Below are 115,343 nucleotides of genomic sequence, written 5' to 3' on the forward strand. Positions count from 1 at the left end.
CATGGGATCGCCATAATATTTGACGTTGGCTGCAAGGGGAGAATGGACAGTGCTTTGCAGCATCAGATGGATAAACTCGGTATACGCGAAATGCCTTACGCATTTATTTCAGAAAATGGAGTAATTACTGCTGCCGGGTATAAAGACGATCTGTATTTAAATCCTGATACTGTATTTGTATGTGATGATCTAACAAACAATAACGATAATGGAATAGTCTATCTTGATCATAACAATGATGCAGATACAGGTGATATTAAAGTAAGATCTGCTGATGGAGGCTTTATTGTAAGGTTTGAAGATAACGATATCTTTTTAGGCAAAGGTAAAGTTGTGATAAACGGAGAAGAAGTCGATATATCGACTGAAACTGACGTATTGGAATATGACGGTAAATATTTGAGGAGGCTGTAGTATGCCTGTCAGTAATACATCTAGCATAACAAAGGATATAAAGAACGGTGAGGCTGCAAGCCTTTACTATTTCTACGGACATGATACTGCATCAATAGAAAGCTTCGTTCGCTGGCTGATAAACAAGTTATGCCCGAAAGATGCACAGTTCATGAATTTCCATAAATTTGAAGGCAAGGGGCTGGATATTCCTTCACTGATAGATGCCTGCGAGGCTCTTCCGATGTTCGCAGAACGTGTTGTTATTGCCATCAATGATCTGAGAATGGAAGATATTTCCAAAGAGGATGGCGACTCTTTAAGAAAGATAGTTTCAAATCTTTCTGAGACTACAACTGTTATAATCTATTCTACAGGTGTCGATCTTTATAAAAACAAAAGGAATCTTACAGATAAAAATAAAAGATTTTGTGATTACTGCGCAAAGTATGGTGATGTTGTTGATTTTGCTTACAAGACTGCAAGTGAGCTCGGGCGTTCTATTGCGGCTGCTTTACAGAAAAACGGTTGTGCTATAGATAAGCGTACTGCTGAATATCTTGCCGAATGCTGTGGCTGTGATTCTGCATACATAAAGCAGGAGATAGATAAACTTTCAGCTTATGCTAAGGGCAGGAGCATCACAAAAGATGATATTGATACTATCTGTGTAAAACACATTGAATCTGACGGATACGAGCTTGCTGTAAATATCCTTAATAATAATGCGAAATATGTGTACAACCGTCTATCCGAGCTTGCAAAACAAGATTATGATGCTTATGAGATCGTAAGCATCATAGGTTTTTCTCTTACAGATATCTACCGTGCTAAGCTTGCAAGATCATCCGGTCTGAGCCACTCCGATGCTTGTAGGGATTTCGGATATGCAAAAAACAGAGAGTTTGCAGTTAAAAAGGCATATCAGATATGCGGCGGTATATCACTGCATAAGATCAGGGAGGTACTTCGTATCATGTCTGATACAGATCTTACGATGAAAACAACCTCACTTGATAAAAAAAGCGCAATGCTTGTGTTGGAGCAACGTGTTGCAGAATGCTTTATGGCAGGGAACGGCAGGGTATGATTGTATGGAAAAGATAAAACTTAGACAAGCGGTCGTTGTGGAAGGGAAGTATGACAAGATCGCTTTGAAAAACGTCATAGACGGTGTTATAATAACCACAGACGGATTTGGAGTTTACAGGAGCGAGGATAAGGTCAAACTTATACAGATGTATGCCAATAGTGTAGGACTTATCATTCTTACAGATTCTGATACAGCAGGTCAGCAAATACGCGGACGTATCAAGAGTATAGTCGGAGATGCCAAGATCATCAATGTTTACTGTCCTGTTATTTTTGGCAAAGAGAAACGTAAAACTCATGCTTCAAAGGAAGGTAAACTTGGTGTTGAGGGAATGAGTGTTGATGTACTGAGGGAAGCCTTTGAAAAAGCCGGGCTCAATAGTGATGAAGAAATAATCCGTGAACCTGTAACTAAGCAGGATATGATAGCTCTCGGATTAAATGGATGTGAAAACAGCTCGGTACTTAGAAAAAAAACCGCCCTTTCTCTTGGATTACCCGAGAATCTTTCCTCAAATGCATTGAGGGATGCTGTCAGTACTCTTATGGGGCGCGAAGCATTTATAAATTATATCAATAAACTGAAAGGGGAGGGAGAATGAGCGATCTTAGCTTTTTATATTTTTTCCTGCCTGTTTTTATGGGGCTTTATCTTATCATACCTAAAGGATTGAAAGGCAAACTTGTCCTGGTGGCAGGTGCCGGTTTGATATTCTGTGCTGATCCTGTCGGACTTATCCCAATGGGTGTATGCATACTCAGCGGATATCTGTTCGGAATATTCATACATAATTTCAGAGATAAAGCGATCAGCAAATTAATTCTGGTTTTGGAGATAGCTGTCAATGCAGCTGCCTTTCTGCTTTTTCACAGATCCGCTTTTGATGGTTCCGATTTTATGGCTTTGATTGGACAGCGATCCTTGGTTAAAAGTGCTTCAGTGATAGGAGTTTCCGTAATGCCGCTGCATTCGATCGCATATTGCGTTGATATTTTCAAAAAGAAATATGTATGTGAACATCGCTTCACAACTGTTGCGGAATATATTGCTTTCTTCCCGTCATTTGCAGCTGGACCGATACTGAGTTTTGATAAAATAAGGAATAAGCTCGAAGAACCAAAACCTGATTTTGATAAATGTGCCAACGGTGTACGGCTATTGATGTCAGGTATTATAATGAAACTGTTTATATCTAATTCGATGATCGAGCTTTGGCATGATGTTACGGATATACCTGTGAACGATCTTCCGATGTTATCAGCTTGGCTTGGATCGTTGGCGTTTACGCTCTTTTTCTATTTTGAAGTGTGTGCTTTCAATTATATAGCATGCGGAACTGCATCAATGATGGGAATTGAGTTATCAAACGGTTTCCGTGGGGCAGCAAATTCGTATAGTTTCAGGGCACTTGGAAGACGCATGAATCCTTCGCTGTACTTCTGGTCAAGAAATTATATTTACCGTAATATAAGACATGAGGGAAACTGTTTCTCGGAATTTGCAGCTATAATGATATCTGTGATAGCAACTATGCTGTGGTATGGAACGTCCCTGCGAAATATCATATTTGCCTCTGCGGTGATAATTATACTGTGTCTTGAAAAAATATTGGAAACTCCTCTAATAAAACTTCCTGAGTTTTTACGTTCTATACTGGTATTATTTCTCATGATCGTAATTATGCCGTTCATGGCTTTTTCGGATTTTAAAGAAGCACAGGATTTTATAGGTGTAATGTTTGGTGCCGGTAATTCAGCAATTGATACTGTTTCAGGTTACCTTCTGGGAGCTTATTCGTTTGTTCTTATTACAGGGATCATTATTATGTTTGGTTTATTGGGATATCTGATGCGAAAAAAGGTATTTAACAACGAGTATCTAAGAACTATTATCCAGCCTGTCTGGGTTATCGCGTTGCTTATAATATGCACAGCTTTTTTAGTTTCAGGCGAAAACTGTAATTATTTGTTCTAGGAGGTGAGATGGTTGAAAAAATTTTCTGATTCTATTACAGTAGTTGCATTTTTTGCTATACTGATCATGTTTGCAGTCAGTATATTATTTTTTCAGGGAAATATCTCTTTTTCTGAACTTAAAGCAGGGGCTGATTCAACTATAGAAGCTTGTACAGAATATGTTGAACAGAATTTTCCAATGAGGTCAAACTGGAGAACGATGTATACCAACATAATGATATGCTCCGGAAAAAGGAGATTTGGAGATACATTTTTCACAGGCAACAGGCTAGTCAGACTGAATGATATTCATAGTGAGGACAAAAAGATCGAGAATGTGGCTCATATAAATGAGCTTGCAGCTAATACCGATCGTCCAATATATATGATGCTTGTGCCAACGGCAGCAGGTGTATACAGTGCTGATATTCCCGAAATTTCTGACAGCAGAGATCAGCGCGAAAGTATAAATGAAGCATATATGCAGCTTGATAAACAAATCATTTCTATTGATGCTTTCTACCCTCTGTATTCCGCAAGAGATGAATATGTTTACTATCGAACTGAAGATCAGTGGACTAGCTTCGGAGCATATTATGCATACACAGAATCTTTAAAAGCGCTGGGTTTTTCTGCTGTCACACTTGACAATTACGATCAGGAGTATGCCGATGCGAATTTCAAAGGAGAACTTTACGATAATTTAATGGCCAGCGTACTGGAGCCGGATAGAATAAATATATTCAGATCAAAGTATCAGAGCCCAGTAACTAAGGTCGAGATGTTCGGAGAAACAGAAAAGAAAGAAGCTGAATCTGTATATTTCAGATCTGCACTTAAAAGTTCAAAAAAGACAGATATTTTTCTTTTTGGTAACAGATATATAAAAACAGATGTGTATACTAAGCTGAATGATGCTCCCAAGCTACTGATAATTAAAGGTGGCTATGCAAATGCGATACTTCCTTTCTATACCGCTCATTACAGCAAGATAACTATGGTCGATCCCAATAAACTCAAACGAGCAGATATGAAGCTTTCTGAAGTAGTAGATACTGATGACTATGATCAGATCCTGGTTATATTTGATATTGACAGCTTTTCAAGCGCAGGATACTTCGATACACTTCAATAACTTCTGATCGGTTTTACAGTATACGTTTTAATGTGAATACCTTATTTTATCATACAGTGTGAAAAAATTTATTATACCACTTGACTTATTTGTATTAATGTTGTATAATATATTAGTTAAAGTCTGTTTTCACATAATAAAACAGGAAAGGATCTGGAATTGATATGAATAAATTCAAAAAAGCGCTGGCTGCAATTTCGGCAGCAGCTATGATGTTTACCATGTCGGGTTGTTCCGATACGAGATATGCCATGACCTATAAGGGCGGCGAGAAAGTTAATGCAGGTGTATATATATACAATCTGTATACTGAACTTTCTTATGAGCTAACAATGGCATATTATTCAACAGGTACGGCGACTATCGATCTTAACAGCGATAAGGATGGTCAGAAGCTTTGTGATTATCTCGTTGAGCAGGCAAGAAAAAATACAAAAGAATGTGTTGCAATCACCAATAAGTTCGATGAACTGGGATTGAAGCTTACTGATGAAGAGATTCAGCAGGTAAATGACAGTGTTAAGAGTATATGGGATGCAAGCGGTGACCTTATGGAAGCTGAAGGTATTTCCAGGGAGTCTATTAAGACTGTTATTATGTCGCAGACCATGCGCACAAGGCTGTTTGATTACTACTATGCTGCTGACGGCAAGGAAGCTGTAACAGATGCTGACCTTAAGAAGTATATAGAAGATAACTATATAAGATATAAAGCTATAAGGATCTCTAAATCCAATGCTGAGGATGCTGAAGAAGCTGATAAGGAAAATAAGGAGAATGAAGCTATAAGAGATGAGTATCTCGCTAAGGCTGAAGGACTTTCCTATGATGAATTTGATGCCCTTATAGATGAATATAATGCATATGCTGCGGCTAAGTATGAAGCTGAAACTTCAGCTGAGGAAGACAGTACTGAACCTGCTGATGATATTGTAGGTCCTGTTCCTACACAGGAAACCGCAACTGAAGTAGATGCACCTGAGGACAGCGCTGCAGAAGATGATTCAGCTGATGAAACAGAAGGTTTTGAAAAAGCAGATGTACTGGATGACACCGATGATGCTGTAGAATTTGATGATATAGCTACTTCCGATGAAGATACTGCTACCAATTCAAATGACACGATGTTTGATTTCGGCGGTATGGAAGATGATATGAAGGATTCCGTTTCCGGAAAGCTCGCTGCATTCATAAATGATATGGAAGTCGGAAAAGTTGCTGCATACGATGATGACTCGTTCTATTACATTATAATCAAAGGTGATGTAAAAGAGAACAGCGAGAAGTATGCAAAGGATAATCGCGATACTCTTGTTCAGACATTGAAGGCTGATGATTACCAGGCTAAGATCGACAGCTGGGTAGATGAGCTCGACATAACTGAGAATTCTGACGTTATAAAGAAGTTCACAGCTAAGGTTGTATATGACAAGCAGAATGAGTTCTACTCTAAATAAGCTTCATAATGAAGCACAGGTATCATCAAGACGGATACTAATTAAGAAATATTAATACTTAGAAAAAGGACTGTGTAACCTCGAAAGGTTGCGCAGTCCTTTTATTTGATCGTATTTTATACTGTCAACGACAACATTCCTAAGGTCAACAGTATGATACGGAGCTCGCCGTCACCGTCAAATGTCCTGATGTTGTCGTTGATGAAGAAAACCTCCACACCCAGCCTTTTCAGGTCACGGGTGTATTGCAGAGTGTCCACTGTGTTTCGTGCGAAACGTGATACCTCACGGGTCAGTATCAGATTGAAGTCGCCGTTCTTTGCATCACTGAGCATCTGCATGAACTGCGGACGTTTCTTTGCCGAAGTTCCCGTGATACCCTCGTCAACATAACTGCGGACGAATGTCCATTCAGGATGCTGTTCAAGCAATGGCTTGTACCAGTCCAGTTGATTCTCCAGAGCCGAAAGCTGAGCTTCGTGCTCGGTGGAAACTCTCGCATAAATGACCACATTCTTCGGCACAGCCACCGCATTATATCCGTACATCATACCGCCTCCTTATCTTCTGTGTTTGGTATAGTATAGCGCGCATCTGCAACCTTGTCAAGGCCTTTGCCGTAATACTCATTACAGATATTGCGGTAAACGTGTTTGGGTATCTCACCCTGTTCGTACAGCAGACTGATGAGCTTCAAAGCCGCCACGATCTCCTGTTTGGTTGCGTTCTGTGTGACATTCTTTTTATTTTTCTCAGATGTCATTTTGTCCCTCCATAGCAGGTACTTCCCCTGCTTTCTATCTTTTTATATTTCTGTTTTTCTGCCGAATTCCATCGGCTGATAATATTTTAGCGCGCAACGAAATTAAAAGTCCAGATTCATTGCGCACGAATTTTAGGTCGAATTTCAGTTTTCCCCGGTGTAATTTGCACTGGAAAAATGAAAAGCACCGAGCTGATCAATGCTCAGTGCTTCAGTGAATTATTCGATTATTGTTTTTCCAGTTTCAGCAATTCTATCTTTCTATCAAGACCGCCTGCGTATCCGGTCAGACTTCCGTACGCACCGATTACTCTGTGACACGGGATAATGATCGAGACAGGATTATGCCCCACAGCACCGCCAACTGCCTGGGCGGACATACGCTCCACACCATTCTGCTCTGCTATGATATTGGCGATCTCGCCATAGGTCATTGTCTGTCCATATAGTATCGTAAGTAGAATATCATATACCGCCTTGCGCAACGGTGTTGTATTCAGGTTGATAGGAGGAATGAAGTCGGGAATGTTGCCGCTGAAATATATGTCGAGCCATTTGACTGTCTGCTTGAAGATAGGCAGCTCTGATTCGATGCTTTCCGATATGAGTTTATGGGGAAAGTATTTCTGTTCGTCGAACCATAAGCCTGTGAGTGATTCGCCGTCACTGGCGAGGGCGATAACACCTAGGGGAGAATGATAATGATAGATATAGTCCATAGTTATTTGATTAATGAAAACGAGAAAAATCTGTACACAAGTATTTTTCAAATTGCTTCTTACAGTATTCTCTTTTTTCGCCTGTTGTCTTATCAGTTCTATTACCGTTAAACCAGATACTGTGCTTACCTTTGTTCTTTCCGTTCTTATTTGTTACACACTCATTAAGGAATTCCTCAGAGGACATTATCCACATTGAATCAAGTCGTTCAGAGTAAAAGACAAAATAGAAATTAGGAGTCAGTTCATGTGTAATGGCTGCAAATAGTGCAGCATCCCCATCGGCTACTTCATTTGATCTTGCTTTTATTTGTATCTCGATAAATTTTCCATCTGCTTTTTTGATAACACAGTCTACACCATGATCATCAACAAGAGGAAGATAAACATCCAAGCCTTCCATTAGCATTTTACCAACAAGGTTATATTCCATACGTTTTCCAAAGCTTGCAGAGTCTCTGAATGAGATACCCATAATAATCCCCCTATCTGAACTATGCCGTATATCACGTTAGTCACAAGTCATAATTAACGATTATGTTTGCTATATTATACATCATTCAATAATAAAAGTCAATCATAGGCAAATTAATATGGTGATTGTTTTATTGAAACCGAATTCATAACTTAAATTCTGAATGCAAATGTGATTATCAATTCCTTCCCAGCAAGCTCGGTATCCACGCATTACAATTTTGGAAAATTGAATGCTGCGATACTCAGCTTGCCAGAGGGTTCCACCCCTGTGCCCCCGTCCGAAAAAGATAAAGATCTGATGCAAAATCATTGACTAAAAGTGAGTAAAAACCTGTGCCTGACGGCTTGGATAATGACAAGCCCCACAGGTATTAAAATCAACCTCAGCAAGCACGGCAACTCGTTCCCACAAGAATCGTGAAAACGCCTTGCATTGCTTGCTGAGGGACACGCCCCCAAGCCCCCGAATCTGAACAAGAAAAACCAGTGAAATCATCCACTCTACGGAGCGTGGATTGACGTGATTTTCGCACGGGTTTATAATAAAAATATCAGCAGAAAAACTGAGAAGCGGAAGGAGAAAGATCACTATGAAAATACTTGTTCTGAACGGCAGTCCCAAGCATGAAAAAAGTGACACGATGCACATAACACGAGCGTTCCTTGACGGCATGAAAGAAGCCGCTCCGCAGGAAATCCGTATCGTTGATATCATCGACAAGCATATCGAATATTGCACGGGTTGTTTCACCTGTAAGCGGAACGGCGGAAAGTGTATCCATAATGACGATATGAAGGAGCTTCTCAGCGAAGTTCTTGAGAGCGATCTTCTGCTGTTCAGCTATCCGCTTTACTGCTACGGAATGCCTGCGCCGATGAAAGCTTTTGCTGACCGCACGATGCCGCTTTCAAGTATGGCAATGAAGAAGCAGGGCGACAGGTATGTTCACGTCGGGCAGGCGAACTTTTCACATCTGAAATTCATGATGATCTGCGGCTGCGGATTCCCGAACAGCAAGCAGAATTTCGAGCCTGCGGTCATGCAGTTCAAGCTGATGTTCCCGAATAACCATACTATCATTACCGTTCCCGAAAGTCCGATGTTCAATGCCCCCGAAGCAGCAGAGGTAACTGTTCCGAGATCAGAACTTGTGAAGCAGGGTGGAAAGCAGTATGCAGAGACAGGCGAAATAGATGAAAAATTGCTTGCGGAGATATGCTCGCCTATGATACCCGAAGATGTGTATGCGGAAATCTGCAACAAAGAAATGTGAAACAAAAAACACGGACAGCCTTTTATGCAACGGCTATCCGTATTTTTAATCTATCCAGTAACATCTGAAGTTCCAGTCAGCATCCCAGCGTGCGTCTATAAAATGCCCACGCATAAAACGTTTATTTGAAAAATAAACAGCTATAGACATATCATCAATATCCATGGTAAAAGAGTCGAAAACTAATTCAGATCTCATTTGTTCAGGAGACGATACATCGTTTTTATCAACTCCGTAAAAATCGTAGAATTCTTCTCTCAACATCTCATTGACAAGTTTCTCTGCATTCTGCACAGCATATCTCAGCTTGTCGTAATAGATGTCAATAATCTTCTCCTCGAAATCTTCGGTATATCCCTTACGAGTATACATAAAGTAAGGATCCGGATCGGAATAAGCCGAGAGAAACCTGCTGTTTCCATGAATTATACTGTTTATATGATCCTTATCCAGCTTCATACGAACTCCTTCTTTCTTGCTTTTAAGCTTCTTGTACTTTTTATATCATAGCACATAACACCGAAAAAGTCAATCGTTATTACAGCGCAATGTACCGGGGAAAATCCACTTTTTGCTGCGCATTTCACAAGAATTATTACAATCATTTCAATGTGCTGGACTCCGATAGTTTTGTCGGATATAATGGATTCACGATAAAACTTATGGAGGTACACAACTATGTTGAAAACACCTGAACTGGCAATGCCGAGAACGAACAAGGTCACTACCGTCTGCAACGGAAAGCGTGAGGTCTGGACAGACTATGAGGAAGCAAAAGTATATTTCCTGGAACTTATGATGTCCACGGACGGTGAGGAGCACGAACGTGCGGAGTGCGTATACATTCAGCTCATGCACGTACTTGACGATTGCAGTGACGTGGACTGAAAGGAGTAGTAAACTATGCTGAACAAAATAATGATGACAGGACGTATCACCACCGATCTGACCGTTGTAACCGAGGATAATTACAGCTACTGCAAATTTTGCATTGCAGTAGACAAGCAAAAACAAAATAGCATTGATACCATTGAGACAGATACGTTCACCTGCATTGCCTTTGATGATAATGCTAAATCAGTAAGTTTTCTCTACTCAAAAGGTGGGATTATTACATTTGTTGGTTCGCTCAGGAAGGCACCTGACAAGTCAGTAGTTATCATCGTGGAGAAACTGCACTTCCAGAATAGGTTTGCAGTCAAAGTAGACGTTGATTCGGGACAGCTTTTCTGACTAAACAGACGATCTACTAACATATAGCTGAAACAAGGCTCTCAGAGTGTTCTGGGGGCCTTGCTTCATATGGAGATTTTACTGAAACAACTGGAATTATAGCTTTTTATTCATTGACATACGGTATGTAAAATGGTATAATTTAAACAAATAATAGCTTTTGCTTTGGGAGCGTGATAAAATGAGAGCAGTACATAACAAACTCGTCCGTGACAAGATACCCGAGATAATCGAAAAAGCAAGCAAGACAGCCTACACACATATCCTCTCCGACGAAGAATATATCTCCGAGCTAGACAAAAAGCTTGGCGAGGAATTTGCCGAGTATCAGGCTGACAAGAACATAGAAGAACTTGCCGATATGTTGGAAGTTATGTATGCTATCGCCGAAGCAAGAGGATGGTCGGTATCTGAGCTTGAAGCTGTCCGTAAGTCTAAGGCTGAAAAGCGTGGTGGCTTCAAAAAGAAAATATACCTTGAGTATGTGGAGGAAGGAAATGAGTGAAAGACTTGTAACGCCAAGTGGGAGCGCTCCCGAAAACCTGTTCATAGAACTTTTTTCGGACGCTTTCGGCGCTGAAAAAGCTGCGTTTCTTTATCCGCAGTACCACTTCACCGACATTTATCAGAATGACCGCTATGCTGATTTCTTCCTTGAAAACGGCGGAAAGCGTATCGCTATTGAGATAGACGATGAAGCAAGTCATAACCCGTCGGTCGTGTCACGCAACAAGTTCTATGACGACCTGCTGAAACAAAACAGCATGATATTCAAAGGTTGGGACGTTTACCGCTGGGCAGTGCGTCAGTTGCAGGTACAGCCCGATACTGTCAAGGACGAACTGCGTATATTTCTCGGTTCGCACCCGCTGTTCCGTGAGATAGCAGATTATCTTCCCACACAGCGTTCCAAGACGATCAATGCCGAGAATTTGCAGCTGAAAGAGCATCAGCTTGCAGCTTTGAAGTCTCTTGAAGAAATGCGTGAACGTCATGAAACTATCGCTCTGTTATATCACGCAACAGGAACGGGAAAGACCGTTACCGCAGTCAGCGATGCAAAGCGGTTCGGCAAACGCACACTGTTCCTCGCACATACGATAGAGCTTGTAAATCAGGCTTATGAAACTTTCAATACTCTGTGGGATGGCGTTTATGTCGGTAAGTTCGGCGATGCTGTAAAGGAGAGAGATGCATATATCGTCTGCGGAAGTATCCAAAGTGTTGCACTCAATCTTGAAATGTTCCGTAAGGACGAGTTCGAGTATCTCATAATTGACGAGGCTCACCACGCTTCTGCCGATACATACCAGAAAGTGCTTGCGTATTTCAAGCCCAAGTTCACGCTGGGTCTTACAGCTACTCCCGAACGTGCAGATGATAAGGACATCATAGAAATATTTAAGAACACCGCACACAAGCTGGATATACAGACAGCCGTTGAGATAGGCGAACTTGTGCCTGTTCGCTGTATCCGTATTCATACAAATATCGACCTGACAAAGGTGCGATTCAACAGTGTGCAGTACAATATCCGTGACCTCGAAAGCAAAATATTCGTTCCCGAGCGCAACACGCTTATAGTCGATACTTTCATGGAATACGTCAGCGACAAGCGAACGGTCATTTTCTGCGCAAGCGTAAAACACGCCGAGCAGATCGCGGCGATGATAAGAGAGCACGGAGTTGCCGCAGCCGCAGTCAGCGGAAGCATGAAGTCATCGGAACGCAAGGAGATGCTTGCAAAGTTCCAGAAGGGCGAGATCAAGGCGATGTGTGCCTGTGATCTGCTCAATGAGGGCTGGGACTGTCCCGAAACAGAAGTGCTGTTCATGGCTCGTCCCACTATGTCTAAAGTGCTGTACACTCAGCAGCTCGGGCGAGGTATGAGACTTGCAGACGGCAAGGATTTTCTAATGGTATTTGACTTCGTGGACAACGCAAGTCAGTACAATATGCCATATTCTCTGCACAGGTTATTCAAGCTGAAAAAGTACCGTCCCGGTCAGACAGTTCTCGGAAAAGACCGTGCTGCCGAAGAAGCATTATACGAACGAGGCGAAAAGCCGGAAGCGCTGATAGACTACCCCGTGAGCGTTACAGACTACGAAGCTGTTGATGTTTTCAACTGGCAGGAGGAAGCGGCTGGCATGATATCTCAGATGGAGTTTATCCGCCGTGTTGATGTGCAGTCCGAAACAGTTGAAAGATATATCCGTGAGGGGAAGATCATCCCCAATCTGATAGTACCCATGAGCGAGCATAAGCAGCTTAAATACTTCACCGAGGAAACGCTCGAAGCTGCCGCAAAAGCCAACGGATGGAAGCTTATAAACGACAGCAACCGCAAGGAGCTGTTTATGGAAATGGTCGGGCAGATGGATATGAGCTATTCATATAAGCCTGTCCTGCTGAAAGCGATATTCGCCAATGCAGACAACAAAGGTCGCGTAAAGCTCGATGATATCTCCGCATATTTCCGCTGTTTTTATGAGGAACGCAGAAGTTCGGGACTTGTAGTAGAGAAGCCAAACAGCATATTTGCAAAAGGAGGCTACACCGACAAGGACGCTCAGCGGAATATCCTTTCCAATCCGTTCAAACGCTTTGAAGATATGCAGATGCTCAGGCACACAAAAACGCTCGGTATCATCGAGGTAGAACCGACTGTGTGGAAAAATCTTACCGATGACGAGATCAGGCGTATACTGGATATTTGTGATGAGAAGCTGGAGAGGTATTATGGGAGGTTTGATAAGAAATGAGATTATCATTTGATAACTCTTTATCAGAACAATATTATAGAAAAAGCATATCAATAACAATAATGTGGAAGCAAAGATCAGACAGCAACTACAATTCTTACGAGATAAGGGATTTATTGAATTCTTAGGTAAGGGACAATATAGGAAAGCGTTATAACTGAAGTATAACAACTATTTTACTAAGCATCAAAAAGGCTCTCACAGCCGAAAACTGTGAGAGCCTTTTTGTTACAGACAGATAGTCATATAAGGCGGTATGCAAACAATATCCTCCTTGAAACAGAGGTTGCGTGGGTGTATCACATAGCACTCACCTATACGAGCCTTGTACTTCTCTTTAAAGCGTTTGAGCGACTCTATCGAATACTTCTTCCTCGACTTGACCTCTATCGGGAACATCTTGTATTTAAGCTTGCTATTGTTGGATATGAGGAAGTCTATTTCGATGTCGTTGCGGTGCTTCTCGGTGTTGTACTGCGTATAGAAATACAGCTTGTGACCGTTCACTGTCAGCATCTGAGCGATAGCGTTCTCATAGAGCATTCCCTCGTTCATGTTCAGCTTGTCACCGAGTATCTGCTTGTATACCTCATCTTCGAGCAGTTCGTTCTCGTCAAAGGCATGGCTGACAAGCAGTCCTGTATCGCCGAGGTAACACTTCACATACGCTCTGTTCTCTTTGATCGACAGTCCCACATTAGGGTCATTGCACAGGAAGCATTCGCTGGAGATAATATCCAGTAAATATGCCGAGAAACAGCGGTCTGCCTTTCTTCCATCCGTAGTTAGTCACTGTGTTCAGTTCAAGGATATTGCCCAATCCCGGTGTAGACGCATTGATTACACAATATAAAACAAAATTACCTATCACATAAGCCGGCATATTTATGCCTCCTTCCGTAGTTTTATTATACCACGGAATGCTTTGCGATAGGTAGTACTTTCATACTGTGCGTTTGCATAGGTTCAGCCTAGAAGTTTTATTGCTTTTTACAAGTTTTTTATTCATCTAGCAGATTATATATGCCGTCCTCTGAAAGAACTCCACGTTTCAGTTCTTTTGGTAGAAGTCCGGCTTCATCGGCTGCATAGTCTCGTTTCCATGCATCGCTGCCATAATACACAGACAATGATTTCACTAGCTCATCTGAACCTTCTTTTGCCTGCTTCATAATATCTTCATAATAAATGATACGCCTGATCTGTGCCTCTATGGATTCCGGTGTTGAAGGCAGTATTTTTTCAAAGCGGAACATATCAAATAATTCGCCTTCTGTATCATCCGGCGCACAGTGATGTTCATTAAAATATTCGACAATATGGAATCCGCAGCGATTGATATAGAAATGGATATTACGTTTTTCAAAATAAGGGGTGACAGTTTCCCAGACTGTGACCTCAGGATGCTTTTTTTCGATCTCACACCACGTCACATATCCGATTCCTTTGCTGTGAACAGAAGGGGACACAAAGAGCAGTTCCAGCTCTCCATGATCGTATTCGGTTCTGATCACAACTCCGCCGACAGGTTTATTGTCCTTCATGATCCGGAATGCTGTTCCTTCGTCGATTGAATGTGAAATCGTATCACGGGAAATGATCTCGCCGTCTTCTTCAAAATGATCGTCACGTTGACCGAATTCTTCGAGAGCACCATAATTGAAGGCTTCCTGATTGTCCTTTATGAATTGCTCTCTGTCAGACGGTTCAAGCGGTATGAGCTGTACTTCTGTCATATCTATTCCTCCACTGTGTATTGAGGGATTTGGGGCAAACCAGTATATTATAATTATACCATAGTTGGAACTGATTTTCAATTGGATATATGAAAAATGTATCTCAAACCTCACTGTATAATTCGGAGATAAAATAATGAAGCATCTCTCTTTGTCTATAATAGCCTGATGTACAAGTTTTTCATATTTTTCTCTCGGAAAACTTCTAAATAAATACCGATCAACTGATATCAGGTCTTTTTTTGATCTCAGTATCACTTATTTACTAGCAAATAAACGAATTTCAAGCCTTCCAAACCTACTGTTTCATTTAGAATTTACATTATTTTTATGAAATTTAAAGAAAACTCTTGACAAATTGACGAAAATTGTTTATAATAAAGTTAATATTAAGTTATAGAACCAAAAGGAGTGATAACAGTGAAAAAACCCGTTACATTGATCGATATCGCTAAAGCCTGCAACACCAGCAACGTTACTGTTTCAAAAGCCCTTGCTGATAAAAGTGGAGTTAGTGATGAACTCAGAGCAAAGATCAAACAAGTGGCAGAAGAAATGGGCTATGTTCCATCCAAAACCGTAACATCACGTAAGAAGAGCAATATCGGAGTTCTTATTCCCGAAAAGTATGTTGGGCTCAGCGGTTCTTTCTACTGGACACTGTATAACAGCCTTGTCCAGAGATTGAAAAGAGAGAATCTATACTGTGTTATAGAAAATCTTGAGTACAAAGACGAAGAAAAACTGATACTGCCTAATATTGTTACTGACCGAAAGATATCTGCGCTCATATCTCTCGGTGAGATATCTCATGTTTATGCACAGAAGCTTTCTGAAAATGTAGAACATCTGATCCTGCTTGATTATTATGTACCAGGTCTGAAGGTTGATTCGATCGTTACAAATGGCTATAATGGTGGATATAAGCTTGCAAATTATTTAATCAGCTTAGGGCACAGACGAATAGGCTTTATCGGTTCCAAAAAAGCTACATCCAGTATATTTGACAGATATATGGGTTATATGAAAGCGCTTATAGAACATGATCTGGAAATACGTGATGATTGGATAATAGATGACAGGGATAAGTATTCCGATCCGATCGATCTTGTATTCCCGAAGGATATGCCAACTGCTTTTGTATGCAACTGTGATGAAGTGGCATTCCAGACTATCAAACAGCTGAGGGAACATGGTTATTCTGTTCCTGATGATGTATCTGTTGTGGGATATGACAACTATCTTATCTCTGAAGTCAGTGATCCCACTATTACAACTATCAGTATTGATGCGGAATATATGGCGGAGCTGACTGTAAACACTCTGATCCAGCGTCTTAATGATCCAAGTACCATCTATCGAATGCGTACGATTGAAGGTGACCTTGTTATCAAAAATTCAGTTCTCCCGCTGAACAGATAATTGATACAACTATACGACCGCAGTCCAAGTGCTGCGGTCTTTACATGGAGGAAAGTAATGGGTAATAAAAGTGAACAGGCAATATATAACCATAAAAACGGTCATACTTGTTCGGGCGCGATAATGTGTGCTTTTGCAGATGAAGCAAACATGACTTCTGAACAAGCTCGGAAAGATTCAATGCCCTATGCCGGAGGTAAAATGGGAAAATGTGGTGCTGTGCTTGCAGCTGAGCATATTCTGAGAATGATGTTTAGTGGGAAAGAAGCATCAGAAAAGATAGATGAACTTGAAGCTAGATTTATGCGTATGAACTCCTCTGTAATATGCCGTGAGTTGAAAGGGTTAGATACCGGTAAAGTCCTGCGAAATTGCCGCGGCTGTGTTTCAGATGCAGCTGTCATACTTGAAGATCTGATAGGAAATTAAAAGTAAAAGCTACCACTGTTTTAAAGTCAATGGTAGCTTTTATCATTTTTATGAATTTATTGAATCTGCGATTTCTATTGCTATTTCAGAACGTAACGTAGGCGGGAACCAATGACCCAGACCGCTTATAATCTTCAATTCGCATTTTTCATAATTTTTGACCAGTTTAAGAGAATAGGCTGGATCCACAATCGGATCTGCTGCTCCATGCCATATCTTTACCGGATTGCTGAAATTGGTAGCTTTTGCAAAAACATCATACCGTGGAACACCATAGTAATATGTCTTTGAGAGCTTAACATCCATAAATTCAAATTCGTCAGGAAGAGTATCTTCATCCTTTCCAAGCCAATCATGAGGTATGACAAACGCGGGATAAACAAGGAACAGTCCTGCAATATCAGCAATATCAGGAGCAGTTATAGCGGATACAAACCCACCCTGGCTTTCACCGTAAAGATAGATCTTATCAAATTGATACCGATCTTTTATGAAGTTTACCAAATCTTTAAGATCATCCTGTTCGCTCGATACACTCATATCTGTAGTCTTTCCTGTGCTCCTGACCTTATTTCCGCCACCGTTAAAATCGTAGCAAACTGCATATATCCCGTTTTGAGCAAGTATTTTAGCAATATCATGAAGTTCTGCAGCACAGGAATTAAAACCGTGACTCATTATAACGCAAGCAGCTCTTTCGTTGTTTTCAGGAATGAATTCATCCAAAAATATGTTTCCACGAGCTGTTGAAAGGGAAGTTGTGTTGGAAGTGAAGCTTGCATTCTTCATTATTCTGTCCTCCTGATAAAATAATTCAATATAATATCTCTATTATAACATATGATCGATCATTTGTCTACTGATAAATCCTAGTTATTAAAAGATCAAATTTTTAACACTATATCATGTCTCAAAAAGATCCCCCGTTTTCAGCATACACTGTGAAAACGGGGGTATATAGGGAAAGTTGAAATTTAAATAAGTTTTTGTTTCAGGTAAACAAAATCAGCCATACTGATCTTTCCATCCATGTTTACATCGCCTTGTGACGTATCCTTAAGACTACAAAGCTTTAGAAGGTAACACTGCAGCATATATGCATCTGCATCATTTACTATGCCGTTTGCATCAACATCACCGATTATCTTTGCGTAAGTCGGTCCTGATACCTTGGCTGCAACAGGTTCAAATATGTAACTGGATTCTTTGTTATCTGATGTTACGAGCTTGTAGCTTCCATCAGCGTTGCACTTTATAGTGTAAGTTCCGCTCTTTCCGTCATCTTCGGTGAGAGTATACCTGCCGTCTTCAAGTCGTTTTATGGTACGGTTTCCTGTGACCTTTCCATCACTAACACGGCGGAAGCTGTATACGCCGTCATTAACTGCAGGACAAACAGGTGTTACCGAGAATAGCTGACAATCAAAAGAGTTGTACGGGTATTGAGAAATATTTCCACCGTTTTCCTTTGACCATTCAAAAACATCAAGAGAACTCTTCGCACCTGAGCACTTCGTTAAGAATGCATAGTAGCCATTGTTTTCAACGACTTTGAATAGCTGGTTATCAGCACCTGTATATTCAGCAAGTTCAACATTAGTGCCATCAGCTCCTGTATTATATGCTACAGAGATGACTTTTGATTCATCACCGACCGAAGCTATACGACACCAACCATCCTGCTCAGAAATAAGACGGAACTGCTGAGCAAAAGAACCATTGAATGCCCACTGCTGGATATTGGTTCCATTAGCTGTTTTACCCTCCGGGAGGTCAAGGCACAGACCACTGTTTTTATTCGTGATATAGTAGCTTACACCGGACAGAAGACTTGTATTTCCTATCTTCATTGAAACACCCGGATCTTCATTCTTTACAGAATCCCAGTTAAACACAAGGTCATATTCCGAATTTGTAAAGTCACCGGTCCATGCGCGTTCATTACCGTTGAACTGATCATTTTTCGCACCCCAGACTGTCTGGTTGTTACTTCCTACGGCAGTAAAACTCATGACTTTTTTGTTCTTTTCATTTTTGCCTGCATAGAAGTAGCCCTTATAGGTATTTCCGTCAATAACAAGTGTAGCATCAGCTGTTGATGATGATTGCTTCCATGTACCGCTCACATCACCCGAAATAGTTCCGTCTGAATTAAGATAGATAGTTTTATAACCTATTATATTGCCGTTTGTAGCATTTCCGTGATTTATATATTCGTATTTGCCGACAATATCGCTGTCATAATATCCGTCTTTTGAAAGCTGATCTCCTACATATTCAAAAGGTGTAACTACAGGCCAGCCGTCAGCATTGAAATACATTTGATGAACACGTACCTGATGGAACTCGCTGCCGTCATCAAATCTAGCGTGATATATGAGATACCACTGTCCGTCATCATCACGCAGTACAGAGTTATGACCGCAAGCCATGTATGCCCTGTCAAGAGTAGAGAACTTGTAGTTACCCATTACTTTAAGTCCAACCGAATCAAGATTTGTATTTGAACTCAGGACAGCCTGTCTTCCTGCAGCATCAACGAAAGGTCCCTGCGGTGACTTTGAACGGAAAACACGCATATTGTAGCCGCCTGTAGAGAACAGTCCGCCGTAGGTCGTCCATAGGTAGTAATAGCCTGTTTCGGCATTGTATTCTATAAAAGGTCCTTCGCCTGATTTGCCATAGCCACCTGCTATCTTTGTTCCGAAATAGCTGTCAACCATTCGTCCGTCCGAAGTTGTGCCTGTTTTTGGGTGTATAACTTTGCCAGTTTTTGGATTTATCTCAAGTGAGAATATACCGCCTGACCAGGAACCGTATGTCATGTACATCTTGCCGTCAGTTCCGTAATAAATGGTGGGATCAATAGCATTTGGAAACAGCTGATTATTGAAATCATGGTTGTTGAACCAGCTGTTGTTATAAGTAACTTCACCTTTTGAGATAAGTTCATCAACGTTGGTGGTTGTATATTTTCTATTGACGCTCTTTGTCGAACTTTTTACATAACTGTCATTATCATAGAATCCGGAATAAATAAGTGTATCACCAAAGGTATATGTACCCTTGATGTTCTTTGACCACGCATAGCATATAACTGATCGTTTGTATGTAGAGCTTGTGCAGAAATACATTACATATGCACCTGTGCTGCCGTCCGGACATTTGAATTCAGGGTTCCAGATAACATCAGGAGCCCATACAGAAAAGCCGCCTTCGCAATCCTCAAGGTCTTCACCTGCCCATGCAAATGCCTTCTTTAGATTCTGGGAAAGGTTACCAAATTCAACATTATTTGTACGCGCATAACCATTAGTGAAACTATCCCAGTCGATGAGATTATTTGACTGCGCAGCATCTATATGCGAACCGAATACGTAGTAAGTACCGTTATTATCCTTTATTATTGACGGATCATGAACGGAAACCCTGCGTCCTGCAGCATCGGCAAATATAGTATTCATACCGGCAGCACTCATACTAAGTGCGATCAAAAGAGCACCTATCCTGCTTTTTTTCATAATGATTCCTCCCTTTTACCATATTGGGCCTTATATAAATTTTTATTGTAAAAACATTATATCAAATCATAACGCTGTCTACAATGACATATCTGATCATTTTGCTGACATATTCACTCAAAAAACAGTGCAGAATGCACGTGTCACTCTGCACCGTATCACTATTTTAATTCACGAAACTGCGTAGGCGTCAAATTTGTGCGTTTTTTGAACTGACGCATAAAATGAGTTTCGTTATTATAGCCGCATTCAGCTGCTATCTCTGTTATACGAAGATCTGTATGAGTGAGCAGATATTCTGCTTTTTCTATACGCATAGTAATTAGATCTTCTGTGAAAGTTCTGCCGAACATCTCCCTGTAAAGACGCTGCATATGACTCTGGCTTATACCGATCTCTTTGGTAATATCAGTGACGTTCCAATCTTTCTGCGGTTGTCTGATAAGTTTATGCCTAAGCTGCTCCAAAGCCTGACGATAATCGGAGATATCTGAAATATTATACATTATCATATTCATCATCTCACCCATTAGCTCTTTTATTTCCGAAATATGTTCACTAAGGTTTCTGCTAATGAACATATGCGATATTATCAGGATACTGGGAGATCTCAGTTGTGTACCTAACAGGTCAGTCATTGAATTCTGTATATCTTCTTTAAGTGTTGGAAGAGGTTTATCTGAAAGGACCATATATATCTGTTCACTGCCACGGCATATGATCATATTATCACTGACTGTACTGCGAAGTCCGTTTGCAAGAAGAAGGGAAGTATCATATCCTGCGGATATTTCTTCCGAACATCCGATTATAGTTATATAAGAATTACAATGAGCCTTTCTGCATCTTGCGATAAAATCAGGTAATGATTCTTCAAGGCCTCGTTGATTAAGAAAACCTGTTACAGGGTCACGGACAGCAAGGTGTTCAAGGCGTTCACGCTGCCATCGCTGATAGTCCTTGTTCTGAAGAACACGAAGTCCGTTGGCTGCGGCATTACACCAGTTGACGTATGAATCATCAAGCTGTATATCGTCAGCATCTTCATAATAACAAGCAATATAACCCATTACCTGACTTCCAAGCGAAAGGGCAGTCAGAACTGCCAGTAAAGGTTCGTGTTTCTGAGAAAGGGCGGGAAGCATATCTTTTACATGAAATTTATACTGATCTTTTGCATTATTTCCTTGTCGTTTTGATAATGCAAGAAACATGATCTCAGAATAACCGCACTTACGAAAAACATCAGTATCTTCAAAATCTATTTCCCAATCTTCACAAAGACAAATATCTGCACCCTTTACACCATCCATGATATGCAGTGATTGATCAGCCTGCACTATCCAATCCTCCATAGTATCAACAGCAGAAAAACGCTCTATAAGGTCGGATATCAGAAATTGCTGCCTGTACATCAGATGATTGATCTTCTTTTCAAAACGCTTTTCAAGTGAAAGATCATTTTTCCAATTAACTTTCTGTGGCGAACAACCGCAGCTGGTGCGAATGTTCACCTTTTGAGGGAGATCTGATCGTTCTAATGTCTGTACGCCCATCATGCATGATAAACGACATACAGCGTCTGCACCGAGCTGCATATCTCTGCCGGAGATAGTTGTTAGTCCGCGGAAAAGTGTATACCACCCCCCGTCATAGCCTGTAACTGCTATATCCTCAGGAACGTGTATACCGCCGCTCTCCAATGTTTCGATCAGTGCAACAGCCATAACATCACTAGCACAAGCAATTGCATCCGGACGTTCTAATTCTCCGTCTACTATTTTCTGTGCTATCTGTGAAGGAACAGCCTTCCAGTAATCGCCATAAAAAATGCGATCTTCACGTACTGACAAACCTGATTCTTTCATAGCACTAAGATATCCGGCTGTGCGTTCAGATGAGGAATAACTGTCAGGCCTGCCTGTGATAAACCATATATCACGGTATCCATGAACATCTATCAGGTGCTTGATGATACAGTAAATGTATTCACGCTGCCTGGAATGTATTACCGGAAGGGAACCGCAGTTGTCACCAAGAGCCAAACAGGGTATATCCAACTTGACAAGATGCTCGATTATCCGGCTTATCAGCGATTGCTTTCTGAAACGCTCAGATGCGAATATTATTCCGTCCAGTTCAGCGTATTCAGGAATAGTATAAATATTTTCCAATGCACTTATGTATTCATCTTGCTGCAATTCATTCTGGGAATTATAAATACCGGTTATGACAATGGTATCCATTCCAAGCTTTTTAGCCTGCATATTAACGCCTTTGATCAGTTCATGATCTGAGGGATCAATTATCTCAGGCATTATCAGTGCTATGCGTTTTCTTCGCTCAGTCATATCCATATTATTCCCCCCCTGTATTACTGTCTTTTCCCTATTATATATGATTTACAAGACTATGTCAAGTATAAAACAAGGGATCTATATTCAATTTATAGAAAAGAAAAAGCCGCACCCTCTCACAAGTGCAGCCCGCTGAATTACAGCAAAACAAGAACAAAGAAATGTATTATTATGAGTACACACGAACGGAAGACAACTCCGTTTATGCTGATGCATTTATTATATCACTTTTTATTTTGTTTGTGGGGAAATTTATTGTACATTTGATATAAATATATGAAATCAAAACAAAATACATTTCCTAATTCCGCGAATGTCACGAATACTTTGTATGCAGTTTCCGTGTTTATTAGTTACTGTCTTTTGATACTGTAGATAAGCATCTGAAAATAATCTTTTCCTGCAGGGGTATCACTGTAACCAGCATAAGAACCAATTACTTCCATACCTCGACTGCACATAATCTCATTGATCTCCTTTATTGTGTAAACTCTTGTAGGGTCACCCGCAGGTATCTCAGGATATTTCATCGTATCGCCATATGCTATATCGCAATTTCCAAAAAGCATTATACGTTTTTCTTTATCCCAATCAAATTCTGATAAAGATATGGTTTTATCACCTGCATCCCACAATCTGACAGGAAAGTGGGCATCGGCATAATCACCGCATACAAGATCACAGATGTGATTACCACCGATCTTTAAAGCCTTTGAAACGATATCGAAGATCTTAAGGTTTTCTTCATCGTTCTCGAGATATCCGATAGCACCGTCGGCAAGATTTAGTACCAGATCAAACTCAGAATCAAAGTCTACATCTCTGATGTCACAGCATAAGAATTTTGCATTATCAAGACCATTTCCGTGTGCATTTTTTACTGCATCATCAATGTAGATCTTTGTTATATCAATACCGACGACTTCATATCCGCGTCTTGCAAACTCTAGCGAATGTCTGCCATAGCCGCAGGCTAAGTCAAGTATTCTCTCGTTTCCATGCAGTCCGCACTGTTTGATGATATAGTCAACTTCACTTTCAGTGTTTTCTACCCAGGACATATTTTTTATATCAAGTCCCCAGTTATACTTGTACCAATCAGGTGATTTTGCTTTCATAATTGTACTCCATTTCGTAAATATCTGTGATTTCAATGATTACAGCATCAATAATATAATACTTCAAAACGATTATTTTGTCAACTAAACAGCGGTATTTCCACATATTTTTGGAAATACCGCTGTTCTTATATAAGAAATATTGCGTTTTGTAAAATAAGCAGCAATATCAGCATACCAAAATTTACGGCTGAAAATACTGCTATATATTTTAAAGTATCGGCGCCCTTGGATTTTCTGTAAAACTGAAATGAGATAAGACTTGCCAAAGATGCTATTAGCGTACCTAAGCCTCCAAGATTTACACCTAGCAGAAGCTTTGTACCATTTGAAGTAAAACCCGAAAGCATCATGGCAGCCGGTACATTGCTGATCACTTGTGAAAGTGCAGCTGATATCAATATCTCTCTGCCTTCCATAATTCCTGAGAAAAACTCATTAACTGTACTTATTCTAGCAATGTTCCCGACAAATATAAAAAAGCAGAGAAACGTCGCCAGTAGGGAATAGTCGACCTTCATAAGAAGTTTACGATTGAAAATCAATGCACATACCAAAGCAGATATAAGACATACTGTATCCGGGATCACTCTGAAAACCGTAAGCAAGCATACAGTAAACAAAACTATATAACCACACAACGGTGCTATTTGAAGTTTCTCGTATACATCGCTACCTGTATGAGGGCATTTGTCAGCAGGCAGCAATAATGTCAGCAGCATAAGTATAATAAGACTTGCAATTCCTGCGGGAGCCATAGTTTTTATTAATATTCCAGCGTTCATATTGTAATTTGCATATATAAAAAGGTTCTGAGGATTACCAACAGGTGTCAGCATACTTCCCAGATTTGCTGCGGCAGTTTCAAGTACGATCGTAAGTATAACGCTCTTTTTATCCGCATCTTTCAAAGCTATTAGCGTCAGAGGAATAAATGTCAGCAGTGCAACATCGTTCGTAACCAGCATAGAACTAAAAAAGCATATAAGGACAAATATTTGTCCGAGTTTACGGAAAGTACCGGCTTTCTCCAGCATTACGTCAGTTACACGCTCAAATATTCCGATGCTTCTCAGTCCTGCAACGGCTGTCATAAGCGAAAATAGCTGTATCAGTACTGTACTGTTGACATATCCCGCGTATCCTTTATCTGGAGGAACAATGAATAACGTTATAAAAGCCGCTAAAAAAGCTGCGGCAAGCACAGGCGAGTCAATCCCAAATTCTGTGTAAACTACAAATAGTGTAATAAAAGAGTATATGATGAGACCGATTGTGAAAGCAGTCGGTCTTATCAGCATATTAGCACATGATTATATGATTGTCAAGATAAAAGTATTATTCGGGTATTCTGTCTCCGTAATAGATCACAAGCTGAGCATAGATACTGCTCCAGTCCTGACGACGCCCCGTCCACTTTTTCGTGATGTCCTTCATAGCCAGATACAGCATCTTGAAAAGGCTGTCATCTGTAGGAAATACGGATTTTGTTTTGGTCACTTTCCTAAGCTGACGGTTGAATCCTTCAATGGTATTGGTAGTATAGATCAGCTTCCGAAGCTCCTGCGGGAACTTGAAATATGTGCTGAGATTAGGCCAGTTTTCGTACCATGACTTTGAGATCTTGGGATATTTGCTGTCCCAGACAGCGGCAAATTCGTCCAGAGCGTCCAGAGCAGCTTCTTCAGTGGCGGCAGTATAGACCTTTTTCAGGTCGGTCATAAGCGCCTTGATATCCTTGTAGGAGACATATTTGCTTGAATTCCTGAGCTGATGAATGATACAGTTCTGGATATCAGTTTTCGGAAATACAGCCTCTATCGCCTGAGAAAAACCTGTCAGGTTATCAGTGCAGGCGATAAGAATATCATCAACGCCTCTGTTACGCAGACTATTCAGAACGCCTGCCCAGAATTTGGCACTTTCATTTTCACCTACCCACATACCGAGAACGTCCTTCCTGCCGTCCATATTAACGCCTATCGCTATGTAGACAGCCTTTTTGATGATCTGTCCCTCGCTGCGGACGTGGTAGTGGATAGCATCAAGAAATACGACTGCATAGATGCTTTCAAGCGGTCTTTGCTGCCATTCCTTGGCTGCGGGAAGCACTTTATCGGTTATGCGGCTGACAGTAGTATCGGATATCTCAAGACCGTAAATGTCACGAATATGATCCTCAATATCAGACGTTGACATACCTTTGGCGTACATTGAGATGATCTTGTTCTCCATATCCTGAGATATGCTTGTCTGATTCTTGGGCAGTATCTTAGGCTCGAATTCGCCGTTTCTGTCACGAGGAACTTCAATATCAACCTTACCCATACTGGTACGAAGAGTTTTCTTGCTGTGACCGTTACGACTGTTGTCGGTAGCCTTGTTCTTAACGTCATACGGCTCGTATCCAAGCTCGGAATCAAGCTCTGATTCAAGGCTACCTTCCATAAATCCGGCAAGTGCCTCCTTGAAAAGTTCCTGAATATCGTCCATGCTCTGAATATTCGCTGCCGAAAGAAAATCACTTATTAGCTCTCTTCTTGCTCGCTGCTCTTCTGTTTCATTTCTTCGTCTTCTGCTCATAATTAAAACCTCCAAAGTAGTGTCTCTTCTATTATACACTACTTTAGAGGTTTACACAAATTTTAGGATAGACTCGCACAGGCTGTGATTTTATAAATTTCAGCATTTCTATTATCCTTTGTGATATATTCATATAATTATAAATATTATACCACTGTTAAGTTTACTGCTCAATACTGATTTTGTCAAGATTTGTGAGATATTTTTTTAATACAGATGGAACTTCTTTGATTCATTTTGATGGATAGCTGTCATTCAAACCAATAGGGAATACCTGTTATATGTGAAAGAAAGTATGTTTGCAAATATAATATGTTTAAAAAGTGAAGTTCACTCTTTTCTTTGATAGTACTTCCCATTCACACTGCCGCCGTCTACTAGAATATCAACTCCTGTAAGATAACCATTACGCTCGTCAGCCGCCATAGCTATTGCAAATCCTAGTTCTTCCGGAGTTCCCATCCGTTTTTCAGCAGTGTATCTTAGCATAGATGAGCCCTCATTTTTCTCACATTCACCCATATCCGTAGCGATCAGTCCCGGGCTTAGTGAACATATCCGTATTCCACAACTACCATATTCAAAAGCTGATTTTTTTGCGTACCATATAACAAAATTCTTAGATAGGGCATACGCAAGTCCTGAACTCTTGTAGCTGTCCTTTACAAAGCGGCACATTCTTAGTAGTTTGACAAGAAATTTCGCCTCATCCTTTTCGGCAAGTGTATATATGCCTTTTGGGACCATAAATTTAGGGAGCTGATAAGCTGAGTTTGATGAAATGTCAACAATAACGCCTTTTTTCATTACCTTTGCAAACTCACTATTTACATATACCGTTCCGAGAGCATTTACTCTCAGTAACTTTTCAGGTTCAGCTATTGATGGTGAAAGACCTGCAGAATGGATCACATTTGTAACTTCGCCGAGGGATGCCGCATATCTCGCTAGTTCGTGTACCTGCTTTCTGTCAGATGTATCACAGGGCATGATATAAGTTTGCTTATCGTCGGCTTTCAATAATCTAGCTGCATTGTCGAGCTTTTGTATCGTTCTGCCGGAGAGCAGGAATATTCTGTCATTTGGCATAGCTTTTGCGGCTTCTAACCCCATTCCACTGCCACCGCCTGTTATCACACATACTTTCATATTTTAACTCATGCGATTTTCCCACTTGCTTTGAGCCATTTGATCTCATCGTGAATCGTTTCTCTGTATGATCTAGTTCGATATCCTAGCTCACGCTTTGCCTTTGAAGAATCAAAGTCGTTGTTCCTTGCAAGATTGTACACTGAAAATGTCTTCATAAGAGGCTTAACGCCTTTTCTTTTCGCACGCATTTCAGAGAGCCTTGCGATCATATTTGCGATTTGTATAGGCAGAAATGCCTTCGGCGCTTTGCAATTTGCTTCCTCGGAAACCAGTCGGCAAAACTCCTTGAAGCTGATCGCTTCGTTGCCTAAGATATAGCATTCACCCTGCCTTCCATTGTCAGCGGCTGCGATCATTCCTTCAGCAAGATCACGTACATCGCAGAGATTAAATGTTCCGCTGATACCCATTGGCATTTCACCGCCGATTATCTTAATGAGCGTTCCGGTTGTTTCTCCAACTGCAAAATCTTCCGGTCCCATGATTCCGCTCGGATGAACAACGCATGCATTCAGTCCTCGCTCTTTTACGGCATCCAGCACCGCCTGCGTCGCCATAGCCTTTGACATAGAATAGCAGCCTTCGACTTTGTCCTTGTCAAAAAAATCTACCTCGGTGATTTTCTTGCCTTTTGGTGTTTCTGGGATAGCGCCTGTACTGCTGCAATAGACGAGTTTATTACATTCGGGGTGTGCAAGACACATATCTATAATATTCTTCGTACCGCCAACGTTCACATCAATGACCTTCTGATTGAATGTCGGATCAACGGTCACGATACTTGCGATATGAAGCACTATGCTTTTCATGCCTTCGGGTACAGTAAAAAGCTTTTCGAGAGTTTCCCTGTCACAGAGGTCGCCTTGAACCACCTCTGCACTGTCAGGTATATATTTTGCAGCCGGATCATTTTGCGGGACGAGAGCTCTTACTTTTTCTCCACGCTCTATAAGCTTACGGCATACTGTACCGCCTAAAAAACCTGCTGCACCTGTAACAATATAGATCATTTTGCTCATAGCTATTTCTCCTTGAATATTTCTCAGGTTTTGTATTGATTTATATTAATCCTTCTCAGTCATACAGCTCGTGATACGGTGTTTGGCTTCATCGACAGTCTCTCCGTCTTTTGCGAGAAACGTGTCAACAAAGCCGTTCTCGATCTTCTTATAACCACCAACGACTGCTTTCTCAACAGCTTGGTATCCGCCTACTACTGTATTTTCTACCGACTTGTAGCCCTTAGTCACTGCTATTGCGATCTTATCATTGGTATCTGCTATCTTTGACATTGTAATTACCTCCGTTTAATTACATAGTTTTCTTTTTTATATCCGAATTTTACATCCGTTTTGTTGCTGTATGGTTTGAGTTTTGTTGCAGTAGTATTAAATTACGCCGATGTATCTTGAAAGACGCTTTGATATTTGGTATAATTACAAAAAGAAGATTTATGGAATGCCTTATCCATGAGTATCAGGGCACAGAAAAGTTACAAAAAGGAGGAATTACAATGATACATATTTTAGTAGTTGATGATGACAAAGATCTGAACCGTCTTGTTTGCAGTTATCTGAATGACAGCGGATTTTCGGCAAAGGGCTGTCTTTCTGTGGGTGATGCTTACAACGAGATGTATGCTAATCTCTACGACCTCATCATTTCAGATATTATGATGCCGAAAATGGACGGCTTTGAGTTTGCTGAAACGATCCGAAGACTGAATGCGAATATCCCGATAATATTTCTATCGGCAAGGTACGATCTGTCCGCAAAGGATAAAGGGTTCAGACTCGGCATCGACGATTATATGGTGAAGCCGGTGGAACTTGCAGAGCTGGATATGCGTGTTCGTGCACTTCTGCGACGTGCCAATATTGCAGAAGCGAAAAAGCTGACAGTGGGTGACCTGACACTGGACAGTGATGCTATGACAGGCACAGTAAACAGCGAGGAAATGCCATTATCTACAAGAGAATTCAATATACTGTTCAAGCTGCTCTCGTATCCGAACAAGACCTTTTCGAGAGCGCAGCTCATGGATGAATTCTGGGGCGTTGATTCTGATGCAAGTCTGCGGTCTGTTGATGTGTATATAACAAGGCTGCGTGATAAAACGGCAGCTTGCACAGGATTTGAGATCAAGACAATTCGTGGTATCGGCTACAAGGCGGTGCTGAAATGAAATATCAGAATATAGCAAAGACAGCGAGAAGCAGTCGTTTTCCGAAATCCATATTTTTCGGCTACTATGTTGCTTTGCTTTTGCTTTCGGGAGTGCATATCGGTATACTTGTGGGTATGCAGAAAGCATATTTTAACGAGATCATTGAAATTATCGTTCTTATGAGCTATTGGGCAATGGTGGCAGGAGGACTTACGCTGTATACTCGTCATCAGGTGCGAAAGACCTATGAACTGCCGATGATAAGGCTTGCAGATGCAGCAGCAAAAATAGCAAAGGGTGATTTTTCGGTTCGTGTCGAACCGATCAATGAACGTGAGAAATTTGACTATCTTGATTATATGATAGAGGATTTCAACAAAATGGCTTTGGAACTTGGTAGTATTGAAACGCTCCGTGTAGATTTTTTCTCAAATGTTTCCCATGAGATCAAAACGCCTATAGCTGTTATTCAGAATTCTGCAGAAATGCTGAAAAAGCCCGAACTGTCAGAAGAAAAACGACAGGAATATATTGACACTGTCACAAATGCTGCCAAACGCCTTAACAAACTTATCACTAACATCCTGAAACTCAACAAGCTTGAAAAGCAAAGCATAACCCCTAATGTCAGTGAGTTTGATCTTTGCGATCAGCTTGTGCAGTCGGCACTGCTGTTTGAATCGGTGTGGGAGGAAAAGAGCATCGAATTTGAAGTAGATATTTCAGACGAACGCAGAATCATCACCGCAGATGCGGAGTTACTTCCGATAGTATGGAACAATCTTCTTTCCAATGCATTCAAGTTTACAGAAAAGGGCGGAACGGTCACACTTAGGGAATACTCCGTAAGCGGAAAGATCATTGTCGAGGTTGAGGATACAGGCTGCGGCATGGACGAACAGTCGAAAAAGCACGTCTTTGATAAATTTTATCAGGAAGATACCTCACATTCTACTGAAGGAAATGGTTTGGGGCTTGCACTTGCCCTGCGTGTTTTGCAGCTCACAGGCGGTGAAATTGATGTAGTAAGTAAGAAAGGCAAAGGAACAAAATTTATCGTAACTCTGGTTGAATAACACAAAAGTGTATTTATTCTCAGGTGATTCGATGCGTAAAATTTTCTGCATATAGAATTAGGCTATGCCTTCCGTTCCACGTTCACGGAGGACATTGCTTTTTTTCTATTATAGAAAATCTTTATAGTCACTTGATTAAAACACAGTTAAATCGGGAAGAATCGAGAAAGTTTACAATCGAACTCATATAATGGAGTAGACAAATGCATGATTTTATGTTATAATAATTAATTGTAAATCTATTTATGGGACCGGTCAATGAAATGAAACTAGAATTTACCAACCGCATACTAAAAAATGAATATTATCAGGATCAGCTCCACATATTGTGTGAGCTTGAAAAAGACAGGATCTTCTGTCGTCACAATATTGAGCATTTTCTTAATGTTGCCCGAATAGCAATGATACTTTGCGGACGCAAACGCATCAAGATCTCTGCTGACATTATCTATTCGGCTGCACTTTTACATGATATCGGAAGAGTGCAGGAGTATACCGAGGGCATTGAACATGATGTGGCAAGTCAGTCAACAGCTGCTAAGATTCTCGACAGCATAGAATGTCCGCGTGATATACGCGAAAAGATCATCCGTCTTATTGCAAGCCATCGTAATACGAAAGCAGATCCCGATACACCTGAAGCTATGTTCAATAAGGCAGACAAGCTCTCACGGAACTGCTTTGAATGTAATGCCAGGTCGCTGTGTAAATGGCAGAAAGATAAAATGAATTTGGAAATAGAGGTATAATTATGAAAATCGGCAACAGAGAATTTGATACTGAAAACGAATGCTATATTATGGGCATACTCAATGTGACACCTGACTCTTTTTCAGACGGAGGTAAATTCAATAACATAGACAGTGCCCTTTCTCATGCAGAGGCAATGATATCAGAGGGTGTTGATATCATTGATGTCGGAGGAGAATCCACAAGACCGGGGTTTACACGTATCAGTGACGATGAGGAGATAAGCAGGATCGTACCTGTAATTGAAGCTTTAAAGGAAAGATTCGATGTTCCTGTTTCAATTGACACATACAAATATAAAGTCGCTTCAGCGGCAGCAGAAGCCGGTGCAGATCTTTTCAATGATATTTACGGGCTTAAATACGACAATGGCGAAATGGCTGCATTTATTGCAAAAAGCGGTCTGCCTTGCTGCCTGATGCATAACAGGAATAATATGGACTACGTCTGCTTTATGGACGATCTTATAAATGATATGCGAGAAACAGTCGATATTGCTAAAAAAGCCGGTATCACCGACGATTCCATTATTCTTGATCCGGGTGTTGGATTTGCAAAGTCCTTGGAAAACAATCTTGAAGCTATCGACCGTCTGGATATGCTTAAAAATGAACTGGGATATCCAGTACTGCTCGGTACCTCCAGAAAATCAGTGATAGGCCTTACTCTTGATCTACCAAGTGATCAGCGTGTTGAGGGAACTATTGCAACAACTGTTATCGGAGTTATGCGAGGTGCTGCGTTTGTACGTGTTCACGACGTCAAAGAAAACCTAAGGGCGGTTAAAATGACACAGGCTATAATGAGAGGTTACAAACGTGGATAAGATATGTATTGAAGAACTGAGAATATTTGCGCATCACGGAGTATTTGAACATGAAAATATAAACGGACAGAATTTCTATGTCAACTCCGCGCTGTATGTAGATACAGAAAAAGCCGGGATGAACGATGATCTGGAAAGCTCCGTGGATTACAGCAAAGTATGCGAACTTCTTGAAAAGGTAATGACAGAAAATACCTTCAAGCTGATTGAAACTGTCGCACAGAAAGCCGCTGAAACTATTCTCATGGAATATCCGATCGTCAGTGCTGTTGATTTGGAGATACGCAAACCTGAAGCTCCTATAGATATGGATTTCAGCTCAGTATCAGTTAAGATACACAGAGGATGGCATAGAGTTCTTCTCTCTCTCGGGTCAAATATGGGTGACAGCAGGGGATACCTTGAAAATGCTTTTGAAAAGCTGCGTGAGTGTCCTTATATACGAAATGTAAAATGCTCCGAGCTTATTATAACCAAGCCTTATGGTTATACAGAACAAGCTGATTTTGTTAATGGTGCAGTGATATGTGAGACAATGCTCAGCCCTCACGGATTGCTTGAATTGACGCAGTCCTTAGAAAATTCAGCTGACCGCAGACGTGAGATACACTGGGGACCGCGCACCCTTGATGTGGATATTGTGTTCTATGACGATGAAGTTATATCTGATCCTGATCTGATAATACCGCATCCTGATATGCATAACCGTGAATTTGTACTCGCACCGGCAGCTGAGATAGCATCCTATTACCGCCACCCAATATCAGGTAAAACAGTTTCACAGCTCCTTGCTGAGTTGGCAAAACAATGATATGCATTATCGCGGCAGTAGCCGCTAACGGTATAATTGGCTCAAATGGAGGTATCCCCTGGGATATTCCTGAAGACAGACATTATTTCAGAAATATCACTGAGGATGGTGTCTTGATTATGGGCAGACGTACCTATGAGAGCATCGGCAGACCGCTGCCCGGAAGGTACAATATTGTTATTTCACGCAATACAGACTACACAGGCAGTATGCTCAGAACAGTAGCGAACCTTGAAGAGGCTATCAAAGCAGCAGAAAGATATGTTCAACGCAAAAGGAAAGGGGATATATTCCTCTGTGGAGGTGCTGAGATATACCGTCAGGGACTTGCTTTTACGAAAAAATTGTATCTGACCGAACTTTATGACGAATATGAAGGCGATGTGTATTTCCCAGAGTTCAATCGTGACGAGTTCGGCTGTGTGAGCTGTGATGAACACCATGAGCTCGGACTACGGTTTTGTGTCTATGAGCGTTTAAATAAATAGTATACAGCGGCTAATTTACACAACTTGTTGATATGTGTAAATAGTAAAATTCTATAATTTATATTAAACGTCTCTTCATCGAGGCGTTTTTTTCAATTAAATATTACTATTATGAAGCAGGAAATTAAGTTTATATTTCAAAAGAACACTCCGACAAGCAGGAAGACTGTTGGAGTTTTTTGTTATACTCAAATCTTCCTGTGTAAAATAGTGAATACAAGAGGAGCATATATTAATCAAAAAATATAAATATCATATATATTCAAGTTTTTGGGATATATGAGCGTATATATGAACAAAAAACGAAGATTTTAGAAAAATAATCATCAAACATCACTGAATTATTTTTACAATCTTAGCTAATTTTAGCATAGCTGACGAAACCATTGGATTTTAAGATTTTTACTTTACTTTTCAGAGAAAAAATGGTATTATAAATTAAAGATATGTCATTTATGGATACGAAAATGGATATTTCAGTTCTGATATGCTGGTTTATATACTGATTCAATTTTCGTATTAATACAATGAACTGCATTAATTACCGTACTTGTGTTATATAATTGTCTGGAGACTGAGAAATGTATAAAAGAGTTTTTTTATTTAATGGTATTGGTCCAAGCTATGAAAAACTGCTTGCAAAACTAACACCTGAACTTATGGATAAATATTCATACTATTACGAAACCGCCTGTTCAAGACTTGGACTTAATAAGGATATCGGAAAAAATCTGGGATATGACTCAAAGATAGCGCAGTGGCTAGTACCATTTGTTTGTGACAGAGTGATATATGAGTACTGCATCAGCAAAGGCATAACTCCTGATATCGGCATTGGTTACAGTTCCGGCATAGTAAGTGCAAGTGCCTGCTTCAATGCGATACCTCATGAGGCTGCATGGGATATAGTTAAATCTCACAGGTCTATGCTAATTGCGTTGGACGATGCTCATGAGGAGCTTGATACCGGAATAATCGTAGGATTCTCTTATGATGACCTTTCAGAACTGCTCAACAAGGAATTCTCACCTGACGATCTTGTTATCGGCAGCGGTAACTCTACATTCCACGCTATGATTAGCGGTAAAGCAAGCGCGGTCGAAAAGGCTATAGAAATCTGCACCAACGAAGGAGCACTGAAAGCTTTCCGCCTGAATACCGGCACAGCTTTCCACCATTCAATAATGAAGAAGTATTCACTGGAATACATCAAGTACTGTAATGACCTGAAATACAATGATCCTGATTATCCGATGATGTCTGTTTTCGATTTAACCGTACTGACTACAGCCGAGCAGGTGGCTCGTGAAAATCAGCTTAATGTGTATACGCAGATGCGATGGGATCTTGCACTGAAAGAACTGGAAAAGCTTGGAGTGACAGAGTTTTTCGACATAAGTGCGAACGGTTCGCTCAGTAAACTGTCAAGAGTTGGCAGAAAGTGTAAAATGTACACTTTCGATGATATATGTTCATAATCAGAATTTGTATCTGCGTATAATTGCAGCTAGGTTTGTTAAATATTTATCAATTTAGCACAGTAAGATCTTTACTGTACTAAAAAGCTGTCGGGTGTGGCTTTCAGTTTTCAATGGAAAGCTCTGAAGGCTGAAAGCTGTACCTAACAGCTATAAAGCTTTATTTGGAGGTAAACATAATGAGAGAAATTACAAATGAGATCAAAGCTGAGATCAAGGACATGATATTTGATTATTATGCAGAGGAATGCGAAGTTGACAAAACATCCATAAATGAAAATACCAATCTTCAGGATGACCTGGAAAGCGATTCCCTGATGCTGGTAGAGCTGATCGAGATGACCGCTGATAAGTTCGACATGGACATAAAGTTACAGAGTATCGGTAAATATATGCTGAAAACACCCATGAACACCATGAGTGACGTTATTGATATGTTCTGCAAAGTATATCAGTACGGTAATGATATCGTTGATCAGTAAGAGGATAAGCAGTGAAATCAGTTTTATCAGAGATACATTCCGAAGGCAGTATTGCAGTGCTCACCATCGAAAACGGTCCGAAAAACCTGATATCCGAACCGGAATTCATCGAGCGTGAGAAGCTGATAGCGTGGCTGGAGGAGAATCCACAGACTAAGGCACTGATCATAACAGGGAATGGAAAGCATTTCTCGCACGGTGCCGATGTTTCGCTATTTGATGCGGATAATGTAAATAGCATTTCTGACAAGCTCAAAAAGGGCAGGGAACTGCTGAACACAATCGAGCACCTGCCTATATTAACTGTAGCAGCTGTTAACGGAGGCTGCTTCGGCGGCGGACTTGAAATTGCAATGAGTTGTCAGTTTCGTATTGCCTCATCCAAAGCGCGTATGGGACTTACTGAGGTCATGCATGGAGTAGTTCCGGGCATGGGTGGAATGGAACGACTTTCCCGTATTGTTGGCAGGGATAAGGCTCTGCAAATGATATTGCAGGGCGAAATGCTATCAGCTGATAAGGCGTTCTCTATCGGACTTGTTACAAAAGTAACCGAGGAAAAGGACGCTCTCCCCGAGGCACTGAGATTTGCTGAGGATATTGTATCATCAGCAAGCATAACCGTGATAAATTCGGTAATAAATACGTTGAACAGGGCTGTTGACGGTGATGCTGATCCTTCATCCGGTGCTTTTGAAGCGGCACTTGAGGAGGCTTTCAGAAAATGAGAAAATGTGTATACAACTTGACAGTCAGAGGTTATGAACTTGACTCTTTTGGTCATGTGAACAATGCAGTTTATTTACAGTACGCAGAAGCCGCACTCTGGAACTTTTTCAAAATAAACCAACTTATGGAGTATACTCTTGACAGGGGTATATTCCCTGTGCTTATGGAGTGTTCGCAGAGGTATATACACGAATTGAAACTGCTTGATGAGGTGCGTATTGAATCTGAGTTTACAGCCAAGGGTGAAATGATGCTCTACAAGCACAACATAATTAACAACACCACGGGTCTGATATCCTGTAAAATAAAGGGCAGACTTATTTTCGTAAACCATGAGCGAGTGATCCACAGTATCCCTGATGAAGTCAAGGAAATATTAGAAAGTGAGACAAATGAAGATCATAATAAATGAATTATATACAGAAGTTAGCGATGTTGATTTGCTTTCAGAACTTATATGCGCAGAACCAGGTGAGCCGTGCCTGCTCATTATCCATGATAATGGAAATATGCAGATAGGAGACGAAGCGAAGGTTTGCGATTTTTTCGCTGATCTGCCGTATATCACAGCGCTTGCTTCTGATGACCCTGATGCAGATATAGCTAAATACTTCGATATAGTTATACCTGCCGAGAATGCTGACAAATACGCAGAAATCTTGTTCAAGGAAAAGACTGAATTTCAGATCAGGGAAATAACAAGTTGCTTCGTAACTGCAAGAAACGGCTCCAGAAATGATATTCTTGATGCTGAATCAAGGTCATTTTACCGACTTATAAAACAGATCAGCAGGAGGTGAGCATTATGGGTGATATCCTGCTTAATAAAGAAAACGATATACTCACAGTTGTGATGAATGCACCAAAAAATAACCTTATGACTACTCAGTTCCACAAGGAATTTGAGGCTGTTATGGAAAAAGTACGTGTGATTGCAAAGAGTGACAGTATAAGAGGTATGATAATATACGGCGGTGGAAGACATTTCTGTGTCGGTGCTGATGTTGATGCCCTTATGGAACGCTCAGCTTCGGAAGTATACGACGATACTTCCGGAGATCTTCCCGAAAGTCACATTGAGGAGAAGCATCACTTCACATTTCTGCGTGACCTTCCATTCCCGGTGATAAGCGTAGTTACAGGATTCTGTATAGGCTCAGGCAGCGAGATCGCTCTCAATTGTCACTACAGGATCGTCGAGAAGGGCGCACGTATAGGTCAGCCTGAATCTACTTTCGGCATACTTCCCGGACTTGGAGGAATTGCCGGGACTATCGAACTTTGTGGTATGAAGAACGCCTATGAGCTTGTTATGACAGGAAGACTTTTCCCTTCTGAGGAGGCTTGCGAGCTCGGCTGGGGAGATATTCTCACCGATAAAAAGCATGGACTTGCTGAGGCATATTCATTGATAGACTTTATATCAGAAGAATACGGTGAATTCTCACCTGAAGACTACCGCAGATATATCAGATTATACAAGATCAGGGGTGACTGACATGAATATCGGAATTGCAGGGTACGGAAAAATGGGAAAAGACATTTTCTCCCTTTTCCTCGATAATCTGGATAATGCTGTATTTACTGTACTTGTCCGTTCCGGTGCAGAAGAGTATACTGCCTCTGTATTAAAGACTCTTGATAAACAGCTTCGACGGAAGAAACTGACTCAGGATGAATACAAATCTAAGAAAGCTGCCTTCAGATTTACTTGTGACCCTGCTGACTTTAAAGACTGTGATGCAGTGATCGAGACTATTTCTGAGAAACTTGAGTCTAAAAATTCGCTTTTCAGAAATATTGCAGATATAGTTTCTGATAATTGCCTGCTTATGACAAATACTTCGTCGCTGAATATAGAGAACGTTTTCACGGGCGTTTCAGGCACTCAGCGCTGCATGGGTATGCACTTTTTCTACCCTGTCAAACTTGCAGAATTCGTAGAACTTAACCTTATGGATAATACTTCCGAAGAAGCTCTGCAACTGGCAGAAAACCTTGTGCATGACTGCGGACGCAGGAGTATTCGTTTTCGCGGGAATTATCATTTGTATCTTAATCAGATACTTTCTGCTATGGTATCACATGGCATATATCTTTGTGATTTTTTAAACACTTCTATTCCGGATCTTTCAGCTTCTTTGGAAAAGATGTATTCCGTCGCTGGTGTATTCGATATACTTGACAGCGTTGGACTTGGACTTATGGCTGAAAATCAGACAAATTTCCGATTGGAACGCAATAAGCAGCTTCTGGAATATGGCTGTGATCAAATGAAGTACTGGCTGAGTCAGGGCTGTGCGGATAGTCCGCGTAGTTTCATTGACTTTATCAAGTGTCAGGAGCAGGAGAGCGATAATGTAGAAAACTGTGACGATGCTCCTATTTATATGGCTGCATTTATCCTTGCTGAAACATCTTTCGCGCTTGAAGAATCTTGTATCAATCCTGATATTCTCCTTGAAGGTGTAAGATGTACTCTCGGCACAGTTGATACACTACCGGAAATGTACAGAAAATATGGTGCAGAAAAGCTCATGTCTGCACTCGATGAACTCTATGAAAAGAGCGGATTTTCGTCTTACAGATACGATCCTGATCTATTTGATAAATATTATACGTGATCCCGCAGGGGAGTGCTAACAGAGAGGTACGTGAAATGAAAAAAGTAGTTATAACAGGGCTAGGTGCTGTAACAGCACTGGGTAATAATGTCCAGGATTACTGGAATGCGCTGATAGAAGGCAAAAGCGGTATGCGTACTATAACCCGTGTACCTGCTGAAAATCATGATACAACAGTAGCAGCCGAGGTAGATGACTCATTTGAGCAGGAAGCTTCAAAATACTGGAAAAAACGAATGCTAAGCGCAACTACCAAAGCAGTAAGAATGGGCCTAGCTTCTGCTGGCGAAGCTATTGAGGACTGCGGCGCGGACTTCGCTTCTCTTGACCGTTCAAGGATAGGCATTATCTATGGACTTGCGGATAATACTTACGAGGGTGTGGAGCTGGAGAATAAGTCCCATATAACACTGAAGCGTATGCAGAGCGAAATACCCGCAATGATTGCGATCAAGCATAATATCACAGGACCATCATTTAATATGAGTACTGCCTGTGCTTCATCAGGATATGCTATGGCTCTGGGTAAGCATCTGATCCAGTCAGGTCTATGTGATATGATAATAGTGGGCGGACTTTCTTATGTGGTGAACGATGCCGTACTTGACGGATTCAACCAACTTCTTGCAATGTCTGTAAACCCCGATCCGAATAAGGCAAGCCGACCTTTCACAAAAAACCGTGACGGCTTTATCATGGGCGAAGGCGGCGGAACAGTGGTTCTGGAATCTGAGGAACACGCCAGGTCAAGGGAAGCAAAGATATACTGCGAACTTGCAGGCGCATCTATAAGCTGTGAAGCTAGTAGTCTTACTGCACCTCAGGCAGATGGCGCCGGTATGGCATACTCCATGAGATGTGCTCTTGAAGATGCCGGTATAACTCCCGATGAAGTGGGTTATATCAATGCCCATGGCACTTCTACTACGTTAAATGATCTCTATGAGACTATGGCGATAAAGCAGATCTTTGGTGAAAAAGCCTATGACATCCCGGTTTCTTCCATAAAGGCAGCTATCGGTCATACCCTTGCCGGATGCGGCGTAATTGAGGCTATCGCATGCGTCAAAGCTATCGAGGAAGGCATATTACCGCCTACAGTTCATTTCGATGAACCTGATCCGGAGCTTGATCTGAACTACATACCCAATTCAGCACTTAAAAAGGATATCAATGTTGCTGTATCTAATGCTTTTGGCTTTGGCGGGCATGATGCGACACTAGTTTTCAGAAAATATAACTGAGAGAGGAATGGAAAAAATGCCTATCGCACAGATGAAAACCAACTTCAAAATGAACGACGTTTCTAAAAAGGAATTTCTGGATGATATTGCAGGGGAAATGGCAAAGCTTCTGAAAAAGCCCATTCCGGCTGTAATGGTCATGCTGGACAACTGCTATATGGACATGAATAGATCTGAGGATACCGTTTTTTTCTCTGAATTCCGCTACGTTATGCCACAGGAATTTGACGGCGATAAAAGTGGATTTATGAAAAAGTTTGCAGATACAATGCTGGCAGTCATCCAAAAACACACAAAAGTTGATCCCTACCGCATATATATGCAGTTTACAGAGATGGACAGACAGAGCGCTTGGCACTATACAGAATGAGAAAGGAATGATAATATGAAATGGTCAATAAGAGAACTTCTTAACCCGGTGGTCACCAGATCAATGCTTTACGGAAGTGATCCATTTGATACAGAATACGTTTTGAAAAGAGTAGACGAGATAGACGTCATGAGCGGTAAGAAAATACAGGCTGTATGGCTTGGTGAATGGGGCAAGAAGATCGCTCATTACGCAGAACTTCGTGATCAGAACGAGGCTAAGGAAAACCGTATCTCTGCAAGAGCATACGCTAAAATGGTCGCTCAGTGCTGGTACGCTTGCTATATGGTTAATATTCAGGACTTGGAGCAGAAGGTCTCCATTTATAATAACCTGGCTGAAAGCTACAGAAAGTATACTGAACTATGCGATAACAAGATAGAGTACGTTGAGATAGATACAGCTTTCGGAAAGCTTCCTGCTTATATCCACTATCCCGATGACGGCAGCAAGGAAAGCTATCCTATCGCTATAACCTACTCGGGCATCGGTAGCTGTAAAGAGGAACTTGATATGCTGGCAATGCCACTTAATGAGCGTGGAGTTGCAGTTATAACCCCTGATATGCCCGGAACAGGCGGCGCTGTTATATGGAATAACGTGAAGTGCGGCGGTGACGAACTGGAAGCCGCTTTCGATGGTATTTACAAGTTCATTGACAGCCGCAGTGAACTGGACAGCACCCGTATAGCTAACTTTGGTCTGTGCATGGGCGGCGGTTATGCTATCAGAGCAACAGCAAAGAATCCTGCTGTTAAATGCTGCGTAGCACTTTTCCCGCTTATGATATGCTATTGCAAGCTTGATTCCGTACCGATATGGATGAAGAAGGGCAAGTGGACTTCCTACCAGACAAATGATGACTATATGGAAACGATGAATGTTCTCTCCGAGGGTACTCTCAGCTCCGATTTCTTCCTTGTTCACAGCGATTACGATAACTGGATGACCCACGAGGCAAATGATATCCTCTACAGCAAGGCTACAGGTTACAAGGAGAGACTTGAAGTTACTGAAAGACCTGCCTATGTTTCCGAGGAAACTATCATGCACGCAATGCCGGTAGGTGAGCAGTTCCATTGGGTAAAGCATATAACTGCTGATTTCATTGCACAGAGACTTACAGGAGAAACCAAATGAGCATGAATTTCTTTGATTATTACAGCAAATACGCTCAGGAGACACCTGACAAGATCCTTCTGAGAATAGATGAGAATACACTGACATACAGTCAGTTCATGGAGAAAACCGCCATATTCGGTTCTGCACTTAAAAAGTTGGGCATCGGTGTGAACGATAAGGTAGGTCTGGTAATGCCTAACAGCATTGAATGGTATATTGCTTTCTGGTCAGCTGTAAGAATAGGCGCTCAACCTGTTCCGATTGATCCTCAAAGCGGTTCGCTGGAACTTTCCAGACTTATCCCTGCAACTACAGTCAAGATGCTTTTCGTCGCTGAAAAATACAGAACAAATCATATTATAAAAGCAGTGGAGCAGATCGTTCCCGGTGAATTCAAGCTTACAAAGGTCGTATGCTTTGCGCCTGAAAGCGCAGTACCTGAGAACGAGTGTTACACAACTGCCGATAAATTTACTGCTGAATTAGGTGAGGCTGACTGCGAGATCTATCAGCCTGAGTATCTTCACACTATGTCACTCGCCTGCACTTCAGGCAGTACCGGCACACCAAAGATTCTGGCTATCCCAACAGGCGGATTTCTCTCCACACAGAAAGATATGGGCGATTATCTGGAATTCAAGTCCGACGATGTAATGATGCTGGGCATGACCCTCTATCACCAGGGCGGATTCGGAATGGGTCTGCAAATGGCACTCAAGGGCGGATGCGTAATGTATCAGCCGCAGTTCAATCCCATTTCTTTCCTTGAAACTGTTCAGAAATACAAAGTAAATATAATTCAGCTCACCTCTACACTTGCAAAGGTCCTGCTTTCAACTCCCGATTTTGATAAGTATGACCTTTCATCTGTTCGTATATGCTACTTTGCAGGAGAAGTTCTGCCCAAGGAGATCGCTGATGCATTTGTTAAGAAACTGAATATCCGTGTTATAAATATAATCGGTTCGTCCGAGACCTGTACTATGGTAGTATGGGATTCTGCTAAGGACGGTGACACTGACCCCAGCGACTTCAAGAAGCTTTACTTCACTGATTATCGTGTTATTGATGCTGAAAAGAATGACGTTGCCGAGGGTGAAACAGGAGAGTTATGTGTATACACAGACGGTGTAATCACGGAGTATTTTGGCAATCCAGAACTTTCTGCCGAAAAGATACTTACCGATGAGCAGGGCAGAAGATGGTTCTGTACAGGCGATCTTGTAAATAAACTGCCCGGAGGTATAGTTCGTTTTGCGGGACGCAGCAAGCGTATTATCAAACGTGGCGGAAACCTTGTCCACGCAGAAGAAGTTGAAGCCTGCCTGCTCACTCATCCCAAAATTGCTGCCGCAGCTGTAACTGATGAGCCGCACCCGGTTATCGGTCAGCAAATAGTTGCCTACATTCAGCCAAAGGGCGATGAAAAGATAACAAGAGGCGAACTGGCACGCTATTTTGACGGAAAACTCTCTGCATACAAAGTACCCGACAAAGTAGTTCTCGTAGAGGAGATCCCAAAGGACATCGGTAAGATACAGTTTAAATATCTCAGAAAAAAGGAGTATAAATAATTATGAATAATCTCGATTGGAACGAATTCAGACAGGTAGTTTCTGACTATGTAGGTGTTGATGCTGATGAGATCACAAGGGATACTGATGTTTTTGATGACCTGTATCTTGATTCTCTCGGACTGTTCGGCCTTGGTTCACACATTACAGATACATACAAGCTGAATGTTGCGCTGTCATTGGTAGCATCTATCAGCAGAGTAGGGGAGTTCTTCGATCTTCTTAACGAAAAGGGTACACCGATAGAGGGATAATATGACACTTTTCTTTTTCCCACACGCAGGAGGTTCAGCAAAGAGTTACGCATCATTTAAACGCTTTCTCCCAAAAGATCTGAACGTTGTCACAATGGAACTTTCAGGGCGTTTTACCCGTTCTGACAAACCACTGATGCACGATATCGAGTCGTGTATCAGTGAACTTTTTGACAGCAACGAAAAGCTTCCGGACTTTCTTAAGGATGGCGATTACGCAATATTTGGTCATAGCATGGGAACAATCCTTGCCTCCGAATTTGTAAAACAGATAAGGGAAAAGGGTCATCCTGCGCCGATACACATCTTTCTGTCAGGTAAAAACGCTCCTGATGAAAACCTTCATTGTTTCGATGATATCAACAAGGTCACCGATCAGGAGATAATTGATTTTTTTAACAATAACAGTATGAATTCCTCTCCGGTGATCCCCGATGCGGAGCTTGTAGCACAGCTTAACCGTATCCTCTGTAATGATGTTAGAATGGCTGAAAAGTACTGCACCACTCCGAATCAGGTGCAGTTTGGCTGTGATATCACGGCGATATACGGCACAGATGATACAATGCTAAAAAATGCTAACATGAGCAGCTGGAAACGATATACCGATAAAAACTGTGAAGTAGTATCATTTAGCGGCGGACATTTCTACTATACTCAGCACAAGGAGGAAGTCTGCAAGCTTATCTGTAATAAACTTGGACTTAATTAGAATGTTATGTAATAGTCCGTATAAATAGATCAACAAACAAAACAGACAGAGCCCAAAATGACTCTGTCTGTTTTGTTACGTGATTCTTTCAGTTATCGAGATTTGATAGATGATATGAGATAGAAATTCAACAGCAGGAAGTACAGAAGCACTTATAGACTTAACCGCACTAAATGAAAATTTAGTGCGGTTAAGGGAAGGGCTCACTTAGTTGCATTTATATTGGCTTCCATTTTATAAGTTTTTTCTCTGCTATATCCAGCACAACATTCAATATGGTTATCACAGTTCCTACAACGAATATTCCTGCAAGTACTCTGGCATAATCGGCATAGTCTGAATATTTTTTTATGAAAAATCCAAGTCCGCTTGTTGCACCGATCATCTCTGCCATTATTAGGATCATAAATATGGTGGAGATCTGTATTTTAAGATTACCGACAATTGATGGGATACTGTAAGGCAGTATCACCTTAAAAAGCATTGTTGGTGTACTTACATTCATTGCCTTGGCAGAATCTATCAGTCTTCCGTTTATGCTGCCGACCCTGTTTATCATTCCAAGGAATATCGGCCAGAACATACCTATGCCTATTACAGCTATCGATGCAGATGTAAATGTGGGCATCAGCGCGATGAGATATGGGGTATATACCATGGGCGGTATAGGGCTGAGTACTTTAGCAATTGGTGTAAAATCATTATTGAGCCGTTTTACCCATCCCACTATCATGCCCAGTATATTTCCCGATATGAGTGCTATTGAAAATCCTGTCACCAGTATCATCAGAGAATGACCTATGCCCTCTGCTATAAATTCGCTGTCCTTCAGGAACACCTCGAATACATTCTCCATTGGTGGATTAAGTACAGGATTGCCCTTGCCAAGTATACGGAAAGTTATATCCCATATAAGAAAAAGACAGTATGGTAGAACCAGATAAGTCCCATGATAGCAACATAGACGGTGTTTTTCGGTGCGCTGACCTTTCCTTTTATAAACGAAAGTGTTATCACTGTTCCGGCAAAAAGTGTAACAACAGCTATGTTCAGTATTATTTTGCCGACAGAGTAAGTTTTCTCACTATCGCGTGATTCCAATGTATTTATTGTTCGTGTATCTGTCATGCAGTTCTCACCTTCACTTCTGTAAACAGGTCGAGCAGCTCATGGCGAAGCTGATCGTATCTGTTTAGTCGAATCAGTTCCTCTCTTGGGGTATTTGCGGGAAGACCTACATTTACTTCTGTCCTTATCTTATGGGGCTCCATGAAATATACCTTGTCAGCCAGGACCAGTGCTTCGTCGATATCATGGGTAATGAATACCACTGTCTTTTTCTCCCCGCGTTTTTTGCAAAGCTCAATGCTGAGTTCCTGTAATTCTATACGCTTCTGTGGGTCGATAGCTCCGAATGGTTCGTCCATGAGAAGTATGTCCGTATCCATCGCAAAAGCTCTTGCCAGAGCCACACGCTGCTGCATTCCGCCCGAAAGCTCGTGTGGATATTTATTAGCACTGTCAGCAAGTCCGACCAATTCAAGATACTCCTCTGCTCTCTTTGCTATCTCTTTTCTGTTTTTTAGTATACCGGCTTCTTTGATTCCGAACATGATATTCTTTTTTGCAGTAAGCCACGGGAAAAGTGAATAGTGCTGAAATACCATACCTCTGTTTACATCGGGACCTGTAACAGGCTTGTCGTTTATCAGTATCTCACCTTTTGTTGGGAACTGAAGACCTAACAGCAAAGATACAAGCGTGCTTTTTCCGCAGCCCGAAGGACCGATAAGGCAAGCGAACTCCCCCTCTTCTACCTTAAAATTCAGACCATCAAGGATATTTACTGCTTTGTTATCAGTTTCATAGCTGAATGAAACATTACGAAATTCTATTTTACTCATTATCGGTTCCTCCTTAAAATAATATCATCTTTTATACATCGTATTTGTCCGAGAACTCTTTAAGAGCAATATAATCGGGATCATCAGGATATTCTTTAAGTATCTGATCAAGCGCTTCGCGGAAGATCTCTGTATTGACATTTCCGCTTATGTCAGCGTCCTTGATTATTCCCTCGCCTATTAGATATGCTGCATAATCAACTACTCTGTTCCTTGCAGGATCTGGGTTATAGCGCGAAGCATAATCACCGTAAAGCGCTTCTGTAACATACTCCTCTGTCTGACCCGTTTGTCTGACCATAATATCTATGGCATTGTCATGATCGTTGAGTATCAGTTTGTATGCTCTTATCAAACCTCTCTGATAAGCTACAAGTTCATCATGTTTTTCTTGGACTACCTTTGAAGTAGTAGTCTGACGGCAGCATGGATAGCACGGATCTATATCACCTACCTTTATTCCCAGATCAAGTCCGAAATTTTTTGCAGTCTGTACTCCGTCGGCGGTGATATATCCAACATCGACCTGCCCCTTTGATACCGCCTGAACAATGGAAGTATCATCATTGAGGTAATCTATCTCGATATCCTGTTCAGGAACTATGCCGATCTCACGCAGCTTTGCACGTATGATGTTATCGCCCGTGTAGCTTCTGGCTGATGCCCATTTCTTTCCAGCCCAGCCGGATAATTCAGCAAACTGTTCAGTGTTTTCAGGCTTTGTGATGATAGCACCTCCCTCCTGTGCCGATCCGCCGAAGAATATAAGATCCTGTCCCTCAGCCATGAATTGTAACTGTAATGTGATACCTACGGGAACTACATCGACTTTGCCTGTTGAAAGCGCTGTTAAACTGTCAGCTGTGGAGAGAAGAACATCGGAGTTTACCGTCACGCCTTCCTCTTCAAAATATCCCTGATCGTAGGCAACCGTAGTCAGCGCGGACTTTATAGATGAAGGGAACCACGCGACTTCAAGTGTACCGACATTCGCTTTGTTTACTCCGCTTCCCGATGTTTTTTTATGCGATGAACTTCCGCAGGCTGTCAGGGTGCTGACAAGAAGTGAAGTTGCGATCAATACTTCAATAGCTTTCCTTACTCTTTTCTTCATAAATATCTTCCTCGTATAATAAAAGTAGTAGTTTTTAGAGTTCCTCTCCAAGAACTATGGTATAATATTGTTTAGATGCTGTGGATTGGTTTGATCTTCCTACCGTATGACGGTTTACGAAAGGCTCCGACCGCAGTCTCTATGCAATTTGTTGATCAGTTAGATACCGCCCGACGGTTTATTTAGAACGAGGTTACATTAGCGTAGAGTCTCTGTGGATCTAAACAGCATCAATAATTTTGGAGGTATCATTATGATCGTTGTTGGTATTGATGTGGCAAAGGACAAGCATGACTGCTTTATTGTTGATTCTGAAGGTACAGTACTCTTTGATGTGTTCACTATCCCAAACACTCTTGACGGCTTTAATATCCTGCTTGATAACATCAAGTCCGTTACCGAAAATTTTGACATAATAAAAGTAGGACTCGAGGCTACGGGACATTACAGCTACAATCTGTTGGGATTTCTGTTGAACAACGGCCTGCCAACCTACGTTCTGAACCCTTTGCACACTAATCTTTACCGAAAAAGCCTTACACTTCGTAAAACGAAGACAGACAAGGCAGATGCGCGCGTGATTGCTTCTATGCTAATGTCTTGCGTAGACCTAAAGCCCTACACAAATACATTATATCAGAGCGAAGAGCTAAAGTCAATGACCAGATACAGATTTGACAAGGTTTCCGAGCGTGCAAAGCTCAAGACCTCCGTATCAAGGCTTGTGACTATTCTCTTTCCCGAACTTGAAGCGCTCGTGCCTTCGCTGCACATGAAGTCTGTCTATACTCTTTTGAGCGAGTTTCCTTCAGCGCAGCATATCGCAAATGCTCACCTTACAAGGCTTGCCAATCTGCTTTCAGAGACTTCCAAAGGTCACTACGGCAAGGACAAAGCTATTCAGATCAGAGGTGCCGCAAGACGCTCTGTCGGCTCTGTAATGCCTGCAAAGTCGCTGGAACTCAGGCACACCATAAAGCTCATTGCTGACCTGACCGAGCAGATAGATGAGATAGAAACCGAGATAAAGAAGCTGGTCGATGCAACCGACACTACACTTCTGACCGTTCCCGGTCTCAGCTATTCAACTGTCGCTATGATCCTCGCAGAGGTCGGTGACTTTTCAAACTTCGCAACACCCGACAAAGTACTTGCATTTGCGGGAATGTCGCCCTCTACATACCAATCGGGACAGCTGACGAATTGTTATGCCAAGATGGAAAAGCGCGGCTCAAAGTATCTTCGCTATGCTCTCTACAACGCTGCCAAATTCGTCTGCACCTGGGACAAGACATTCAAAGATTATCTCGCCAAGAAGCGAGCCGAGGGCAAGCATTACAATGTTGCATTATCTCACGCTGTCAAGAAACTCGTCAGACTCATTTTTGCTCTTGAAAAGTCTCATTCGCCATATCAGCCTGTTGTTTGAAATTTTTGTTAATCTTCATTTTTAGGGGTTGACTTTTGATAGTTAGTCTTTCGCATATATCAGATAGTGGGCTTATCCGTTTCGGGCAGACCGGTTATATAATGGTATGGGCTCTTGCCATACCACTGTTCCTGATACGGAAGTTTGGTATGTGCTGAAATATTCCGCGCATAGGCTGTGTTTTTCAGAGTTCTCTCTATCCTCTTTGCAAGGGAGTATGCTCCCGTAAAACCGAAATATGTAAATCTCTGTGCAAACAATGTGAGCGAAGGTACGCCTGCCTTTACAAGCCATACACCTACTGAGGGGTGAGATATGGCAATATCCGGTTTAAGCTTGTATACCATGTTAACTAGCTCGTTTGCCTGAGTTGAAACAGCATTCTGAACATCACCTATCTTTTCCTGGACCTCGCTGAACAGCTGATCTCCGAATTCATCATAGTTGAAGTTTCTGAAACCCACAACTTTAAGTCCTATCTCATCTGCCAGAAGTCCCGTTGCACCAATACGTAGAAAACCGCCGCTTATCAGAACGCTCTTTCCCTCTACATTTTTTCTTATTGGTACCAGCGCCTTTTTCAGCTTTTCAGTTTCCTTTTTCAGCAGAAAATCTGCTTCTTTTTCAAGGCCGAAAAATTCAGCTATGGCTTTTATGAACTTTACTGTCTGATCTGTACCTATAGGGATTGTGGGGAGTATATATGGTATACCGAATTCCCTTTTCAGATACTCAAGGAAATATACATCATGTACATGACAAAAGCTTACATTCAGTGCAGTCTCGGTAATAAACCTCCAGTCATCGGGCTCTTTGTATTCAACGAATATATTGACATTGATCCCCAAAGCATTCAAAAGTCTCTTGATCTCCTTTTCATCTCCGGGACCAATGGACCATGCGTTATACAGGGTCACAGTGCGGCTCTTTTTGTATTCGTAGCGCTGCTTTTTGATCTCGTAGTCGGGATCGCTCTTGTCAAATGGGGTATAGTCGATATATTTTTTAGGCTCAAAGCCAAACCTGTGCATTATGCCGTGGTACACAACATCATACGCCGAAGAAAATACCTTCGCACCGAAACCGGGACAATGGAGCGGTACAACTGTTGCTGTTACCTGCTCCTGAGCATGGTTAACAACGCTTTCTATATCATCTCCGATAACTCCGGGGGCGCAGGTATTGCAGACAAATATAGCTGTGGGACGGAAGCGTCTGTCGGCTTCGATAATGGTATCGTAAAGCTTTTCATTTCCGCCGCTGATAACGTCAGTCTCTGTCAGATTTGTACTCAGCCATCTTACACCTTCCATCTTCACTCCGCGTGCAGCACCGTACTGCTTTATGCTGAAATCAATACCATGGGACTGTGAACCGCAGCCAACAGGACCATGCATTATTACGACGGAATCCTTTGTCGAGAATGAAATCAGTGTCGAAACACCCATCTGGCAGAACATAGCCTGCGTAAAGCTGCGGTCGCATCTACCAAGACATCCTGCGCATGAACCGCTCCTGAGATCACTTGTACATCCGCCGAAAGCATAGGCTGTGGCTCTCTGCCTTTCTCTGGGATTTGGTACCTGCACATCAAAATTTACATCGAATTTCATATATCTTTACCTCCCCGATACCTGTGCTGTTATCAGATCTTCCAGCAGTGCAAGTCCGCCGTTGAAGCCTGCGTATGTTTTATTGAGTATGATACGGCTCATTGCAGGAAAGCTTATATTCAGGAAATTTCCGTTCAGTACCTGTGAAAGCTTTCTGTCGATGGAACTGCCAAGAACGAATGCAGGCTCAAGTTTTTCATAATAGGTATCCGACAAAAACTGAGGGTCATTCTGTGTGATGTACTGCTGTATCTTTGAGGTATCCGTTTCAAATACAAGCTTCGGACGATATTCAAAAGGCAGTTCTTCAAAATGTTGGCGAATGATCTCCTTATTTTTCTCCCTAAGCTCATCGGTTATAAATACATACTCGGGAAGCCAGCCTATCTCGTTATCAAGATATTGTGCATAAGAGAGTGCCTGTGTCGCATTGTTGACTACCACTGCATAGTTCTGGAAATCCGTATCTGCAATAACGTCGGTTGCTCTGTCAACATAGCTGTAATAACGCTCAACTTCTTTTTCAAGAGCTTTTTCAGCAAATTCCCTGTCAATGCCAAGCTTTTCTGCTATTTCAATTGCAAACTTAACTGAAGCATTGCTGCCGATAGGAAGATCGGTAACTATATAATCTATACCGTGCTTTTCCTTAGCCGCCTTTGCAGCTCTTATTCCGTTTACAGGTGAAAGAACGATATTCAAAGCTGCTTTACCGGCATTTCTGATATCCTCGATTGTCTGGTCGAGTGTTACAAAGGTAGTTGCTTTAACACCGATAAGTGAGAGTATTCTCCTTATCTCTTCAAGGTCGCCCCTGAAAAACGGATCGTATGCAGGTACAAGTCCAAGCAGATTAACAAGCTTTTCATCTTTTTCTTTTGTTACGGGTATGTACTGTTCAAAAAAGCTCTTTATCACGATATCATAACCATAGTAAGAATTGCCCTTGAATCCGCCTGTATCAACGAATATCAGAGGATACTCGGGTCTTTCTACCTCGCTGATGACCGCTTCAACATCATCACCGATAAGATCGGTCATACAGCTTGTAACTACTACAAAAAGATCGCCGTCCATTACATCGTAGGCCGCAAGTATCTCTTTTCTGAGCTTCTCAGCACCACCAAAGATGATCTCCTTTTCACTTACATTTGAACTGGGAAGTGAAGCACCGCCGCAATAACCAACTCCCAGATATCCGCCGTAAGCAAATGAATTTGTCAGCTGACCGCCGCAGCCCTGTGCTCCGTGTATTATAGGTATTACTCTCGGAAGAGAGGTGAGAGTTGCTAGTGCGCCTCCCAGCATACATGAAAACCTTGGTCTTTCAATAAATGACATGATATCCCTCCTTATCACGCAAGTTCCGCAGGCTGATCGAAAAGTGCGGTACTAAGGTAACGTTCTCCCGTATCAGGCAGAAGCACAACTATGCGCTTGCCTTTATTCTCTTTGCGTTTAGCAAGTTCGATAGCGGCAAACAATGCTGCACCCGATGAGATACCCACCAGCAGTCCCTCAAGTCTTGCCGCTGTTCGTGCAGTTTCCAGAGCTTCCTTGTTCTTCACCCTGAATATCTCATCAATTACTTCTCTGTCAAAGATATGCGGAACAAATCCGGCACCTATACCCTGTATCGCATGAGGTCCGGGAGCTTCACCCGAAAGAACAGAGGAATCATAGGGTTCAACTGCTATAACTTTTGTATCGGGATCATTCTGTTTAAGAGCTCTGCCTGTACCTGTTACAGTTCCGCCGGTACCCACTCCTGCAACGAAGTAATCCACCTTACCATCGGTATCTCTTATGATCTCCTGTGCAGTAGTTTTTGTATGTATTTCCGGATTTACAGGGTTATCGAACTGCTGTGGGATAAATGAATCCTCTATCACCGCATTGAGTTCTTCCGCCTTGCGGATAGCACCCTTCATACCCTCTGCCGCAGGAGTAAGAATAACCTTTGCCCCAAGCTGAGTTACCAGCCTGCGTCTTTCTACCGACATACTCTCGGGCATTGTAAGTATAACTTTATATCCCTTGACTGCCCCGACAAATGCAAGCCCGATGCCTGTATTTCCGCTTGTGGGTTCAATTATGGTATAACCTTCTTTTAAAAGTCCTTTTTCCTCTGCATCTTCTATCATCGCCAGAGCTATCCTGTCCTTTACGCTTCCCAGAGGATTGAAGTATTCAAGCTTTGCATACACCTCTGCATATAGTTCGTCATCTCCTGCCAGCCTGCTTATTTTCAAAAGCGGCGTATTGCCTATAAGCTCTGTCAGATTTTCTGCTGTCTTTGACATGATCACATCACCTTTCCTTACTTGCTGCGTTTTCTGTACTCTACGATCTTTTCGATCACATAATCAGTATCAGAACCGGGCATTTCAAAATATTTCTTTCTTTGGGTCTCAAAATATCTCTGTATCCTGCTCCCGATGCGTGCGGCGATAACATACTGGCAGTTTTCCACAAGTTCAAGTCTTGCTTCTGCACCTCTGTGATCTCCGCTGCATCCTTCCTGATTTCCAAAGGATATTGTTTTTTCCTTGGCGGAAACATCATCTTCGATACGATAGATATCAAAACGTGAAGCAGAACCGAAGTGCTGGTCTACTTTATGTCCGTCCGCCGTAGCAACTGCTATTCGATATTGGCTCATAAAATTTACTCTCCTTATCAAATTCATTTATAGTTATTGTTAAAATTCATATCTTATAGATTTGATTAATATATCATATCTTACTTTATTGATTTTAATTATATCATAAAAATTCCTTCCGTCAACTAAAATATAGAGCAACGTTATTATAACATTTGACTTTCAATAACTAATATGCCTAAATTTGTTAATAAGGTATGAGTAAAATATCTCTTTGTAGTAAAATTCCTTGGATTTACAGGTTTTGCTGTAAAAGGAAATGCGTTAAATACTAAATACGTGATAACGTTACATCTCTTGAAACAGAGCTTTTCTAGTCATTAAGCTGATCAACACTTTTTGGATCATTCCATTTAACTACTGATCTGTGATAATTGATATCACCAAGCCTAAAAAACACAACATAATACGGCTTTGTTCGCAGTCCGAAATGCACCAATAAAAACGTAAAATGACAACAAAGACTCCTTATGATCTATTTCTTTTTGAATTTACATGGTACTTCCCTTCTATATTTTAGTTTTACTCATGAAACTAAAATAGTACTGCTACAGAGTGTGAGATTTGAAGATGATTGTGCAGGATATGTAATAAAAAAAGCAGGATAATCTATTGTTAAAATTATTAAATTGAAGTACAATTATAATCGCAGCGGAAGGATTCTGCATTAACTATCCATAATAAGGAGGAATATCCATGAAATTCAAACATATCATCGCTTCTGTAATTGCATCAGTAATGGTAAGCACGACAGCGCTTTCCATTACAACAAGTGCAGGAAATTACACCAGGGTATCTGTTCATGATCCATCGATCGTCAAACTGAAAGACGGAAGTTATTTCATTATCGGTTCACACCTCGGGGCTGCGCGCTCATCTGATCTTATGAACTGGACATCGGCAGCAAATTCATATCTTGGTTCTACGAGGACTACTTTTTTTAATAATATATATACTGATCTTGCCATTCCTGAAAAATGGTCGAACACCAGCGCGAACTATGATCTTTCGGGAAATTTGTGGGCACCTGATATAATCTATAATCCATTGATGAAGAAATATTGTATGTACCTTTCAGTAAACGGGGTAGACTGGCATTCATCTATTGTGCTGTGTACATCAGACAATATTGAAGGTCCATATTCATACAGTGGAACTATCGTATATTCCGGTTTTGAAACAAAACCTGCTAATTCTGCCAACAACTACAAAAATACAGATGTTCAAAAAGTTCTTGGAAGCAACCCCGATCTCAGCCGTTACCTGAACAGCAGCGGAAGATGGAATGCCGAATACGGCACAAATGCAATCGACCCATGCACCTTTTATGACGAAGACGGTAAACTGTGGATGGTATACGGCTCGTGGTTCGGTGGTATATATATGCTGGAACTGGATGAAAAAACAGGTCTGCGAGATTATAACGTAAAATATAAAACGACGTCAAGTGGAGGAGCCGTACAGTCTGATGCCTATATGGGTATCCACGTAGCAGGAGGTCACTGGGTATCAGGTGAGGGTCCTTACATTGAATATATGAAAGATCCCGCAACCAATAAGGGATATTACTATCTTTTCTTATCCTACGGCTATTTCAACAACAAGGGCGGATACAACATGCGTATCTTCCGCAGTGATAAACCACAGGGTCCATACATTGACCAGAATGGTAATTCTGCTATATTTGCACAAGGCGGAGACAATATAGCGGGCAATGTCGGTGAGCGTTTGATGAGTAACTACCAGTGGAGCTGCAATTCAAAACCAAATACAGCTCAGGGACACAACTCCGTCCTCATGGATGATGACGGTAAGCTATTTTGTATCTATCACAACAAATTTGATGATAACTATGGCGGACACGAAGTACGTGTTCATCAAATGATTATGAACGAAGATGGCTGGCCGACAGCTACATCGTATGAATACTCAGGCGAAACATTGTCTGCCAACGGTCATACAATGGAAGCTATAGTTGGTGATTATGAGCTTATCTGGCATAATCCGAACCAGAAATTTGTTAATGAGAAATCAGCTGATGTAGAAAAGCCTATCAATATCACATTAAAAGCAGACGGTACTGTCACGGGTGATATCAGCGCAACATGGAAAATAACGAAGAACGGTACACCTTACATGAGTTTTACATGGGGAGGAGTGACCTACAAAGGCGCATTTATCGTACAGAATGATGAATCGGCTCAGGAAGTCAAGAAAATGACATTTACTGCCACAGGCATAAACATCTGCATTTGGGGTAGTAAGAAAACTGCTTATGTTCCTTCGGAAGATATAGTTAATAAAACACCGATAAGTAACGGTTCGTATACCATAAAGAATTTGAACAGTGGTCTATACCTTAATGCTGATACTTCTAAAAACAGTGGCAGTGCTGAACAGAATACTGGTGAACAGGTTTGGAAAGTTATCGCGGACAGCGAGGGTTGGTACACTCTTAGAACTTCTGACGGCAAGGCACTGACTGTTGCAAACAGCAGTACTGAAAACGGCGCTGATATACTTATTGCTGATTATAACGGCAGCAATTCTCAGAAATTCCGTATACTCGATGACGGAAACGGAAATATGGCTGTGCTATCAGCTGTGTCTGGCTGCAAGGCAGGACTTGACGTATACAATATAAGCAAGGACGCAGGTGCGAATATCTGCCAGTGGGAATACTGGGGCGGTGACGGTCAGAAGTTTATATTCAAAGCTGCAGAGAATACAATTTCAAAGCCTGTTTATCCTTATGTATATCTTGTAGAGTACAACGAAAAATATCACCAGATAAGGTTTAACTGGCAACCTGTAGCCGGTGCACAAAATTACGGTATCGCAGTATATATTGCCGGTAAGTGGAGGATACAGACCCAGAGTATCGCGGGTTCAGCAACAAGCTATATCACTCCAAAGAATCTCACAGCCGGTAAAACCTATAAGGTTGCGGTGGCTGCGAAAGTAAACGGTGTATGGGGCGTTGCGGAAGCTATCAAGCACGCAGTTACAGTGACTGTAAGATAATAGAATACCAGAAAAAAAGGGAGCTGCTGCAAATACGCATCAGTTCCCTTTAATTATTTTCAGTTATTCATTAAGCGGAGGAATACATTGATTATTTTGAATTATGGTTATCCCCTTAACACACCACAAGTAAGATTACTGCACCAAAGCAGCCAAAAGCCTTAAATACGCACTGTTTCCCAGCTTACGACGGTTGAATTTGTAGCAGTATTCGGCAGCATATAACGCTGTGTGGATCTTTTCGTTTCCGTGGTAAGTTCCCATGATCATTGCTTTGAAGTTTGATATAACTTTATGCATCCAGTTCAGCTGACCGCTTGTCGGATCATATGTTTCAAAAACATGGAAGTATTTCTGTGCCAACGGTTTCTTGTAACTTCGAGCATTATCACTCTCGATCTTCGAGCCTGCGCGGATATTATCCCTGGCAAATCTACCAACAGTTATACCCTTTAAATTCGGCACATCGCTCATTTTAACGTACTCGGGATTTCCTGCTGAGTTCTTTGATAAAGCTACGATCATTTTGACTTTTTCAGTACCTCTACCACGCTTTTTACCGTGAGTCGGAGCACCGAGATACGTGTCATCAAGTTCAACGATCCCGTCAAGCAAATAGCGTTCTTCACGGCATTTCATAGCTTTTCTGATGCGATGAAGGATGTACCATGCAGTCTTGTAGGTCACCCCCAAAGACCTCATCAGCGTAACAGCAGAAACACTGCATTTGTTGCTCATAATGAGGAATGCGGTGACTATCCACAGTCTGAGCGGAATATGTGTTCTGTGCATAAAAGTTCCGTTTGTGGCGGATATATCTGCTTTACAGAACTTGCAGCGCAGCTGATGGCGTGACCTTATCCTGCGGTACTCAGAGCCACCGCAAAACGGACAGGCAAAGCCCTTTTCAAAGCGGATATCAAGCAGAAAATCCTTGCAAAAGCTTTCATCTGCGAACTTTGAGTATATCCCATCAAGTGTGATCTCAGGTTTCGGAAATCTTTTTGACATAGCGACAGCTCCCTTCGGTTTCTGTCACTATTATACAATATTTTTCGGTTTTTGAGGTCTGTTTATTTGGACAGCATTGTAAATTATCTGTGGTGTGTTAAAGGGATAACCATGTTTTGAATTATGTTTTCTGTATCCCATTGCAGTCATCCCCACTCTATCACGAAACTGTCGCATAAAGTGGCTTGGTTCATGATAACCGCATTGTTCAGCGATCTCATTTACAGATAAACCTGATGACACAAGCAATTGTTTTGCTTTTTCGATGCGTGCAAGTATCACATCTTCTTTTGCACTTATACCGAACTCTTTCTTGTAAATTCGGTGTAAATAGGTTGGGCTGATATGAAGTTCCTGCGCCATATCTTCAACAGAAAGATCTGTTTCAGGATGAAGCCATACTCGTATCTTTAACCATAACAGATCAGATTTCAACGATTCATGATCTCCCGAACTCAGCCGCTGCTTTGCTAATTCAGCTATTTCTGCAGCTTTCAGCTGCTTTTGTTCAGCTGTTCCGTCAAGTAGTGTACTGATAGACAGCACACATGGTAATCTGCTGTACTTATCTAATGGCTGAAGCCGTTCTGCTTCATACATACAGCGGAGCAATCGCTGGAATTTCCAACTTTCTGCTGAAATAGCGCTCTTTTTGAATACAACAGCAAAAAGATGATTTCCCAGCGCAGCTATAATTTCATCCTTTTCAGATGAAAGCCTGAGTGCAGTTGAAAAAAAGTGATAGTCATTCTGATCTGTAAGTATATCATTATCATCGTATAACCCGAAAAGCCATAAGATACATTCGCCCTTATCTATTGCAGCCAGCAGTTCAAAAAAGCCTCGCTGGTTGTAGAATCCTGTTGCCGGATCGATCGTGGAAATCACGTTATTTTTTCTTTGCTTATATTCCTGATAGAGTTTTTGCTGTATCAAACGAAATCCGATCGCTGCTGTATTGTTCCAGTTCATAAACTGCGCATCGTAATTGATACTGTCAACATCATAATAGTAAAAAGCTGTATATCCTAAAATCTGATCTCCGTTATTCAGTGCAGATATGGTAACAAGAACAGGAGAATGATCCTGCTCAAGCATCGGCAGAAGATGTGTTATTGGGAAACTCTGAGAATCCACATTCTGTGCATATCTGTTATAATCCATTACAAGCTGCATTGTATCAGAAAATCCTTCTCTTCTGTAAATATCGGGCCTTTCAAAATCAAATCTCCAATCACTGCAGAGACAGATGGAGATACGGTACCATCCTTGCAATGATTCCGCGCTGTCATGTATCCTTTGTATCAAACTGTCAAATGTATCCGCTCGGCTGACATGATCTGATATATCATTATTCAGGTACCTACCGCTTGTCAGATGTTTGTCTATGATATTGAGAAGTTCTCGCTCTATCCAGTTTTTTTTATTTACAGTTTTGCTTGAATATTTTAAATCAGACTTGCAGCCGCAGCTTGTACCAAAGCAGAGCCTGCTTGCAATATCAGCTTCATGGGAAATTGTTCCGGTCATATAATAATACAGTTCTGTAACAGCACGCTGTCCTTCATCGAATTTGCAACCTGACACGGTAGTGATCGAAGGTGTGTGCAACACAGCATACCATTCCCCGTCATACCCTGTGATCTTTATATCTTCAGGCACCCGGATACCTGAGGCAATAAGTCCTTCACTAAGATATATAGCCATAAGATCGCTTGCACACACGATCGCATCAGGAAGACTTTCTCTCCCGGCAGCTATCTCTCTGCCGATCAGTTCTGAGGGCTGCTTCCAAAATTCTCCAAAGTAAAGATCTTTTTCCTCGCAAAAGTCAAGTCCTGCATCGGCTAATGCTTCCAGAAATCCCGCATAACGTTCTTCTGAATTGAATTCTCCTTTAAATCCGCTCACAAAGGCAAAGTGTCTGCAATTATGTTGTTCTATCAGATGCTCTGTAAGCCGACGTATGTCCGAACGCTGATCGGAGCGTATAGTATTAAAACCTTCCTGTTTTCTTCCTATCACAACAATTGGAACAGAGATCTGACGAAGCATAGAGAAGATCATTTGTTCAGTATTATTACTGTAAAAGCTCTCAGCTATAAATATGATCCCATCAAATTTCGTTGAATTTATCAGGGTATATACATTATCCATTTTATCTGAAACAACATGGTTATTATTTGAGAGCCGCACATCTCTTATGCCCGTAAGACATATTGTGTCATAGCCAAGTGAGCTTGCCTTTGCATGAATGCCGTTGAGCAGTTCATAATCAAGAGGATCAAAAATCTCTGAGATTATAACAGCAATACGTCCGATCGCCATAAAATTACTCCCCTTTCGTCGTGATCTGTCTGAATGCCAAGATTTATAATTATTATAACGCAATTTAACGGATCTGGCAATACCTTTTATAATTATTTTAGTACTCAATAAGCTTTAATTATCGTTGATGAAATTGTATATTCAACCATTTAGCATGGTACGAATAGAGCACTCACCGTAAAAAAATTCATAGAATTCACTGGAATTTACAGATATTTTATGTTACAATTCATAATATAAATACTGATATTAACTTTTCGGTATATCGCATGATATTGTGAAATATATCAAAGTGAGGTGAATAAGGTTGGCACGCAAGAAAAGAATAGCCATTATAATGGGCAGAATATACAATAATATAAACAAAAGTCTGATCCATGGTATGCTTGTACAGGCAAATGCTCTGGGTTACAGTGCTTTTGTATTTGCTCTTAATGAAGAATGTGACAACGAACGTATAACTCATGGTGAGAAAAACCTTTTTCACGCACTTGATTTTTCTGTAATTGACGGTGTGGTGTATGCGCCATATACCTTTTGTTCCTCGGATTATTACGGATACATAGATAATTATCTCACCGAACACTGTACTGTACCTGTAGTTCGCATCGGACTTGAGGTCGGTGATTATATACCTTTCTGGTATGATGACAGAAATGAGATATCTGATATCACTATGCATCTGATATACGGACACAATTGTAAAAAACTTCTGTGTCTGACAGGTCCTGCTGATATGCCTGTGGCTCAAAACAGAGCAAAAGGGTTTATTGATGCTATGCAAAAAGCAGGACTGGAATACTCTGACAAAACAATTGTATTTGGTGATTTCTGGATAAATGCCGCCAAAGATCTTGCCACCGAGATAGCAGACCATGTGAGGGAAAAGCCGGATGCAGTTGTGTGTACAAATGATAATATGGCGATATCTCTCTGTGACGCGCTGACAGAACGTGGTTATTCAGTCCCAAATGATATCCGAGTGACAGGGTATGACGGTTCGGCTGAATCAAGAATGCACGTTCCTGCGATCACTACCTATCGGACATCACAGGAGAAGCTTGGAAAAGGGTCAGTGTGCCTGCTATATGAAAAAATAACAGGAATACATTGTGAAACTGACAATACAGATACAGGCACAATACTCTGCCGCGAAAGCTGCGGTTGCAGTAACTGCCATGAACGTGATGAAGCTTTTGATGCTGAACACAGATTGACAGAAGAAGGATATATGGACTCAATGGTATCTGCAGCATTCCATGACGCAGATACATTGGATGAACTTGTAAATGAGATGTTCGCCATGCGCTACAAGTTCATATACAACAAAGATTTCACTGACAGCCGTTTGTTGCTGTGCCTTTGCAGCGACTGGGATAATGTCAGCAATGAGTACAGGCGTGACGGATATTCGGATACGATGTACCTTATAAGTTCAGACGGGAGCAGATGCAGTTTCCGTCAAAGCGAAATTCTGCCTGAGATACTTGACAGAGAAGGATTTTCATCCACATTTTTTCTTCCTGTTCATTTTCAAGATCAGTGCTACGGATATATTGCACTTGACTTAGACGAGAATATCGATAACTTCAATATGGAATATATTAAATATTGCAGAGAGGTCAACAATGCACTGAAATACCTGAGTACGAAAAACGAGCTTAAACGCCTGCAGCATCGACAGTCCGTCAGCCTTTCAAGAGATCAGCTGACAGGATTATATGTTTTTCAGAATTGCAAAGATGTATGGGCTGAGATCCGTGATTCTTCAGCAGAAAACAATGAGCAACTCTATATGGCTGTTGTTTCCGCGGGAGGTATAAGGCATATTGAAAACAAATTCGGCTCGGTCGAAAGTGATAAGTGTATCATGACCATAGCCGAAATTCTATCAAAATGCTGCCGAAGCCGTGAATGGCTTTTCAAAGCGACAGACAGAAGCTTTGTAATGATAGGTTCAGGCAACAATCCAGACAAGCATTTAGATGAATATATAAAGAAGATCGAAGAAAAGATGTGGAGATATACGATCACAAGCAGTGAGGATCATATCATCTATATCAGATCCGAATCAAAGGTAGTTAAAGATCCGACAACTCTCAGTAAAGAAGATGTTTTAGATATGTTCACAAGAATGCTGGAGATGATCGACGAAAGAGCAGAAAAACAACTTTCCAGCCATATCCACTATTCAGAACTACTCAAACTCCGAAGAGATATCTTTGTACACCCTGAGTTCAGCTGGAGTGGTGATATGTGCAGTCAGAAACTGAATATCAGCAAATCCTATTTTTATAAGATCTATCTGCAAACATTTGGCATAAACTTTATTCATGATCTGAAAAAAAGCAGAATGAACTGTGCAAAAGACCTTCTGACCTCTACTTCCCTTCTGCTGCCCGATATTGCTGAACGGTGCGGGTATGATTATTATAACTTCATGCGCGTTTTCAAAAGAGAGTATGGAATCACACCGACACAGTACCGCAAAAACGATCATTAAAAACAATCAAGTCCGTGATAACATTTTGGATCATCACGGACTTGATATTTTATTTCACAGTGACAGTCACAGCGTGCTTGATAGATTCGCTGACAGTCCATTCTCCTTTGACCTTTGCTGCTATCGCTACCTTATAAGTCATGCCTGCAGTAAGGTTTTTGGGCGTGGTATAAGAATTTACCGAAGCAGCGATCGACTGTGTCTGAATCCTCCACTTGCCTGCAAGATATACAGCAACACCGTAATTTGAAGCACCATCAACAGTCTTCCAGGTAAATCTGATCTGATGATAGCGTTCGCTGTACCCGATATTAGTTATCACAGGATATACAGGTGATGTAATAAGATCAATATACTCAATTTCCTTGATCTCGCCGTCTGCCGAATTGAACTTAAACCCTATGTTGACCTTATCACCAACCTCATAGAATGCGAGATTTTCATTTTCGCTGTCATAATAACCATTAGCGCGGAAACGATAAGTGCCGTTGTTATCAAATGTTATTGTAGAATAACCATTGGGTTTTATATCAATTGCGCTTATCTTGTCAGCAAACTCAGCAGATACAGTTGAAGGTTGTGCGTTTTTCAGATCAAATCTTCCTGATTCATCTTTGATCTTGCTCCATGTATAGCGCATGAACCAGCCATCAAAATCTGTTATAATGCTTGAAGAACCTGCCATCATAATTGAACCTTTGCCCGAAACAGGGAAACCTCCGGGGGGATACCCGTCCGCTTCACCCTCACCGCCGTAGAAATCGGTAAATCCGAAACCATGCCCTAATTCATGGATCTGAACGTGGGGTGTGGTCGTACCATCAGCAAGACCAAGGTAATATTTATCGCTGAGTCTTTGTCCCCAGTCACCGCCGCATCCTCCGATATCCGGGAATCCTTGAGTTGCCCATATATACATATCAAACCGCTTGTCTAATCCACCGGGATACTGATAGTTCTTATCTGAAAAATGATCGAATCTCGAAAGTGAGGACGGCGCACTTGCCATTACTGTGGGTATGTTTTTGCTTTCACCGGGCTGTATCGTATAATTCTGAACATCGGTGTAAACGACCTCGTCCGAATGAAGATCCAGAAGAAGCGATCTGTCCGCAACTGCCCATCCGACAATATTTACATCTACGTGCTGATACGGCCAGTTTTCATAGCCCACCAGCCAATCTGTCCATGCATTCAGGCAATCATCCAGTACAACTTCAAGTTTCTGACGCTGTTCGTATGTGATAGCTCTTTCAGAATGCCATCGCACCACATAGTTCAATGTACCCTTACCATCAATGATTTGATCAAAAAGGGAGTTCCAGCGGCGTGTCTGTGATCCAAGTGAATTCTCACGTACTACACGGTTTTGCCATATCCAGTCTGCTGCACTCTGATATTTGTCCGGCATATCATTTATGGAGCCGGCAGCGGCGCGTATATGCCCCGTTTGTCCGATCGAAGAAGGTACGTTTCCAACGATCATTGATCCACACATCAGCAGTGTCATTGTTGATGCTGCGATGCGTCTTAATATTTTACTAGCCATTCATGTTCCGCCTTTCAAAGCATATTTACCTGTACAAGACCTATCGATATTATCAATAAGAGACTTGATATATCCTCATGCATAATAATCAGTCATTATTTTCTCTGACTGTTATATTGCTGAAAATATACCATAATATCTGCATTTTATCAATGATTATTTCGTATCAAAAGATTGCAATTTCAATCATAATATTATTGCTGAGTGATTTAGAAAACTATGTCATACATCACATTTATACATCGTATAGATCGAGAGTTTCAAATTATAATCAGTCGATGATCACATATTGACAAAAATGCAAGGTTTTCGACCGAATCAACCATTTCAACCTTAATAAAACAGTGGTATCATGCTATTATAGGTCATTTTTTTATCGTGCAGTTATACTCAGTTCATCTCGAACAGTAGTGCTGACGGTAATGATTATTATGATCGGAGGTAATATTATGAAGAAAAAATACAAACGTATTGCAGCTTTTCTTTGCACTATGCTGACTGTGGCTTCAGTTACTTTAACAGAAATTCCCTCGGGAACTTTCACAGTTTCAGCTTCTTCATCGAAACTGGTTGCTTTTCCCGGTGCTGTTGGCGGAGGTAAATATGCAACAGGCGGACGAGGCGGTGAGGTCTATCATGTCACGAATCTAAATGACAGCGGTACAGGTTCGCTGCGTGATGCTGTCAGCAAGTCAGGACGCATAGTTGTGTTTGATGTCAGCGGAACAATAAATCTCAACAGTAATATCGTATGCAGCAGCAACATCACTATTGCAGGACAGACTGCACCGGGCGGATCGGGTGTTACACTAAAGAATTACAAGTTTGGTATGGGCGGCGATAACATCATTGTACGTTATCTGAGTTCGCGTCCCGGACCCGATAAGGCAACGAGTTCAGGCAACGATGCATGGGGAGGCGCAAAGGGCTCGAATTCCGTTGTTGACCACTGTTCTCTCGGTTGGACAACAGACGAACAATGGGGACTTTACTCCAATAACGATCACTATACTGTGCAGTACTCGGTCATAGGTCCTGCAAATTCCTGGGGAGGTCATGTTAAAGGAGTTCATGGTTTCGGACTTATGATGGGAAGAAGCAACCTTACTTTCGATCACAATCTGATCTGTCACAATGTATCGCGAAACTTTCGCGGAAAAGTAGTAGGTACCGAAACTGCTGATTTTACAAACAATATCATCTACGACTGGGGATATCAGACAGCATACGGCACGATAGGGCATGTAAATTATGTGAATAACACCCTCAAAGCCGGAAACTCAACAGCAAGTGGTTATCATTACGTGCAGGTATCATCAGATGATAAATTCAAGCTGTATCTTAACGGAAACCGAATACTCAATAAAGATGGTTCATACCGTAACAGAGAGGATAATAACTGGGCTGCCATATCTTACAATCACAGCGATAAAAATCGAAGCAACACTGAATCGATAACACCGTTCACTATATTATCAGACAATGAGAATATTTCAACTGCACTGACCTGCGAAAGTGCTGCATCATCGTATGACCACGTTATCAAATTTGCAGGAAACGGCATAACGCCTGACAAGCGTACAGCTATAGACAAACAGTGTGCTGAAGAAACCCAAAACGGCACAGGATCATGCAGCGGCACCGATCCATACAGTTCATCACAATCTGAACTCAATACCTATAAGATCCAGTGCGGAGTTAAATATGAATACCCTTCTGCTGTCTACAGCAAAGAGATAACCGATAATGACAACGATGGTATGGATGACAGCTGGGAACTGGCGAGAGGGCTTGATCCGACTGATCACGAAGACTATAAGGGCGACTATTGCGGTCAGGGCTACATGAATATTGAGTATTATATAAATGATCTTACTGTTGATTCATTTCCTGATGGTGTTGTTGAACTATCACCTTCTTCTAGTGATACAAAATACGGAGCTGTTATGGATACCACCGCTAAGTATGAGATCACAGATAATACCAACAGTTCACTTCTCGCAAACACAAAGACCTGGAGACTGGAAGACTGTGGAAACAGTTATTACAGGATCATTTCAGCTGATGACGGCAGAGAACTTTCAAGCGGAAAACAATATAAGTTCGTCAAACATGGCTCAGGATATATCATATACACAAAGTCATCTGATGATATACAGTGTGTAGACGGTAATGGTACAGTATGGAAATTAACTGTCAAAGCCGAACTTGTCAGCAGCGAACTATTCACGGAATTTACTGTGCTTGATTCCGCTCACAGTTCCGGATGGAGTATAGCAAAAGATCTTTCAGCCGGTGCATTGGTTTTTGGTGACCGTGATGTAGTGTATACTTCGATACCAGATAGTCTTACAGGTGCTGAATACCTTATAACTGCCTGCGATTCCAAACTCTATGATTCTGACCTTGCAACGTTCAGGGCAGGAAAAGATATGACAGTTTATATAGCGCTCGACAACAGAGTGTCGGCAAGACCGGTATGGCTTTCTAACTATACTAAAACAGGCATGACTATACAAAATAACAATTCTGTGACCTTTGACATTTATCAGAGAGACATAAAAAGCGGAACGATCGTCACTCTCGGAACAAACGGACAGAGTTCAAGCTGTGTAAATTATACAGTATTTGCAAAAGCATCTGTGGTTCCTGAGGAACCAGAATATCCTGAGATAATCAACATTGAATACAGTGAACAGTATCACCAGATAAGATTTACCTGGAAACCTGTGAATGGTGCCACAAACTACGCGATTGCAGTATATCTCGCGGGCAAATGGAGGATCCAGACACAGAACATACCTTCATCATCACTCAACTATACAACTCCAAAGAACCTGACTCCGGGCAAGACATACAAGGTAGCAGTTGCTGCCAAGGTTAACGGAGAATGGACAGTCAACGAATCTGTAAAGCACGCCATAACAGTAACTGTAAGATAGTTTTTCAAATAAATACAATTCTTCTGCAATTACCAAAACATAAACAATAAAAAGCCTGCATAACATATTATTGCTATGCAGGCTTTTAGTTTTGGTTCATTTTTTGATACGCACTATTGAATTCTTAGGGAAAATCAGATCAGATTTCATAGAGAACTTCATGGCTGCATGATTAGCAGTATCGATCGGCTCCCCTTTTTCATCAAACAGTTCAGATGCGATAAGAGTCACTGGTTCACCCTCAGGTGAAAGGATCTCAACCTCGTCACCTTTATTAAATTTATTTCGTTGTTCAGCGTATATCATTCCATTTTCACAGTGTTCGATAACAGCTACAACATCATATTCGCGGACGTATCCACTATTCTCATAGTACTGACTCTCACGAGGATTACCGAAAATAAATCCGGGGCAATATGCACGATGGCTTACCTTGTATACCTCGTCTTTAAGCCACTGAGGAAGCTTATAATCATCAGGTGCAGACTTATAGATATCCATTGCCTTACGGTAAGCATTAGTAATTACAGAAACGTAGTAGGAGGATTTAGCACGTCCTTCTATCTTGAAACTGTTGACACCAGCCTTAGCAAGTTTATCGATATGTTCTATAAGACACATATCCTTGGCATTAAGGATGAAGGTTCCTCGTTCATCTTCAAATATCGGATAAAACTCATCAGTTCGCTTCTCTTCCATAAGGTGATAGCCCCAGCGACATGGCTGAGCACACTCCCCTCTGTTGGCATCACGGGAAGTCAGGTACTGAGAAAGCAGACATCTTCCCGAAAAGCTGACACACATAGCACCATGAACAAAACATTCGATGTCAAGTTCATCAGGAGTCTTATCACGTATTTCTGATATTTCCTCTAGGGTAAGCTCTCTGGCAAGCACTACCCTTTTAGCGCCCATATTATAGAACTCATTAGCTGTAACATAATTAACGATACCTGCCTGAGTTGAGATATGTATCTCAGTATCAGGCGCATATTTTTTCGCAAGTGAAAGCAGACCGATGTCGGTTACTATAAGTGCATCTACACCTGCATCAACTGCATTTTTAACAAAGCCCTCAAAATGTGGTATCTCGTTGTTATGAGGCAGAGTGTTACAAGTCAGGAACACTCGTTTTCCTCTGGAATGAGTTATTTCACAAGCCTGAGCAAGAAGCTCGGGAGTAAATTTAGCAGAAGCTGCCCTCATTCCAAAAGCAGTTCCACCAAGATAGACTGCATCTGCGCCAAAATCCAGCGCAGCATGAAGTCTTTCCATATCGCCCACGGGCGAAAGTATCTCAAGAAGATCGGACATTATCTATCCCTACCAATTCTTATCATTTTATTATAGCTTATTCATTATTATCTTCGACGTTATCATCAACGACCTGGTCACTTCTGCCTGCTTTTACAAGATTCTTTTCATGCTCATCAAGTGTTTCAGCATAGAAAGTTTCGCCAGTTTCAAGATCATTACAGAAATAATAATAATTAGTTTCAGCAGGATCAAGTACAGCTTTGATAGCATCCATACCTGGATTACATATAGGTCCGGCAGGCAGACCATCAATAGCATAAGTATCATAATACTCGATGTAATGATCTATCGTAGCTTCATTTGATTCCTGAGTCTTGATGACTTTTTCTATATAGTTGTAAGTAGTATCAGACTGAAGCATCGGGAACGTATCCGAATCTTTCAGACGGTTAAGGAAAACAGATGCGACTTTTGGCATCTCTTGAACGTTGGCAGCCTCCTGCTGAACAATGGAAGCAAGAGTAATAGTCTGATTAAGACTGAGTCCACGATCATTCATCTTTTTATACAATGCATCATTGATCTTAGAATCATAGTGATCACGGAGTATCTTAGTGATATTATAAGGAGTATCATCAACATAGAACTCATAAGTATCAGGGAAAAGATATCCTTCTCTGGGGAATAGTGTGTTCTTTGAATCTGTCAGATATCCCTCAAACTTATAGCCCATATCCTTGTTGAATTCAAACAGGAAATCACCCGCAGGACATACCTTATTTTCTTCGAGCTTTTTAGCAATATCTATAAGGTATTCACCTTCAGTAAAGGTGACAGTTACCGTTTTAAAACTCTCTCTCTGCTCTGCAAGTTTATCAATAATATCAGAATATGAATCCGAAGGCTTTAACTGAATATCTCCGGGATAAATGGTATTAGCCTTCATTAACTTGACAGTATAAATAAACAGTTTTTTGTTTTTTATGATGCCGTTTTCTACAAGCAAGTCAGCAATATCATCATTGTCTGAGCCTTTAGGTATATTAAACGTGATCACATCATCACTTTTACCGATGCCATAAAACTCCATTCCAAGAGTTAATCCACTGACAGCAAGAAGAAGTGATAAAGTAAGGATAATGGTTACAAGAATTATACCGCCAAAGATAGAGCCGTTGAATCTCACACGGGACTTTTTCTTCTTTTTATTGCCTGATCTCGAATTACCTTTTTTCTTATTAGTATCAGCGCGACGTTCTTTTGAAGGATGAGATCTGTTATTTGATGACTTTCTGACTGGAATTTCATCCTCGTCATCTTCATCATCTTCTTCATCAAATCCATCGTCTGGATCTTTTCCAAAATGTTTTTTCAGATCTTCATTTACGGAAGAGATAACAGGATCATCGGTAACATCATTATTGTCTTCTGCTGATCCATCAGATACCTTCTCGGTCTCCTCCTTGGCATCAGACGATGCAGGCACTTCATTATTACTGCTTTCTGTTTTTTCTTCTTCAATAATAACAGAAGAAGTTCTTCTCCTTCTGTTATTATTTTTAAGTGAAGCTAAAAGCTCATCTATCTCGTCGATATCTGTATTCTTTTTAGTTTTTTTGTCATTGACGGAAATATCATCGGTATTATTTTTGTTGTCGCCGAGTATATCGTCGATATCGAATTTTTTGTCACTCATTCATTTTGACTTCCTTTCATTATTATTCCTTACCTTTAAGTTTGAACCAACCTTTTTCAGTAACAATATGATCAACGCTGATATCATACTTGTCCCTGGGAAGTTCACCGTCAGTCATGCAGCTCTCACAGCAAAGTCCTACAGTAATACCACTGAAGTCTGTAAGAAACCTGTCATAAAAACCTTTGCCGAATCCCAGTCTGTAACCAAGCCTGTCAAAGCTTAGCCCGGGAACAAGGCACACAGATTCCGTGAAACTGTCAATGCGTTCACAGCTGTTCTTAGGTTCCAGTATACCGAAATGACCACACTCAAGGTCATCGAAACTATCGATCCTGTAAAAATGCATGATATTGCCGTTTTCACATCTTGGACAAAGAATGCGTTTTTTTTCACCATTCATTATCCTACCGAGGATATGATCTATTATCTTCCTGGTACCGATCTCGATATCACCTGAGACATATACAAGTATATCACTGCAATTATCCAGTATGCCGTTCTGAACAAAACAGTCAAATACTTTCTGATCTATCACACTTTTTTCCTCCGTTGTGAATGAAGATCTGATATCCTTGAAGTACTTTCTCAGCTGTTGCTTGGTCAATTCTGACATTGGATACCCTTTCTGATATTTTCTGCTTTAGCAGCGGAAACAAGTTCAGATACAAGTGTAAGTGCAAAATCAACTGCAACACCCGCACCTTTTGCAGTTATGAACTTTCCATCGACCTCAACGCTCTTTTCAGAGATAACAGCTCCTTCAAGGTCTTTTTCAAATCCGGGAAAACAAATAGCTTTTTTACCTTTCAGCAGTCCCTTGTGACCGAGTATACTTGGAGCTGCACAAATAGATGCTATATATTTATCGTTCTTAACGCAATAATCTATGGCAGCCTGAACATAGTCATTGTTTTCAAGGTTGATCGTACCAGGCATACCACCCGGTAGAACTATCATATCCACATTTTCATCAAGTACGACTTTGTCCACGGTGATATCTGCAGCAAATGTAACCTTATGCGCAGCAGTAATATACTCATCTTCTACTCCCACCGTTACAAGTTCAACTCCTGCACGCCTTAAAATATCTATGGGGGCTAGAGCCTCAATTTCTTCAAAGCCGTGTGCCAGAAATACGTATACCATAGGATTTTCCTCCAATTATTTAAAACTTACTGTATATTTATGTAAAAGATATTCGGGATGATAGGATAATTTTGAACGACGAAGGCCTTCAATTCCGAGATCCTCTTCCCTGTTGATATATTTAAGATGCGACGCATATTTTTTTGCAAACTGATTGCAAATCATAGGATAAGCTCCGTTAATATCACTTCTTGCTTTTTCGATATGCACAACAAAAGTATCGCTGTTTAACTGTTCTCCCACTGTCATACCGACTATTTCATCACCGCATCGGAGTATCCCGCCTTTCAGTCCAAGATAGTCCATATTCATCAGAAAACGATGGATAGCATACTGTTCTATAGCTGCTGAGCCATTATAATCACTGCCCGAGTTATACAAGTCAGCTGCGAAAAGTATACAGTCATCGATATCATCGGAAGTGATCTCATCGAAAGACCAGTCATTATCCATGAATCTTTTTATATGATTTCTTTTGCCGTGATACTTTTTTCCCTCCAAAGCGATAAGGTTATCAGACAAATATATATAATCCGAGCTTCCGCGGTCATAGTAATATGTTATCCTATCTCCGTAAAACTCTTTCATCCATTCAAGATCACATTCCGTTACTGAACAAACTTTAAATGGATGTCCGTTATTTGTTATATATTTTTCAAGCTCGTCCAATAGCGATATCATCTGCTCTATACCCTCAGTATCACTGCGGGAACCGGCAGGTAATACAATAACAGGTTCTCCTGCGATAAAACTCATCAGTATATAATGGTCTTTACTCAGACAAATAAGGGAATCACTGAGCCTGTGCCATGCGTAATTATTTGCAAAACTGTATTCGCAGCCGCGTCTGTCAGATACCGCCAATCTTGAATTGATCTCGTCGCGGTCAGTAAGCTCGATCTTTCTGAAATCAAACATTTATTACTCTATGATCTCCGTCAGCTTATTAAATATTGCTTCAATGCTGAGAGGCTCATTTCCACAGCTGCATTCAACAATATCCCATCCTTGTTTTTCAGCAGTGAAGAGTGCCGCCTTACGGCACATATGCAAAAATTCTATGTTTTTTTCATGTATATCTTTTTTACTCTCATCTCCGCCATACCTTGCTGAAAGCAGGCGCTGAGAGATCTCGATCGGCATATCAAGGAAAATTACTTTATCCGGTTTCGGAAGACTGAGTTTACAATATTCATAATCCTCAAGCCATGCAAGATAGTTTTCCCATTCATCTTCGGGAAGTTTGGTCATCTGATAAATGCAATTGGATGTTACATACCTTGCAGCCAGAATAAGACAGCCATCATTATAGTCTTTTTCCCAGTATTTTTTGTAACTTATATATCTGTCAGAGGCATAAAAGCTTGAAGCTGCATAAGCATTGACTGCCTCCGCACTTCCGGCTATCTCTCCATTAAGATACATCTTTACAAGAGTTGAGGATGGGTCTTCATAATCAGGAAAGCTAATGGCTTTAAGCTTGACATCCTTATTTTTAAAATACTCTGAAAGCTTTTCAAACTGAGTGGATTTTCCGCTGCCGTCAAGACCTTCCAGAACGATAAGTTTATATTTCATCTTTAAGCACCTTGTATTTTTCACGAACTTCAGCTATTTTTCCGCAGGACATCTTGCCTTCTGGACATTTACCTGTGGCAACGCATGAAGGGCCTGCGTTTCTGAAAACATTCGGTGCCACTTCACAACAAAGCCTAAGCATCTCATCGGCAACTGCCTTTATTTCCCACTGTGCTCTGTTGCAGCAGCGGTGTTCAAAAAAGTTGAACAGACTTCTTACATTCATAGTCACAACGATCTTGGTCTCACAGGCATTTGGAAGAACAAATCTGGCATCTTCATTTGCTTTTTTTCTGGCATTACGCGATGCTGTTTTCTCATCCTGACCCAAGGCCATAAACTCAGCCTTGTGCTTTTCTGTAAGCAGTTCAGCGATCTTGTGATAGCTTTCTACAAGCATATCCATAGTGCGGTCAAATTCTTCCTTAGCTTCAGGCAATTCTTCTATCTCAGGGGGAGTAATGAAATCAAAACCATCCTCATTGACATAACGCTGGCTTTTCTGCGAATATGAAGCTATCCTGTGCCTTACAAGCTGATGTGAGCAGGCGCGCGATATCCCTTCGATACCAAAAGTGAAGCTGACGTGTTCCATAACGCTCTCATGACCGATGGCAGCAAGCATATTGACGAATTCAGCTGTTTTTTCTTCGGTAAGTCCATCTTTTAGAGACCCGATATCGCTGCTTGAATAGCAAAGTTTAGCTGCAGTAGCAATAATTTTTTCGGGTTCTGGAGTATGGGCTATAAGCATTACTTTCATCATTCAACTATCCTTTCATATCATATTTATATTTATTATAACATTAAATTCTAATCAAGTCAACAAATATTCGTAAATTTAACAAAATGACCACGAAAAAAAGGCAGATAAACTCTGCCTTTGAATAATTTTATAATCCTATTTGACCACAAGAAGCTGTTCTTCAGCATTTTCAAGCATAAGCTCGGTAATATTATCACCGCCCATTATTCTGGCGATCTCATATTTTCTGCCCTCGTGATCAAGTTTTCTTACGCTGGTAACAGTACGGCCGTCAACAATGTTTTTTTCAATAAGCAAATGATTATCTGCCATAACTGCGATCTGAGCAAGATGGGTAACACAGAGAACTTGTCTGTGTCTTGAGATTTCACGGAGTTTCTGACCGATTTTCTGTGCTGCTCTTCCGCTTACACCTGTATCTATCTCATCAAAGATAAGCGTATCTATCGAATCCTTTTCAGCAAGTACACTTTTCAGCGCAAGCATTATTCTTGAAAGCTCACCGCCGGAAGCGATCTTGGCTATAGGTCTAGGTTCTTCACCGACATTTGCGGATATAAGAAACTCTATATTATCCATTCCGTTCATTGTAAGCTTGCCATGCTGCTGCTCAACGACCAGCTTGACATTCGGCATATTAAGAAATCCCAGTTCTCCTGTGACCTGATCAACAAAACGTTCAGCTGCATTTTTTCTAAAATCCGAAAGTGTTTTCGCTTTAAGAGATACCTCCGTTAGCAGACGGCTTTTTTCATCTTCCAGCTCCTTGGCGCTCTGTTCCGAACTTGTCAGCTCATCTAGTTCTGCCTGACTGGTATCCAGGGTATTTATAACATCACTGAGCTCAGGACCGTATTTCTTGCATATCCTTCTAAGTTCATCTGAACGTTGATTCAGCCAATCAAATCGTTTTGGGTCAACATCAAGTCTATCAAGTATATTTGAAAGTTCTCCCGAAATATCATCGAGTTCTATTATCGCAGAATTCAATCTGTCATTGAGCGGAGCAAGTTCTGACATGATATCACTATAAGGATATATCTTATCAGAGCATTCAGAAACAAGTTCGGAAATACCGGCAGTATCATCATCACCTGAAAGAATCATCTGTGCAGCATATACTGCTTCGGATATAGCAACCGAATTTTTTGATACCTCAAGTTCTGCAGAAATCTGATTTTCCTCGTCGGGATCTGTAATATCGAGAGTACGTATCTCGGAAATTATATCTTCAAGCTCGGAAATACGCAATGCCTTCCTGCCTTCTTCTTTATGAAGCTTATTAATCTTCTTAGCAATATCCTGTAATTCACGGAAAGACTTCTGATAATCTGAGATCAGAGCTTCAGAACCTGCGTAACCGTCAAGTATATCAATATGCTTTTCCGGTGACATCAGGATCTGATTGTCATGCTGACCGTGTATATTCACCAGAATACAGCCGATATCGCGAAGAAGAGATACATTAACAGGTCGCTGATCTATTCTTGCGACACTGCCGCCGTCAGAACGTATCTCTCTTGTCAGAAGGATCTGACCTTCTTCACATTCAATACCCATATTTTTAAGCTGTTCAAGCACAGTTCCATGAATATCAGTAAAAAGCCCAGATATAACGGCCTTATCTGCCCCGGTACGGACTATATCCTTGGTAACACGCTGTCCGAGTATAGCATTGATACCGTTTATCAGTATAGATTTACCTGCACCTGTTTCACCGGTAAAAGCGTTAAAGCTCCCGTTAAACTCAATTGATGCTTTTTCAATCACTGCGAGATTTTCGATATAAAGCTCTCTTAACATTTATTTTTCGTCCTTGCTGTACAAAATAGTATTAAGCTCGCGCACTAGTCTTTCGGCATCTTTCTGTGTTCGCATAAGCATGAAGATAGTATCGTCGCCGGCAATGGTACCAACTGAATTCTCTATATCAGTATTATCAAGTTTAGCACATACTGCCTGAGCCATACCGACATGGCATTTGATAACAACGGTATTTATAGCATGATCTACACATATAACAGAACTATGTAATAGTCTGAGTGTATCACTGCTGCCACTGTCAAGTCCTTCCCTGCTAAGACGGGGTACAGAGTATCTGCTGACACCAAGTTCATCGCTGACCTTTATCAGTGATAACTCTTTTATATCCCTGGAAAGAGTAGCCTGTGTCACTGTCATACCATTTTCTTCCAAAGCTGCTCTGAGATTTTCCTGAGTATCTATGACTCTTTCCTGAACAAGCCGAAGTATAAGTTCATGACGATCGGTTTTCATAATTATCCCTCCGTATCTTTAAGAGGTCTCATAAGTTTATTATTGACCGATGAAAAAAAGCTTCCGCCACAGATATCAATGATGTCAAGACTTTCCTTTGCACGGCGTATACTTATCTCATCACCGTCAGACAACCTGTAAACAATATTTCCATCCACATTGAGATGTACATGGGCATTATCTGCTGTATGGCATTTTACCTTGATATCGCTGGAAGACGAGAAAATCATCGATCTGGCAAATAACGTATGAGGGCATATCTGAGTAAATTCTATACACTCCATCTCAGGTTCTATTATAGCACCGCCTGCTGAAAGTGAATAAGCCGTTGCACCTGTTGCTGTGGAAAAGATAACACCGTTCGCTCTGATTAGAGAAACTATCTGACCATCTTTGACAACTTCAAAATCAGAGATCTTACAGTCATCAGACCTTGACACAACAACATCATTCAAAGCTGAATAGGTGTCTTCCTTGCCGCTTGCAGATGCTTCAAGCATCATTCTTCTGCTGATAGTATACTTGCCTTCCTTCAGGTTACGAAGAAGATCAAGCTGAGAATGCTCAAGGGATGCCATAAAGCCAAGTCTGCCGCAGTTTATTCCGAGTATAGGTGTTTTAAGACGTGAAGCACGACCGGCACACTTAAGTATCGTACCGTCACCGCCGATCGCTATAATAATATCAGCATTATCCATGCACTCCTCTGTGCTGCCGAAAACCATACCTTCAACATCTGAAAAAACGTCTTTATACTTCTCACTTACAGAGAAACCTATACCGCAGCTGCGAAGGACATTACAAGCCTCAACAGTAAATTCTTCACAGCGATTTTTTCCAAGATTCGGATATAAAAATACTTTCATTTCAATCACCTACTAAAAAAGCATTGTCAACAAGCTTTTTCAAATCAATAGGAGCAGACTTGGACATACCGTCTTTAACAAGATAAGCCAAATATTCCCTGTTTCCGTCACCTCCGGTTATTACTGACGGAACGATACCCTTTACAGATAATCCACAATCAGTAAAAAACACAGTCATACTGCTAAGAACACGGAGATGATCCTTTTTATCCCTGACAATACCTTTTTTGTTTAAAGCTGACTTTCCGGCTTCAAACTGCGGTTTGATCAGTACCGCCATTTTACCGCCCGTTCCTAGACATGACACCAGCGCAGGAATGACCTGTGTCAGAGATATGAAGGAAAGATCAACACTGATGAATCCGACAGATTCAGAGAAATCGTCAGGTGTCAGATATCTTGCATTAACACCTTCCATATTGATAACACGCTCATCTTTAACAAGGCTTTCGTCCAGTTGACCGTGGCCTACATCTACAGCATAAACCAGTCTGGCTCCGCGTTTAAGCATACATTGGGTAAAGCCTCCGGTCGAAGCGCCAATATCAGCACATACAACATCGGATATATCAAGCTGAAAAGCTTGAAAAGCTGTTTCCAGTTTGATAAGACCTCTTCCAACATAGTCAAAGCTGCTGTCATCTACCTCGATCAGATCGCTGTCACCAACCTCGGCAGCAGGCTTGGTACAGACCTTGCCGTTTATCCTGACACAGCCTGACTTGATCATAGATTTGGCTCTTTCCCTGCTTTTAGCTAAAGCCTTTTCTGTAAGATAGATATCAAATCTCATGTCCTATCCTTTCTTCGATAGTACGAGCTATTTTATCTGCCGAAAGTCCAAGTTCATCCAGAAGCACATCGGGTTCACCATGATGTACCAGGGACTTTATATTGAAGGCTTCAACATTTCCGCAAAGTGCAGATAGTTTCTGTGAAATAGAGCCTTCAGAATAAGCTTCTTCAAAAAAGAATACCTTATCATATTGCTTTAAAGTATCAATAACAGTATCTGACAAGGGAAATATCTTTACAAGCTTCATAACGTCACAATCTATATTTTTACTTCTAAGAACAGAAGCAGCCTTTTCAACGTTGCTGTATATTCTACCGTATGATACAAGCAGTACTGAACTGTTGTGTTCAGTTATATAAGTGCCTGTGCTGACAGTGTCAAGTAAATTACCTGACGGTTCTTTTCCTCTCGGATAACGTACTGCAACGATACCCTTATCCTCAAATACAGCTTTTTTAAGGCACAGCCTAAGCTCGTCATAATTTGAAGGAGAATATATAGTTATATCCGGAACAGCTGTCAGGAAAGATATATCAAAAATACCCTGATGAGTCTCGCCATCACTGCCCACTATACCTGCACGGTCAACACATATAACAGCATGAAGACCTCCTATAGCAAGATCATGTATAAGTTGATCATAGCTGCGCTGTAAAAAAGTGGAATATACAGCAAAAACAGGTATCATGTCTGCAGAGGCAAGACCTCCGCAGAAAGTAACTGCGTGTTCCTCAGCTATTCCTACATCGAAAAATCTATCGGGAAAACTCTTTGCAAAATATTGCAGACCTGTACCGTATTTCATAGCTGCCGTTATTGCACATATACGTTTATCTGAACGAGCCAGCCTGCAAAGTTCCTTACCCATTACAGTAGAAAAACTGTCAGCACTGACCACATCCGGATTACCTGTGGATATTTCAAATGATCCGACACCGTGAAATTCACCCGGATTAGCCTCTGCCGGACCGTAGCCCTTGCCTTTTATTGTATTTACATGAATGAAAACAGGTTTTCTGAGTGATTTTGCTGCACGCAGCCCTGCTTCAAGCTCTTCTATATTATGACCATCTATAGGTCCAATAAATTCAAAACCAAGCTCATCAAACATTGTGCTGTGAAGAAGCATATTTTTGAATGCATTCTTGGATGATCTGACAACATACTTGACCGGCTGACCTACTACAGGTGTAGCATCAAGTACTTTTTCTACGGCAGATTTAGTCTTTTTATACGAGGATTTAGTTCGCAACGTCGAAAGATATTTTGCCATACTACCCACATTACGAGAAATTGACATCTCGTTATAATTGAGTATAACTATGATATTCGTATCGCTCTTACCCGCATTATTGAGCCCTTCAAAACTCAATCCGCCCGACATAGCGCCGTCACCAAGTACAGCGATGGCGTGGTGATGATCACCTTTCAGCTTATTAGCGTAGGCAATACCAAGAGCTGCTGAGATGGAATTTGAGCTATGTCCGCTTATAAAAGCATCATGCTCGGATTCATCGGGACGGCAAAATCCGGATATCCCACCCTCTTTACGAAGGGTAGAAAATTTATCGCGCCTGCCTGTAAGGATTTTATGTGTGTAAGCCTGATGACCTACGTCCCATACTATTTTATCCTTCGGAGAATCAAAAACCCTGTGCAGAGCTACTGTAAGCTCAACTGTACCAAGATTTGAAGCCAGATGCCCGCCGTTTTTTGAGACAGTCTTTATCAGCATTGTCCTTATTTGTCTGCAAAGATCATTACACTGTTCAGTCGTCAGCTTTTTGAGGTCTGCAGGCAGATCAAGACGATAAAGATCAACTTTTTTGTCCGCCATTAATCTTTAACTCCCTTCGCTGAGATCATGAGCGTCTTTCAAGCAGCTCGCGGGTAAGCTCGAAAACAAATTCGTTATTTTCAAAATTCTTCAACGCACCAAGAGCCGTGACAGTAAGCTGAGCAGCTTTCTGTCTTGAACGCTGCAGTCCAAGCAGTGAAACATAGGTATTCTTATGCTGTTCGCTGTCGCTTCCAATCGGTTTTCCAAGCTCTTCAAATGTGCCAGTAACATCAAGGATATCATCCACGATCTGGAAAGCTCTGCCCATAGCCTGTGCATAATCTGCAGCTGCTGGGATGTATTCCATCTTTCCGGAAAGCACGACTCCCATAACACAGGCGGCTTCAATAAGAGCACCAGTTTTACATGATTGAAGCCGATTCAGTGTTTCGATATCTATTACTTCATTTTCTGTTTCAAGATCTATTACCTGACCGCCGATCATACCATCAGTTCCTATGGCCTTTGAAAGAACTGAAACGAGCATAACAGCAGTTTCAGCGGAGATGGTCCCCTCCATAGCACAATCAGTTATAACTTCAAAAGCAAGTGTATTGAGGGCATCACCTGCAAGCAGGGCTATATCCTCACTAAACGCCTTATGACATGATGGTTTTCCTCTTCGGAAATCATCGTTATCCATACATGGAAGATCATCATGTATCAATGAGTAGGTGTGAATAAGCTCTACCGAACAAGCGACCTTTATCATTTTATCGATATCCTCTCCGCCGCACATACGGTAGAATTCAAGCACCAATATCGGTCTGAGCCTTTTACCGCCGGCTGTAAGGGAATACTCCATAGCTTCCAGTACAACACTCTGAAGTTCTGGTTTATTTTCAGTGAATCTCAACAGCTGCTCATCTATTTTAGCACAGTAGGCTTTCAGTAGCTGTTCGTGTCTATCAGTCATCTGTATTATCTCCGTTCATATTTTTTACAGTGAGCTTTGCGTTTTCCAGCATTTTTTTGCTGTCCACAGTCAGACCCACGCCCTCTTTATAAAGATCAAGCGCCTTATCAAGAGGAAGTTTATCACTTTCAAGCTGCCTGACTATATCATCAATTCTCTGCAGATTTTCTTCAAATGTCATTTATATCAGCCTTTCGGTCATTGATCTTAGTTATTACAGCATTCGCACTGCCATCGGAAAACCTCACTAGGACATCCATGCCCTCCTTTAGTTCACTTACAGAAGTCACGGCTGTGTCATCGTTTTCTACAAGCGCATATCCTCTTCCAAGAACATTGAAAGGACTGAGAACCTGCAGCTGCGATGCAGCCCTGTCAAGCCTTAGTTCACTTAGCCTGAGTTTGTTTTCAAAAAGCATCCTGAGTTTAGTTTCAGCTTCTTTTAGTCGTTTTTCTGATTCAATAAGGCGACGTTTAGGTGATGATGCTTTCAGCCTGGTATCAAGCTTTTCTACATCGATCATTTTTTCACGCAGGTATAAGCCAAACGCCGTGTCCAGCCTTGCTTTCATTACATTAACAGATGAATAGAGATCCGTAATATCGGGCGTAGCAAGTTCAGCAGCTGCTGACGGAGTCGGTGCACGCATATCAGCGGCATAGTCTGTAAGCGTTGTATCAGTTTCGTGGCCAACAGCAGATATTACCGGTGTAGCACATTCAGCCACAGCCATGACAACGCATTCGGAATTGAAAGCATTAAGGTCTTCTGAAGAACCTCCGCCCCTTGATAAAATGATCGTATCAGCACCACTTATGTCAGCAGCTCTCAAAGCAGCTGCTACAGAAGCAGGCGCAGTATCACCCTGTACTGTAGCCGGATATATCTCTACTGTACATAAAGGATATCTTCGCCCGACGATATTAAGTATGTCCTGCAAAGCAGCACCGCCAGATGAAGTTACAACAGCAAGCTTTTTCGGTACAAGCGGTATCTGCTTCTTTTTTTCTTGATCAAATATGCCAAGTTTTTTCAATTTCTCTTTGAGGAGCTCTGTCTGTGCGTAAACTATACCGGTATTACCGAGCATAGCTATCTCTGTAGCGATTATCTGACAGCTGCCCTCTCGTTCATAGACCTCGACATCGCCCATAACAAGGACGCTCATACCATTTTCAGGCAATGCTTTCAGCTTTTTTACACGTCCTGCGAACATGATGCATTTTATCGAACTTGATTCGTCCTTTATTGTAAAAAATGCATGACCGGTCTTGAAATGTATATTGAAATCAGATATTTCTCCTTTTACAGCAGCGCCTTTAAATTTAAGTTCCTGCTTTATCTTGAAAGCCAGCATTCTGTTCAACTGACTTACTGTAAGTACGCTCATTAAGCCTTTCCTTTCAATGCTGCATAAAGTGCAATTCCAACTGCATTATCCCCTGAAAACTCAGGAGCGGCAAAATATGCGTCAAATCTGTTGGAAAGCTGATCGGCAATAAGCTTATCCGCCATGACACCTCCTGCATATATAACAGGCATATTTCCATATTTTTCAAGACCTGCCTTGGTCATCATTGAAATTGTCTCACAGATATAATCCAGACAGAACTTAGACGTATCCTCAGGTGACTCCCCTTTTTCAAGCATAGCTTTACATTTATTTTCAATGCCTGAAAGAGAACAGTCCATCCCGTTAACAGAAGGTTTGATCCTGAAATCCCTGCTGCTTTTACGAGCAAGTGCCTCTAACTTCTCACCGCATGGAAAATCAAGCCCAAGCCTGACACCAAGCCTGTCGATGCACTGACCTGCTTTAAGGTCAGTAGAATGTCCTGCTACTGTCAAAGAAATGACCTTTTCTTTGTCCCTTTTGCACAGCAGCATATCAGTTGTACCGCCGCTGACATGGAACGCAAGAAAAGGCTCGTCATTTTCAAGAAGTCCGAGTTTGCCGCAGGAATAAAGAGCTGCGAGCACATGCCCCTTCTGGTGAGAGGTTCTTGAGGGTTCTATACCCAGAGATGCTGATACAGCTCTGCAAACATTTTCTCCAACCAGAAAGCATGGCATATAAGACCCTTCAACTTCTCGTGGAGCATAGGAATAAGCACAGCCAGATAGTTTTGGCACACCGTCAAACAATTCCTCCATAAGCTCAGGAAGCTGTTTTGTATGATGAAACACAGCATCAGATTGTCTTAAACCGCGTTCACCTTTTTTTACAGGCAGCAGCTTTCTGCAGGACTTCACAATGCCTGTACAGCTGTCATACAACGCACAACTCGTTCTGTAATTACTGGTGTCTATACCTAAGTATATGCCCATTAATCCTCGTCCTTTTTGATATCCTTAGCAAATGAACCAAGAAGACCATTAACAAAAGCGATATCAGGTTCAAGCGCATATTTTTCAGTAAGACTTACAGCTTCACTTATGGCAACATTAACAGGAACCTTATCATCATAAAGTGCCTCATAAATAGCCAATCTGAGTACAGACAGATCAACTTTCGGAATACGGCTTACAGCACGCTTGTCAGAATATTTGGATATGATAGAATCAAGCTCATCCTGCTTTTCAAATATACCACGAACAAGAGCCTTGACCTCATCATCTACCGAAATGAATTCGCCCAGTTCCTGAGCGCTATTAAATATATTTTCCAGTTCATCATCCATAAACAGCTTTTCAAAAGACAGCAGAAACGCAGCCTGCCTTACTTCTCGTCTACCTGCCACAAAAACACTCCTAACAAAAAATAATTTGATACACCGATGTTATCAGTGTCAGTCTTCATTAAAATGTACACCGCAAACAGTTACATTTACCTTGGCAACAGTTAATCCAAGCATAGTTTGCACGGCACTCTTGACCTGATCCTGGATCATCTCGGATGCTGAAATAGCATTAGTGCCGTTATTAAGTATGACACCTATCGAAACGGAAAGAACGTCATCAACAAGACCAATCCTAATATTTCCGACGCTTTCCTGTCTGAGCCATATTTGTCTTGGAGTCTTCATAACAGGTGCAACGCCGTAAACACCCTCAACTTCAGTTATGGAATTTGTTATTATCTGTGCTATAACATCCTGATTAATATGAAGACTTTTTTCGACCTTATTGGTGTTTTCTGACATAATGATACCTCCCGTAAATGGATAAGCGGGACATTTGCCCCGATATTTGTATACTTGAATATATTATAACATATTATTCTTCAAAAGTAAAGACGCAGAGCAATAAAAGTGTATATTTTTTCTTTTAGTGAACTTAAATTTGTATTTAAATCACTGTCACCGCTCCTCCAAAATGTCATCCAAAAGTGAACGTATCCTGTCAAGGACAGATACCGTATTTTGTCCATGAAAAAGCATCGAAAAAAAACAAACTGACTGATCAGGCATTTGTATAACGCAAATGCCTGATTTTTCCTTTTTCGTCTCGCACTTTGCCCAACTTCGAACTTGTTTTTTGCCATTATGCTCAAATTTTATGTTATAAATTCAAATTATATTAATACAAACTTGACATAATGGTTAAATGATGATAAAATAAATACATGAACTGGATGTTAAATATCCAAAAAGGAGTTGAAAAAATCCATGCGGAATCATTATTATCAGATAGATAGAGAGATCGACAGACATGGCATAACTGCGCCCCTTTTCAATTTAATACTATAGTGATAGAAGCGTACTCTTGGGGATAAGTGTTTTCCAAAAGGGTGCGCTTTTTAATAGGAGGTAGATCATTATGAATCAAAAACAAGGCATAACACTTACAAAAAAACAGCTGGTAATAGTAGCAGCGATAATCGTACTGCTGATAGCTGGAGGGATCGTGTTGGGGATAAATCTGAGCAGGAAAAACTCGGATAGAATTGGTGATACAAAACCCACACAGCAGGATACAACTTCAAAAGCTAATATTATCGAGCTTGACGAAAATGCAGGCGAATACACAGGCGAAAAACCAAAGGACAACGGAGGTGCTGCCGAAGGTATCAAGATACCCGGATATCCATCCATAACCATAGCCAAGGACACTCAGGACGTCACAATGGCGCTGTTGAACCCAGAGGGCAACCCTTGCTATTTCAAGTTCGTTATAGCACTGAAAGATACCGATGAGATTATCTTTGAATCGAAATACGTTAAGCCCGGTGACTGCATCTACGATGTACACCTTACAAAATCCCTTGAGGAGGGCGAATATCCCGCAGTTATAAAAATATCAACAATATCCCTCGACGGTGAAACGCCATTGAACGGTGCGAACGTTGAGACGGTACTGATAGCTAAGTAAAGGAGTTGATAGAATGAAGATCAAGAAATTAGTCGCCGTATTCAGTGCGGCGGCTGTGATGACGACCTCGGCAGGAGGATTGCCGCTTGGCAATTTTAAGTTGTTAGATAATGTAGTCACGGCGAGTGCAGGTCCACCCGACACTACGGGCGGCAACGGTATAAATCCCGGTACAATTATCATTCATGCTCCCGACCTTTATATAGCAGGAAACGGAAGCACTGAAAGAGGTTCATGGGTCAATGGTGAAAACTGGAATGCAGGTGCTGATTCAAATAAGATGAGCTATGATAATGATAGCGGGATATACTCTATAAGCTATGAAAATGTTCCTGCCGGTGAGGGTTACGAGTTCAAATTCACACAAGACGGATCGTGGGAGGTTTCTTACGGATATAGTACCACTACTGATATAGCTTTGAATGAATGGCATCAAATAGGCACATCAGCAGGAGAAGATTCTAATATCAGTTTCAATCTTGAAGAGGATTCTGACCTGACGATAAAATATGACCTTAATACAACAAAATTCAGAGTGTTTGCAACAGCCGTTCATGTACACTCATGGAACTACACTGCAGACGGCAATACCATAACTGCAAGCTGCACGAATGGCTGTGACATCACTGAAGGTCTTACAATGACCATAAGCGCACCGACTTCGCTTGAATATGACGGCAACCCAAAGGAAGCCACCCTCAGTACAAACTATAATACCACAGCATTTCCAGATACATATACTATTGAGTATTACAGTGGAACGACAAAGCTAAGCGGTGCACCGACCAACAAAGGCAGCTACACTGCAAAAGTGACAGCAGGTAATGCAACAGCGAGCGTTGAGTTCACTATCACAAAGACCGTACCTTATATAAGTTACACTTATAACGATAACGGTATTACAGCAAGCTCCGAACAGCAGTGTCAGACATACACCTCGGTCACTTCAAGCACGACCACTTGGAATAACGGCTGGTATGTTGTTGACAGCAATGTGACTATCTCCGGTAGAGTGACCGCAAACGGCAATAATGTCAACCTAATACTTTGCAATGGCTGTACGCTGAATGTTACAAAAGGTATAAGAGTAGAAAGCGGCAAAAAGCTCACAATTTATGCACAAAGTGAAAAAACGAATACTATGGGTGTTCTTAAAGCAAAAGACGTTGTTGACACGAGCGAGAATGCAGGAATAGGTGGAAACAATGGAAAAGCCGCAGGAACAATTATCATTAACGGAGGTAAGATTTATACACGCGGTTCAAAAAACACCTCTAATAACGGCGCAGGTGCAGGCATAGGCGGAGGACATAATGGCGCAGGCGGCACTGTCTATATAAATGGCGGTTATGTTTCTATACCACAAGTTAAAGCTGTTGCAGGTATAGGCGGAGGTTCACAGGCATCAGGAGGTAAGATAGTTATAAACGGCGGTACCGTAAGCGCAGGAAGTTATGCAGGCGCTGCTATCGGCTGCGGCTGGAACAGCAGTGGTGCAACTGTTTATATAAACGGTGGTACAGTTACCGGAAACACCTATACCTCAGGATGGGGAATAGGCGGCAAAAACTCTTCTGTAAGAATTACCGGAGGAACAATTTCAGCCAGCGCCACGGACACAGGTTATGCACTTGGAGGAACAGGTGCAAAGGTAACAATCACTGGCGGAATTGTAACAGCATACAGCAAGAGCAAAAATGCTATTGAACAAACAATAACTTTCGGTAATAATATGGTTGCAGTATCAGGTAAGGAAAATGATTTCAGCAAGTCTCTGCCGTGCTTCGACTACCCCTCAAAGAAAGGTAAATACGTCAAAGTGTGGGAACATACACATTCTCTTTCATATGAATGTGTCGAAAACCACTTTGCTGTAAAGTGTGCAAATGATAACTGTAATCTGATAAACGGTGAACTTGGACTTACTCTATATGCAGATGATAAGATATATGACGGAACGGCATATGATCTTCAGCATTCGGATTGTGACAGCTTTGCACACACCTTTGCCGATGAGTTCAAGCTGTTGACAGGAAACACCGTGTCTATAGGGAAAATCGAGCTGTACAAAGATGACAGTAAGATATCTGCGGCAATAAATGCAGGGTCATATACAGCCAAGCAGAATATAACAGTAGGAAGTACTACTTATACTGTTGTCAAGGACTTCAATATCATAAGTACTGACCCCGCCTACACCGTAACTATCCCCGCAACCGTTGACCTCGGCGGTGCACCTGCTACGGTCAGCATAGACAGCATGGAAAATATACCAACCGGAAAATCTGTGCGTGTTACGATAGAGGGCGATACAGATGGCAATTTCACAGTGGAACAAGCCGATGATAAGCTCAGCTATACTATCACAGGCACAAGACCGAGTCACCTTAATGCCGAGCCGGATGATACCACACAGCTGGATGTAAAGGACAGCGACGAGATACTCCACGTTGACGGTGCGGACGATACAGGCAATCCGCGCTATATCGAACTAAAATTCAACGAACCCGAACAGGAGCCCAAATACGCGGGCGATTACACAGGTACAGTTACGTTTAACGTATCACTATCATGATCTAGGAGGGAATGAACTATGAAAAACAAAAAAAGATTTATCGCAGGCATGATAACACTCACAATGGTATCTGCAATGGCACCTATAAACGCCTTTGCAACTGAGAACATCAAGACCCTCGATGCAAACACCTCTTCTAACAGCACCGATGTGAAGTACAGCGTTGACCCCAGCTATACTGTGGTCATTCCCGCAAGTGTCACACTTTCGGATACTGCCGCGACAAGCGCATCAATCTCGGTGGATGAAACTGCCAAGCCGTTCAAGCTGGCTAAGGGTCAGAAGCTTTCAGTAAAGATAGCAAACGAAGATACCAATAATTTCAAGGTTACTAACGCTGACGACTCCCTCGACTACACCGTAACCGCAGGTTCGGAAACTCTTGCAAAGGGCAGCACAGCCGCGGAATTCTCCAATGATGACAAGACCGACAAGACCCTTACTTTCTCCAAGATGGACGCTTCAAAGGCAAAGTACGCAGGCGATTATAAGGGTACGCTGACGTTTGGTATCTCGGTAGAAGAAACAGCAACGACTATCGGCATAGGAACAGTATTCAAGATAGGCGAGACTGTTGATATGGGCGAGTACTATTATTGGAATGACAAATACCAAAATGAAGGTAGTTTGTTCTGGAATGCAAAAACTGCAACTGTTGAATATTTTGAGGCGGACGGCACGGACGGTTATATGCTTTATGTTAAATCCAATACTATGGAAAATCTATATGTCGAAACTACTAAAACAATCTATATTAATGTTGGTGATGGACATACAGTGAATGACGAACCGACAGGTCTTGTTATAGTAAGTGGTTCGGGAACACAGAATTCCCCATTCGTTTTAGGCGCATATTATGGCTAAGGAGGAACTCAACATGAAAAAACTGATAAGCGGCATGACCGCATTTACAATTGCAAGTATGATGACAGTTACAGCTTTTGCAGAAGCAGCCATCAGTAATACGACCATCACCCCTAAAGGCGGCGACCCTTTTGACGTGAACCCTACCCCCGAAACGGCGGGCGCGACGGTCGAATTTAACGTTGACCCGACCTACACCGTGACAATACCCGCAAGCTTCGAGCTTACAGGCGAATACGGACAACAGTATTCGGGCAGCGGCACCATTCAGACCGGCAAGGTATTCCTGAATGAGGGCGAAAAGATAGTTGTCACCCTGACAAGCGCAAGCAAGTTCAATATGTCCCACGAGGGTGCAGGCGAGTATAAGCTCCCCTACACCGCCGAGGGAAGTTTTGGCAAGCTGACAAACAAGGAAACAGGCGGCAAGGTAGCCGAATTTCCCACCTCGACCGAACCCGCAAGTGCCGGTATCTCTTTCACCACCGATGAGACACCCACATTCGCAGGCAAGTACACCGACCCCGTAGTATTCGGAATTTCTATTGAAAAGGAGCCATCATAATGAAAACTAAAAGATTACTGGCGGCAGGCATGGCGCTGACTATGATAACATCTGTCTGCACACTGACCGCAAACGCTATGCAGATATTCGTCAAGACACTGACAGGCAAAACTATAACTCTTGATGTTGAACCCAGCGATACTGTTGAAAACGTTAAGGCTAAAATACAGGATAAAGAGGGCGTAGCTCCGGATGCACAAAGACTCATCTTTGCAGGCAAACAGCTTGAAAATAACAAAACTCTTGCAGATTACAATATCCAGAAAGAAAGCACCCTGCATATAATCTTTAACCTTACACAAATAGTTCCCGATACCGATAATTTACCTGACCCTAAGCCATCTTCTGCAGGACTGGAAGTTTCATATGAGGTATCGCCCACCTACACAGTAGTTATCCCCGCAAGCGTAACTCTATCAGACACCGAAGAGACCACCAAGCCGATAACTGCAACAGACGTCAGACTTGCGCAGGATTCAAAGATAGTTGTCACCCTTGACAGCGCATCTAATACCGCAAGCGGCAGTACATTCAATGCAAAGATAGGCGATTCCACCGCGAATTATACCATAAAGTCCGATAATGCAGACGTATCGGTAGGCGGCACAGTTGCAGAGTTCGATACCAAGACAGGCGAGCAGTCCAAGACACTGGCATTCTCCAAGGCAACAGGCGCGACCTACGCAGGCAAGCACACCGAAACGCTGACCTTTGGTATCAAAGTTGAATAAGGAGGAACCGATATGAAAAAACTTATAAACGGACTTTCCGCACTTGCAATACTAGCAATGCCTGTTACGGCATTTGCAGAACCCACCACGATAAACGAAACCAGCGACCCGCAGTCGGCTAATGCGGTCATCACCACCGAGATAGCACCTGCATACATCGTGACTATCCCCCTCGACACCAATGTGACATTCAATACCGAGAATACCGATTTCGGCACCATCGAACTTACGAAGGCACAGCTCGACCCCGGCAAGGCGGTAAAAGTATCTCTGGTCACCGACAGCAAGATGGAAAACAAGGCTGACGAGGAAAAGACCCTTGCATACACCATTTTCGAGGGAACAAGTGATGCCGTTACCGAAAAGGTATTCACTTCCGCAGAATACACCGCAGTAGGTGATAAAACAGACCTTACCATAAATATCACCGCGGAAGACTGGCAGACCGCATACGCAGGTGAGTACAGTGACACCGTGACATTCAATGTTGAATACACTGATGCAGCACCCGAATCATAAGGAGTTGATCGCATGAAAAAATATGCAGTATTCCTGCTTTGTCTTTCCATGCTGACCTGCACCGCCATACCAGCCTTCGCTGAGGGCGAGCAAAACCCGACCACAGGAGAAGCGACCATAGGAACAGAAGTCCCCGAGACCCACGATCTCAAACTGACGATCACAGGTGATGTCGATGTAAAGGTCAACGGTGTAGACGGTAAGGAGTTCACAGTGGAACGACTTTCCGAACCCGTTCTTGAGATCAAAGCTAATGACGGCGAGAAGATCACCAAGGTCGTGCTGAACGGCGAAGATGTCACCGATCAGGTGGTAGACGGCAAACTGAAACTGCCAAGCGTATATGAGGACGGCGTGTATGACCTGTCCATTGAAACAGAACCGATATCCGATTCCTCAAGCAGATCCGAAAGCAGTTCACAAAAGGCTGAAACTGTTTCAACATACAGTACTCAGCCAAACGCAAGCAACGCTAACCCCGCAACAGGTGTTGCAGGCGGTGTGTCGTTAGGCACAGCGGTCCTGCTTGCAGCTATCGGGATAGCAAGAAAAAAAGGCAGTGAAGACGAAGAAGAATGATATCCTGTGAAACAGACCTGACTAGCCATCCGGCAGTCAGGTCTGTTCTTTATGACAAAAATATCATTCTGCAAATAAACACCGTCATATATGAAAATCATAGCACAAAAGACCCTGACAAAATATCTGAGCGTATCCCATGTGGAATTGCTATCGTAATTTGTCACAAGGGTCGGATGTTCAAGTTTCAGTCTTCTTACGATCGCAGCACCGAATACAAAAGCCTTTTACCCAGCGACAAATGCGTGCTGCTGTGTGGTCATCAACGAACTCATTTATTGCATCACAAATTGCAGCGTAGATTTTGGCACTTAAATGCTTGAACGGAACAACAAAATCCGGCAGTTCACGATGATAGTGATAACACTTAGGTAAGCGTAAAATAAACCGCGTCCCATAAAAAACTCACCCCTGCCCGTGATTTTTCCGAGCAGGGGTTTGATCATTCCACGCATATAAACTTGAGGTTTTTATCAACATACTTGATCATTGTATACGCCGGCGTGTGAGAACCACCTGCACGGTGTTTCAGAGCCAGTCTGCCGCTGTTTGAGAGCCACCTTGCCAGACATGAGAGCCACTTCGATAATCTGCATGACGGAGTGAGCTTTTATGCCGCAAAAGCCGCTTGACAGTGAGTATGAGTGTGGTAGGCTGGTGGCCAGGCAGCAGCCCTCGTGGCTGCCTGCCTGTGCTGCCGGACTACCGCACTCATAGAGGCTTGCTGTCAAGTGGACTGTGGAATAAATGCGAACGAACCTAGTTCGAGAATGGCGTTTATCACAAGTGGCTCTTTACTCCGTGAAAGTGGCTCTCAAAGTCCGTGCAGATGGCTCTGACGAAACGGCATACACAATCATGTTTTTGTACTCGATCTCAGCGCTCTTCAGCTTGATCGACATAAGAAAATCTAAGAATGCACCGGTTTTCTCAAACTGGTACGGCTCTGCCTGAAAGCGGTTATTGCATTTTGTGCAGGCAAGATAGGGCTCGTTCTTTATTGTGAATTCATTCCTGTGACCTTGAAATGTATGGATCGAAGTCTCGCTGATCTCAAGTTTCAGAGGTGCATGGCAGTAACGGCACTCTTCAAGTACTTCTTTCATTTTTCTTCCCTCCATGGTAATAATATCGTTCCCGCAGGCTGTGAAAACAGCTCGGTCAGGTATTTCTCGGCATCAAGACCGTTCGCTTGTGCAGTTGAAATGACTGAATACAGTGCGGCGCTCGCTTTTGCTCCGTTGGCTGTGTTACTGAATAACCAATTGCGTCTGCCGACAGCAAACGGTCTTATTGCGTTTTCGGCTCTGTTGTTGTCGATAGGCACGTCTCCGTTTTCGAGAAATGTATACAGATACTTCCGTTCATTCAGCGCATATCTTACTGCATCTGTCAGCTTGCCCTTACCGCTGACCTGAACAGTTTCAAGCCACGCAAAAAACTCGTCAAGCAAAGGCTTTACCTTCACAAGGCGCTGTTCATATCTGTATTCTGTGGAGCTGTCGGCAAGCAGATTTTCTTCGTGATATATCTTGTTGAAATATTCTACTGCCTTTGCCGCAACAGAAGTGCTGTGCAGCTTTTGGTCGTTCGGAAGAGTCTGAATAAAACCACGCCTGGTATGAGTCATACAGCCGCACCGCTTCGCACTCTCGACAGCGTTGTAGGCATCATATCCGTCACAGACCAGATATCCGATAAAGCCTTTAAGGAAATTCGAGGGATGCTCGCCTTTCCTTGTGGGCTGATAATCGAAAATGATGATGTTGCGGTCGTTCATCTTGCCGTTGCAGTAGACCCACATTCTTGATGTCGAGGTAGGCTTTCTGCCTTCCTCGTGAAGCACTTGAACGGTCGTTTCATCTGCGTGGATGATCTGCCCCGAGATAAGCATCTCGTGCATCTTCTCTACAATAGGCATACACCATTTTTCAGCAGCCATAATCACCCAGTTTGAAATAGTTGCTTTGAGCAGAGGTATCTTCTTTGAATTAAAGTCCTTTTCCTGACGGTGCAGAGGTACAGACTTTGCATATTTTTCGTAGATGATATGCGCCAGAAGTTCGGGAGAACAATAGCTTCCCGGGATCATTGCATGAGGATACGGTGCACGGATGATATGACAAGGTTCGTCTCTTTCCTCGGGCTTTTCTCCGCACTCGGGACACTTGTATTTATGTACGATATGTCTGCGAATATAGAATTTGGCGGGTGAATATACAAGCTCATCATAAGCCTTTTCATCACCGATCTCCACCATTTTCGCACCGCATATCTCACAGACGGGATCTTTGATCTCATGATGTTCCTCTTTAACAGGAAGACTGCTCATCCAGTCATCATAAGTTCGCTTTTTCTTGCGCTTGTGTTCGGGAACAGTTATTGTTCCATGCTCTTTATATACAGACTTTTCTTCTTTCCCGAACATCGATAGCTGAACACCGAATTCTTTCTCCATGACAACAGCTGTCTGCTCCGTTTTTCTTCCGAATATCTGCTTTCTGAACCATTCCAGCTGCTGGTTGGCAAGTGCTAGTTCTTCTTTGAGGACAGCATTTTCATTACGGAGTGATACTATTTCCGATGTCATATTTTGTTCGGACATAAAGCAACCCTCCGTTCGTGATGATACATCCATAATACCACGAAAAGAGGGGCTTTTCAAGCACATATTCTGAATATTCGGTAAGTATTGCCTTAATACAGCGCGCCCGGTTTTCCTTCACGGATAGCTTTCGGCTGTTCGATCTTCAAACCTTCTAAAAGCCAGCGAATTTGCTGAGATGTGAGCATTACAGCTTCTGTTTCACTGCGCGGCCACTGAAATCTTCCGTTGTCAAGGCGCTTGTACAACAGCAGAAAACCATCGCCCTCCCACAGCAGACCTTTGATGCGGTCACAACGTCTGCCGCAGAACAAAAACAATGCTTTCGAGAACGGGTCAAGTCGAAGCTGAGCCTGAACGATAGTCGCAAGTCCGTCTATCCCGCGTCGAAGGTCGGTGTATCCCGTAACAAGATAGACCTGTGCGTCCGCTGCCAGATCATTCAGCATAGCTCATGCACCAAAGCGGTCAGAGTGTCCGCAGATATATCTGCCGGAAGAGATATTTGAAGTCCGTTTTTCTCAATGCGGATATTTTCGTTTGAGCAAGGAACTGATACAGGAACGATGGTCGGAGAATTTTCGATATACTTTTCACGCACTTTTCTTAGGCGGTTGTAATACGTGTTTGGCTTGATCCCATTTTCTTTGCACCATTCCCGGATCGTCAGACCGCTTGCCTGCTGTGCTTTGATCTGCGCAGACCATTCCTGAAGCTGCATTTCTTTTTTGATTGTTGTGATGGATGTTGTTTTGTCCATACCTGTTACCTCCTTGTCTAATCGTCTCCAATGAACTCCATGGATCAATTTGGATTATTCAATTTACTTCATGGTGTTGTTTGGAGTTTATTATACTTCATTAGACTTTGGTGAGGTAGGTGCGTGTGGTTATACGCTTACACACTTAGAACAGTAAAAAACTCTCATAGAGTATTTTTCACGCTTTCGGCTATTTTCACGGAAAACAAAACGTCTGCATCTGCCGTTAAATCTCATATGATTACCGCACTCAGGGCAAACTGCTTCTTCTTTACCGAAAATATAATGAATATCGTCTTTGACAAATGCGGAAAAATTCGATACAATAAACATAGTGTAGACGATAGCCGAGTTATGACCGTGGATCATATAAGCAAAACGGCTATCGTTTTTCCTTTCTGAAATATGGTTATTAACATTATATCATATTTCCGAATAAATAAAAAAACGGTATCCTCCCGGACACAAGGTCGGGAAGATACCGTTTTGTTTTTTGGTTTATCGCTGTTGTTTTCTCAGGAGCATTCTGCCCTGACAAATCGAGTGGTCATCTTGACAAAATAGAGTGTCTGCACCTTGACAGAACGAGTATCTGTGTGACAAGATACGTTCACTTCTGGATGACAAATAAAGGGAGCGGTAACAGCCACTTCAAAAAATCGTTATTATATGCATGAATCATAAATAATATAAATAAAAAACGCCACAGTACTTCTGAAAACATATCAGAAAAACCATGGCGCAATAGTTCATACTAAGTTCAGATAATAAATCTGATGAAGAGTAAAAACAATATTACTTAGATTTAACAGCTTCCTTAGCCTTAGCAACGATGTTTTCAGCGCAAAGACCGAACTCCTTCAGCAGATCAACTGCGGGACCGGAGTGACCGAACTCGTCGTTAACGCCTATTCTAACCTGCTTTGTTGGACACTTTGCAGTCAGAACGTCTGCAACAGCAGAACCCAGACCGCCGATAATGCTGTGCTCCTCAACTGTCAGAACAACACCGCACTTCTGTGCGTTTTTAACGATGATATCCTCATCAATGGGCTTGATGGTGTGGATATTGATAACAGCAGCGTCGATACCCTCAGCAGCAAGAGTCTTAGCAGCTTCAATAGCTTCACCAACCATCAGACCTGTTGCGAATATAGCGATATCCTTGCCTTCTCTCAGCTGAACGCCCTTGCCAAGCTCGAACTTGTAAGTAGCAGGATCGTTGATAACGGGAGCAGCAAGTCTGCCGAAACGCATATAAACAGGACCCTCGTGCAGGATAGCAGCCTCAACGGCAGCTCTTGCCTCGGTATCGTCAGCAGGGTTGATTACTGTCATGCCGGGGATAGTTCTCATCAGAGCGATATCCTCATTACACTGGTGTGTAGCACCGTCCTCACCAACAGAGATACCTGCGTGAGTAGCACCGATCTTAACGTTCAGGTGAGGATAACCGATGGAGTTTCTTACCTGCTCAAATGCTCTGCCTGCAGCAAACATAGCAAATGTTGAAGCGAAAGGTATAAGACCTGTTGCAGCCATACCAGCAGCTACGCTCATCATATTGCTCTCTGCAATACCGCAGTCAAAATGTCTGTCAGGGAACTTTTTCTTAAAAATACCTGTCTTGGTAGCTGCTGCCAGATCGGCATCAAGAACTACCAGCTTATCGTACTTATCACCAAGCTCAGCAAGCGCGTTGCCGTAGCTTTCTCTAGTTGCAATCTTCTTTACATCAGCCATGACTTAGCCCTCCAGTTCTTTCAGATGTGCGGTAAGCTCCTCAACTGCCTGAGCATACTGCTCAGCATTTGGTGCAGTACCGTGCCATGAAACGTTATCCTCCATGAAGGAAACGCCCTTGCCCTTAGTACTCTTCATAACGATGACAGTGGGCTGTCCGCAGACAGTTTCAGCCTCGTTGAAAGCCTTTTCAAGGGAATCAAAGTCATGAGCATCAGCCTCAACAACATGAAGACCAAAAGCCTTGAACTTGTCAACTATCGGATAAGGAGACATTACGTCACTGATCTTACCGTCGATCTGAAGACCATTGTTATCAACGATCATTACCAAATTATCAAGTTTATAATGAGCAGCGAACATTGAAGCTTCCCAAACCTGACCTTCCTGTATCTCGCCATCGCCGAGAACAGTATATACCTTATAATCAGCACCCTGATACTTAGCGGAAAGTGCCATACCTGCAGCTACAGATACGCCCTGTCCGAGAGAACCGGAAGACATATCAACGCCGGGGATATGTATGCATGGATGACCCTGGAGCAGAGCACCGATATGTCTCAGGCTCTTGAGCTCTTCCTTAGAGAAAAATCCTTTTTCAGCCAGTGTAGAATAAAGTGCAGGTGCAGTATGACCCTTTGACAGAACAAATCTGTCTCTGCTTGCCTCATCAGGCTTATCGGGATATACATTCAGTTTAGCAAAATAAAGATAGGTCAGCAGATCGGCAATAGAAAGGGAGCCGCCGGGATGACCCGATTTAGCGTTATAAACGCCCTCGATAATGCCGAGACGTACCTTTGTGGCAGTTATCTCAAGCTGTTTTTTAAGTGTAGCGTCCATAAAAAAACCTCCAAATTATCTGATTGTTTCGGACGAATGGAAATGATGTGGCACAAAAATGCGAACACGTTCAGCCGAGCACACATGGCTTCACACACACGCAGTTCCCTGCCCTTACATCATAAGCTCAGACGTCCGTATATATACTCAAGTGCCGCTGCAACAGCATCCTCCTCGCAGGAAACATCAAGCACAAGGTCACATACCTTCTTGACTTCATCAACTGCATTGGAGGGGCATATAGCCACATCGGCAGCCTGGAGCATTTCTATATCATTATTATAGTCACCCATGGCAACGAAGGTATAATCCTCCATGCCGCAGAGCTTTCTCATTTTCTCAAGTGCTGATCCTTTAGAAATATTCTGCGGCAGTATCTCATAATACTCCGGAGCACTTCTGACAAAATCAACACCCGTCCAGCCCTTTTGAGCGACATAATGTATGAGTTTTTCCATATTTTCAGGTTCTGTAGCAAACAGAACTTTATACCAATCCCCCGGCATATCATCAACACCGCAGAGAACAGGTTCAACCTTACAGATGAAATTATGTTTAGCTTCAAGAGGAGTCATCTGCGGAACATATACAGCGTCAAGTGTAAGTACTTCACACCCTACATCGGGATTATCTCTAAGTATCTCAGAAACTATATCCTTTGTAAAATCGGGAACGAAAACGTCATGTATCTGTTTCTTTGAATTAAGATCATAGACCATTCCGCCGTTACACATAATTATCGGACAATTGACACTGAATGATTCAAAATACTGCTGTGCCGCCTGGATGGCACGTCCCGTTGCAATAGAAAATTTTCCGCCTTTGCTTTGAAATTTTGCTATCGCATCAACACTGCGCTGTCCGGGGATCTTACTTGACGGTAAAAATGTACCATCCATATCAGTTATCAGCAGTACCTTGCTTATATCTTCAAACATTAAAAATGTTATCCTTTCCTCAGCTTTTCAAGTACCTTGACAAAATATACAGGAAGTTCGCTGTCAAACTCCATATACTCTTTTGTTTCAGGATGTATAAATCCCAGCTTTTTCGCGTGAAGACACTGACCTTCAAGACCTTTATACGCCTTACCATAAACATCATCACCTAAAACGGGATGACCGATAAAAGCTGAATGAACTCTTATCTGATGAGTCCTGCCTGTTTCAAGCCTGAATTTTACAAGAGAATACTGTCCAAGGTCTTCAAGAACTTCATAGTGAGTAACAGCCTCTTTGCAATTCTGATAAGTAACACACATTTTCTTACGGTCGAATTTACTTCGTCCTATAGGTTCGTTGACGGTACCTGTCGGCTCTTTGAACCTGCCAATACAGATAGCATTGTACTCACGGGTAAAATTGTGATCCTTGATCTGCTGAGCAAGAAAATTATGAGCTTTATCAGTCTTGGCAACCATCAGCAGACCGCTGGTAAACTTATCTATTCTATGGACAATACCGGGTCTGATAACGCCATTTATAGATGACAATCTGCCTTTACAGTGGAACAAAAGAGCATTAACCAGAGTTCCGTCGGGATTGCCAGCAGCAGGATGAACAACCATCCCCTGAGGTTTATTTACAACAAGCAAAGAATCATCTTCGTAAACGATATCTATCGGGATATCCTGTGGTTCGGCTTTAAGTTCCTCAGCCTCAGGTATCTCAACTGAGATAGTATCACTGTTTTTTATTTTGTAATTCTTGCTTACAATATTACCGTTAACAAGCACACAGCCGTCATTCACAAGTTTTTGAAGGGATGACCTAGACATTTCGGGTAATTGTTTTGATAATACCTTGTCGATCCTGTCTCCGATATTTTCCTCAGAAACTGTAAAATTATAATGATCGCTCATGAAGCATTACCCTTATTTTTGTCAAGTTTCTTTGCTTTACTTGATTTAACATCTGCCACTAGGATCGACAGACAAAAGAATACTGCACCTAAAACGATGCAAATATCTGCAAAATTAAATATAGGGAAATTTATCGGTTCAAACTTGATATAGTCAATTACTTCGTGCATCCTGACCCTGTCTATCAGGTTACCTACACCACCTGCAATTATCATGGCAACCGATACGATTTCAATTTTAGAACCTTTACGCACCTTGTACATATAAAATATGCCAGCAATACATACAAGTATCGGTAACGAAACCAAAAACCAGGTTTTTCCGGACATAATACTCCATGCCGCTCCTGTATTTCTGATATGAGTCAAACTGAATATCTTGAAATCGCCAAACTTAATTACTTCGATCACCTTACCAAGTTCTATCTTACTGTCTACAACCAATTTAAGTACCTGATCTACCACGATCAGAAATGCAGCCAGCATAAGTGAAAGTGCGAACATTTCACACCTGCCCTCCAAGAGTATTTTAAACCATCAAAAGGCCCTGCGGATACAGAGCCTTCATAGACCTATTAACCGTTCTTTTTACCGAACTGAAGATCATCCGGATTGGGCTTGTGTATTACCGGATCAAAGGAACCGGTGTTAAGCACTTTATCGAGTTCAGCTGTGGAAGCAGTAGCTTCAGGCTGATAAGGCTGCTCGGGAGTATCATCATTAACAAACTCCTCAACAACATCCTTTTCATCCTCATATTCATAGCCATCTTCATCATAATACTCATCTTCACCGTTTTCGTAAGCTTCAAGCTCAGCATCAGAAAGAGTAGGAAGTTCCATTACGAGCTTGATCTGCTGCTGATAAAGAGATGTCAGATTAGCCTTGAAATATGTTACCTCAGCTCTGAGTTCATCATAAGCTGCTTTTTCATCATCATAAGCATTTCTGAGTGCGTTGATCTTCTGCTCAGTGATCTCAGTATTTTCCTTTATAAGAGCAGCACATCTTTCCTTATGCTCCCTTACGATCTTCTCACATTCAGCTGCAGACTGTTCAGCGAGTTTTCTCTGTTCACTCTTAGCGCCGTCAACAATTGCATTTGCTTTGTTTTTAGCATCGTTGATGATCTTTGCAGCTTCCTTCTGTGCAGAAAGAAGAGCTCCTTTGATAGCATCCTCGTCTTCTTTATATTCGGTTATTTTTTCAACCAGCTTGGCGATCTTTTCTTCACTCTCAGCGTTTTCAGCTTCAAGATCAGCAAATTCTTTTGCTACTTCTGCCAGAAATCTATCGACCTGAGCCTGGCTGTACCCGTTTTTCTCAGATTCAAAAGCTGCGCTTTTGATACTTTTTGCTGTCATCATTGTTAAGCCCTCCTAAATATATTTACATATAGTAATATGCATTCTGTCTTTATGACTTATACCGTCAACAGACTTAAGCAAGAATTTCCCGTGACCTCTTACAGAGATCTTATTTCCGACCTCAACCATTCTGCTGGGTTGATCGGTCTTTTCATGTGATACTTCCGCTAATCCGCTTTTTATCAAAGCAGAAGCCTTTTCTCTGGACATCCTTAATGCCAGAGAAACTACACTGTCCAGCCTGAGTGAAGCCACAGTACCGGTGATCTCCCGGAATTCAGGTTCCTTGATATTCTGTGCATCAAAGCCCTCATCAGCTTTCACACCGACCCTGCCTATCTTAGTAACACCCAACACATCAAGCAGCACTGTGTCTTTAACAAAAACAGAAGCTGAACCAATGCCCACCAGGATATCACCAACACACCCGCGCGTTATACCAAGAGCCATCAGAGAACCAAGAAAATCTCTATGATCAAGCTTGTCCTCACGACGAAATCTGAAAGTTAAAGAACGCATCGGGAATGAATTTATTATATCATCGCTATACGGAGGATATACACAAAGCATTTTACGTTCAGCTTCATTATATCCGCCCCAAAGCAAATAGTTTTCATATTTTACCGAAGCCATGACTTTCTCACAAAGCCTGCACTGTCTTTCATCAAGAAAAGCAGAATACTTCGTTATGTATTTTTCTTCTGCCAGATCGGTCCAATCAAGGAACATTGACAGTAAACGCTTATCATCATTGCTAAGGTCATTCAGGAATGAAAGATCCCTGTTTTTCATCAGAAACTGTAACCGTTATTTTCAAGTTCGGTCAGCAGATCTTTCCCATCAAACTTAACGTTCTTGGACATGATCGCGAAAGTTTTCTGAGCCATCATTTTTATCTGAGCCTTGTTTGCATACGCTACGCCGGAAAGAAAATCAAGTATTCTCTTCGCATCGTCACTTTTTACCATTTCAAGATTAAGTATAACGGTCTTGAAAGCATTAATATCATCACCGATACTTCTGACCTCGGAGAAATCCACAGGTCTGGCAAGTACTATCTGTAACGTTGTTGTCTGTTCAAAACTCATTTTGCGATCCTCCTCAAAACTATTCCCTTTGCTGCTGTAAAATTCAGATTCACTGGCAGCAAACGATCTGACAAAACTGTCATCAAAAGGATCGGGTGTGGATATCACTTCCTTATCCTTTGAACGACTGCCTGTTTTTGAACTGTTACCGTTGAAATCATCAAAAAAGCTGTCCTTTGCAGCGGAACCTTTGCCGCCGTTAGGAGAACCGAAATCCTGGCTGAAATCAATTCCATCAGAATCGTCTTCACCTATAAAAAGATTTGTAAAACCTTTCAATATGCCCATTTACTAACCCTCCATATAATTTCTGGCACCGAACAGAGCAGTACCTATACGAACGAGATTTGAACCATGCTTTATCGCAAGTTCATAATCTCCTGACATTCCCATGGAAAGTATCTCCATGGAAACATTAGGCACAGCATTTTCTTTTACACGCAGAAATATACTGTGCATACGTTCAAACATATCCTCACCGCAGCCTACGGGCGGGATAGCCATAAGTCCTTTGATACGCACATTACTGAGCTGTGCTGTTTCATAGATGAGCTCATCAAGACCATCTGCAGCCACACCGCTTTTGCTCACTTCATCGCCTATATTAATCTCAAGCAGGACATCCATGATCCTGTCATTCTTTACAGCGAGTCTATTTATCTCTTTCGCGAGCTTCAAGCTGTCCACCGATTGTATCATTGAAACTTCATTGATGATATATTTGACTTTATTCGTCTGCAGGCGACCTATCATGTGGACCTGCGCTGATTTGTTATAACTGTCTTTTTTGGAAAGAAATTCCTGTACTCTGTTTTCGCCCAGCAGAGTTATACCCTGATCTATAGCGAAATTTATTTTCTCAGGTGCAACAGTTTTTGTCACAGCCATAATATCTATCTTATCATCATTACTGCGGTACTTTGCTTTAGCATTTTCCACATTATAACATATACGTTTGTAGTTATCCAATACTGCGCCGAACTCACTCTGAGGATAATCGTTCGGCTTCGCTGCTGACTGACACATCTTTGTTTGATACCACCTCTAGCAGAATTTGATCATAAAGCAGAAGATACTCTTCATCGGAAGTATTTTCTGAAAGGACAAAATCATCACCTTCATATATCACATTGATCTTCTTGAATGAAATATCCTTACCCAGTATAACATATACACCCTTTTCGTCACCGCGAAATCTCAAAGCACTTCTGGGGATTTTAATGCCCTGATATTCATCAAATATCAGTTTTGCAGAAAGCACCCTTGAATCGACCATGGTCTGATCTACCCTGTCACAGTCAAGAACAACGATCATATTATCTCCGTTATTCTTAACAGAATCGACTTTGCAGTTATAAATAGTACGTGATGAGTTCAGCTTCAATGAAACATCAGCATCGTCGGCGATCCTTGAATCTGCCTTTACTATACCTACTATCTTACAGTTATAGCTGTCGAAGGTCTTGCCTATTGCATTAGCGGGAGGATCAACTTCTCCTTTGATAACATCGCGGATATCGCTTTCAGTAAGTTTATTGACATCTGATGTCTTAAGCTGAGATTCATATCCATCAGCGTATGATACAAAATATCCGGTCTTATCTGCCTTAATAGCATCACTGGGTTCGGTTGCAAGATCCATCAGCTTGCTTCTCTCTGATTTAAGTGTTGCGATGGCATCTGAAAAATCAGACTGAGTGCCGGTTATAACACTGTACATATTACTGTTAAGTGCTATCCTTGACCTTATGTCGGGTATCCTGTCAAAATCTCTGTTTTCCACTGATTCCAGAAGATCATTATAACCACTTTTCATACCTGATATGAGCGCATCGGGCTCAGCATAATTTGTAGTGGCAGGATCCTGAGCTTTTTCAAGCTGCTCTATCTCAGCATCGATCTCAGCTATCCTTTTTCTTGCATATATAGCATTCTCAGATGGAAAAACTTCAGCAACAGTGCTGTTCATAGAAACTTTGCTTCCATCAGCATACTTATAATCAAGCACACCGCCGCCATTATAAGTCACAACACTTTCATCTCTGACAATAATACCGTCAAACACGATATCCTCATTGACAGTAGCAAGTACAGCTTCCTCAGTATCATGCTTATCATGCAGATAATAATACACCTGAGTGCATATTGTGGTTATCATTAAAATAGAAACCAGTGCCGCAAGTATCTTTACGGTCAATGAATTCATTTATGCATTACTTCCTTATCCTTCAGTGTGTTCATTTTTAGCAGCATCAAGGATGTTGATGGAACGATCAGGTACTATAGTAGAGATAGCGTGCTTATATACAACGTTCTGCTTGCCTTCACAGTCAAGGAAGACAACATAGCTGTCAAAAGCCTTAACAATACCCTTAAACTGGTATCCGTTCATCAGTATGAACTTTACCATGACCTGTTCTTTTCTAGCCTGATTCAGAAAAACGTCCTGAAGATTGATATTCTTATTCATAACATACACTCCTGCTCTTTCTCTTCGTGTGTCTGAACTAACCGAATGCCGCAAAAGAAGACAAACGGCGGCATTCAAACCATGATGATGCATTTATTATACATCACATTATATTATATCACAGAATTTCGGATTTGGCTACTATATTTTGCACATTTCCGATAATTTTTTTAGATTCGTCAAAATTATCAATTTTCACCCATGAAATACTGTCAACTCGCCTAAACCATGTCAGCTGTCTTTTGGCATAGTGCCTTGTTTCAATAATTATTTTATCAATACAATCACCAAGTTCTGCCTTGCCTTCAAAATATGGAACAAGCTCCTTATAACCTATAGCCTGCCCGGCGGTTGCAAGCCCGCCTTTTAGCCATGCCTCCCTGCATTCCTCAACCATACCATTATCAACCATGATATGAACTCTTTTCTCTATTCGGTCATAGAGGTACTGCCTGTTTTCGGCAGTTAATCCTATTATACAGGAATGATAGGGAGAAGCCTCTCTTCTGCTGTTGATCTTGTGCTCGGAAAGTTTTATTCCGGTAAGTTCAAAGACCTCTATGGCACGAATGACCCGCGGAAGATTGTTCTCATGGACTTTTTCAGCAGTTTCCGGATCGATCTCCTTCAGTTTCAGCCAAAGAGCGTGTGCACCATCTTCCTTTACCTGCTTTTCAAGTCTGGCTCGTATAACCGGGTCGCTGCCTGTATCATCAAATATAATATTGTCAACAAGTGAGCTTATATACAATCCAGTACCACCACATACGATCGGAAGTTTACCGCGTGAGGTTACTTCTCTTATGACCTTTCCTGCAAGTGATACATAATCTGCCACACTAAAAGAAACATCAGGTTCAAGAAAATCAATAAGGTGATGCGGAATACCCTGCATCTCATCCACGGTAGGCTTGGCTGTGGCTATGTTCAAGCCCTTATATATCTGCATGGAATCAGCTGATATTACCTCACCGTCATAAATCTTTGCGATCTCAACTGCAAGAGCTGTTTTGCCTGAAGCTGTTGGTCCTGCAATTACAAGAAGGGGTATTTTGTTATTATCCATGCATTCACCTCTTTATATAACTTTCAAAGACCTTATCATACAAGTCTTCTGAACTGCTTTTCAATATCCTTTTTACTTAGCGTTATAATTACAGGTCTACCATGTGGGCAGTACCTGATGTTTTCATTACCATATACAGCATTCAACAAAGCCTGCAATTCTATAGTACTGTTGTTATCGTTTGCTTTTATCGCTGCTTTGCAGGCAATTGAGTGATAAAGATCATCAAATACCTCAAGCTGAGGGTTGTTTCTGCACTGAATAAAATTCCTTGCAAGCTCAGTAACTATGTCAGTGGGATTTTCTGAATCACCGAGTATTATAGGCACGCCCTTTACAGCAACTGTAGGTGCCACATCAGGTTCGATCTCAAAACCCAGCCTGCTCAGCTTGTCAAGATTTGCAGCAAGGGCATCAAACTCATCATAAGAAAGCATAACCATGACCGGTTCAAGCAGCATTTGTGTTTCAAGTTCGCTTATATCATTTTTGATCTTTTCAAATATATACCGCTCATGGGCAGCGTGCTTATCCATAAGCAACATCTCATCCCCGACCTGAGCGACTACATAAGTCCTGAACAGCTCACCAACTACAATGGGCTTTGGCTTTTCAGGTTCTTTTTTGACCTCGCGTACAACAGAGCGGATAAAGCTCCTGTCATTTATATAATGGAAATCATCATCCTTTTCCTCTTCTGCAGGAACTTCGGGCAGCGGTATCTCCTGAAGAACTTTGTTGATCTCCTCAACGGTGATCTTTTCCTGTATTTTGGGAACAGGTACCGGAGAAGGTTCTGCCAGTTCTGCGAGGAAAAGATCTTCACCCGATTTTCGTTTATCTTCATCTATCGGTATGTTTTCTACCTTAGTTATCTTAGGTTCAAATGGCCGCTTTTCGGGAGGCTCAGGTAAAGGTCTTTCGTCATCAACAACAGGCTCGGTTGCATTTACAGAACGATTTTCCGATTCGACTGCTGACATCTGATTCAAAATCTTATCAGCTTCGGGTAGTGTTTCTTCCTCTACCGAAAATTCAAGCTGGACACTTTTATCCTCAGGCGGAAAATCAAAAAGTTCATGGTCTGTAAAGTTTCTGCTATCATTGAGTACAAGTTCACCGGGTTCATCTTTTTCCATAAGTGCATTCTTGACTGCAAAAAATACTGCCTCATGGATAAGTTTCTCATCTGAAAAACGAACCTCTATCTTAGTAGGATGAACGTTAACATCAATAGTATTTGGCGGAACATCGATATAAAGGACACACGCAGGGAATTTTCCAACCATGATATTATTTCGGTATGCTTCCTCAATTGCAGCAGCACAAGCTTTCGATCTTACAAATCTACTGTTTACAAAAAAATTCTGAAATTTTCTGTTAGGCTTAGCCGAAAGAGGTTTTACTGTATAACCATAAACGTGAATACCCTGCCATGTGTGATCAACTTCAATAAGACTATTGGCAAATTCTCTGCCGTATACCGAATATACAGATGAATAAATTTTGCCGTCTCCTGCTGTGATTATCTCATTTTTATTATCACGAATCAATTTGAAGGATATGTCAGGATGAGAGAGAGTAAGCTTTGTGACAAGATCAGCAACGTGATTAGCTTCAGAGCTATCTTTTTTCAGGAATTTCAACCTAGCAGGAACATTGTAGAAAATATCTCTTACTATAAAAGTTGTTCCATCGGGACAGCCGCATTGTTCGCTGATTTTTTCTTCTGCACCCTCGATAGCATAATGCGTACCATAGCTGTCTTCACGACGTTTTGTCATTACATCAACTTTTGCGACAGCACAAATAGAAGCCAGTGCTTCACCTCTGAAACCAAGTGTCATTATGCTGTCAAGGTCATCCTTTTGAGATATTTTACTGGTAGCATGGCGAAGAAAAGCGATGGGCAGATCATCAGGTGCTAAGCCCTTGCCGTTGTCCGTCACTCTCATATATGTTCTGCCGCCGTTTTTGATCTCAACGGTTATTACAGTCGCACCGGCATCTATGGCGTTTTCAAGAAGTTCCTTAATAACAGAAGCCGGACGGTCAATTACCTCTCCAGCAGCTATAAGCTCGGAAACTTCCCTGCTTAAAACTCTTATTTCTGACATTTTCTTTCCTGTTCTATGGCTCACCGAGCCCACTAATGTATTTATATAGAGTTGGATCGTGAACTAAGTCATTATACATATCTCAACAAGTCTTTAACAAACTCCCTCAGTTCTTCATCGTTCATTTCGTCGATATTGGTCTTACGGAGCTTATCAGTTACTATACTATCGCTTATCCTGTCAAAGGATATCTGTCCGCTGTCACTCTCTGCAACAGCAGCTTTAGCCTTTATAGATTCTGCTTCCATTTCACCCAAAAGAGACTTTGCTCTGCCGATTATCTTGTTTGGCAGACCTGCAAGTTTGGCAACTTCGATACCGAAGCTTTCATCAGCTCCACCCTTTACTATCTTACGCAGGAACTTTATATTATCTCCCTGACGCTTAACCGCAACAGAATAATTCTTAATGCCGTCAAGTTCATCTTCAAGAGCGATAAGTTCGTGATAATGGGTCGCGAAAAGGGTCTTGCAGCCGAGAGAACGTGATGTGGAGATATACTCCGATACTGCTCTTGCAATTGCAATACCATCAAAAGTTGATGTACCTCTGCCTACTTCATCAAGTATAACAAGGCTGTTTTTGGTGGCATGCTTTACTATATCAGCCACCTCACTCATTTCAACCATGAAGGTTGACTGACCTGCTGTCAGGTCATCGGATGCACCTATCCTTGTAAATATCTGGTCTACAACCGATATCTTAGCATAATCGGCAGGTACAAAACAACCTATCTGTGCCATAAGAGTAATAAGTGCCACCTGTCGCATATATGTGGATTTACCAGACATATTAGGACCTGTTATAACAGCCATTCGATTGCCTGTAAGATCAAGATAAGTATCATTAGGAACGAATACTTCATCCTGCTGCATAAGCTCAACAACAGGGTGCCTGCCGTTTTTGATATTGATTATACCGTCGATAGCTATCTCGGGTTTGGTATAATTGTTCTTTATAGCTGCAGTGGCGTAGGAACAAAGGACATCTATCTCCGCAACAGCAGTTGCAGTTTCCTGTACCAGTCTTAACTGTGTAGCTATAAACTCTCTGACCTCACCGAATATCTCCTGCTCAATGGTCAGAATCTTATCGCTTGCACCCAGTATGGTGTTTTCAGCAACTTTAAGTTCATCAGTAATGAATCTTTCACAGTTAGCGAGAGTCTGCTTCCTTATATAATTATCAGGTATAAGATCATAATAAGATTTAGTGACCTCTATATAATAGCCGAACACACGGTTATAACCAATCTTCAGGTTCTTGATACCCGTCTTTTCTTTTTCACGCTCCGCAATATCATCTATAATGCCTTTTCCGCCAGAGATTATATTCCTAAGACCGTCAAGCTGCTCATTAAAACCATCACGAATAACTCCGCCGTCCTTAACGTTGGCAGGAGGCTCGTCAACAATGGCATTTTCAACAAGGTTAGAAATTGCATCAAGAGTCGATATCCTTCCGGTACAATCTTTGATAAGTTTACCGTCAAAAGCTGACAGCAGCTTTTTAAGTTCCGGGAGTTTCAACGCTGTCAGTGAAAGAGATTTGAGATCACGCGGACTTGCAGAACGATACATAACTCTTGTCATGAGTCGTTCAAGATCATATACTCCACTCAGCACTTCACGGATCTCACCAAGAGATACCGGATCACGCACAAACTGTTCAACTGCATTAAGCCTGTCAATAATCTTTGCAGGATTGATAAGTGGCTGTTCAAGCCAGGATTTCAGCATACGATTACCCATGGAAGTCTTGGTGTTGCTGATGACCCACAGTAATGAACCCTTTTTCTGCTTATTGCGGAGAGTTTCTGTTAATTCAAGGTTTCTTCTCGCAGTAAAACCTATAGTCATTATCGGATCAGCATCGTGACGGGTGATCTCGGAGAATCGACCCACAAGTGCCTTCTGTGTTTCGTGGATATATGCGAAAAGTCCACATACCGCAAATGCACTCAGGCTGTCAGGTTTGAGTCCGAGAGAATCAAGGCTGTTAACAGAAAACTGCGTAAGGACCTCATCAGTATGATTAGCAGGATCAAAATCCGCATCCTCCAGCAGCTGAACACTTGTCTTTATTTTTTCACGTATAAACCCGGATATTTCCTTATTTGAAAGAATAGAATCATTGATAAGTATCTCCGAAGGAGAAAATCTTGAGAGCTCATTTATTGCGCTGTTGGCTGTATCTTTGCCTGTGAATTCAAATAGGTGAACTTCGCCTGTGGAGATATCCGCAAGACAGAGGGACGCTTCCTTGGAACGCATATAAAACGCACAGAGATAATTGTTTGAAGACTCATCAAGCATACTGCTCTCAATGAGAGTGCCCGGAGTAACAACACGTATTACATCACGTGGAACGAGCCCCTGACACTCCGAAGGATCTTTGGTCTGCTCGCATATTGCTACCATGTGTCCTTTTTCTATTAGTTTTTTCAGATAAACGTCGCAGGCATGAAAAGGCACACCGCACATAGGTGCACGCTCGTCCAGTCCGCAATCTCTCCCCGTAAGGGTGAGTTCCAGCTCCTTTGATACTATCAGCGCATCATCAAAGAACATCTCGTAAAAGTCACCCAGACGGTAGAAAAGTATATGGTTCTTATACTTTTTCTTTACTGCCAGATATTGTTTCATCATGGGTGTAAGCTTTGATTCATCTATCTCTTTAAGTGTCACTTCTGCCCGCTCCGTTCTATGTAAAAAGATAATTTTTAATACTTAATTAGCCGCAGCCTCCGCAGGTCGAGCAGCTTCCCGAGCAACCCGAAGGTGCCTGTGCAGGACAAGTTTCAGGATCCTCACCATTAGCAGACTGCTGGAGGATATAGTATACCGATTTCATAAGAGCATCTATATCTGCCTTAGCTTCGTTATACTCGACCATTTTGGGCATAGCCATTATCTTTTCGTAAAGCTCCTTTATATCATGATCGAGTGTTGTGAGCCTGTCAGCATCTTTATCGGGTTTTCTCATCTCGACACTGAGATCCTGACGCATCTGATTGAACTTGCCGATCTCATTCTGGATCTCGGTATCTGTATCATTAAGAGCACAAGCCGCCTCGTACTTCTTATATCTTTCATCTTCCTGGATAGCTTTACCAAGCTGTCTTGTAAGTTCTATAACATTCATTTTAACTACTCCTTAATGATTATTCTGAAACGAGTTCGCCTGAGAGCGCCCAATTCATAGCCTTGTTAATGCGCACTTTGACAAATTCGCCTATATACTTTTTATCTGCGGGAAACTCAACGATTATATTCTCGTCATTTTTTCCCGTGAGCCACCCTTCTGCTGTACGTCCCTCGCCTTCTGCAAGAACTTCAACTGTCTGTCCGACAAATCTACCGAACCACTCACAAGTTATTTCACGCTGTTCAAGAAGAAGTTCTCTCAGCCACAGTCCCTTCTGCTTGTCCGATATATTATCTTCCATCTTAGCAGCAGGGGTGCCTGATCGTCTAGAATACACAAATGAATATATGTTATCATATTTCACGCGCTTTATGATATCTTTCGTCTGACAGAATTCCTCATAACTCTCACCCGGAAAACCTACTATAAGGTCAGTAGTAAAGGAAAAATGAGGCATACGTCCGCGGGCATAATCTATCATCTCCAGATACTTTTCAGTTGTATATCGACGGTTCATCGCTTTTAGCACTCTATCGCTTCCTGCTTGTACAGGGAGGTGAAGATGCTTACAGATATGTTCGCTGTCAATGATAGTATCAATCAGTTCTTTTGTAGCATCCTTAGGATGACTTGACATAAATCTGATACGGAACTTACCCTGTATCTTATCAATATCTTTCAGAAGCTGCGGGAAACCGTAAGCATAGGAATTAACATTCTGACCGAGCAGAGTGATCTCCTTATAGCCCTGCTCGACAAGGCTTTTAACTTCGGCGAGTACAGCTTCAGGCTTTCGGCTTCGTTCTCTGCCACGAACATAAGGAACTATACAGTATGTACAAAAATTATTACAGCCGTACATAATAGGTACAAATGCCCTGAACTTATCATCACGAAGCTGAGTCATGCTTTCATCGATCTCAGTACATACCTCACTCTGATTAAAAAGGCGCTTATGCTTGGAAATGATCTCCCATAACATGGAATAGAACTCATTATAAGCAAACGTTCCGAAAACAAGGTCTACCTGACGATAGGACTCCTTTATCTTATCAGCTACGTGTTTCTGCTGAGCCATACATCCGCATATCCCGATAACAAGATCTTTATTCTGTTCTTTCAGCTTTTTGAAATTGCCGATATTGCCAAACACTCTGTCCTCAGCGTTCTCTCGAACAGCACAGGTATTCAAAAGTATAAGCTGCGCTGTGTCTGTATCATCGGTGAAACCATACCCGATCTTATCAAGCATTCCCTTTAACTTTTCACCATCGCTGACATTCTGCTGACATCCGTAGGAATGTATGTAGGCCATCGGGGCATGACCATTATCATTGTGATATTTTTCAGCCCACTTTATAAGACCCTGAAAAGCATCCTCATTTCCGACAGCAGGAACATATTTTTCTGACATTTCTTTCCTCATTTCAAAATATTTATTATGACCGAATTATTCGGGAACTTCCGTATAAGCCGCAAACAAACGCATCAACACATAATGATCCATTGTGCAGCATACATTATAATTATATAACCTTTTACATGATTTGTCAACATAAAAAACGATTAATTGTTTATCTCTCATCATCAAACAACAAACTTCATTTATAACTATCACATATAGTCCATATCAATGATGCAAGGTATTCTGTACTTGAAAGATCATATCAGTATCGCTGTTATATTGACCATGTAAAAAAGCTCCCGCAATTGCAGGAGCTCAGATATCATTCAATGACCAGCTGACCCTCGCTGTCACAATAAACGTGTCTGCCGAGTATAGTCCTCAGCGCCTTGATATTTTCAATTTCAGTTGAAGCAAATTCAAGGTGACACTGCTTTGAGCCGTAATAAATATCGTACTCAAAATAATCCTGAACGTAAACACCAAATTTATTAAGTATATCCTCCAGGGGGTGCTGAGAGATATCACTTGCATCATCATGTTCTCCGTATTCAGGTTCCTGCTCAAAGGACAGGCTGGTAAAATACATACCTTCATACTCATATACACCAGCGGCAACACATTTGATACCGTCGGCGCAGTATTTTGAAGGATAGTAGTCAGCTATATTTTTCATTATTAGTCCTCCTCGGGATCAATATCAATTAAAGGCAGAACTGCTTTTTCAGCCTCATCAAAGCCTTCCTCACTTTTTGATGCGAATATCACAAGACTGCCGGAGCTGTCAGGCAGAAGAGCCATGTATGAATCTTCATTGATACGGTAGAACTCTGCACCCTGATATATTCCGCTGTCCGCACGTTCGATATGTTCAAATTTACTGCGGATATTTTCAGCCTGTTCTTCATCAGCTTCAAGATAATCTTCCGTCGCATATTCTAAGCCGCTTGTGACTGCACAAAGATAGCCTTCGGAGATAAGAAACTTTGAAAGACTATCTCCTGTGAGAAACCATTCACCATGGTCATAACTCTCATATACAGGAGGATCAGGCTTGTCCATATCCTCAAGTTTTATGCCCCAAAAGGATACGCTCTGATTTTCAGAAAAGAAAACATAGTATCCCTGCTCTTTGTACATACCGACTTTCTCTGCAGACATAAGATAATCACCTGCAGGATTAGAAGCAAGCACATCACAGCCCGCACACTGCCTGTAATAATCCTCCAGCGCAGCAGGAAGACTGCCGTATTCAGTTTTCAATGATGATATGTTTTTCTCGCTCCAGCCAAGTGGCTCATTTATATCAAAAAGCTCACGGAGTTCCCTGTAATCAAACATTATTCAGCATCATCAAGCAGCTGAACAGCCTTCATCAAGATAGCAACTTCAAGACGTTTCTTCTGTATCTGACATGAAAGCTTATGGGCAGTATGTATGTCACCCTGATAAATATAGTTATTGGCATTACAGCCGCCGCTGCAGTAGAATTTAGCCCAGCACTTTTTACATTCGGGCTTGGTATAGACATGAGCCTTAGCAAACTCGTCTTTCATTTCGAGATTGAAGCTACCATCATAAAGACTGCCCATTTTGTATTCATCAATACCTACAAATTGATGACAGGGATAGATATCACCGTCCGGAGTAATAGCGACATACTCATTTCCGCAGCCACATCCGCGGAGACGCTTGATAGCACAGGGACCCTGATCGAGATCTAACATAAAATGGAAGAAATTGATAAACTTTCCTTCTGATCTGATCTTTTTGATCTTTTCAGCAAGTACTTCATACTCCTTGAAAATGCGCGGAAGATCAGCCTCAGTTATAGCATAAGGTTCTTTTGCATCAGCCATAACAGGCTCAACGGATATCTGCTCAAATCCAAGATCATAAAGATGCATAACATCTTCGGAAAAATCGAGATTGTACTTGGTATAGGTACCTCGTACATACCAATCTCTGTCAGCAGGACGCTTATCGACCAGACGTTTGAAGTTCTTGGTTATAGTATCATAGCTGCCTGATCCATCAACACGTACCCTTACTCTGTCGTTGACCTCTTTTCTACCATCTATTGAAAGAACGACATTGTACATCTCCTTATTTATGAAATCAATCATCTCATCAGTAAGATGCATACCGTTAGTTGTAGTGGTAAATCTGAAGGTCTTACCTGTTTCCTTCTCACGTGAACGCGCATACTCGACTGTCTTCATAACCACGCCGAAATTCATGGACGGTTCACCGCCAAAAAAATCGACCTCAAGGAATTTTCTGTCAGCAGACTTTTCGATCAGAAAATCAATAGCACGTTTAGCAGTTTCAAAGTCCATCAGCTTTCTGCCGACACCAAAATCACCGGTAGAAGCAAAGCAGTACTTACATCTCAGATTGCAGTCATGAGAAATATGAAGACACATAGCTTTTACAGGAGATGCTACTGATGCAAGTGCATACTTTTCATAATCATCCTCTGAAAAAAGTATCTTGTCATTGTACAGCGAAACTATTTCCTCATAGCATTCTTTGATATCTTCTGCAGGATAGCTTCTGGAAAGCTTTGCTATAACTTCTGCGGGACATTCTTCTGCAAAAGGCGGCTCAACACTATCCAGTATATCATAAGTAAGATCATCTATGATATGGACACCGCCACTGTTTACATCAAGCAGGACATTGAATCCCGACAGCTTATATTTATGGATCATTTTCTTCCCTCACAAATCTTAAAAAATAACGGACGACCAAAGCCCAGCTCTACGGGTCAGCCAAGACCTAGTAGAGATGACCTGTGCTCGCCCGCTGTATCGGGAGCTTAAAAAGCTCCCCTCAAACGGTTCTTGTGGATCAAGCTTCTCTTTCGCACTTCTGGTTAGCAACTGTGCAGGAAGTCTTGCAAGCAGACTGACAAGAAGCCTGGCACTTGCCGCAGCCACCCTTAGCAGCAGTCTTCTTAAGGTTAGCCTTATTGATAGTCTTGATATGTTTCATAACATCATACCTCCATATACTGATTTAAAGATATTATATCATATTATGACATGAATTTTATGAATAGTTGTTTAACCATATATAAATATTTATAGATATAAATCAAAATATTAATTTACATCTCCTTTTTTGAGTTTACACCGACTGCTCCGCCAATCGAGGCAGCTAAAATAGTGATAACAAATTTTGTAAAAAATGAAATCTTTGAAGTAACACCTGCCATAATGCTGCCTGCTGTAAGTATTATAAGAAAAATAAGCAGACCTGTCAGTGCGCCTGAAATCAGACCGTTTCTTCTGCGTCTCTTCCCACCGGTATATCCTCCGAAATATGCTCCAATCATCAGTGTTCCAGTAGACATAGCTGATAAAGCGTCCTTGCCTGCATCTATCTTTGTAAGCATAAACGCAATTGCACAAAGTAAAAGCAGTATAATACCTGCAGCAGCAGTTAGTGCGACTATCTGCTCAGCAGCAATGCCTGAATTTCTTCTGTGACTTCTGTGCTTTCTCATTTAAGCAGACCTCCCAAAACTTCTTTGCTTATATAATATTCGGTCAGAAAAGCACATATTACAAAAACGGCACCGCTTGTTATACGGTGCCGAAAATTTATCAAACCTTATCCTTATCGGACTCTTCATCATCAGTTACGACCTTAGCGATAGCCCACTTCATGATGCGTATCTTACTTCTGTCGCCGCCGGTCTCAATAACAACGTTATCCTCTTTGACCTGGGTAACTATACCGATGATACCGCCGTTAGTGATGATCTCATCACCAACGTCTACGCTTTCTCTCATTTCCCTGTCCTGCTTCTCCTGCTTCTTCTGGGGTTTGAGGATGAAGAAATAGAAGAAAACCAGTATCAGCACCAGCGGTACAAAACTAAGAAGATATCCTCCGGTAGTAGCGCCTGTGCTGGCAGACATGACTGTGATAAATGCTGAATTCATTTTACTGCCTCCTGATCAATAATTTACTGCTATTGATTATAGCAGAATCCCGATAATTTATCAAGTATTTTAACAGAATGTTTACGCTTCACCATTCTGATCCTTGATATAAGCATCAATAGCGGCTGCGGCTTTTTTACCTGCTCCCATCGCAAGAATGACCGTAGCTGCGCCTGTTACAGCATCACCTCCGGCATATACGCCCTTTTTGGTAGTAGCCTCTGTATCATCAACAATAAGACATCCGCGCTTATTGACATCAAGTCCGGGAGTAGTATTCCTGATAAGAGGATTCGGAGATGTGCCTATTGCCATGATAACAGTATCCACGTCAAGTTCGTAATCAGAACCTTCAACAGCAACAGGACTCCTTCTTCCGCTCTCATCGGCTTCTCCAAGCTCCATCTTCTTACATACCATGGCGCGAACTCTTCCGTTATCATCCCCAAGCAGTTCAACAGGATTATTCAGAGTAAGGAACTCAACACCTTCCTCCATAGCATGATGAACTTCTTCCTTACGTGCAGGAAGCTCGTCCATCGAACGTCTGTAAACTACATAAACCTTTTTAGCTCCAATCCTGAGAGCTGAACGTGCAGCATCCATAGCAACATTACCGCCGCCGACTACAGCGACCTTCTGAGACTTCATGATAGGTGTTGCATATTCTTTCTTATAAGCTTTCATAAGATTGATTCGTGTAAGATACTCATTAGCGGAATATACACCAATAAGACCCTCACCGTCAATACCCATAAACCTTGGAAGACCAGCACCTGAACCTACGAAAACAGCTTCATAGCCCATCTCAAACAGTTCATCGACGGAAAGCACCTTGCCTATGACCATATTGGTCATGATCTTTACTCCCATCTTTGACAGATTATCGATCTCATGCTGAACTATCATTTTGGGAAGTCTGAACTCGGGGATACCGTACATCAATACACCGCCGGCTGTATGGAATGCTTCAAATACAGTCACTTCATATCCCAGCTTTGCAAGATCACCGGCAGCAGTAAGTCCACTTGGACCGGCACCTACAACAGCAACCTTATGTCCGTTAGGCTCGGGAAGTTCTATTTCAGGTTCCTTATCCCTCATATAATCAGCTACAAAACGCTCAAGCCTTCCTATGGCAACAGGCTCCCCTTTTATACCCCTTACGCACTTTCCCTCGCACTGATTTTCCTGCGGACATACTCTTCCACAGACAGCAGGGAGTGAGTTTGTTGTTTTGATTATAGAGTAAGCAGAAGCCAGAT

General features: G+C 41.7%; 115 protein-coding genes and 2 pseudogenes (2 of these 117 only partly in view). 44 read left to right on the forward strand and 73 right to left on the reverse strand.

All coding sequences use genetic code 11. The features are described from left to right. From RUMAL_RS09585 to RUMAL_RS09610, 6 genes are all read left to right on the forward strand, one after another. Window positions 1-414: the 3' portion of a ComEC/Rec2 family competence protein gene (locus tag RUMAL_RS09585; RefSeq protein WP_013498551.1), read on the forward strand. The gene continues 1,542 nt to the left of window position 1, outside the view; the window shows 414 of its 1,956 coding nt (coding positions 1,543-1,956); its start codon lies off the left edge, out of view; the stop codon is at window positions 412-414. A gap of 1 nt (window position 415) precedes the next feature. Beyond that, on the forward strand, window positions 416-1,483 hold the full coding sequence (gene holA / locus RUMAL_RS09590; protein ID WP_013498552.1) for a DNA polymerase III subunit delta: 1,068 nt from the start codon (window positions 416-418) through the stop codon (window positions 1,481-1,483). A gap of 4 nt (window positions 1,484-1,487) precedes the next feature. Next, window positions 1,488-2,087 (forward strand): ribonuclease M5, encoded by a 600-nt coding sequence (locus RUMAL_RS09595; RefSeq protein ID WP_037303886.1) that lies wholly within the window; start codon window positions 1,488-1,490, stop codon window positions 2,085-2,087. After that, window positions 2,084-3,460, forward strand: a complete 1,377-nt coding sequence (locus tag RUMAL_RS09600; protein ID WP_013498554.1) for an MBOAT family O-acyltransferase — start codon at window positions 2,084-2,086, stop codon at window positions 3,458-3,460. Before RUMAL_RS09595 ends, RUMAL_RS09600 begins: the two co-directional genes overlap by 4 nt. Window positions 3,461-3,463: 3 nt before the next feature. Beyond that, window positions 3,464-4,576 (forward strand): DHHW family protein, encoded by a 1,113-nt coding sequence (locus RUMAL_RS09605; protein WP_242843382.1) that lies wholly within the window; start codon window positions 3,464-3,466, stop codon window positions 4,574-4,576. Between the two features lie 164 nt (window positions 4,577-4,740). Next, entirely contained in the window at window positions 4,741-6,033 is a 1,293-nt protein-coding gene (locus tag RUMAL_RS09610; protein WP_013498556.1) for a hypothetical protein, read from the forward strand. 146 nt (window positions 6,034-6,179) lie between these two features. On the opposite strand, the pseudogene RUMAL_RS09615 reads toward RUMAL_RS09610, so the two are convergent. From RUMAL_RS09615 to RUMAL_RS09630, 4 genes and pseudogenes are all read right to left on the reverse strand, one after another. Further along, a pseudogene (locus RUMAL_RS09615) lies at window positions 6,180-6,584 on the reverse strand (recombinase family protein); the annotation flags it as partial. Next, window positions 6,581-6,796: a hypothetical protein gene (locus RUMAL_RS09620; protein WP_013498558.1), complete on the reverse strand. Its 216-nt coding sequence runs from the start codon at window positions 6,794-6,796 to the stop codon at window positions 6,581-6,583. The gene RUMAL_RS09620 and the pseudogene RUMAL_RS09615, both read right to left, overlap by 4 nt. Window positions 6,797-7,023: 227 nt before the next feature. Beyond that, window positions 7,024-7,515, reverse strand: coding sequence for a methylated-DNA--[protein]-cysteine S-methyltransferase (locus RUMAL_RS09625; protein WP_028504191.1), 492 nt, complete (start codon window positions 7,513-7,515; stop codon window positions 7,024-7,026). Window positions 7,516-7,525: 10 nt separating this feature from the next. Next, window positions 7,526-7,990, reverse strand: a complete 465-nt coding sequence (locus RUMAL_RS09630; RefSeq protein WP_013498560.1) for a hypothetical protein — start codon at window positions 7,988-7,990, stop codon at window positions 7,526-7,528. A 592-nt stretch (window positions 7,991-8,582) separates the two neighbouring features. Between RUMAL_RS09630 and RUMAL_RS09635 the strand changes: the two genes are divergently transcribed. Then, a complete protein-coding gene (locus RUMAL_RS09635; protein ID WP_013498561.1) occupies window positions 8,583-9,266 on the forward strand; it encodes a flavodoxin family protein in 684 nt (227 codons plus the stop codon). A gap of 45 nt (window positions 9,267-9,311) precedes the next feature. On the opposite strand, the gene RUMAL_RS09640 is transcribed toward RUMAL_RS09635, so the two are convergent. Then, window positions 9,312-9,725, reverse strand: coding sequence for a hypothetical protein (locus RUMAL_RS09640; protein ID WP_013498562.1), 414 nt, complete (start codon window positions 9,723-9,725; stop codon window positions 9,312-9,314). A gap of 219 nt (window positions 9,726-9,944) precedes the next feature. On the opposite strand from RUMAL_RS09640, the gene RUMAL_RS09645 reads away from it, so the two are divergent. From RUMAL_RS09645 to RUMAL_RS22935, 5 genes are all read left to right on the forward strand, one after another. Further along, complete coding sequence (locus RUMAL_RS09645) at window positions 9,945-10,154, forward strand: hypothetical protein (RefSeq protein WP_013498563.1); 210 nt, start codon at window positions 9,945-9,947, stop codon at window positions 10,152-10,154. A 15-nt stretch (window positions 10,155-10,169) separates the two neighbouring features. After that, a complete protein-coding gene (locus RUMAL_RS09650; protein ID WP_013498564.1) occupies window positions 10,170-10,499 on the forward strand; it encodes a single-stranded DNA-binding protein in 330 nt (109 codons plus the stop codon). A gap of 181 nt (window positions 10,500-10,680) precedes the next feature. Continuing rightward, entirely contained in the window at window positions 10,681-11,004 is a 324-nt protein-coding gene (locus tag RUMAL_RS09655) for a nucleoside triphosphate pyrophosphohydrolase (RefSeq protein WP_013498565.1), read from the forward strand. Further along, window positions 10,997-13,264, forward strand: a complete 2,268-nt coding sequence (locus RUMAL_RS09660) for a DEAD/DEAH box helicase (RefSeq protein WP_028504190.1) — start codon at window positions 10,997-10,999, stop codon at window positions 13,262-13,264. Before RUMAL_RS09655 ends, RUMAL_RS09660 begins: the two co-directional genes overlap by 8 nt. A 49-nt stretch (window positions 13,265-13,313) precedes the next feature. Beyond that, window positions 13,314-13,421: a hypothetical protein gene (locus RUMAL_RS22935; protein WP_080557286.1), complete on the forward strand. Its 108-nt coding sequence runs from the start codon at window positions 13,314-13,316 to the stop codon at window positions 13,419-13,421. 71 nt (window positions 13,422-13,492) lie between these two features. Here RUMAL_RS22935 and RUMAL_RS09665 read toward each other — a convergent pair whose 3' ends face one another. Next, window positions 13,493-13,927: a DUF4143 domain-containing protein gene (locus tag RUMAL_RS09665; protein ID WP_028504189.1), complete on the reverse strand. Its 435-nt coding sequence runs from the start codon at window positions 13,925-13,927 to the stop codon at window positions 13,493-13,495. Between the two features lie 338 nt (window positions 13,928-14,265). Beyond that, window positions 14,266-15,000 (reverse strand): GNAT family N-acetyltransferase, encoded by a 735-nt coding sequence (locus tag RUMAL_RS21330; protein WP_013498566.1) that lies wholly within the window; start codon window positions 14,998-15,000, stop codon window positions 14,266-14,268. A gap of 420 nt (window positions 15,001-15,420) precedes the next feature. Here RUMAL_RS21330 and RUMAL_RS09680 point away from each other — a divergent pair, with 420 nt between their 5' ends. Together RUMAL_RS09680 and RUMAL_RS09685 are read left to right on the forward strand one after the other, a co-directional pair. Further along, on the forward strand, window positions 15,421-16,422 hold the full coding sequence (locus tag RUMAL_RS09680; RefSeq protein ID WP_013498567.1) for a LacI family DNA-binding transcriptional regulator: 1,002 nt from the start codon (window positions 15,421-15,423) through the stop codon (window positions 16,420-16,422). Between the two features lie 57 nt (window positions 16,423-16,479). Continuing rightward, window positions 16,480-16,851, forward strand: a complete 372-nt coding sequence (locus RUMAL_RS09685) for a C-GCAxxG-C-C family protein (protein ID WP_013498568.1) — start codon at window positions 16,480-16,482, stop codon at window positions 16,849-16,851. A gap of 48 nt (window positions 16,852-16,899) precedes the next feature. Here the strand turns inward: RUMAL_RS09685 and RUMAL_RS09690 are convergent, their stop codons facing one another. From RUMAL_RS09690 to RUMAL_RS09730, 9 genes are all read right to left on the reverse strand, one after another. After that, the gene (locus RUMAL_RS09690) at window positions 16,900-17,640 is read right to left on the reverse strand and encodes an alpha/beta fold hydrolase (RefSeq protein ID WP_013498569.1); all 741 of its coding nucleotides are present in this window, start codon (window positions 17,638-17,640) and stop codon (window positions 16,900-16,902) included. Window positions 17,641-17,825: 185 nt separating this feature from the next. Further along, window positions 17,826-20,372: a family 43 glycosylhydrolase gene (locus RUMAL_RS20760; protein ID WP_013498570.1), complete on the reverse strand. Its 2,547-nt coding sequence runs from the start codon at window positions 20,370-20,372 to the stop codon at window positions 17,826-17,828. Window positions 20,373-20,533: 161 nt separating this feature from the next. After that, the gene (locus tag RUMAL_RS09700; protein ID WP_013498571.1) at window positions 20,534-22,729 is read right to left on the reverse strand and encodes a helix-turn-helix domain-containing protein; all 2,196 of its coding nucleotides are present in this window, start codon (window positions 22,727-22,729) and stop codon (window positions 20,534-20,536) included. Window positions 22,730-23,082: 353 nt separating this feature from the next. After that, window positions 23,083-23,847, reverse strand: a complete 765-nt coding sequence (locus RUMAL_RS09705; RefSeq protein WP_013498572.1) for a class I SAM-dependent methyltransferase — start codon at window positions 23,845-23,847, stop codon at window positions 23,083-23,085. A 128-nt stretch (window positions 23,848-23,975) separates the two neighbouring features. Beyond that, window positions 23,976-25,148 (reverse strand): SLC13 family permease, encoded by a 1,173-nt coding sequence (locus RUMAL_RS09710; RefSeq protein WP_013498573.1) that lies wholly within the window; start codon window positions 25,146-25,148, stop codon window positions 23,976-23,978. 37 nt (window positions 25,149-25,185) lie between these two features. Next, a complete protein-coding gene (locus tag RUMAL_RS09715; RefSeq protein WP_013498574.1) occupies window positions 25,186-26,430 on the reverse strand; it encodes an IS256 family transposase in 1,245 nt (414 codons plus the stop codon). 330 nt (window positions 26,431-26,760) lie between these two features. Beyond that, window positions 26,761-27,579 (reverse strand): SDR family NAD(P)-dependent oxidoreductase, encoded by an 819-nt coding sequence (locus tag RUMAL_RS09720; protein ID WP_028504408.1) that lies wholly within the window; start codon window positions 27,577-27,579, stop codon window positions 26,761-26,763. Between the two features lie 8 nt (window positions 27,580-27,587). Continuing rightward, window positions 27,588-28,601, reverse strand: coding sequence for an NAD-dependent epimerase/dehydratase family protein (locus RUMAL_RS09725; RefSeq protein ID WP_013498576.1), 1,014 nt, complete (start codon window positions 28,599-28,601; stop codon window positions 27,588-27,590). 45 nt (window positions 28,602-28,646) lie between these two features. Continuing rightward, window positions 28,647-28,874, reverse strand: coding sequence for a hypothetical protein (locus tag RUMAL_RS09730; RefSeq protein WP_013498577.1), 228 nt, complete (start codon window positions 28,872-28,874; stop codon window positions 28,647-28,649). Between the two features lie 221 nt (window positions 28,875-29,095). Here RUMAL_RS09730 and RUMAL_RS09735 point away from each other — a divergent pair, with 221 nt between their 5' ends. The 19 genes from RUMAL_RS09735 to RUMAL_RS09825 all read left to right on the forward strand — a co-directional run bounded on the left by RUMAL_RS09735 (window position 29,096) and on the right by RUMAL_RS09825 (window position 44,289). Next, a complete protein-coding gene (locus RUMAL_RS09735; RefSeq protein WP_013498578.1) occupies window positions 29,096-29,767 on the forward strand; it encodes a response regulator transcription factor in 672 nt (223 codons plus the stop codon). Next, complete coding sequence (locus RUMAL_RS09740; RefSeq protein ID WP_013498579.1) at window positions 29,764-30,825, forward strand: HAMP domain-containing sensor histidine kinase; 1,062 nt, start codon at window positions 29,764-29,766, stop codon at window positions 30,823-30,825. Before RUMAL_RS09735 ends, RUMAL_RS09740 begins: the two co-directional genes overlap by 4 nt. Before the next feature lie 263 nt (window positions 30,826-31,088). Next, a complete protein-coding gene (locus tag RUMAL_RS09745; RefSeq protein ID WP_013498580.1) occupies window positions 31,089-31,574 on the forward strand; it encodes an HD domain-containing protein in 486 nt (161 codons plus the stop codon). A gap of 2 nt (window positions 31,575-31,576) precedes the next feature. Then, the gene (gene folP / locus RUMAL_RS09750) at window positions 31,577-32,401 is read left to right on the forward strand and encodes a dihydropteroate synthase (RefSeq protein ID WP_013498581.1); all 825 of its coding nucleotides are present in this window, start codon (window positions 31,577-31,579) and stop codon (window positions 32,399-32,401) included. Further along, window positions 32,394-33,212: a 2-amino-4-hydroxy-6-hydroxymethyldihydropteridine diphosphokinase gene (gene folK, locus RUMAL_RS09755; RefSeq protein ID WP_013498582.1), complete on the forward strand. Its 819-nt coding sequence runs from the start codon at window positions 32,394-32,396 to the stop codon at window positions 33,210-33,212. The genes folP and folK overlap by 8 nt, the downstream gene beginning before the upstream one ends. Then, complete coding sequence (locus RUMAL_RS09760; protein ID WP_013498583.1) at window positions 33,209-33,700, forward strand: dihydrofolate reductase; 492 nt, start codon at window positions 33,209-33,211, stop codon at window positions 33,698-33,700. The genes folK and RUMAL_RS09760 overlap by 4 nt, the downstream gene beginning before the upstream one ends. 581 nt (window positions 33,701-34,281) lie before the next feature. Next, on the forward strand, window positions 34,282-35,178 hold the full coding sequence (locus RUMAL_RS09765) for an ACP S-malonyltransferase (RefSeq protein ID WP_013498584.1): 897 nt from the start codon (window positions 34,282-34,284) through the stop codon (window positions 35,176-35,178). A 179-nt stretch (window positions 35,179-35,357) separates the two neighbouring features. Next, on the forward strand, window positions 35,358-35,660 hold the full coding sequence (locus RUMAL_RS09770; protein WP_013498585.1) for an acyl carrier protein: 303 nt from the start codon (window positions 35,358-35,360) through the stop codon (window positions 35,658-35,660). A gap of 11 nt (window positions 35,661-35,671) precedes the next feature. After that, window positions 35,672-36,388: an enoyl-CoA hydratase/isomerase family protein gene (locus tag RUMAL_RS09775; RefSeq protein WP_013498586.1), complete on the forward strand. Its 717-nt coding sequence runs from the start codon at window positions 35,672-35,674 to the stop codon at window positions 36,386-36,388. Then, the gene (locus tag RUMAL_RS09780) at window positions 36,385-36,801 is read left to right on the forward strand and encodes an acyl-CoA thioesterase (protein ID WP_013498587.1); all 417 of its coding nucleotides are present in this window, start codon (window positions 36,385-36,387) and stop codon (window positions 36,799-36,801) included. The genes RUMAL_RS09775 and RUMAL_RS09780 overlap by 4 nt, the downstream gene beginning before the upstream one ends. After that, complete coding sequence (locus tag RUMAL_RS09785) at window positions 36,782-37,189, forward strand: hypothetical protein (RefSeq protein WP_028504407.1); 408 nt, start codon at window positions 36,782-36,784, stop codon at window positions 37,187-37,189. Before RUMAL_RS09780 ends, RUMAL_RS09785 begins: the two co-directional genes overlap by 20 nt. A gap of 5 nt (window positions 37,190-37,194) precedes the next feature. After that, a complete protein-coding gene (locus RUMAL_RS09790; RefSeq protein WP_013498589.1) occupies window positions 37,195-37,887 on the forward strand; it encodes an enoyl-CoA hydratase/isomerase family protein in 693 nt (230 codons plus the stop codon). Between the two features lies 1 nt (window position 37,888). Continuing rightward, on the forward strand, window positions 37,889-39,013 hold the full coding sequence (locus RUMAL_RS09795; protein WP_013498590.1) for a 3-hydroxyacyl-CoA dehydrogenase NAD-binding domain-containing protein: 1,125 nt from the start codon (window positions 37,889-37,891) through the stop codon (window positions 39,011-39,013). Between the two features lie 35 nt (window positions 39,014-39,048). Then, window positions 39,049-40,257 (forward strand): beta-ketoacyl-[acyl-carrier-protein] synthase family protein, encoded by a 1,209-nt coding sequence (locus tag RUMAL_RS09800; RefSeq protein ID WP_013498591.1) that lies wholly within the window; start codon window positions 39,049-39,051, stop codon window positions 40,255-40,257. Between the two features lie 7 nt (window positions 40,258-40,264). After that, a complete protein-coding gene (locus RUMAL_RS09805) occupies window positions 40,265-40,627 on the forward strand; it encodes a tautomerase family protein (protein WP_242843383.1) in 363 nt (120 codons plus the stop codon). 15 nt (window positions 40,628-40,642) lie between these two features. Further along, a complete protein-coding gene (locus RUMAL_RS09810; RefSeq protein ID WP_013498593.1) occupies window positions 40,643-41,767 on the forward strand; it encodes an alpha/beta hydrolase in 1,125 nt (374 codons plus the stop codon). Further along, on the forward strand, window positions 41,764-43,323 hold the full coding sequence (locus RUMAL_RS09815) for a class I adenylate-forming enzyme family protein (protein ID WP_013498594.1): 1,560 nt from the start codon (window positions 41,764-41,766) through the stop codon (window positions 43,321-43,323). Before RUMAL_RS09810 ends, RUMAL_RS09815 begins: the two co-directional genes overlap by 4 nt. A gap of 2 nt (window positions 43,324-43,325) precedes the next feature. Then, window positions 43,326-43,577: an acyl carrier protein gene (locus RUMAL_RS09820; protein WP_013498595.1), complete on the forward strand. Its 252-nt coding sequence runs from the start codon at window positions 43,326-43,328 to the stop codon at window positions 43,575-43,577. A gap of 1 nt (window position 43,578) precedes the next feature. Next, window positions 43,579-44,289, forward strand: coding sequence for a thioesterase II family protein (locus RUMAL_RS09825; RefSeq protein ID WP_013498596.1), 711 nt, complete (start codon window positions 43,579-43,581; stop codon window positions 44,287-44,289). Between the two features lie 217 nt (window positions 44,290-44,506). Here RUMAL_RS09825 and RUMAL_RS09830 read toward each other — a convergent pair whose 3' ends face one another. Genes RUMAL_RS09830 through RUMAL_RS09845 form a run of 4 tightly spaced genes read right to left on the reverse strand, consistent with a single transcriptional unit; the run spans window position 44,507 to window position 47,307 of the window. Then, on the reverse strand, window positions 44,507-45,145 hold the full coding sequence (locus RUMAL_RS09830; RefSeq protein ID WP_080557288.1) for an ABC transporter permease: 639 nt from the start codon (window positions 45,143-45,145) through the stop codon (window positions 44,507-44,509). Window positions 45,146-45,189: 44 nt separating this feature from the next. After that, window positions 45,190-45,417 carry a hypothetical protein gene (locus RUMAL_RS09835; protein ID WP_028504406.1) on the reverse strand — a complete coding sequence of 76 codons (228 nt, stop codon included), beginning with the start codon at window positions 45,415-45,417 and terminating at the stop codon, window positions 45,190-45,192. After that, window positions 45,414-46,193: an ABC transporter ATP-binding protein gene (locus RUMAL_RS09840; RefSeq protein WP_013498597.1), complete on the reverse strand. Its 780-nt coding sequence runs from the start codon at window positions 46,191-46,193 to the stop codon at window positions 45,414-45,416. Before RUMAL_RS09840 ends, RUMAL_RS09835 begins: the two co-directional genes overlap by 4 nt. A 31-nt stretch (window positions 46,194-46,224) precedes the next feature. Then, the gene (locus RUMAL_RS09845) at window positions 46,225-47,307 is read right to left on the reverse strand and encodes an ABC transporter substrate-binding protein (RefSeq protein WP_013498598.1); all 1,083 of its coding nucleotides are present in this window, start codon (window positions 47,305-47,307) and stop codon (window positions 46,225-46,227) included. A 253-nt stretch (window positions 47,308-47,560) separates the two neighbouring features. Between RUMAL_RS09845 and RUMAL_RS09850 the strand changes: the two genes are divergently transcribed. Beyond that, window positions 47,561-48,736, forward strand: a complete 1,176-nt coding sequence (locus RUMAL_RS09850) for an IS110 family RNA-guided transposase (protein ID WP_013497097.1) — start codon at window positions 47,561-47,563, stop codon at window positions 48,734-48,736. Window positions 48,737-48,795: 59 nt separating this feature from the next. On the opposite strand, the gene RUMAL_RS09855 is transcribed toward RUMAL_RS09850, so the two are convergent. The 4 genes from RUMAL_RS09855 to RUMAL_RS09870 are packed head-to-tail and all read right to left on the reverse strand — an operon-like array spanning window position 48,796 to window position 53,011. Further along, the gene (locus tag RUMAL_RS09855; RefSeq protein ID WP_013498599.1) at window positions 48,796-50,349 is read right to left on the reverse strand and encodes a nitrogenase component 1; all 1,554 of its coding nucleotides are present in this window, start codon (window positions 50,347-50,349) and stop codon (window positions 48,796-48,798) included. A gap of 6 nt (window positions 50,350-50,355) precedes the next feature. Beyond that, on the reverse strand, window positions 50,356-51,690 hold the full coding sequence (locus RUMAL_RS09860) for a nitrogenase component 1 (protein ID WP_013498600.1): 1,335 nt from the start codon (window positions 51,688-51,690) through the stop codon (window positions 50,356-50,358). A 14-nt stretch (window positions 51,691-51,704) separates the two neighbouring features. Further along, on the reverse strand, window positions 51,705-52,652 hold the full coding sequence (cysK, locus tag RUMAL_RS09865; RefSeq protein WP_028504449.1) for a cysteine synthase A: 948 nt from the start codon (window positions 52,650-52,652) through the stop codon (window positions 51,705-51,707). A 17-nt stretch (window positions 52,653-52,669) separates the two neighbouring features. Next, window positions 52,670-53,011: a NifB/NifX family molybdenum-iron cluster-binding protein gene (locus RUMAL_RS09870; protein ID WP_013498602.1), complete on the reverse strand. Its 342-nt coding sequence runs from the start codon at window positions 53,009-53,011 to the stop codon at window positions 52,670-52,672. Window positions 53,012-53,707: 696 nt separating this feature from the next. Here RUMAL_RS09870 and RUMAL_RS09875 point away from each other — a divergent pair. Next, a complete protein-coding gene (locus RUMAL_RS09875; protein ID WP_013498603.1) occupies window positions 53,708-56,035 on the forward strand; it encodes a family 43 glycosylhydrolase in 2,328 nt (775 codons plus the stop codon). A 135-nt stretch (window positions 56,036-56,170) separates the two neighbouring features. Here the strand turns inward: RUMAL_RS09875 and RUMAL_RS09880 are convergent, their stop codons facing one another. Next, window positions 56,171-57,046, reverse strand: coding sequence for an IS1595 family transposase (locus tag RUMAL_RS09880; protein ID WP_013497477.1), 876 nt, complete (start codon window positions 57,044-57,046; stop codon window positions 56,171-56,173). A gap of 30 nt (window positions 57,047-57,076) precedes the next feature. Then, window positions 57,077-59,374 (reverse strand): helix-turn-helix domain-containing protein, encoded by a 2,298-nt coding sequence (locus tag RUMAL_RS09885; protein WP_013498604.1) that lies wholly within the window; start codon window positions 59,372-59,374, stop codon window positions 57,077-57,079. 307 nt (window positions 59,375-59,681) lie between these two features. Between RUMAL_RS09885 and RUMAL_RS09890 the strand changes: the two genes are divergently transcribed. Next, the gene (locus RUMAL_RS09890) at window positions 59,682-61,877 is read left to right on the forward strand and encodes a substrate-binding domain-containing protein (protein ID WP_013498605.1); all 2,196 of its coding nucleotides are present in this window, start codon (window positions 59,682-59,684) and stop codon (window positions 61,875-61,877) included. 49 nt (window positions 61,878-61,926) lie between these two features. On the opposite strand, the pseudogene RUMAL_RS21775 reads toward RUMAL_RS09890, so the two are convergent. Further along, window positions 61,927-62,208 (reverse strand): annotated as a pseudogene (locus RUMAL_RS21775) (hypothetical protein); the annotation flags it as partial. 1,667 nt (window positions 62,209-63,875) lie between these two features. Between RUMAL_RS21775 and RUMAL_RS09900 the strand changes: the two are divergent. Next, window positions 63,876-66,368 (forward strand): fibronectin type III domain-containing protein, encoded by a 2,493-nt coding sequence (locus tag RUMAL_RS09900; protein ID WP_013498607.1) that lies wholly within the window; start codon window positions 63,876-63,878, stop codon window positions 66,366-66,368. A gap of 96 nt (window positions 66,369-66,464) precedes the next feature. Here the strand turns inward: RUMAL_RS09900 and RUMAL_RS09905 are convergent, their stop codons facing one another. The 18 genes from RUMAL_RS09905 to RUMAL_RS09990 form a co-directional block, all read right to left on the reverse strand. After that, window positions 66,465-67,682 carry a peptidase U32 family protein gene (locus RUMAL_RS09905; protein WP_013498608.1) on the reverse strand — a complete coding sequence of 406 codons (1,218 nt, stop codon included), beginning with the start codon at window positions 67,680-67,682 and terminating at the stop codon, window positions 66,465-66,467. 37 nt (window positions 67,683-67,719) lie between these two features. Then, window positions 67,720-69,321, reverse strand: coding sequence for an endolytic transglycosylase MltG (gene mltG, locus RUMAL_RS09910; protein WP_013498609.1), 1,602 nt, complete (start codon window positions 69,319-69,321; stop codon window positions 67,720-67,722). Between the two features lie 22 nt (window positions 69,322-69,343). Then, on the reverse strand, window positions 69,344-69,937 hold the full coding sequence (locus tag RUMAL_RS09915) for a 5-formyltetrahydrofolate cyclo-ligase (RefSeq protein WP_013498610.1): 594 nt from the start codon (window positions 69,935-69,937) through the stop codon (window positions 69,344-69,346). Then, window positions 69,925-70,470, reverse strand: coding sequence for a DJ-1 family glyoxalase III (locus RUMAL_RS09920; protein ID WP_013498611.1), 546 nt, complete (start codon window positions 70,468-70,470; stop codon window positions 69,925-69,927). The genes RUMAL_RS09915 and RUMAL_RS09920 overlap by 13 nt, the downstream gene beginning before the upstream one ends. A gap of 15 nt (window positions 70,471-70,485) precedes the next feature. Continuing rightward, complete coding sequence (locus RUMAL_RS09925; protein ID WP_013498612.1) at window positions 70,486-71,388, reverse strand: DUF2156 domain-containing protein; 903 nt, start codon at window positions 71,386-71,388, stop codon at window positions 70,486-70,488. 3 nt (window positions 71,389-71,391) lie between these two features. Further along, window positions 71,392-72,048, reverse strand: a complete 657-nt coding sequence (locus RUMAL_RS09930) for a dTMP kinase (RefSeq protein ID WP_013498613.1) — start codon at window positions 72,046-72,048, stop codon at window positions 71,392-71,394. Beyond that, window positions 72,038-72,814 carry an FAD-dependent thymidylate synthase gene (thyX, locus tag RUMAL_RS09935; RefSeq protein WP_013498614.1) on the reverse strand — a complete coding sequence of 259 codons (777 nt, stop codon included), beginning with the start codon at window positions 72,812-72,814 and terminating at the stop codon, window positions 72,038-72,040. The genes RUMAL_RS09930 and thyX overlap by 11 nt, the downstream gene beginning before the upstream one ends. A 135-nt stretch (window positions 72,815-72,949) precedes the next feature. After that, window positions 72,950-74,617 carry a DNA repair protein RecN gene (gene recN / locus RUMAL_RS09940; protein ID WP_013498615.1) on the reverse strand — a complete coding sequence of 556 codons (1,668 nt, stop codon included), beginning with the start codon at window positions 74,615-74,617 and terminating at the stop codon, window positions 72,950-72,952. After that, complete coding sequence (gene argR, locus RUMAL_RS09945) at window positions 74,618-75,091, reverse strand: arginine repressor (protein WP_013498616.1); 474 nt, start codon at window positions 75,089-75,091, stop codon at window positions 74,618-74,620. It abuts the gene before it with no gap. Window positions 75,092-75,093: 2 nt separating this feature from the next. Continuing rightward, the gene (locus tag RUMAL_RS09950; RefSeq protein ID WP_013498617.1) at window positions 75,094-75,957 is read right to left on the reverse strand and encodes an NAD(+)/NADH kinase; all 864 of its coding nucleotides are present in this window, start codon (window positions 75,955-75,957) and stop codon (window positions 75,094-75,096) included. Window position 75,958: 1 nt separating this feature from the next. Then, window positions 75,959-76,750 carry a TlyA family RNA methyltransferase gene (locus RUMAL_RS09955; protein WP_013498618.1) on the reverse strand — a complete coding sequence of 264 codons (792 nt, stop codon included), beginning with the start codon at window positions 76,748-76,750 and terminating at the stop codon, window positions 75,959-75,961. After that, window positions 76,740-78,590, reverse strand: coding sequence for a 1-deoxy-D-xylulose-5-phosphate synthase (gene dxs, locus RUMAL_RS09960; protein ID WP_013498619.1), 1,851 nt, complete (start codon window positions 78,588-78,590; stop codon window positions 76,740-76,742). Before dxs ends, RUMAL_RS09955 begins: the two co-directional genes overlap by 11 nt. A gap of 25 nt (window positions 78,591-78,615) precedes the next feature. Further along, a complete protein-coding gene (locus RUMAL_RS09965; protein WP_013498620.1) occupies window positions 78,616-79,509 on the reverse strand; it encodes a polyprenyl synthetase family protein in 894 nt (297 codons plus the stop codon). After that, complete coding sequence (gene xseB, locus RUMAL_RS09970; protein WP_013498621.1) at window positions 79,502-79,690, reverse strand: exodeoxyribonuclease VII small subunit; 189 nt, start codon at window positions 79,688-79,690, stop codon at window positions 79,502-79,504. The genes RUMAL_RS09965 and xseB overlap by 8 nt, the downstream gene beginning before the upstream one ends. Then, the gene (gene xseA, locus RUMAL_RS09975; RefSeq protein WP_013498622.1) at window positions 79,680-80,900 is read right to left on the reverse strand and encodes an exodeoxyribonuclease VII large subunit; all 1,221 of its coding nucleotides are present in this window, start codon (window positions 80,898-80,900) and stop codon (window positions 79,680-79,682) included. The genes xseB and xseA overlap by 11 nt, the downstream gene beginning before the upstream one ends. Further along, window positions 80,900-81,838 carry a tRNA (adenosine(37)-N6)-threonylcarbamoyltransferase complex transferase subunit TsaD gene (locus tag RUMAL_RS09980; RefSeq protein WP_013498623.1) on the reverse strand — a complete coding sequence of 313 codons (939 nt, stop codon included), beginning with the start codon at window positions 81,836-81,838 and terminating at the stop codon, window positions 80,900-80,902. The genes xseA and RUMAL_RS09980 overlap by 1 nt, the downstream gene beginning before the upstream one ends. After that, complete coding sequence (gene nusB, locus RUMAL_RS09985; RefSeq protein ID WP_013498624.1) at window positions 81,838-82,251, reverse strand: transcription antitermination factor NusB; 414 nt, start codon at window positions 82,249-82,251, stop codon at window positions 81,838-81,840. Before nusB ends, RUMAL_RS09980 begins: the two co-directional genes overlap by 1 nt. 48 nt (window positions 82,252-82,299) lie before the next feature. Then, window positions 82,300-82,653, reverse strand: a complete 354-nt coding sequence (locus tag RUMAL_RS09990) for an Asp23/Gls24 family envelope stress response protein (RefSeq protein ID WP_013498625.1) — start codon at window positions 82,651-82,653, stop codon at window positions 82,300-82,302. Window positions 82,654-83,269: 616 nt separating this feature from the next. Here RUMAL_RS09990 and RUMAL_RS20770 point away from each other — a divergent pair. From RUMAL_RS20770 to RUMAL_RS10025, 7 genes are read left to right on the forward strand one after another with little or no spacing between them, the layout of a single operon-like run. Further along, a complete protein-coding gene (locus tag RUMAL_RS20770) occupies window positions 83,270-83,821 on the forward strand; it encodes a hypothetical protein (protein ID WP_013498626.1) in 552 nt (183 codons plus the stop codon). 13 nt (window positions 83,822-83,834) lie between these two features. Next, window positions 83,835-86,396 carry a pullulanase X25 domain-containing protein gene (locus RUMAL_RS10000; protein ID WP_013498627.1) on the forward strand — a complete coding sequence of 854 codons (2,562 nt, stop codon included), beginning with the start codon at window positions 83,835-83,837 and terminating at the stop codon, window positions 86,394-86,396. Window positions 86,397-86,414: 18 nt separating this feature from the next. Then, entirely contained in the window at window positions 86,415-87,260 is an 846-nt protein-coding gene (locus RUMAL_RS10005; RefSeq protein WP_013498628.1) for a hypothetical protein, read from the forward strand. A 13-nt stretch (window positions 87,261-87,273) separates the two neighbouring features. After that, on the forward strand, window positions 87,274-87,825 hold the full coding sequence (locus RUMAL_RS10010; RefSeq protein ID WP_013498629.1) for a hypothetical protein: 552 nt from the start codon (window positions 87,274-87,276) through the stop codon (window positions 87,823-87,825). Continuing rightward, window positions 87,825-88,556: a ubiquitin-like protein gene (locus RUMAL_RS21335; protein ID WP_013498630.1), complete on the forward strand. Its 732-nt coding sequence runs from the start codon at window positions 87,825-87,827 to the stop codon at window positions 88,554-88,556. The genes RUMAL_RS10010 and RUMAL_RS21335 overlap by 1 nt, the downstream gene beginning before the upstream one ends. A 12-nt stretch (window positions 88,557-88,568) precedes the next feature. Then, window positions 88,569-89,075: a hypothetical protein gene (locus RUMAL_RS10020; protein ID WP_013498631.1), complete on the forward strand. Its 507-nt coding sequence runs from the start codon at window positions 88,569-88,571 to the stop codon at window positions 89,073-89,075. Window positions 89,076-89,087: 12 nt separating this feature from the next. Further along, on the forward strand, window positions 89,088-89,654 hold the full coding sequence (locus RUMAL_RS10025) for an NPXTG-anchored protein (protein WP_013498632.1): 567 nt from the start codon (window positions 89,088-89,090) through the stop codon (window positions 89,652-89,654). A gap of 180 nt (window positions 89,655-89,834) precedes the next feature. On the opposite strand, the gene RUMAL_RS22940 is transcribed toward RUMAL_RS10025, so the two are convergent. The 28 genes from RUMAL_RS22940 to gltA form a co-directional block, all read right to left on the reverse strand. Further along, window positions 89,835-90,038, reverse strand: coding sequence for a DUF6431 domain-containing protein (locus RUMAL_RS22940; RefSeq protein ID WP_419247555.1), 204 nt, complete (start codon window positions 90,036-90,038; stop codon window positions 89,835-89,837). A 410-nt stretch (window positions 90,039-90,448) separates the two neighbouring features. Then, complete coding sequence (locus tag RUMAL_RS10030; protein WP_013498633.1) at window positions 90,449-90,760, reverse strand: hypothetical protein; 312 nt, start codon at window positions 90,758-90,760, stop codon at window positions 90,449-90,451. After that, window positions 90,757-92,259 carry an IS66 family transposase gene (tnpC, locus tag RUMAL_RS10035; protein WP_013498634.1) on the reverse strand — a complete coding sequence of 501 codons (1,503 nt, stop codon included), beginning with the start codon at window positions 92,257-92,259 and terminating at the stop codon, window positions 90,757-90,759. Before tnpC ends, RUMAL_RS10030 begins: the two co-directional genes overlap by 4 nt. A gap of 92 nt (window positions 92,260-92,351) precedes the next feature. Further along, window positions 92,352-92,708 (reverse strand): IS66 family insertion sequence element accessory protein TnpB, encoded by a 357-nt coding sequence (tnpB, locus tag RUMAL_RS10040; protein WP_013483393.1) that lies wholly within the window; start codon window positions 92,706-92,708, stop codon window positions 92,352-92,354. Continuing rightward, window positions 92,702-93,019, reverse strand: coding sequence for an IS66 family insertion sequence element accessory protein TnpA (gene tnpA, locus RUMAL_RS10045; RefSeq protein WP_013483392.1), 318 nt, complete (start codon window positions 93,017-93,019; stop codon window positions 92,702-92,704). Before tnpA ends, tnpB begins: the two co-directional genes overlap by 7 nt. A 795-nt stretch (window positions 93,020-93,814) precedes the next feature. Then, window positions 93,815-94,762: a transketolase family protein gene (locus tag RUMAL_RS10055; RefSeq protein ID WP_013498635.1), complete on the reverse strand. Its 948-nt coding sequence runs from the start codon at window positions 94,760-94,762 to the stop codon at window positions 93,815-93,817. A 3-nt stretch (window positions 94,763-94,765) separates the two neighbouring features. Next, complete coding sequence (locus tag RUMAL_RS10060) at window positions 94,766-95,605, reverse strand: transketolase (RefSeq protein ID WP_013498636.1); 840 nt, start codon at window positions 95,603-95,605, stop codon at window positions 94,766-94,768. A 119-nt stretch (window positions 95,606-95,724) separates the two neighbouring features. Beyond that, a complete protein-coding gene (locus tag RUMAL_RS10065; protein WP_013498637.1) occupies window positions 95,725-96,543 on the reverse strand; it encodes a Cof-type HAD-IIB family hydrolase in 819 nt (272 codons plus the stop codon). Window positions 96,544-96,551: 8 nt separating this feature from the next. Next, the gene (locus RUMAL_RS10070; protein WP_013498638.1) at window positions 96,552-97,466 is read right to left on the reverse strand and encodes an RluA family pseudouridine synthase; all 915 of its coding nucleotides are present in this window, start codon (window positions 97,464-97,466) and stop codon (window positions 96,552-96,554) included. Then, window positions 97,463-97,969, reverse strand: coding sequence for a signal peptidase II (gene lspA / locus RUMAL_RS10075; protein ID WP_013498639.1), 507 nt, complete (start codon window positions 97,967-97,969; stop codon window positions 97,463-97,465). Before lspA ends, RUMAL_RS10070 begins: the two co-directional genes overlap by 4 nt. A gap of 71 nt (window positions 97,970-98,040) precedes the next feature. Continuing rightward, the gene (locus tag RUMAL_RS10080) at window positions 98,041-98,832 is read right to left on the reverse strand and encodes a DivIVA domain-containing protein (protein ID WP_013498640.1); all 792 of its coding nucleotides are present in this window, start codon (window positions 98,830-98,832) and stop codon (window positions 98,041-98,043) included. A gap of 12 nt (window positions 98,833-98,844) precedes the next feature. Then, window positions 98,845-99,624: a YlmH family RNA-binding protein gene (locus RUMAL_RS10085; protein ID WP_013498641.1), complete on the reverse strand. Its 780-nt coding sequence runs from the start codon at window positions 99,622-99,624 to the stop codon at window positions 98,845-98,847. Further along, window positions 99,624-100,208 (reverse strand): cell division protein SepF, encoded by a 585-nt coding sequence (locus tag RUMAL_RS10090; RefSeq protein WP_013498642.1) that lies wholly within the window; start codon window positions 100,206-100,208, stop codon window positions 99,624-99,626. The genes RUMAL_RS10085 and RUMAL_RS10090 overlap by 1 nt, the downstream gene beginning before the upstream one ends. A gap of 3 nt (window positions 100,209-100,211) precedes the next feature. Continuing rightward, window positions 100,212-100,946 carry a YggS family pyridoxal phosphate-dependent enzyme gene (locus RUMAL_RS10095; RefSeq protein ID WP_013498643.1) on the reverse strand — a complete coding sequence of 245 codons (735 nt, stop codon included), beginning with the start codon at window positions 100,944-100,946 and terminating at the stop codon, window positions 100,212-100,214. Continuing rightward, window positions 100,903-102,126, reverse strand: a complete 1,224-nt coding sequence (locus tag RUMAL_RS10100) for a biotin/lipoyl attachment domain-containing protein (protein WP_013498644.1) — start codon at window positions 102,124-102,126, stop codon at window positions 100,903-100,905. Before RUMAL_RS10100 ends, RUMAL_RS10095 begins: the two co-directional genes overlap by 44 nt. 15 nt (window positions 102,127-102,141) lie before the next feature. Then, window positions 102,142-102,390 carry an RNA chaperone Hfq gene (gene hfq, locus RUMAL_RS10105; RefSeq protein WP_013498645.1) on the reverse strand — a complete coding sequence of 83 codons (249 nt, stop codon included), beginning with the start codon at window positions 102,388-102,390 and terminating at the stop codon, window positions 102,142-102,144. Window positions 102,391-102,508: 118 nt separating this feature from the next. Next, window positions 102,509-103,456, reverse strand: a complete 948-nt coding sequence (gene miaA, locus RUMAL_RS10110) for a tRNA (adenosine(37)-N6)-dimethylallyltransferase MiaA (protein WP_013498646.1) — start codon at window positions 103,454-103,456, stop codon at window positions 102,509-102,511. 35 nt (window positions 103,457-103,491) lie between these two features. Beyond that, the gene (mutL, locus tag RUMAL_RS10115; RefSeq protein ID WP_013498647.1) at window positions 103,492-105,573 is read right to left on the reverse strand and encodes a DNA mismatch repair endonuclease MutL; all 2,082 of its coding nucleotides are present in this window, start codon (window positions 105,571-105,573) and stop codon (window positions 103,492-103,494) included. 71 nt (window positions 105,574-105,644) lie between these two features. Continuing rightward, window positions 105,645-108,260: a DNA mismatch repair protein MutS gene (gene mutS / locus RUMAL_RS10120; protein WP_013498648.1), complete on the reverse strand. Its 2,616-nt coding sequence runs from the start codon at window positions 108,258-108,260 to the stop codon at window positions 105,645-105,647. 46 nt (window positions 108,261-108,306) lie between these two features. After that, complete coding sequence (locus RUMAL_RS10125) at window positions 108,307-108,717, reverse strand: YlbF/YmcA family competence regulator (protein ID WP_013498649.1); 411 nt, start codon at window positions 108,715-108,717, stop codon at window positions 108,307-108,309. 19 nt (window positions 108,718-108,736) lie between these two features. Further along, the gene (miaB, locus tag RUMAL_RS10130; protein ID WP_013498650.1) at window positions 108,737-110,134 is read right to left on the reverse strand and encodes a tRNA (N6-isopentenyl adenosine(37)-C2)-methylthiotransferase MiaB; all 1,398 of its coding nucleotides are present in this window, start codon (window positions 110,132-110,134) and stop codon (window positions 108,737-108,739) included. A gap of 313 nt (window positions 110,135-110,447) precedes the next feature. Next, on the reverse strand, window positions 110,448-110,801 hold the full coding sequence (locus RUMAL_RS10135; RefSeq protein WP_013498651.1) for a hypothetical protein: 354 nt from the start codon (window positions 110,799-110,801) through the stop codon (window positions 110,448-110,450). Window positions 110,802-110,803: 2 nt separating this feature from the next. After that, window positions 110,804-111,466 (reverse strand): hypothetical protein, encoded by a 663-nt coding sequence (locus RUMAL_RS10140; protein WP_013498652.1) that lies wholly within the window; start codon window positions 111,464-111,466, stop codon window positions 110,804-110,806. Continuing rightward, on the reverse strand, window positions 111,466-112,839 hold the full coding sequence (scfB, locus tag RUMAL_RS10145; RefSeq protein ID WP_013498653.1) for a thioether cross-link-forming SCIFF peptide maturase: 1,374 nt from the start codon (window positions 112,837-112,839) through the stop codon (window positions 111,466-111,468). The genes RUMAL_RS10140 and scfB overlap by 1 nt, the downstream gene beginning before the upstream one ends. 139 nt (window positions 112,840-112,978) lie before the next feature. Beyond that, complete coding sequence (scfA, locus tag RUMAL_RS21340) at window positions 112,979-113,122, reverse strand: six-cysteine ranthipeptide SCIFF (RefSeq protein WP_013498654.1); 144 nt, start codon at window positions 113,120-113,122, stop codon at window positions 112,979-112,981. A gap of 115 nt (window positions 113,123-113,237) precedes the next feature. After that, entirely contained in the window at window positions 113,238-113,636 is a 399-nt protein-coding gene (locus tag RUMAL_RS10150) for a TIGR04086 family membrane protein (RefSeq protein WP_013498655.1), read from the reverse strand. Window positions 113,637-113,736: 100 nt separating this feature from the next. After that, window positions 113,737-114,078: a preprotein translocase subunit YajC gene (gene yajC, locus RUMAL_RS10155; protein WP_013498656.1), complete on the reverse strand. Its 342-nt coding sequence runs from the start codon at window positions 114,076-114,078 to the stop codon at window positions 113,737-113,739. A gap of 81 nt (window positions 114,079-114,159) precedes the next feature. After that, window positions 114,160-115,343, reverse strand: the 3' portion of a protein-coding gene (gene gltA / locus RUMAL_RS10160) for an NADPH-dependent glutamate synthase (protein ID WP_013498657.1). It continues 211 nt past the right edge of the window; only the last 1,184 of its 1,395 coding nucleotides appear in the window; the start codon falls outside the window, past its right edge; it ends in the stop codon at window positions 114,160-114,162.

Source organism: Ruminococcus albus 7 = DSM 20455, from assembly GCF_000179635.2.
GTDB lineage: Bacteria > Bacillota > Clostridia > Oscillospirales > Ruminococcaceae > Hominimerdicola > Hominimerdicola alba.

What these genes read in the sequence shown, in the direction of transcription:
- dxs (WP_013498619.1), bottom strand. Translation starts at nt 78,590, where the DNA reads ATGGCGGACAAAAAAGTTGATCTTTATCGTCTTGATCTGCCTGCAGAC.
- tnpA (WP_013483392.1), bottom strand. Translation starts at nt 93,019, where the DNA reads ATGGACAAAACAACATCCATCACAACAATCAAAAAAGAAATGCAGCTT.
- xseB (WP_013498621.1), bottom strand. Translation starts at nt 79,690, where the DNA reads ATGACATTTGAAGAAAATCTGCAGAGAATTGATGATATAGTCAGGCAG.
- tnpC (WP_013498634.1), bottom strand. Translation starts at nt 92,259, where the DNA reads ATGTCCGAACAAAATATGACATCGGAAATAGTATCACTCCGTAATGAA.
- RUMAL_RS09785 (WP_028504407.1), top strand. Translation starts at nt 36,782, where the DNA reads ATGAAGATCATAATAAATGAATTATATACAGAAGTTAGCGATGTTGAT.
- RUMAL_RS09795 (WP_013498590.1), top strand. Translation starts at nt 37,889, where the DNA reads ATGAATATCGGAATTGCAGGGTACGGAAAAATGGGAAAAGACATTTTC.
- RUMAL_RS09650 (WP_013498564.1), top strand. Translation starts at nt 10,170, where the DNA reads ATGCTGAACAAAATAATGATGACAGGACGTATCACCACCGATCTGACC.
- RUMAL_RS10090 (WP_013498642.1), bottom strand. Translation starts at nt 100,208, where the DNA reads ATGGGCATATTGAAAGGTTTTACAAATCTTTTTATAGGTGAAGACGAT.
- miaA (WP_013498646.1), bottom strand. Translation starts at nt 103,456, where the DNA reads ATGGATAATAACAAAATACCCCTTCTTGTAATTGCAGGACCAACAGCT.
- RUMAL_RS09690 (WP_013498569.1), bottom strand. Translation starts at nt 17,640, where the DNA reads ATGAAGAATGCAAGCTTCACTTCCAACACAACTTCCCTTTCAACAGCT.
- RUMAL_RS09635 (WP_013498561.1), top strand. Translation starts at nt 8,583, where the DNA reads ATGAAAATACTTGTTCTGAACGGCAGTCCCAAGCATGAAAAAAGTGAC.
- RUMAL_RS09720 (WP_028504408.1), bottom strand. Translation starts at nt 27,579, where the DNA reads ATGAAAGTATGTGTGATAACAGGCGGTGGCAGTGGAATGGGGTTAGAA.
- RUMAL_RS20770 (WP_013498626.1), top strand. Translation starts at nt 83,270, where the DNA reads ATGAATCAAAAACAAGGCATAACACTTACAAAAAAACAGCTGGTAATA.
- RUMAL_RS09815 (WP_013498594.1), top strand. Translation starts at nt 41,764, where the DNA reads ATGAGCATGAATTTCTTTGATTATTACAGCAAATACGCTCAGGAGACA.
- xseA (WP_013498622.1), bottom strand. Translation starts at nt 80,900, where the DNA reads ATGAGCGTACTTACAGTAAGTCAGTTGAACAGAATGCTGGCTTTCAAG.
- RUMAL_RS09825 (WP_013498596.1), top strand. Translation starts at nt 43,579, where the DNA reads ATGACACTTTTCTTTTTCCCACACGCAGGAGGTTCAGCAAAGAGTTAC.
- RUMAL_RS10085 (WP_013498641.1), bottom strand. Translation starts at nt 99,624, where the DNA reads ATGAAAAACAGGGATCTTTCATTCCTGAATGACCTTAGCAATGATGAT.
- RUMAL_RS10005 (WP_013498628.1), top strand. Translation starts at nt 86,415, where the DNA reads ATGAAAAACAAAAAAAGATTTATCGCAGGCATGATAACACTCACAATG.
- RUMAL_RS09715 (WP_013498574.1), bottom strand. Translation starts at nt 26,430, where the DNA reads ATGAGCAGAAGACGAAGAAATGAAACAGAAGAGCAGCGAGCAAGAAGA.
- RUMAL_RS09600 (WP_013498554.1), top strand. Translation starts at nt 2,084, where the DNA reads ATGAGCGATCTTAGCTTTTTATATTTTTTCCTGCCTGTTTTTATGGGG.
- RUMAL_RS10095 (WP_013498643.1), bottom strand. Translation starts at nt 100,946, where the DNA reads ATGTGTCAGTCAGCAGCGAAGCCGAACGATTATCCTCAGAGTGAGTTC.
- RUMAL_RS10070 (WP_013498638.1), bottom strand. Translation starts at nt 97,466, where the DNA reads ATGAGCGATCATTATAATTTTACAGTTTCTGAGGAAAATATCGGAGAC.
- RUMAL_RS09730 (WP_013498577.1), bottom strand. Translation starts at nt 28,874, where the DNA reads ATGTCAAAGATAGCAGATACCAATGATAAGATCGCAATAGCAGTGACT.
- RUMAL_RS09820 (WP_013498595.1), top strand. Translation starts at nt 43,326, where the DNA reads ATGAATAATCTCGATTGGAACGAATTCAGACAGGTAGTTTCTGACTAT.
- recN (WP_013498615.1), bottom strand. Translation starts at nt 74,617, where the DNA reads ATGTTAAGAGAGCTTTATATCGAAAATCTCGCAGTGATTGAAAAAGCA.
- RUMAL_RS10125 (WP_013498649.1), bottom strand. Translation starts at nt 108,717, where the DNA reads ATGAATGTTATAGAACTTACAAGACAGCTTGGTAAAGCTATCCAGGAA.
- RUMAL_RS10080 (WP_013498640.1), bottom strand. Translation starts at nt 98,832, where the DNA reads ATGATGACAGCAAAAAGTATCAAAAGCGCAGCTTTTGAATCTGAGAAA.
- RUMAL_RS10000 (WP_013498627.1), top strand. Translation starts at nt 83,835, where the DNA reads ATGAAGATCAAGAAATTAGTCGCCGTATTCAGTGCGGCGGCTGTGATG.
- RUMAL_RS09790 (WP_013498589.1), top strand. Translation starts at nt 37,195, where the DNA reads ATGGGTGATATCCTGCTTAATAAAGAAAACGATATACTCACAGTTGTG.
- thyX (WP_013498614.1), bottom strand. Translation starts at nt 72,814, where the DNA reads ATGATGAAAGTAATGCTTATAGCCCATACTCCAGAACCCGAAAAAATT.
- RUMAL_RS09915 (WP_013498610.1), bottom strand. Translation starts at nt 69,937, where the DNA reads ATGTCAGAATTGACCAAGCAACAGCTGAGAAAGTACTTCAAGGATATC.
- RUMAL_RS09655 (WP_013498565.1), top strand. Translation starts at nt 10,681, where the DNA reads ATGAGAGCAGTACATAACAAACTCGTCCGTGACAAGATACCCGAGATA.
- RUMAL_RS21335 (WP_013498630.1), top strand. Translation starts at nt 87,825, where the DNA reads ATGAAAACTAAAAGATTACTGGCGGCAGGCATGGCGCTGACTATGATA.
- RUMAL_RS09610 (WP_013498556.1), top strand. Translation starts at nt 4,741, where the DNA reads ATGAATAAATTCAAAAAAGCGCTGGCTGCAATTTCGGCAGCAGCTATG.
- RUMAL_RS09860 (WP_013498600.1), bottom strand. Translation starts at nt 51,690, where the DNA reads ATGTCATTTATTGAAAGACCAAGGTTTTCATGTATGCTGGGAGGCGCA.
- RUMAL_RS09930 (WP_013498613.1), bottom strand. Translation starts at nt 72,048, where the DNA reads ATGAAATATAAACTTATCGTTCTGGAAGGTCTTGACGGCAGCGGAAAA.
- RUMAL_RS09645 (WP_013498563.1), top strand. Translation starts at nt 9,945, where the DNA reads ATGTTGAAAACACCTGAACTGGCAATGCCGAGAACGAACAAGGTCACT.
- RUMAL_RS10065 (WP_013498637.1), bottom strand. Translation starts at nt 96,543, where the DNA reads ATGTTTGAAGATATAAGCAAGGTACTGCTGATAACTGATATGGATGGT.
- RUMAL_RS09805 (WP_242843383.1), top strand. Translation starts at nt 40,265, where the DNA reads ATGGAAAAAATGCCTATCGCACAGATGAAAACCAACTTCAAAATGAAC.
- RUMAL_RS09920 (WP_013498611.1), bottom strand. Translation starts at nt 70,470, where the DNA reads ATGGTATACGTATTTCTGGCACACGGCTTTGAAGAAATTGAGGCTCTA.
- mltG (WP_013498609.1), bottom strand. Translation starts at nt 69,321, where the DNA reads ATGAGTGACAAAAAATTCGATATCGACGATATACTCGGCGACAACAAA.
- RUMAL_RS09630 (WP_013498560.1), bottom strand. Translation starts at nt 7,990, where the DNA reads ATGGGTATCTCATTCAGAGACTCTGCAAGCTTTGGAAAACGTATGGAA.
- RUMAL_RS10025 (WP_013498632.1), top strand. Translation starts at nt 89,088, where the DNA reads ATGAAAAAATATGCAGTATTCCTGCTTTGTCTTTCCATGCTGACCTGC.
- RUMAL_RS09810 (WP_013498593.1), top strand. Translation starts at nt 40,643, where the DNA reads ATGAAATGGTCAATAAGAGAACTTCTTAACCCGGTGGTCACCAGATCA.
- RUMAL_RS09660 (WP_028504190.1), top strand. Translation starts at nt 10,997, where the DNA reads ATGAGTGAAAGACTTGTAACGCCAAGTGGGAGCGCTCCCGAAAACCTG.
- RUMAL_RS09745 (WP_013498580.1), top strand. Translation starts at nt 31,089, where the DNA reads ATGAAACTAGAATTTACCAACCGCATACTAAAAAATGAATATTATCAG.
- RUMAL_RS09725 (WP_013498576.1), bottom strand. Translation starts at nt 28,601, where the DNA reads ATGAGCAAAATGATCTATATTGTTACAGGTGCAGCAGGTTTTTTAGGC.
- RUMAL_RS10055 (WP_013498635.1), bottom strand. Translation starts at nt 94,762, where the DNA reads ATGGCTGATGTAAAGAAGATTGCAACTAGAGAAAGCTACGGCAACGCG.
- scfA (WP_013498654.1), bottom strand. Translation starts at nt 113,122, where the DNA reads ATGAAACATATCAAGACTATCAATAAGGCTAACCTTAAGAAGACTGCT.
- yajC (WP_013498656.1), bottom strand. Translation starts at nt 114,078, where the DNA reads ATGAATTCAGCATTTATCACAGTCATGTCTGCCAGCACAGGCGCTACT.
- RUMAL_RS09770 (WP_013498585.1), top strand. Translation starts at nt 35,358, where the DNA reads ATGAGAGAAATTACAAATGAGATCAAAGCTGAGATCAAGGACATGATA.
- RUMAL_RS10140 (WP_013498652.1), bottom strand. Translation starts at nt 111,466, where the DNA reads ATGTTTGATTACAGGGAACTCCGTGAGCTTTTTGATATAAATGAGCCA.
- lspA (WP_013498639.1), bottom strand. Translation starts at nt 97,969, where the DNA reads ATGTTCGCACTTTCACTTATGCTGGCTGCATTTCTGATCGTGGTAGAT.
- argR (WP_013498616.1), bottom strand. Translation starts at nt 75,091, where the DNA reads ATGAAAACCGATCGTCATGAACTTATACTTCGGCTTGTTCAGGAAAGA.
- RUMAL_RS09700 (WP_013498571.1), bottom strand. Translation starts at nt 22,729, where the DNA reads ATGGATATGACTGAGCGAAGAAAACGCATAGCACTGATAATGCCTGAG.
- RUMAL_RS09925 (WP_013498612.1), bottom strand. Translation starts at nt 71,388, where the DNA reads ATGTTTGATTTCAGAAAGATCGAGCTTACTGACCGCGACGAGATCAAT.
- mutL (WP_013498647.1), bottom strand. Translation starts at nt 105,573, where the DNA reads ATGTCAGAAATAAGAGTTTTAAGCAGGGAAGTTTCCGAGCTTATAGCT.
- RUMAL_RS09980 (WP_013498623.1), bottom strand. Translation starts at nt 81,838, where the DNA reads ATGGGCATATACTTAGGTATAGACACCAGTAATTACAGAACGAGTTGT.
- RUMAL_RS09950 (WP_013498617.1), bottom strand. Translation starts at nt 75,957, where the DNA reads ATGAAAGTATTTTTATATCCGAATCTTGGAAAAAATCGCTGTGAAGAA.
- RUMAL_RS09955 (WP_013498618.1), bottom strand. Translation starts at nt 76,750, where the DNA reads ATGAGATTTGATATCTATCTTACAGAAAAGGCTTTAGCTAAAAGCAGG.
- RUMAL_RS09620 (WP_013498558.1), bottom strand. Translation starts at nt 6,796, where the DNA reads ATGACATCTGAGAAAAATAAAAAGAATGTCACACAGAACGCAACCAAA.
- miaB (WP_013498650.1), bottom strand. Translation starts at nt 110,134, where the DNA reads ATGTCAGAAAAATATGTTCCTGCTGTCGGAAATGAGGATGCTTTTCAG.
- RUMAL_RS10010 (WP_013498629.1), top strand. Translation starts at nt 87,274, where the DNA reads ATGAAAAAACTGATAAGCGGCATGACCGCATTTACAATTGCAAGTATG.
- RUMAL_RS09850 (WP_013497097.1), top strand. Translation starts at nt 47,561, where the DNA reads ATGATCGTTGTTGGTATTGATGTGGCAAAGGACAAGCATGACTGCTTT.
- RUMAL_RS09735 (WP_013498578.1), top strand. Translation starts at nt 29,096, where the DNA reads ATGATACATATTTTAGTAGTTGATGATGACAAAGATCTGAACCGTCTT.
- RUMAL_RS09905 (WP_013498608.1), bottom strand. Translation starts at nt 67,682, where the DNA reads ATGTCCGATCTTCTTGAGATACTTTCGCCCGTGGGCGATATGGAAAGA.
- RUMAL_RS20760 (WP_013498570.1), bottom strand. Translation starts at nt 20,372, where the DNA reads ATGAAAAAAAGCAGGATAGGTGCTCTTTTGATCGCACTTAGTATGAGT.
- RUMAL_RS09705 (WP_013498572.1), bottom strand. Translation starts at nt 23,847, where the DNA reads ATGAAAGCAAAATCACCTGATTGGTACAAGTATAACTGGGGACTTGAT.
- RUMAL_RS21330 (WP_013498566.1), bottom strand. Translation starts at nt 15,000, where the DNA reads ATGACAGAAGTACAGCTCATACCGCTTGAACCGTCTGACAGAGAGCAA.
- RUMAL_RS09875 (WP_013498603.1), top strand. Translation starts at nt 53,708, where the DNA reads ATGAAATTCAAACATATCATCGCTTCTGTAATTGCATCAGTAATGGTA.
- RUMAL_RS09710 (WP_013498573.1), bottom strand. Translation starts at nt 25,148, where the DNA reads ATGCTGATAAGACCGACTGCTTTCACAATCGGTCTCATCATATACTCT.
- RUMAL_RS10060 (WP_013498636.1), bottom strand. Translation starts at nt 95,605, where the DNA reads ATGGACGCTACACTTAAAAAACAGCTTGAGATAACTGCCACAAAGGTA.
- RUMAL_RS09765 (WP_013498584.1), top strand. Translation starts at nt 34,282, where the DNA reads ATGTATAAAAGAGTTTTTTTATTTAATGGTATTGGTCCAAGCTATGAA.
- RUMAL_RS09900 (WP_013498607.1), top strand. Translation starts at nt 63,876, where the DNA reads ATGAAGAAAAAATACAAACGTATTGCAGCTTTTCTTTGCACTATGCTG.
- RUMAL_RS09625 (WP_028504191.1), bottom strand. Translation starts at nt 7,515, where the DNA reads ATGGACTATATCTATCATTATCATTCTCCCCTAGGTGTTATCGCCCTC.
- hfq (WP_013498645.1), bottom strand. Translation starts at nt 102,390, where the DNA reads ATGAATAAGAATATCAATCTTCAGGACGTTTTTCTGAATCAGGCTAGA.
- holA (WP_013498552.1), top strand. Translation starts at nt 416, where the DNA reads ATGCCTGTCAGTAATACATCTAGCATAACAAAGGATATAAAGAACGGT.
- RUMAL_RS09830 (WP_080557288.1), bottom strand. Translation starts at nt 45,145, where the DNA reads ATGGAGAATGTATTCGAGGTGTTCCTGAAGGACAGCGAATTTATAGCA.
- RUMAL_RS09685 (WP_013498568.1), top strand. Translation starts at nt 16,480, where the DNA reads ATGGGTAATAAAAGTGAACAGGCAATATATAACCATAAAAACGGTCAT.
- cysK (WP_028504449.1), bottom strand. Translation starts at nt 52,652, where the DNA reads ATGTCAAAGACAGCAGAAAATCTGACAGAGCTTATAGGCAATACGCCG.
- RUMAL_RS10030 (WP_013498633.1), bottom strand. Translation starts at nt 90,760, where the DNA reads ATGAAAGAAGTACTTGAAGAGTGCCGTTACTGCCATGCACCTCTGAAA.
- RUMAL_RS09885 (WP_013498604.1), bottom strand. Translation starts at nt 59,374, where the DNA reads ATGGCGATCGGACGTATTGCTGTTATAATCTCAGAGATTTTTGATCCT.
- RUMAL_RS09990 (WP_013498625.1), bottom strand. Translation starts at nt 82,653, where the DNA reads ATGTCAGAAAACACCAATAAGGTCGAAAAAAGTCTTCATATTAATCAG.
- RUMAL_RS09640 (WP_013498562.1), bottom strand. Translation starts at nt 9,725, where the DNA reads ATGAAGCTGGATAAGGATCATATAAACAGTATAATTCATGGAAACAGC.
- RUMAL_RS09760 (WP_013498583.1), top strand. Translation starts at nt 33,209, where the DNA reads ATGATATGCATTATCGCGGCAGTAGCCGCTAACGGTATAATTGGCTCA.
- RUMAL_RS10100 (WP_013498644.1), bottom strand. Translation starts at nt 102,126, where the DNA reads ATGAATTCATTGACCGTAAAGATACTTGCGGCACTGGTTTCTATTTTA.
- RUMAL_RS09780 (WP_013498587.1), top strand. Translation starts at nt 36,385, where the DNA reads ATGAGAAAATGTGTATACAACTTGACAGTCAGAGGTTATGAACTTGAC.
- RUMAL_RS09855 (WP_013498599.1), bottom strand. Translation starts at nt 50,349, where the DNA reads ATGAAATTCGATGTAAATTTTGATGTGCAGGTACCAAATCCCAGAGAA.
- RUMAL_RS10020 (WP_013498631.1), top strand. Translation starts at nt 88,569, where the DNA reads ATGAAAAAACTTATAAACGGACTTTCCGCACTTGCAATACTAGCAATG.
- RUMAL_RS09870 (WP_013498602.1), bottom strand. Translation starts at nt 53,011, where the DNA reads ATGAGCCAATATCGAATAGCAGTTGCTACGGCGGACGGACATAAAGTA.
- tnpB (WP_013483393.1), bottom strand. Translation starts at nt 92,708, where the DNA reads ATGCTGAATGATCTGGCAGCGGACGCACAGGTCTATCTTGTTACGGGA.
- RUMAL_RS09595 (WP_037303886.1), top strand. Translation starts at nt 1,488, where the DNA reads ATGGAAAAGATAAAACTTAGACAAGCGGTCGTTGTGGAAGGGAAGTAT.
- folP (WP_013498581.1), top strand. Translation starts at nt 31,577, where the DNA reads ATGAAAATCGGCAACAGAGAATTTGATACTGAAAACGAATGCTATATT.
- RUMAL_RS10150 (WP_013498655.1), bottom strand. Translation starts at nt 113,636, where the DNA reads ATGAGAAAGCACAGAAGTCACAGAAGAAATTCAGGCATTGCTGCTGAG.
- RUMAL_RS09800 (WP_013498591.1), top strand. Translation starts at nt 39,049, where the DNA reads ATGAAAAAAGTAGTTATAACAGGGCTAGGTGCTGTAACAGCACTGGGT.
- RUMAL_RS09965 (WP_013498620.1), bottom strand. Translation starts at nt 79,509, where the DNA reads ATGACTGATAGACACGAACAGCTACTGAAAGCCTACTGTGCTAAAATA.
- RUMAL_RS09845 (WP_013498598.1), bottom strand. Translation starts at nt 47,307, where the DNA reads ATGAAGAAAAGAGTAAGGAAAGCTATTGAAGTATTGATCGCAACTTCA.
- RUMAL_RS09880 (WP_013497477.1), bottom strand. Translation starts at nt 57,046, where the DNA reads ATGTCAAAAAGATTTCCGAAACCTGAGATCACACTTGATGGGATATAC.
- scfB (WP_013498653.1), bottom strand. Translation starts at nt 112,839, where the DNA reads ATGATCCATAAATATAAGCTGTCGGGATTCAATGTCCTGCTTGATGTA.
- RUMAL_RS09835 (WP_028504406.1), bottom strand. Translation starts at nt 45,417, where the DNA reads ATGACAGATACACGAACAATAAATACATTGGAATCACGCGATAGTGAG.
- RUMAL_RS09740 (WP_013498579.1), top strand. Translation starts at nt 29,764, where the DNA reads ATGAAATATCAGAATATAGCAAAGACAGCGAGAAGCAGTCGTTTTCCG.
- RUMAL_RS09840 (WP_013498597.1), bottom strand. Translation starts at nt 46,193, where the DNA reads ATGAGTAAAATAGAATTTCGTAATGTTTCATTCAGCTATGAAACTGAT.
- RUMAL_RS10135 (WP_013498651.1), bottom strand. Translation starts at nt 110,801, where the DNA reads ATGAAAAATATAGCTGACTACTATCCTTCAAAATACTGCGCCGACGGT.